The sequence below is a fragment of the Nocardiopsis valliformis DSM 45023 genome, from assembly GCF_000340985.1.
In the GTDB taxonomy this organism is placed as follows: domain Bacteria; phylum Actinomycetota; class Actinomycetes; order Streptosporangiales; family Streptosporangiaceae; genus Nocardiopsis; species Nocardiopsis exhalans.
This window is the reverse complement of the sequence record NZ_ANAZ01000008.1, coordinates 221,465-333,319: the sequence shown is the minus strand read 5'-3', so window position 1 is coordinate 333,319 and position 111,855 is coordinate 221,465. Positions and strand designations below refer to the sequence as shown.

General features: G+C 69.7%; 107 protein-coding genes and 3 pseudogenes (2 of these 110 only partly in view). 56 read left to right on the top strand and 54 right to left on the bottom strand.

Annotated elements, in window-relative coordinates:
- Positions 1-657, top strand: the 3' end of a protein-coding gene (locus D457_RS0109700; protein ID WP_017580466.1) for a dihydrolipoyl dehydrogenase family protein. 702 nt of this gene lie to the left of the window's left edge; only the last 657 of its 1,359 coding nucleotides appear in the window; the start codon falls outside the window, past its left edge; its stop codon occupies positions 655-657.
- 20 nt (positions 658-677) lie between these two features.
- Here the strand turns inward: D457_RS0109700 and D457_RS0109695 are convergent, their stop codons facing one another.
- The 4 genes and pseudogenes from D457_RS0109695 to D457_RS0109680 all read right to left on the bottom strand — a co-directional run bounded on the left by D457_RS0109695 (position 678) and on the right by D457_RS0109680 (position 3,705).
- Complete coding sequence (locus D457_RS0109695; protein WP_017580465.1) at positions 678-1,547, bottom strand: siderophore-interacting protein; 870 nt, start codon at positions 1,545-1,547, stop codon at positions 678-680.
- A 117-nt stretch (positions 1,548-1,664) separates the two neighbouring features.
- A pseudogene (locus D457_RS34610) lies at positions 1,665-1,838 on the bottom strand (amidohydrolase family protein); the annotation flags it as partial.
- Positions 1,839-1,862: 24 nt separating this feature from the next.
- A complete protein-coding gene (locus D457_RS0109685; protein WP_017580463.1) occupies positions 1,863-2,858 on the bottom strand; it encodes an N-acetylglucosamine kinase in 996 nt (331 codons plus the stop codon).
- Positions 2,859-2,997: 139 nt separating this feature from the next.
- The gene (locus D457_RS0109680) at positions 2,998-3,705 is read right to left on the bottom strand and encodes an RraA family protein (RefSeq protein ID WP_026116497.1); all 708 of its coding nucleotides are present in this window, start codon (positions 3,703-3,705) and stop codon (positions 2,998-3,000) included.
- Positions 3,706-3,908: 203 nt separating this feature from the next.
- On the opposite strand from D457_RS0109680, the gene D457_RS0109675 reads away from it, so the two are divergent.
- From D457_RS0109675 to D457_RS0109655, 5 genes are all read left to right on the top strand, one after another.
- Complete coding sequence (locus D457_RS0109675) at positions 3,909-5,156, top strand: GNAT family N-acetyltransferase (RefSeq protein ID WP_017580461.1); 1,248 nt, start codon at positions 3,909-3,911, stop codon at positions 5,154-5,156.
- Between the two features lie 73 nt (positions 5,157-5,229).
- Positions 5,230-6,522 (top strand): GNAT family N-acetyltransferase, encoded by a 1,293-nt coding sequence (locus D457_RS0109670; RefSeq protein WP_051072893.1) that lies wholly within the window; start codon positions 5,230-5,232, stop codon positions 6,520-6,522.
- A gap of 138 nt (positions 6,523-6,660) precedes the next feature.
- Positions 6,661-8,007, top strand: coding sequence for a GNAT family N-acetyltransferase (locus D457_RS0109665; protein ID WP_017580459.1), 1,347 nt, complete (start codon positions 6,661-6,663; stop codon positions 8,005-8,007).
- A gap of 48 nt (positions 8,008-8,055) precedes the next feature.
- Positions 8,056-8,784, top strand: coding sequence for a sterol carrier protein domain-containing protein (locus D457_RS32235; protein ID WP_083926710.1), 729 nt, complete (start codon positions 8,056-8,058; stop codon positions 8,782-8,784).
- A 78-nt stretch (positions 8,785-8,862) separates the two neighbouring features.
- The gene (locus D457_RS0109655; protein ID WP_017580457.1) at positions 8,863-9,321 is read left to right on the top strand and encodes a nitroreductase family deazaflavin-dependent oxidoreductase; all 459 of its coding nucleotides are present in this window, start codon (positions 8,863-8,865) and stop codon (positions 9,319-9,321) included.
- A gap of 78 nt (positions 9,322-9,399) precedes the next feature.
- Here D457_RS0109655 and D457_RS0109650 read toward each other — a convergent pair whose 3' ends face one another.
- On the bottom strand, positions 9,400-10,464 hold the full coding sequence (locus D457_RS0109650) for an aminotransferase class V-fold PLP-dependent enzyme (protein ID WP_026116496.1): 1,065 nt from the start codon (positions 10,462-10,464) through the stop codon (positions 9,400-9,402).
- 100 nt (positions 10,465-10,564) lie between these two features.
- Complete coding sequence (locus D457_RS0109645) at positions 10,565-11,104, bottom strand: MarR family winged helix-turn-helix transcriptional regulator (RefSeq protein WP_017580455.1); 540 nt, start codon at positions 11,102-11,104, stop codon at positions 10,565-10,567.
- 283 nt (positions 11,105-11,387) lie between these two features.
- Between D457_RS0109645 and D457_RS0109640 the strand changes: the two genes are divergently transcribed.
- From D457_RS0109640 to D457_RS0109615, 6 genes are all read left to right on the top strand, one after another.
- On the top strand, positions 11,388-12,350 hold the full coding sequence (locus D457_RS0109640; RefSeq protein ID WP_017580454.1) for an MBL fold metallo-hydrolase: 963 nt from the start codon (positions 11,388-11,390) through the stop codon (positions 12,348-12,350).
- A gap of 63 nt (positions 12,351-12,413) precedes the next feature.
- On the top strand, positions 12,414-14,114 hold the full coding sequence (locus tag D457_RS0109635) for an FAD-dependent monooxygenase (protein WP_017580453.1): 1,701 nt from the start codon (positions 12,414-12,416) through the stop codon (positions 14,112-14,114).
- A gap of 89 nt (positions 14,115-14,203) precedes the next feature.
- On the top strand, positions 14,204-15,427 hold the full coding sequence (locus tag D457_RS0109630) for a homogentisate 1,2-dioxygenase (protein ID WP_017580452.1): 1,224 nt from the start codon (positions 14,204-14,206) through the stop codon (positions 15,425-15,427).
- Between the two features lie 2 nt (positions 15,428-15,429).
- A complete protein-coding gene (locus D457_RS0109625; RefSeq protein WP_017580451.1) occupies positions 15,430-16,290 on the top strand; it encodes a hypothetical protein in 861 nt (286 codons plus the stop codon).
- 68 nt (positions 16,291-16,358) lie between these two features.
- Positions 16,359-17,573 carry a fumarylacetoacetase gene (gene fahA, locus D457_RS0109620; protein WP_017580450.1) on the top strand — a complete coding sequence of 405 codons (1,215 nt, stop codon included), beginning with the start codon at positions 16,359-16,361 and terminating at the stop codon, positions 17,571-17,573.
- Between the two features lie 182 nt (positions 17,574-17,755).
- Complete coding sequence (locus tag D457_RS0109615; protein WP_017580449.1) at positions 17,756-18,547, top strand: SAM-dependent methyltransferase; 792 nt, start codon at positions 17,756-17,758, stop codon at positions 18,545-18,547.
- Between the two features lie 121 nt (positions 18,548-18,668).
- Here D457_RS0109615 and D457_RS32230 read toward each other — a convergent pair whose 3' ends face one another.
- The 3 genes from D457_RS32230 to D457_RS32225 form a co-directional block, all read right to left on the bottom strand.
- On the bottom strand, positions 18,669-19,151 hold the full coding sequence (locus tag D457_RS32230) for a GNAT family N-acetyltransferase (RefSeq protein WP_017580448.1): 483 nt from the start codon (positions 19,149-19,151) through the stop codon (positions 18,669-18,671).
- A gap of 126 nt (positions 19,152-19,277) precedes the next feature.
- Positions 19,278-20,843, bottom strand: coding sequence for an alanine/glycine:cation symporter family protein (locus D457_RS0109605; RefSeq protein ID WP_017580447.1), 1,566 nt, complete (start codon positions 20,841-20,843; stop codon positions 19,278-19,280).
- Between the two features lie 569 nt (positions 20,844-21,412).
- Complete coding sequence (locus D457_RS32225) at positions 21,413-22,222, bottom strand: MmyB family transcriptional regulator (protein ID WP_083926709.1); 810 nt, start codon at positions 22,220-22,222, stop codon at positions 21,413-21,415.
- Positions 22,223-22,230: 8 nt separating this feature from the next.
- Between D457_RS32225 and D457_RS32220 the strand changes: the two genes are divergently transcribed.
- Positions 22,231-22,581, top strand: a complete 351-nt coding sequence (locus D457_RS32220; RefSeq protein WP_017580445.1) for an SDR family oxidoreductase — start codon at positions 22,231-22,233, stop codon at positions 22,579-22,581.
- Positions 22,582-22,732: 151 nt separating this feature from the next.
- Here the strand turns inward: D457_RS32220 and D457_RS0109590 are convergent, their stop codons facing one another.
- The 3 genes from D457_RS0109590 to D457_RS0109580 all read right to left on the bottom strand — a co-directional run bounded on the left by D457_RS0109590 (position 22,733) and on the right by D457_RS0109580 (position 24,876).
- Entirely contained in the window at positions 22,733-23,986 is a 1,254-nt protein-coding gene (locus D457_RS0109590) for an RNA polymerase sigma factor (RefSeq protein ID WP_017580444.1), read from the bottom strand.
- A gap of 8 nt (positions 23,987-23,994) precedes the next feature.
- Entirely contained in the window at positions 23,995-24,408 is a 414-nt protein-coding gene (locus D457_RS0109585) for a YciI family protein (RefSeq protein ID WP_017580443.1), read from the bottom strand.
- 120 nt (positions 24,409-24,528) lie between these two features.
- Positions 24,529-24,876, bottom strand: coding sequence for a VOC family protein (locus tag D457_RS0109580; protein ID WP_026116494.1), 348 nt, complete (start codon positions 24,874-24,876; stop codon positions 24,529-24,531).
- 138 nt (positions 24,877-25,014) lie between these two features.
- Here D457_RS0109580 and D457_RS0109575 point away from each other — a divergent pair, with 138 nt between their 5' ends.
- Both D457_RS0109575 and D457_RS37465 read left to right on the top strand, forming a co-directional pair.
- Complete coding sequence (locus D457_RS0109575; RefSeq protein ID WP_017580441.1) at positions 25,015-25,215, top strand: hypothetical protein; 201 nt, start codon at positions 25,015-25,017, stop codon at positions 25,213-25,215.
- Positions 25,216-25,308: 93 nt separating this feature from the next.
- Positions 25,309-27,141 (top strand): PASTA domain-containing protein, encoded by a 1,833-nt coding sequence (locus D457_RS37465; protein ID WP_017580440.1) that lies wholly within the window; start codon positions 25,309-25,311, stop codon positions 27,139-27,141.
- 301 nt (positions 27,142-27,442) lie between these two features.
- Here the strand turns inward: D457_RS37465 and D457_RS0109565 are convergent, their stop codons facing one another.
- The gene (locus tag D457_RS0109565; RefSeq protein WP_017580439.1) at positions 27,443-28,264 is read right to left on the bottom strand and encodes an MmyB family transcriptional regulator; all 822 of its coding nucleotides are present in this window, start codon (positions 28,262-28,264) and stop codon (positions 27,443-27,445) included.
- A gap of 142 nt (positions 28,265-28,406) precedes the next feature.
- On the opposite strand from D457_RS0109565, the gene D457_RS0109560 reads away from it, so the two are divergent.
- Together D457_RS0109560 and D457_RS0109555 are read left to right on the top strand one after the other, a co-directional pair.
- Entirely contained in the window at positions 28,407-28,664 is a 258-nt protein-coding gene (locus D457_RS0109560; protein WP_017580438.1) for an Atu4866 domain-containing protein, read from the top strand.
- The gene (locus D457_RS0109555) at positions 28,664-29,398 is read left to right on the top strand and encodes an SDR family oxidoreductase (RefSeq protein WP_017580437.1); all 735 of its coding nucleotides are present in this window, start codon (positions 28,664-28,666) and stop codon (positions 29,396-29,398) included. Before D457_RS0109560 ends, D457_RS0109555 begins: the two co-directional genes overlap by 1 nt.
- Before the next feature lie 330 nt (positions 29,399-29,728).
- On the opposite strand, the gene D457_RS0109550 is transcribed toward D457_RS0109555, so the two are convergent.
- A complete protein-coding gene (locus D457_RS0109550; protein WP_017580436.1) occupies positions 29,729-31,300 on the bottom strand; it encodes an FAD-dependent monooxygenase in 1,572 nt (523 codons plus the stop codon).
- A gap of 201 nt (positions 31,301-31,501) precedes the next feature.
- Here D457_RS0109550 and D457_RS34605 point away from each other — a divergent pair, with 201 nt between their 5' ends.
- Positions 31,502-32,233 carry a GbsR/MarR family transcriptional regulator gene (locus tag D457_RS34605; protein WP_017580435.1) on the top strand — a complete coding sequence of 244 codons (732 nt, stop codon included), beginning with the start codon at positions 31,502-31,504 and terminating at the stop codon, positions 32,231-32,233.
- A gap of 43 nt (positions 32,234-32,276) precedes the next feature.
- Here D457_RS34605 and D457_RS35695 read toward each other — a convergent pair whose 3' ends face one another.
- On the bottom strand, positions 32,277-32,996 hold the full coding sequence (locus tag D457_RS35695; RefSeq protein ID WP_152514187.1) for a hypothetical protein: 720 nt from the start codon (positions 32,994-32,996) through the stop codon (positions 32,277-32,279).
- Between the two features lie 546 nt (positions 32,997-33,542).
- Here D457_RS35695 and D457_RS0109535 point away from each other — a divergent pair.
- Positions 33,543-35,672: a HelD family protein gene (locus D457_RS0109535; protein WP_017580433.1), complete on the top strand. Its 2,130-nt coding sequence runs from the start codon at positions 33,543-33,545 to the stop codon at positions 35,670-35,672.
- A 111-nt stretch (positions 35,673-35,783) separates the two neighbouring features.
- Here D457_RS0109535 and D457_RS0109530 read toward each other — a convergent pair whose 3' ends face one another.
- From D457_RS0109530 to cas6, 10 genes are all read right to left on the bottom strand, one after another.
- Complete coding sequence (locus D457_RS0109530) at positions 35,784-36,164, bottom strand: ASCH domain-containing protein (RefSeq protein ID WP_017580432.1); 381 nt, start codon at positions 36,162-36,164, stop codon at positions 35,784-35,786.
- A 112-nt stretch (positions 36,165-36,276) separates the two neighbouring features.
- Entirely contained in the window at positions 36,277-37,557 is a 1,281-nt protein-coding gene (gene cmr1, locus D457_RS0109525) for a type III-B CRISPR module RAMP protein Cmr1 (RefSeq protein ID WP_017580431.1), read from the bottom strand.
- Positions 37,558-37,563: 6 nt separating this feature from the next.
- A complete protein-coding gene (locus tag D457_RS0109520) occupies positions 37,564-39,228 on the bottom strand; it encodes a hypothetical protein (protein ID WP_017580430.1) in 1,665 nt (554 codons plus the stop codon).
- Positions 39,225-40,211, bottom strand: coding sequence for a hypothetical protein (locus tag D457_RS0109515; protein WP_017580429.1), 987 nt, complete (start codon positions 40,209-40,211; stop codon positions 39,225-39,227). The genes D457_RS0109520 and D457_RS0109515 overlap by 4 nt, the downstream gene beginning before the upstream one ends.
- Positions 40,208-41,104: a type III-B CRISPR module RAMP protein Cmr6 gene (cmr6, locus tag D457_RS0109510; RefSeq protein WP_017580428.1), complete on the bottom strand. Its 897-nt coding sequence runs from the start codon at positions 41,102-41,104 to the stop codon at positions 40,208-40,210. Before cmr6 ends, D457_RS0109515 begins: the two co-directional genes overlap by 4 nt.
- Positions 41,105-41,291: 187 nt before the next feature.
- Positions 41,292-41,774: a type III-B CRISPR module-associated protein Cmr5 gene (gene cmr5, locus D457_RS0109505; RefSeq protein WP_017580427.1), complete on the bottom strand. Its 483-nt coding sequence runs from the start codon at positions 41,772-41,774 to the stop codon at positions 41,292-41,294.
- Positions 41,767-42,693 carry a type III-B CRISPR module RAMP protein Cmr4 gene (gene cmr4, locus D457_RS0109500; protein WP_017580426.1) on the bottom strand — a complete coding sequence of 309 codons (927 nt, stop codon included), beginning with the start codon at positions 42,691-42,693 and terminating at the stop codon, positions 41,767-41,769. Before cmr4 ends, cmr5 begins: the two co-directional genes overlap by 8 nt.
- Positions 42,690-43,880, bottom strand: a complete 1,191-nt coding sequence (locus tag D457_RS0109495) for a type III-B CRISPR module-associated Cmr3 family protein (RefSeq protein ID WP_017580425.1) — start codon at positions 43,878-43,880, stop codon at positions 42,690-42,692. Before D457_RS0109495 ends, cmr4 begins: the two co-directional genes overlap by 4 nt.
- Positions 43,877-45,817 carry a Cas10/Cmr2 second palm domain-containing protein gene (locus tag D457_RS0109490; RefSeq protein ID WP_017580424.1) on the bottom strand — a complete coding sequence of 647 codons (1,941 nt, stop codon included), beginning with the start codon at positions 45,815-45,817 and terminating at the stop codon, positions 43,877-43,879. The genes D457_RS0109495 and D457_RS0109490 overlap by 4 nt, the downstream gene beginning before the upstream one ends.
- An 82-nt stretch (positions 45,818-45,899) precedes the next feature.
- Positions 45,900-46,655 carry a CRISPR system precrRNA processing endoribonuclease RAMP protein Cas6 gene (cas6, locus tag D457_RS0109485; protein WP_017580423.1) on the bottom strand — a complete coding sequence of 252 codons (756 nt, stop codon included), beginning with the start codon at positions 46,653-46,655 and terminating at the stop codon, positions 45,900-45,902.
- A 628-nt stretch (positions 46,656-47,283) separates the two neighbouring features.
- Between cas6 and D457_RS32210 the strand changes: the two genes are divergently transcribed.
- Positions 47,284-48,780, top strand: coding sequence for a plasmid pRiA4b ORF-3 family protein (locus D457_RS32210; RefSeq protein ID WP_239646051.1), 1,497 nt, complete (start codon positions 47,284-47,286; stop codon positions 48,778-48,780).
- 205 nt (positions 48,781-48,985) lie between these two features.
- On the opposite strand, the gene D457_RS0109475 is transcribed toward D457_RS32210, so the two are convergent.
- Positions 48,986-49,198, bottom strand: coding sequence for a hypothetical protein (locus D457_RS0109475; RefSeq protein ID WP_017580421.1), 213 nt, complete (start codon positions 49,196-49,198; stop codon positions 48,986-48,988).
- Between the two features lie 33 nt (positions 49,199-49,231).
- Positions 49,232-49,513 (bottom strand): hypothetical protein, encoded by a 282-nt coding sequence (locus D457_RS35690; protein ID WP_152514186.1) that lies wholly within the window; start codon positions 49,511-49,513, stop codon positions 49,232-49,234.
- A gap of 89 nt (positions 49,514-49,602) precedes the next feature.
- Between D457_RS35690 and D457_RS32205 the strand changes: the two genes are divergently transcribed.
- The 9 genes from D457_RS32205 (at position 49,603) to D457_RS0109425 (ending at position 58,136) form a co-directional block, all read left to right on the top strand.
- Positions 49,603-50,364 carry a Scr1 family TA system antitoxin-like transcriptional regulator gene (locus D457_RS32205; RefSeq protein ID WP_083926707.1) on the top strand — a complete coding sequence of 254 codons (762 nt, stop codon included), beginning with the start codon at positions 49,603-49,605 and terminating at the stop codon, positions 50,362-50,364.
- Positions 50,355-50,540, top strand: a complete 186-nt coding sequence (locus D457_RS0109460) for a DUF397 domain-containing protein (RefSeq protein ID WP_017580418.1) — start codon at positions 50,355-50,357, stop codon at positions 50,538-50,540. The genes D457_RS32205 and D457_RS0109460 overlap by 10 nt, the downstream gene beginning before the upstream one ends.
- Before the next feature lie 309 nt (positions 50,541-50,849).
- Positions 50,850-51,824, top strand: a complete 975-nt coding sequence (locus D457_RS0109455) for a mechanosensitive ion channel family protein (protein ID WP_017580417.1) — start codon at positions 50,850-50,852, stop codon at positions 51,822-51,824.
- Positions 51,825-52,252: 428 nt separating this feature from the next.
- Positions 52,253-53,653: a hypothetical protein gene (locus tag D457_RS0109450; RefSeq protein WP_017580416.1), complete on the top strand. Its 1,401-nt coding sequence runs from the start codon at positions 52,253-52,255 to the stop codon at positions 53,651-53,653.
- 9 nt (positions 53,654-53,662) lie between these two features.
- Positions 53,663-54,220 carry a dihydrofolate reductase family protein gene (locus D457_RS0109445; protein ID WP_017580415.1) on the top strand — a complete coding sequence of 186 codons (558 nt, stop codon included), beginning with the start codon at positions 53,663-53,665 and terminating at the stop codon, positions 54,218-54,220.
- A 161-nt stretch (positions 54,221-54,381) separates the two neighbouring features.
- Positions 54,382-55,038 (top strand): DNA alkylation repair protein, encoded by a 657-nt coding sequence (locus D457_RS0109440; protein ID WP_204367448.1) that lies wholly within the window; start codon positions 54,382-54,384, stop codon positions 55,036-55,038.
- Between the two features lie 177 nt (positions 55,039-55,215).
- The gene (locus D457_RS0109435) at positions 55,216-56,406 is read left to right on the top strand and encodes an NAD(P)/FAD-dependent oxidoreductase (RefSeq protein ID WP_017580413.1); all 1,191 of its coding nucleotides are present in this window, start codon (positions 55,216-55,218) and stop codon (positions 56,404-56,406) included.
- A 10-nt stretch (positions 56,407-56,416) separates the two neighbouring features.
- Positions 56,417-57,352: an RNA polymerase sigma factor SigJ gene (gene sigJ / locus D457_RS0109430; RefSeq protein WP_017580412.1), complete on the top strand. Its 936-nt coding sequence runs from the start codon at positions 56,417-56,419 to the stop codon at positions 57,350-57,352.
- A 220-nt stretch (positions 57,353-57,572) separates the two neighbouring features.
- Positions 57,573-58,136: a hypothetical protein gene (locus D457_RS0109425; RefSeq protein WP_017580411.1), complete on the top strand. Its 564-nt coding sequence runs from the start codon at positions 57,573-57,575 to the stop codon at positions 58,134-58,136.
- 82 nt (positions 58,137-58,218) lie between these two features.
- Here the strand turns inward: D457_RS0109425 and D457_RS0109420 are convergent, their stop codons facing one another.
- On the bottom strand, positions 58,219-59,508 hold the full coding sequence (locus D457_RS0109420; protein WP_017580410.1) for a glutaminase: 1,290 nt from the start codon (positions 59,506-59,508) through the stop codon (positions 58,219-58,221).
- 362 nt (positions 59,509-59,870) lie between these two features.
- Here D457_RS0109420 and D457_RS0109415 point away from each other — a divergent pair, with 362 nt between their 5' ends.
- Positions 59,871-60,797, top strand: a complete 927-nt coding sequence (locus tag D457_RS0109415) for a YihY/virulence factor BrkB family protein (RefSeq protein ID WP_017580409.1) — start codon at positions 59,871-59,873, stop codon at positions 60,795-60,797.
- A 68-nt stretch (positions 60,798-60,865) separates the two neighbouring features.
- On the opposite strand, the gene D457_RS0109410 is transcribed toward D457_RS0109415, so the two are convergent.
- Complete coding sequence (locus D457_RS0109410) at positions 60,866-61,846, bottom strand: aldo/keto reductase (protein WP_017580408.1); 981 nt, start codon at positions 61,844-61,846, stop codon at positions 60,866-60,868.
- Between the two features lie 311 nt (positions 61,847-62,157).
- Between D457_RS0109410 and D457_RS37460 the strand changes: the two genes are divergently transcribed.
- Positions 62,158-62,280, top strand: coding sequence for a hypothetical protein (locus tag D457_RS37460; protein ID WP_275040990.1), 123 nt, complete (start codon positions 62,158-62,160; stop codon positions 62,278-62,280).
- 24 nt (positions 62,281-62,304) lie between these two features.
- A complete protein-coding gene (locus D457_RS32200) occupies positions 62,305-62,604 on the top strand; it encodes a DUF6653 family protein (protein WP_017580406.1) in 300 nt (99 codons plus the stop codon).
- Positions 62,605-62,664: 60 nt separating this feature from the next.
- Here the strand turns inward: D457_RS32200 and D457_RS0109400 are convergent, their stop codons facing one another.
- Positions 62,665-63,306 (bottom strand): TetR/AcrR family transcriptional regulator, encoded by a 642-nt coding sequence (locus D457_RS0109400; RefSeq protein WP_026116491.1) that lies wholly within the window; start codon positions 63,304-63,306, stop codon positions 62,665-62,667.
- A 59-nt stretch (positions 63,307-63,365) separates the two neighbouring features.
- On the opposite strand from D457_RS0109400, the gene D457_RS0109395 reads away from it, so the two are divergent.
- Positions 63,366-64,775, top strand: coding sequence for an aldehyde dehydrogenase family protein (locus tag D457_RS0109395; RefSeq protein WP_017580404.1), 1,410 nt, complete (start codon positions 63,366-63,368; stop codon positions 64,773-64,775).
- A gap of 39 nt (positions 64,776-64,814) precedes the next feature.
- Here D457_RS0109395 and D457_RS0109390 read toward each other — a convergent pair whose 3' ends face one another.
- From D457_RS0109390 to D457_RS0109380, 3 genes are all read right to left on the bottom strand, one after another.
- On the bottom strand, positions 64,815-65,567 hold the full coding sequence (locus tag D457_RS0109390) for a polysaccharide deacetylase family protein (RefSeq protein ID WP_017580403.1): 753 nt from the start codon (positions 65,565-65,567) through the stop codon (positions 64,815-64,817).
- 218 nt (positions 65,568-65,785) lie between these two features.
- Positions 65,786-67,432, bottom strand: a complete 1,647-nt coding sequence (locus D457_RS0109385; protein WP_017580402.1) for a polysaccharide deacetylase family protein — start codon at positions 67,430-67,432, stop codon at positions 65,786-65,788.
- A gap of 198 nt (positions 67,433-67,630) precedes the next feature.
- Positions 67,631-68,740: a hypothetical protein gene (locus D457_RS0109380; RefSeq protein WP_026116490.1), complete on the bottom strand. Its 1,110-nt coding sequence runs from the start codon at positions 68,738-68,740 to the stop codon at positions 67,631-67,633.
- A gap of 58 nt (positions 68,741-68,798) precedes the next feature.
- On the opposite strand from D457_RS0109380, the pseudogene D457_RS37790 reads away from it, so the two are divergent.
- From D457_RS37790 to D457_RS0109350, 5 genes and pseudogenes are all read left to right on the top strand, one after another.
- A pseudogene (locus D457_RS37790) lies at positions 68,799-69,017 on the top strand (TetR family transcriptional regulator); the annotation flags it as partial.
- A gap of 83 nt (positions 69,018-69,100) precedes the next feature.
- On the top strand, positions 69,101-69,403 hold the full coding sequence (locus D457_RS36960; RefSeq protein ID WP_239646050.1) for a hypothetical protein: 303 nt from the start codon (positions 69,101-69,103) through the stop codon (positions 69,401-69,403).
- A 113-nt stretch (positions 69,404-69,516) separates the two neighbouring features.
- Positions 69,517-71,064, top strand: a complete 1,548-nt coding sequence (amaB, locus tag D457_RS0109360; RefSeq protein ID WP_017580397.1) for an L-piperidine-6-carboxylate dehydrogenase — start codon at positions 69,517-69,519, stop codon at positions 71,062-71,064.
- A gap of 185 nt (positions 71,065-71,249) precedes the next feature.
- Positions 71,250-71,738, top strand: a complete 489-nt coding sequence (locus D457_RS0109355; RefSeq protein ID WP_017580396.1) for a MarR family winged helix-turn-helix transcriptional regulator — start codon at positions 71,250-71,252, stop codon at positions 71,736-71,738.
- Between the two features lie 71 nt (positions 71,739-71,809).
- Positions 71,810-72,238, top strand: coding sequence for an organic hydroperoxide resistance protein (locus D457_RS0109350; RefSeq protein ID WP_017580395.1), 429 nt, complete (start codon positions 71,810-71,812; stop codon positions 72,236-72,238).
- A gap of 338 nt (positions 72,239-72,576) precedes the next feature.
- Here D457_RS0109350 and D457_RS0109345 read toward each other — a convergent pair whose 3' ends face one another.
- From D457_RS0109345 to D457_RS0109330, 4 genes are all read right to left on the bottom strand, one after another.
- Positions 72,577-73,587 carry a hemolysin family protein gene (locus D457_RS0109345; RefSeq protein WP_017580394.1) on the bottom strand — a complete coding sequence of 337 codons (1,011 nt, stop codon included), beginning with the start codon at positions 73,585-73,587 and terminating at the stop codon, positions 72,577-72,579.
- Positions 73,584-74,972: a hemolysin family protein gene (locus D457_RS0109340; RefSeq protein WP_026116489.1), complete on the bottom strand. Its 1,389-nt coding sequence runs from the start codon at positions 74,970-74,972 to the stop codon at positions 73,584-73,586. The genes D457_RS0109345 and D457_RS0109340 overlap by 4 nt, the downstream gene beginning before the upstream one ends.
- Positions 74,973-75,201: 229 nt before the next feature.
- Complete coding sequence (locus D457_RS0109335; RefSeq protein WP_017580392.1) at positions 75,202-75,762, bottom strand: TrmH family RNA methyltransferase; 561 nt, start codon at positions 75,760-75,762, stop codon at positions 75,202-75,204.
- Positions 75,763-75,957: 195 nt separating this feature from the next.
- Positions 75,958-76,605, bottom strand: coding sequence for a class I SAM-dependent methyltransferase (locus D457_RS0109330; protein WP_017580391.1), 648 nt, complete (start codon positions 76,603-76,605; stop codon positions 75,958-75,960).
- Positions 76,606-76,743: 138 nt separating this feature from the next.
- On the opposite strand from D457_RS0109330, the gene D457_RS34595 reads away from it, so the two are divergent.
- Together D457_RS34595 and D457_RS0109320 are read left to right on the top strand one after the other, a co-directional pair.
- Entirely contained in the window at positions 76,744-77,247 is a 504-nt protein-coding gene (locus tag D457_RS34595; RefSeq protein WP_017580390.1) for a dsRBD fold-containing protein, read from the top strand.
- Positions 77,248-77,592: 345 nt separating this feature from the next.
- The gene (locus tag D457_RS0109320; protein WP_017580389.1) at positions 77,593-78,855 is read left to right on the top strand and encodes an APC family permease; all 1,263 of its coding nucleotides are present in this window, start codon (positions 77,593-77,595) and stop codon (positions 78,853-78,855) included.
- A gap of 107 nt (positions 78,856-78,962) precedes the next feature.
- Here D457_RS0109320 and D457_RS0109315 read toward each other — a convergent pair whose 3' ends face one another.
- The 5 genes from D457_RS0109315 to D457_RS0109295 all read right to left on the bottom strand — a co-directional run bounded on the left by D457_RS0109315 (position 78,963) and on the right by D457_RS0109295 (position 83,693).
- A complete protein-coding gene (locus tag D457_RS0109315; RefSeq protein ID WP_017580388.1) occupies positions 78,963-79,742 on the bottom strand; it encodes an NUDIX hydrolase in 780 nt (259 codons plus the stop codon).
- Positions 79,739-80,470 carry an HAD family hydrolase gene (locus tag D457_RS0109310; protein WP_017580387.1) on the bottom strand — a complete coding sequence of 244 codons (732 nt, stop codon included), beginning with the start codon at positions 80,468-80,470 and terminating at the stop codon, positions 79,739-79,741. The genes D457_RS0109315 and D457_RS0109310 overlap by 4 nt, the downstream gene beginning before the upstream one ends.
- A 129-nt stretch (positions 80,471-80,599) precedes the next feature.
- Entirely contained in the window at positions 80,600-81,547 is a 948-nt protein-coding gene (locus D457_RS0109305) for a VWA domain-containing protein (RefSeq protein ID WP_017580386.1), read from the bottom strand.
- 87 nt (positions 81,548-81,634) lie between these two features.
- On the bottom strand, positions 81,635-82,603 hold the full coding sequence (locus D457_RS0109300) for a DUF58 domain-containing protein (protein ID WP_017580385.1): 969 nt from the start codon (positions 82,601-82,603) through the stop codon (positions 81,635-81,637).
- 22 nt (positions 82,604-82,625) lie between these two features.
- Complete coding sequence (locus D457_RS0109295; protein WP_017580384.1) at positions 82,626-83,693, bottom strand: AAA family ATPase; 1,068 nt, start codon at positions 83,691-83,693, stop codon at positions 82,626-82,628.
- A 237-nt stretch (positions 83,694-83,930) separates the two neighbouring features.
- Between D457_RS0109295 and D457_RS0109290 the strand changes: the two genes are divergently transcribed.
- Positions 83,931-84,647 carry a hypothetical protein gene (locus tag D457_RS0109290; RefSeq protein ID WP_017580383.1) on the top strand — a complete coding sequence of 239 codons (717 nt, stop codon included), beginning with the start codon at positions 83,931-83,933 and terminating at the stop codon, positions 84,645-84,647.
- Here the strand turns inward: D457_RS0109290 and D457_RS32190 are convergent.
- Positions 84,644-85,285, bottom strand: coding sequence for a helix-turn-helix domain-containing protein (locus tag D457_RS32190; RefSeq protein ID WP_017580382.1), 642 nt, complete (start codon positions 85,283-85,285; stop codon positions 84,644-84,646). The two genes, D457_RS0109290 and D457_RS32190, sit on opposite strands and share 4 nt — an antisense overlap.
- A 213-nt stretch (positions 85,286-85,498) precedes the next feature.
- Between D457_RS32190 and D457_RS0109280 the strand changes: the two genes are divergently transcribed.
- Entirely contained in the window at positions 85,499-86,179 is a 681-nt protein-coding gene (locus D457_RS0109280; protein ID WP_026116488.1) for a class I SAM-dependent methyltransferase, read from the top strand.
- A 25-nt stretch (positions 86,180-86,204) separates the two neighbouring features.
- Here the strand turns inward: D457_RS0109280 and D457_RS0109275 are convergent, their stop codons facing one another.
- The 4 genes and pseudogenes from D457_RS0109275 to D457_RS0109265 form a co-directional block, all read right to left on the bottom strand.
- Positions 86,205-86,555 carry an SDR family NAD(P)-dependent oxidoreductase gene (locus D457_RS0109275; protein ID WP_239646049.1) on the bottom strand — a complete coding sequence of 117 codons (351 nt, stop codon included), beginning with the start codon at positions 86,553-86,555 and terminating at the stop codon, positions 86,205-86,207.
- Positions 86,556-86,870: 315 nt separating this feature from the next.
- The gene (locus D457_RS36955; RefSeq protein ID WP_394297036.1) at positions 86,871-87,041 is read right to left on the bottom strand and encodes an HNH endonuclease; all 171 of its coding nucleotides are present in this window, start codon (positions 87,039-87,041) and stop codon (positions 86,871-86,873) included.
- 312 nt (positions 87,042-87,353) lie between these two features.
- Positions 87,354-88,601 (bottom strand): annotated as a pseudogene (gene ltrA, locus D457_RS36950) (group II intron reverse transcriptase/maturase); the annotation flags it as partial.
- 571 nt (positions 88,602-89,172) lie between these two features.
- On the bottom strand, positions 89,173-90,441 hold the full coding sequence (locus D457_RS0109265; RefSeq protein WP_160167390.1) for an RNA-guided endonuclease InsQ/TnpB family protein: 1,269 nt from the start codon (positions 90,439-90,441) through the stop codon (positions 89,173-89,175).
- 915 nt (positions 90,442-91,356) lie between these two features.
- Here D457_RS0109265 and D457_RS0109255 point away from each other — a divergent pair.
- From D457_RS0109255 to D457_RS0109240, 4 genes are all read left to right on the top strand, one after another.
- Positions 91,357-92,124, top strand: coding sequence for a HipA family kinase (locus D457_RS0109255; protein WP_017580376.1), 768 nt, complete (start codon positions 91,357-91,359; stop codon positions 92,122-92,124).
- The gene (locus D457_RS0109250) at positions 92,121-92,549 is read left to right on the top strand and encodes a DUF3037 domain-containing protein (RefSeq protein ID WP_017580375.1); all 429 of its coding nucleotides are present in this window, start codon (positions 92,121-92,123) and stop codon (positions 92,547-92,549) included. Before D457_RS0109255 ends, D457_RS0109250 begins: the two co-directional genes overlap by 4 nt.
- Positions 92,550-92,694: 145 nt before the next feature.
- Complete coding sequence (locus D457_RS0109245; RefSeq protein ID WP_017580374.1) at positions 92,695-93,951, top strand: multidrug effflux MFS transporter; 1,257 nt, start codon at positions 92,695-92,697, stop codon at positions 93,949-93,951.
- 155 nt (positions 93,952-94,106) lie between these two features.
- Complete coding sequence (locus D457_RS0109240; protein WP_026116486.1) at positions 94,107-96,182, top strand: AMP-binding protein; 2,076 nt, start codon at positions 94,107-94,109, stop codon at positions 96,180-96,182.
- A gap of 94 nt (positions 96,183-96,276) precedes the next feature.
- Here the strand turns inward: D457_RS0109240 and D457_RS0109235 are convergent, their stop codons facing one another.
- Both D457_RS0109235 and D457_RS0109230 read right to left on the bottom strand, forming a co-directional pair.
- Positions 96,277-96,924 (bottom strand): LuxR C-terminal-related transcriptional regulator, encoded by a 648-nt coding sequence (locus D457_RS0109235; RefSeq protein WP_017580372.1) that lies wholly within the window; start codon positions 96,922-96,924, stop codon positions 96,277-96,279.
- Positions 96,876-98,144: a sensor histidine kinase gene (locus D457_RS0109230; protein ID WP_017580371.1), complete on the bottom strand. Its 1,269-nt coding sequence runs from the start codon at positions 98,142-98,144 to the stop codon at positions 96,876-96,878. Before D457_RS0109230 ends, D457_RS0109235 begins: the two co-directional genes overlap by 49 nt.
- A gap of 391 nt (positions 98,145-98,535) precedes the next feature.
- Between D457_RS0109230 and D457_RS0109225 the strand changes: the two genes are divergently transcribed.
- From D457_RS0109225 to rnhA, 3 genes are all read left to right on the top strand, one after another.
- Positions 98,536-98,979, top strand: coding sequence for an SMI1/KNR4 family protein (locus D457_RS0109225; RefSeq protein ID WP_017580370.1), 444 nt, complete (start codon positions 98,536-98,538; stop codon positions 98,977-98,979).
- Positions 98,980-99,113: 134 nt separating this feature from the next.
- Positions 99,114-99,779 (top strand): peptide deformylase, encoded by a 666-nt coding sequence (gene def, locus D457_RS0109220; RefSeq protein ID WP_017580369.1) that lies wholly within the window; start codon positions 99,114-99,116, stop codon positions 99,777-99,779.
- A 258-nt stretch (positions 99,780-100,037) separates the two neighbouring features.
- Complete coding sequence (gene rnhA, locus D457_RS0109215) at positions 100,038-100,511, top strand: ribonuclease HI (RefSeq protein ID WP_017580368.1); 474 nt, start codon at positions 100,038-100,040, stop codon at positions 100,509-100,511.
- 148 nt (positions 100,512-100,659) lie between these two features.
- Here the strand turns inward: rnhA and soxR are convergent, their stop codons facing one another.
- Positions 100,660-101,124, bottom strand: coding sequence for a redox-sensitive transcriptional activator SoxR (gene soxR / locus D457_RS0109210; protein ID WP_017580367.1), 465 nt, complete (start codon positions 101,122-101,124; stop codon positions 100,660-100,662).
- Between the two features lie 10 nt (positions 101,125-101,134).
- Complete coding sequence (locus D457_RS0109205; RefSeq protein ID WP_017580366.1) at positions 101,135-101,833, bottom strand: ATP-binding cassette domain-containing protein; 699 nt, start codon at positions 101,831-101,833, stop codon at positions 101,135-101,137.
- A 246-nt stretch (positions 101,834-102,079) separates the two neighbouring features.
- On the opposite strand from D457_RS0109205, the gene D457_RS0109200 reads away from it, so the two are divergent.
- Positions 102,080-103,042, top strand: a complete 963-nt coding sequence (locus D457_RS0109200) for a GlxA family transcriptional regulator (protein ID WP_017580365.1) — start codon at positions 102,080-102,082, stop codon at positions 103,040-103,042.
- A gap of 97 nt (positions 103,043-103,139) precedes the next feature.
- A complete protein-coding gene (locus D457_RS0109195; RefSeq protein WP_051072904.1) occupies positions 103,140-104,084 on the top strand; it encodes a DUF2332 domain-containing protein in 945 nt (314 codons plus the stop codon).
- A 59-nt stretch (positions 104,085-104,143) separates the two neighbouring features.
- Here the strand turns inward: D457_RS0109195 and D457_RS0109190 are convergent, their stop codons facing one another.
- Positions 104,144-105,127: an adenosine deaminase gene (locus D457_RS0109190; protein ID WP_017580363.1), complete on the bottom strand. Its 984-nt coding sequence runs from the start codon at positions 105,125-105,127 to the stop codon at positions 104,144-104,146.
- 247 nt (positions 105,128-105,374) lie between these two features.
- On the opposite strand from D457_RS0109190, the gene D457_RS0109185 reads away from it, so the two are divergent.
- Positions 105,375-106,574 carry an aminotransferase class V-fold PLP-dependent enzyme gene (locus D457_RS0109185; RefSeq protein ID WP_017580362.1) on the top strand — a complete coding sequence of 400 codons (1,200 nt, stop codon included), beginning with the start codon at positions 105,375-105,377 and terminating at the stop codon, positions 106,572-106,574.
- A gap of 85 nt (positions 106,575-106,659) precedes the next feature.
- On the opposite strand, the gene pip is transcribed toward D457_RS0109185, so the two are convergent.
- A complete protein-coding gene (gene pip / locus D457_RS0109180; protein ID WP_017580361.1) occupies positions 106,660-107,613 on the bottom strand; it encodes a prolyl aminopeptidase in 954 nt (317 codons plus the stop codon).
- 264 nt (positions 107,614-107,877) lie between these two features.
- Between pip and D457_RS37455 the strand changes: the two genes are divergently transcribed.
- From D457_RS37455 to D457_RS0109165, 3 genes are all read left to right on the top strand, one after another.
- Positions 107,878-108,762: a MerR family transcriptional regulator gene (locus D457_RS37455; RefSeq protein ID WP_017580360.1), complete on the top strand. Its 885-nt coding sequence runs from the start codon at positions 107,878-107,880 to the stop codon at positions 108,760-108,762.
- A 67-nt stretch (positions 108,763-108,829) separates the two neighbouring features.
- Positions 108,830-109,864: a transglutaminase-like domain-containing protein gene (locus tag D457_RS0109170; protein ID WP_239646048.1), complete on the top strand. Its 1,035-nt coding sequence runs from the start codon at positions 108,830-108,832 to the stop codon at positions 109,862-109,864.
- Between the two features lie 91 nt (positions 109,865-109,955).
- The gene (locus D457_RS0109165) at positions 109,956-110,390 is read left to right on the top strand and encodes a pyridoxamine 5'-phosphate oxidase family protein (RefSeq protein WP_026116484.1); all 435 of its coding nucleotides are present in this window, start codon (positions 109,956-109,958) and stop codon (positions 110,388-110,390) included.
- An 89-nt stretch (positions 110,391-110,479) separates the two neighbouring features.
- Here the strand turns inward: D457_RS0109165 and D457_RS0109160 are convergent, their stop codons facing one another.
- On the bottom strand, positions 110,480-111,502 hold the full coding sequence (locus tag D457_RS0109160) for an aminotransferase class V-fold PLP-dependent enzyme (protein WP_017580357.1): 1,023 nt from the start codon (positions 111,500-111,502) through the stop codon (positions 110,480-110,482).
- 126 nt (positions 111,503-111,628) lie between these two features.
- On the opposite strand from D457_RS0109160, the gene D457_RS0109155 reads away from it, so the two are divergent.
- A protein-coding gene (locus D457_RS0109155) for an NAD(P)/FAD-dependent oxidoreductase (RefSeq protein ID WP_017580356.1) crosses the window boundary here: on the top strand, positions 111,629-111,855 show its start. The gene runs 766 nt beyond the window's last position; 227 of the gene's 993 nt are visible here — the first part of the coding sequence; its start codon is at positions 111,629-111,631; the stop codon falls past the right edge of the window.

The window sequence follows — 111,855 nt, the reverse complement described above, 5'->3', positions numbered from 1 at the left end:
TCGGTGGCCCGGCAGGGAGAGGGGGTCGCCGCGATCCTCTCCGGGGGTGAACGGGTCCGGGCCGAGGTGCTGGTCCTGGCCACCGGCCGCGAGCCCCGGGGCGACCAGCTGGGCCTCGCCGAGCTCGGAGTCGAGCTGGACGGCAAGGCACTGCCGGTGGACGAGCACTGCCGGGTCGTCCCCGGCCTGTGGGCGGCCGGGGACGTCACCGCCCGCGCGATGTTCACGCACGTGGCCAAGTACCAGGGGCGGGTGATCAGCGCCAACATCCTCGGCAACGGCCAGGTGGCCGACTACACGGCCGTCCCGCGGGTGGTGTTCGCCTACCCGGAGATCGCGGCGGTGGGGCTGACCGCGGAGCAGGCCCGGGCCCAGGGCATGGACGTGGCCACCGCAGAGACGGACCTGACCGCGGCCCTGGCCCGGCCCTGGACCATGGAGACCGATCCGAGCGGCACGCTGGGGCTGGTCGCCGACCGCGAGCACGGGGTGCTGGTGGGGGCCTGGGCGTTCGGTCCGCTGGCCTCGGAGTGGATCCACACCGCCGCGCTCGCGATCCGCATGGGGTTGCCGATCGGTGCCCTGCGTGACACGATCCCGCAGTTTCCGACCTTCAACGAGGGCTACCTGATCGCGCTGGAGGCGCTGGACGTCTGAGGGCCGGAGGTCGTGGTGGGTCAGCTCTGATCGGTGTTCTGCCCGGTGCCCAGAGCGGCGGCCTCCTCAGCTGCCACGCTCTGGTTCCACTCGGTCTTGGAGGCCTGCCAACCGTCCTCGTCGCGGCCCAGACGCCAGTAACCGGAGACCGACAGGCGCTCCTTGGGCAGGCGGAGCTCGATCCGCAGCAGGCGGCGCAGGTCGCGGACGAAGTTGGCCTCGCCGTGCACGAAGGCCTGCACGTCACCGGACGGGAACTCCAGCCCGCGCACGGCCGGTACCAGCCGTGAACCCGGGGCGCCGCCCTCGCGGTGCAGCCAGGTCACGTGGATGTCGTCGCGCTCGGCCAGGGGCTGTTCCTCGGCGGCGTTCTCCACTTCGACGAACACGTGCGCCGGACGCCCCTCGGGGAGGCCCTCGAGGCTGGCGGCGATGGCGGGAAGGGCGCTCTCGTCCCCGGCCAGCAGGTGCCAGTCGGCCTCGAGGTCGGGGGCGTAGCCGCCGCCGGGCCCGAGGAAGCGCAGCTGGTCGCCAGGCTTGGCACCGGCGGCCCAGACCCCGGCCAGGCCGACGTCGCCGTGGTGGACGAAGTCGATGGCCAGTTCTCGGGTCCGGGCGTCCCAGGAACGCACGGTGTAGGTACGGGTGACCGGCCACTCCGAACGGGGGCGCTCGGCCCGGATCACGTCGAGGTCGTAGGGTTCGGGGTCGCCTGGTCCGGGTGCCGGGAACAGCAGTTTCACGTAGCTGTCGGTAGCGCCGTCGGTGGCGAACTCCGACAGCCCCTCACCGCCCAGGACCACCCGGATCATGTGCGGGGTGAGCTGCTCCACGCGCTCGACCCGGCCGGTGTGCACGGTCCTCTTCGGACGCTCCTGCCGCTCCGTCACGGCATCCCCTCTCGTTTATGTTAGGTAAGCCTAACCAGGCACACAGTAGGACACCGTGACGGAACTGGGCAAACCGGAACCGATCACACTGGAGACGGTCCGGCGGGGCCCGGGCCGTTACCCCTGGCCCGCACTCCGGTGCACCACCCGCCCGTCGACCATCGTCAGGGCCACCGGCAGGTCCGGAAGCTCGTCGGCCCCAGTGGTGAGCGGGTCACCGGCGAAGACGGTCAGGTCGGCGCGCGCCCCCTCGCGCACGACCCCCGCGCTCTCCTCCTCGCCCGTTCCGTAGGCGGACCAACGTGCCCGACCAGTTCAGACCCCGCCCCGGTCATCCCCGGAGCGGGTGAACACTCCGTGCAGGTCCACATCGCGCTCGTCGGCTCCCGCACGCAGCGCCGCCAGCCAGGCGGCGCCCCCGGCGGTGCATCCGGCCAGTATCACCGGCGCCCCGGTCCCCATGGTGAGCTTGTGGGTCAGCGCTTCCCGAACCGGCACGGAGTAGGTGAGCACCCCGCCAGACAGCACCACGGGCAGGGGCTCGCCCGGAACCCGCACCTGGTGCACCGACTGCGCCAGGTGGCCCGCGGCCGCGTTCACGATCACCACGGCCGCCCCGTCCTCGAACGCGTGCGCCTCGGTGACCAGCGGGGCGAGTTCGGCGAGGCTGATCGGGGGAGCCGCGGTGAGGGTCCGGGCGAAGTCGCGGGCGTGCTCCTCGGGCCACTGATCTGGGCCGCTCGGACGCTGTCCCGGGATGACCCGCTTGGCCACCGCGCGGGCCAGCGGGCTGAGCTCTCCGCCGCGGCCGAGCTGACGGGCCGTCTCCTTGGCCGCCTGGTGCCCGATCCAGAACGCCGAGCCCTCGTCACCGATCAGCCAGCCCATACCGTCCGCGGACCGGCTGCGCTGCCGGTCCTCGATCCGAGTGGCGATCGCTCCGGTCCCGGCGATCAGGACGGTACCGTCGCGCTCGGCGGTACCCGCGGCGAAGGCGATGGCGTCGTCACCGGTGAACTCCTGCCCGGTGGTGGCCAGCCCGGCTTTGCCCAGCGCACGCTCCAGTCTGGCCCGGACGGCCTCGTCGCGCAGACCGGAGTACCCGGCCAGCCCGACCACGGTCGCTGCCACGGCATCGCGCGTGCTGGGCCCGGCCCGGTCCAGCGCGGTCCCGATCGCCTCGGTGAGCTGTTCGGCCGCGTGCTCGGGGCCGTGGGTGTTGGGGTTGGCTCCGCCAGCCCGGGCCTCGCCCAGGCGCTCACCGTCCAGGGTGGTCACCAGGGCGCGGGTGGTGGTGCCACCGGCGTCCACCCCCACGACCAGGGCGGACGCGGCAGCAGAGGCAGGGGGCGGGGGAGAGGTAGTGGTCTGTCGTTTTGTCACATCTGGAGCCTGCCCTACCCCGGGTCGCCTTATGCGCCAGGGAACCCGGATCTGGAACCCGGTTCCGTCAGGTTTCGGTACTGCTGTCCTCGCCCCGGCGCAGCGCCTCGGGGTCCTCCTCGCGGATCGAGGCCAGGAAACCCAGGTCGGTCTCGCGGATCTGTCGAGCCTCGGCCAGGACCCGGTCCAGACTGACAGCGGGGATGACCACCGCCCCCGACCGGTCCGCGTAGACGAAGTCGCCCGGCGTAACCGTCACCCCGCCCACCTGGACCGGGACATCCGCGGCGTAGGGTGCCACGGTGTCCCCGCCCCACCGTGTGGCCGCACCCGAACACCACACGGACAGTCCGCTCGCGCCGAGTTCGTCGAGGTCGCGCAGGCGCCCGTCGGTGAGCAGCCCCGCCAGACCGTGGTTGGCCAGCCGGGACAGCTTGGTGGCGCCCCCGTGGGAGGCGTCCGGATAGCCGCCGCTGGAGAGCACCAGAACCCTGCCTCTCGGCTCCTCGCCCACGGCACGGTAGAACCACCCGGCGAAACCCAGCCGGTTTCCCTCGGCGAAGTCGTCCCGGAAGGGCAGGTAGGCGATGGTCGCGGCGGGGCCGAACAGCGGCCGCTCCGGGGTGGGGCTGGTCAGCGGCAGCAGGTCCGCGCGGTGCCCGTGCACGCGGCCCATCGCGTCCACGAGGTCGGCGCAGCCCACCCCCTCGGGGACCACGGGAAACGGTCGTCCACTGCTGTCCTGCGGTGTGCGGCTCTGCGGTGCGTCGGGCATTGCGGGTACCTCGTCCGGCGATCGGCGACGCGGCGGTGGGATCCCGGCGCGCGAGCAGTCATCGTCGGATGCCGCGGCGGCCCGGTCAACCGTCTTGACGCCTTCCGCGCCCCGAGTTTGCCTGCGCGAGGCTGTGCCCCCGGGGAGTGCGCCCCGCAAAAAACAGATGGCTCGGCTGACGTCACGGCTGCAAAAGTGATGCCATGGACACACAGCGAGCCCCCCAGCCCCAGCACCCCCGTGACACGCCCTGGACCGTCCGGGGCGTCACCGCCGAGGAGTTCCCTGACGTGGTCGGGGTGTACGCCGAGCCGATGATCCTCTCCGCCGAGGACGAACTCACCACCGAACGTGAACACCCGCTCGCCGAACACGACCGGATCCTGGTCGCCCTGGACGGCGACCGCATGGTCGGTACCACCGCCTCCCACACCCTGGAGATGACCCTGCCCGGCGGGCCCCGCACGGTCGCCGGGGTCACCGGGGTCGGGGTGTGGCCCACCCACCGCCGCCGCGGGATCCTCACCGCGCTCATGACCCGCCAGATCGCCGACATCCACGCCCGCGGCGAGGCGGTCGCCGCCATGTGGGCCTCCGAGGGCGCTATCTACGGCCGCTACGGTTTTGGCCTGGCCGCCTTCGAACTCTCCGCCCGGATCCGCGCCCCCTACGCCGTGCTGGACTCCGCCGCACAGGGCGACCCCGAACTCACCGTCGAACTGCTGCCCGCCGCGCAGGCCCGCCCGATCCTGGCCCGGCTGCACCGCGAGGCCGCCACCACCCGCATCGGCCAGTTCCAGCGCGGCGACTCCTGGTGGGGACGCATCCTCGGCAGCGGCGCTCCCTGGGCGGCGGTGGTCAGCGGCCCCGACGGGCCCCTGGGCTACGCCCTCTACGCCACCACCAACGGCTGGTCCGAGGACGGCACCGACTCCCTGGTGACCGTCAAGGAGGTCGTGTCCGCTACCCCAGCCGCGCGGGTCGCCCTGTACCAGCACCTCTTCTCCCGGGACCTGGTCACCCGCATCGCCTTCTCGGCGCTGCCCGCCGACGACCCCCTCACCCTCCTGGTCGCCGATCGCAACCGCCTGGTGGAGCAGACCAGCGGCTCCCTGCGGGTCCGGCTGGTCGACCTGCCGCGCGCCCTCACCGACCGCCCCTACGCTGCCCCGGTCGAGGTGACCATGGCCGTCACCGACCACTACGCCCCCTGGAACAACGGCACCTGGCACCTGAGCGCGGACCGCGACGGTGCCACCTGTGAGCGGGTGCCCCGGTGTGCCGACTTGTCCCTGGCCGTGGTCCACCTGGGCTCGGTCCACCTGGGCCAGCGCTCGGTGTCGGCCCTGGTCGAGGCCGGACTGGTCCACGAACACACCCCCGGCGCGGCCGCCCGCCTGGACACCGCCCTGCACGTACCGCGCGCCGCCTTCTGCGGGCAGCTCTTCTGAGACCCGCCCGTCCACCCCGACCGCTGACAAAACCATTGGCCACCGCTCCGGGGCCGCTGATATGCCTTTTCCCATGAGCGAGAACCAGAGCGTGGACCCCAGCAGCCCGTCGAAGCGGGACTGGACCGTACGGCACAGCGACGCGGACGAGTTCGCCGAGGCGGGCCGGGTCTTCGGGCAGTCCCTGCTGATCCCCGACGACATCGACTCGATGCTGGAGCGGATGCGTCTGCTGCACGACGCCCTGGGCTACGAACGGCTCCTGGTCGCCGTGGACGAAGCCGAGGGCGACCAGGAGGTCATCGGCACCACCAACCACTTCCCCTTCGAGATGACCATGCCGGGCGGCCGCGTCCCCGTGGCCGGGGTGACCGGCGTGGGCGTGTGGCCCACCCACCGCAGGCAGGGGGTGCTCAGCGCCCTCATGCGCCGCCAGCTCGCCGACATCCACGCCGACGGGGTGCGCTACGCCGCCCTGTGGGCCTCGGAAGGCTCCATCTACGAGCGCTTCGGCTACGGCAACGCCTGCACGGAACTGGAGACCAGCCTCACCCGGCCGCACAGCGCCCTGCGCGCCGACGCGCCCCGGGACCCGGACCTGCGGGTCGTCCTGCGTGAACCGGAGCGGGTGCGCACCGACCTCGAACGCGTGCACGAGGCCGTATCGGCGAACCAGGTCGGCCAGTTCCGCCGCACCAAGCCCTGGTGGGACCGCACCCTGTTCGACGGCCCGGGCCGTCGCGAGGACAAGGGTCCGCTGATCGCGGCCGTCGTCGGCAACGCCGAGGGCCCCCTCGGCTACGCCTTGTACCGGACCAAGGCCAAGTGGGACGAGGGCGGCGCCCAGGGCGAAGTACACGTCCAGGAGATCACCGCCACCACCCCGGCCGCCTGGACCGCCCTGCTCGAGCACCTGTTCAGCCGCGACCTGGTCGCCAAGGTGTTCCTGCCCACCCTGCCGGCGGACTGCCCGCTGCACCACCTGCTCCTGGACCGCGGCCGGGCCGTGGCCACCCACTACCCCTCTCTGTGGGTGCGCCTGGTGGACCTGGCCGGAGCCCTGTCGGAGCGGCCCTACGCCGCACCCTTCGAGGGGGTCCTGGCCGTCACCGACCGCCACGCCCCCTGGAACGCCGGACGCTGGCGGATCAAGGCCGACACCGAGGGCGCGCGGGTCGAGCTCACCGAGGCCGAACCCGACCTGTCCCTGGACGTGCACCACCTGGGCGCCGCCCACCTCGGCCAGACCCCGCTCACCGGTTTCCTGCGCGCGGGCCTGATCACCGAGCACACTCCGGGCACGGTCGCCCGTCTGGACGCGGCCCTGCACCGGTTCGACGCGCCCTTCTGCGGGGTCATCTTCTAGCCGCCCACAGTGCCACCGTCGGGAAAATCGCTGGCCGCCCCGACCGGCCGACTGGTACAAAAAGCCGGCGCCAGTCGGCCGGGGCGGACCCGGTCCGAACACGGCTGGGTACGGCAGAACCCGAGGGAGAACGAAAGTATGAGTCAGGCCGAACAGCCGGAGCAGGCGGCGCCGGCGCCGGAGGGGTTCGCCGAACGCGGTTGGGTACTCCGGGCGGGCGGTAAGGACGACTTCCGCGCGGTCGTCGAGGTCGTCGGTGAGGCCCTCGTGGTCACGGACGACCGCCAGACCTCCTTCGAACGCCTCACGCCGATCCTGGCCGAGGACGGCTTCGAACGGCTGCTGCTGGTCGCCGAGACGGACTGGCCAGGCCAGGTCACGGGGGCTGAGGACGAGCGTGTCATCGGCGGTGAACGCGTCATCGGCTCCGTCAACGCCTTCTCCTTCGAGATGACGGTTCCGGGAGGTACCCAGGCCGCCGCCGGGGTGACCGGGGTCGGGGTGTGGCCCACCCGTCGTCGCCAGGGGATTCTCACCGCCCTGATGCGTCGCCAGCTCTCCGATATCCACCGGCGCGGCGAGAAGATCGCCATCCTGTGGGCCTCCGAGGGCACCATCTACGGCCGCTACGGTTACGCGCCAGCCATCGACGAGTACGGGACCACCCTTGAGGGCACCCACGCCCGGCTGCGCCCCGACGCGCCCCGCGACCCAGCTCTGTTCGTCGAACTCCTGCGGGCCTCCCGGGTCCGCGCTGACCTGGAACGGGTCTTCGCCACCGTCGCCGCGGAGCAGAGCGGCCGCCTCCAGCGCTCCCCGGCCTTCTGGGACCGCACCCTGCGTGACACCCCGGAGTCCCGTGACGGCAAGAGCTACCTCAAGGCGGCCGTGGCCTACGGCCCCGACGGGCCGGTGGGATACGCCCTGTACCGGACCCTGAACAAGTGGGCGGACGCCAACCCCGCCTCCGAGGTGCACGTGGAGGAGATGGTCGCCGCCGCCCCGGAAGCCAGGACCGCCCTGTACGAGCACCTGTTCAGCCGCGACCTCGTCACCCGGCTGGTCTTCGAGGCCACCGCCGAGGACGACCCCCTCCAGTACCTGATCGCTGACCCCCATCGCCTGGTCACCAAGTACGACGACTCCCTGTGGCTGCGCCTGGTGGACGTGCCCGGAGCTCTGGCCGAGCGTTCCTACGCGGCCCCGGTGGAGGTGGTGATCGAGGTGGCCGACCGGCACGCGCTGTGGAACGAGGGCCGTTGGCGGCTGCGCGCGGACGGTTCGGGCGCGACCTGCGAGGCCACCTCGGAGGCCGCCGACGTGTCCCTGGACGTGTCCCACCTGGGCGCCGTCTACCTGGGAGCGAACACCCTCACCGGTTTCCTGCGCAACGGTCTGCTCATCGAGCACACCCCGGGCGCGGTGGCGGCCCTGGACACCGCTCTCTTCCGCCCCGAGGCTCCCTTCTGCGGCCAGGGTTTCTAGGGCAGAGTTCCGGACAGGCAGGGTTTCCCAGCGCAAGGCCCGGGCGACCTGGCCCGGGTACACCGGGCCGTCGCCCCGACCCGGCCCGGTGACTACCAGCGCGACGAGTCCTGGTGGGACCGGCTGTTGCGGGACGATGCCCAGACCCGTGGGGAGTCCGGGCCGCTCAGGGCGGTGGTCGTCCACGACGCCCGCACACCGGTGGGCTACGCCCTGTACCGGAGCCACCGGGTCCCGGTGGCGGACGGCAACCTGCGCGGGGTCCTGGACGTCCGCGAGGTGGCCGCGACCGCCCCGGCCGCCCGGGCCGCCGTCTACGAGCACCTGTTCACCCGCGACCTGGTCATCCGGGTCAACTTCGAGCACCTTCCGGTGGACGACCTGCTCTGGACGTTGGCCGCCGACCCCATGCGCCTGGAGGCAAGGCCGCGCGTCGCGCTGTGGATCCGCCTGGTGGACCTGCCCGGTGCTCTGGCCGAGCGTTCCTACGCTGCCCCGGTGGACGTCGTGATCGAGGTGACCGACCGGCACGCGCCATGGAACCAGGGCCGTTGGCGGCTGCGCGCGGACCGCTCCGGTGCCACCTGCGAGCCCGCCTTGGACGCCCCGGACCTGTCCCTGGACGCCGCCCACCTGGGGGCGGCCTTCCTGGGCCAGTTCACGGTCGGGGCCAAGGTGGCGGCCGGAACGGTCACCGAACACACCCCGGGCGCCGCCGACCTGCTCGACACCGCGCTGCGTGTGCCCCGCGCACCCCTGTGCGGGGTGATCTTCTGAGGCATGTCGGACCTGCCCCGCCGGAGGCGGACGTGGCACGATCGGGACGGACCCCGTAGCCCAACCCCAGGGAGAGCGATGACCACGAGTAGCATCCTGCCGGGCGAGTACGTGCCGAGCCCGTCGAAGTTCGTCCGCGACCAGGTCGAACAGTACGAGCGCAGCGGCGGTCGCGAGGCCAACACCCTCATGGACACCGGCATGCCGGTCGTCATCCTCACCTCGCGCGGCCGCAGCAGCGGCAAGGTCCGCAAGTCCGCCCTCATGCGGGTCGAGCACGACGGCGAGTACGCGGTGATCGGTTCCCAGGGCGGTGCGCCCTCGGACCCCGCCTGGGTGGGCAACCTGCGCGCGGCCCCCGACGAGGTCGCCCTCCAGGACGGCCCCGAACCCTTCGCCGCCCGCGCCCGCGAGGTGGAGGGCGAGGAGCGCCAGCGCTGGTGGGACCGCGCGGTGGCGGCCTACCCGCCCTACGCCGACTACCAGGAGAAGACCGACCGGCTCATCCCCGTCTTCGTCATCTCCCCGGCGTCCTGACCGGAAGGCCGGTCAGCCCTGGCCCCGCCCGGGGCCCGCAGGGGGATCCGGGCGGGGCCGTGTCGTCGGACCCGGAGCTCACCTGATCTCGGACAGTGCCTTGACCAGGTGGTCCACGTCCTCCTCGGTGTTGTACAGGTGGAAGCCCACCCGCAGCCGTCCATCGCGCAGGGCCGCGGTGATGCCCGCCTCGGCGAGGCGTTCGGCGGTGCCCTCGGGGACAGGGAGGGACATGATCGCCGAGCCTGTCTCCGCCAGCCCCATCGCTTTTCGGAAGCGCTCGGCCAGGGCGGCGTCGTGTTCGTGGATCGTCGCCACCCCGACCTCGTTCAGCAGGTCCAGGGCGGGGGCCAGGCCGATCCACGCCGACCACACCGGGGCCAGGTCCAGGCGGCGGGTTCCCTCAGCCAGGCGTAGCGGTCCGCCGTAGAGCGAGTCCCACGGGTCGGCGCCCGCGAACCAGCCGGGGGCCAGGGGTGAGAGTTCGGCGAGGGCTTCGTCGGTCCCGGTGAGGAAGGCCCCTCCCCGGGGGCCCAGCAGCCACTTGTATGTACTGCACACGATGTAGTCCACACCGTCGAGTGGTGTGGAGAGCCAGCCCGCCGACTGGCTGGTGTCGAGCAGGAGCCGGGCGCCGTGGTCGGCGCAGGCGCTGCGCAGCTCTTCGATCGGGGCGATCTCTCCGGTGGCCGACTGGACGGCGGCGACCGCGACCAGGGTGGTGGTCGGTCTGACCTCGTCGGGTAGGCGGTCCAGGGGGACCTCGCGGACCCGGACCCCGTGCTCCAGCCGGCTCATCAACGGGAAGACGATCGAGGTGAACTCGCCCTCGGCGAGCAGGACCTCCGACCCCGGCGGCAGGGTCGCTGCGACCGTGCCGACGAACTGCGAGGTGTGGGTGCCCACGGCGACCCGGTCGGCGGTGACCCCGACCAGGCGGGCGTAGGCGGTCCGGGCGGCGTCGACGACGCTGTCGACGGCGCCGGGGGAGAACCCGCCGGTGGCCACCTCATGGGTGTTCCGGTCCAGGGCCAGTCGGGCCGCGTGCGGGATCAGCCCGTGGGTGGCGGTGTTGAGGTAGGTGTTCCCGGGCGAGAACTGGCTCTGTGCTTCGCGCAGGCGGGCGCGTCCGGTGTGGTCCATGCCGCCGATGCTCACAGGCGCGGGTCACGCGCTCAAGGGCCAATTCCGGCGTGGGAGGGGACCATTCGTCGTTTTCCGTTGGTGGCCTGGTTGTGGTGGCCTAGCTGCGGAACTTGGCCTGGGCGTCGGTGGACCCGGCCATCAGCTTGTTGAGCAGACGGACCAGTTCGAGACGCTCCTCGGGTTCGAGGGCCTCGGCCCAGGCGCTCTCGCGTCGGTTGTGGGCTCGGAACACGCCCAGGATCGCCCCGTATCCGGCTTCGGTGAGGCTGAGCTGAAGGGCCCGTCGGTCGTGCGTGGCGCGTTCGCGGCTGAGTAGTCCGTCGCGTTCGAGGGTGTTGAGCAGGGCGGACAGTGCGGCGCGGCTCATACCGGATATCTCGGCGGTGGTCTTGGCCTCCATGGGGCCGGCCAGCCAGAGCGCGAAGAGCACACGGAACCCCGGCCAGGTCCAGCCCCGGGGGCGGTGAACGGAGGACTCCAGGTCGTAGATGACCATGCTGGTCGCCCGGTTGAGGGTGAGGACCATGCGCATGGCCTCGGCGTTGACCGAGGGGAGCTCCTTTTCGGCCTTGTGCACCGCGTAGTCCACGAATGACCAGAAGGTGAGTTCGTCAGGGGGTGCGGTGTTGTGAGTCACGCGGACCAGCCTAGTACGAGGCCGTGTCCTGCGTTTGCCTCCCCTTTGCTTCGCTGTTCTCCGGTTGTTTCCGTCCGGACGGGACCGCTGGGATGTCCGGTCGCGAGTGTTCGCCCCTTGGGTCCAGGGTGCCGACGAGTAGCCTGGATGTGTGATCTGCATCACGGGTCGAGTGGCCGTGCGCCTCTTGGCGATGTGGCGCGGAGCACGTTATGGTCAGATTCATCAAACGTTTGATTATTTGGGTGGCGGCAGCCGCCCGCGACGAGTGAAGGGTCTGACCATGGCAGCCAAGCCGTTCGCCTCATCCGCCGACACCGAGGTCAAGGAGCAGACCCTGGAGGTCCTGGCCGACGGCGTCTACGCCCTCACCGCTGAGGGCGACCCCAACGTGGGCGCCATCGAGGGCGAGGACTTCGTGGTGGCCTTCGAGGCCCTGGCCACCCCCACCGCAGCCAAGGAGTGGCTGGCCAAGCTCCGCGAACACACCGACAAGCCCATCCGCTACCTGGTGCTCTCCCACTACCACGCGGTCCGCGTCCTGGGCGCCAGCGCCTTCGACGCCACCGTCATCCTCACCCACGAAAAGACCCACGAGCTCATCCGCGAGCGCGGCAAGGAGGACTGGGCCAGCGAGTTCGGCCGCATGCCCCGCCTGGCCAAGGACGCCGACTCCGTCCCCGGCCTGACCTGGCCCACCCAGACCTTCGCTGACCGCACCACCATCGACCTCGGCGGCGACCGCGGCGAACTGGTCCTGGAGTACTTCGGCCGCGGCCACACCGAGGGCGACATCGTCGCCTGGCTGCCCAAGCAGAAGATCCTCTTCGCCGGTGACCTCGTCGAGGCCCAGGCCGCCCTCTACACCGGCGACGCCTTCCACAAGGACTGGGCCGGGGCCACCCTCGACAGCGTCAAGGCCCTCCAGGCCGAAATGCTCGTCGGCGGCCGCGGCGCCGTCAGCCGGGGCCGCGAGGAGGTCGACGCCGCCATCGAGCAGACCCGTAACTTCCTCGACGTGATGATCCGCGAGGTCGGCGCCGTCCACGAGCGCGGCGGCACCCTCAAGGAGGCCTTCACCGCCACCCACGCCGCCCTGGCCGACGACTACGGCCACTGGCCGATCTTCGAGCACTGCCTGCCCTTTGACGTCTCGCGGCTGTGGGACGAGTTCCGCGGCATCGAGCGCCCGGTCATCTGGACCGCCGAGCGCGACCGCGAGGTCTGGGACCAGCTCCAGGGCTGATTCCCGCGCTGCCCTCCACCGCCCACCGCGCCCGTACGGGGCGCCCCACGAACGGAGCCACCCATGCGCCCCCCAGCGCCCCGCACCCCGGCTGACACCGCCACCGATCCCGTCCTGGTGCTCGGCGCGGGCCCGGTCGGCCAGACTGCCGCCCTGCTGCTGGCCCGCCGTGGGGTCCCCGTACTGGTCGTCGACGGCCGCCCCGAACGCGACGCCGTCGGCTCCAAGGCCATCTGCCAGCAGCGCGACGTCCTCGACGTCTGGGACTGGCTCGGCGGCGGCCGCATCATCGAGGAAGGGCTGACCTGGGACACCGCCCGCACCTTCTACCAGGGGCACGAGCTGTTCAGCGTGCGCCTGCCCGACCCGGGCGTATCCTCCCTGCCCTCCTTCGTCAACATCTCCCAGTCCCGCACCGAGGAAGTCCTCGACGACCTCCTCGCCCGGGCCGGGGTCCAGATCAGCTGGGGCCACGAGGTCACCGGTATCGACCAGGACGCCGACGGGGTCACCGTCGAGTGCGCCACCCCCGACGGCCCGGTACGCCTGCGCGGCTCCCACGCGCTGTCCTGCATGGGCGCCCACGGCGGAGTGGTCCGCAAGGCCCTGGGCCTGGACTTCTCGGGCACCAGCTTCGACGACCGCTTCCTCATCTGCGACATCCGCGCCGACCTGGGTGACTGGGAACGCGAACGCCGCTTCTACTTCGACCCCGAGTGGAACCCCGGCCGCCAGGTCCTCATCCACCCCTGCCCCGACTCGGTCTTTCGCATCGACTGGCAGGTGCCCTCCGACTTCGACCTGGAGGCCGAGGAGTCCAGCGGCCGCCTGGACGCCCGCATCCGCCAGATCATCGGCGACACCCCCTACGAGATCGTCTGGCACTCGGTGTACCGCTTCCACACCCGCGTCACCGACCGCATGCGCTGCGGGCGCATCCTGCTCGCCGGGGACAACGCCCACCTGGTCGCGCCCTTCGGCGCCCGCGGCCTCAACTCCGGGGTCCAGGACGCCGAGAACGCCGCCTGGAAGCTCGCCTACGTCCGCGACGGCTGGGCGGGGGAGGAACTCCTGGAGAGCTACCACACTGAACGCCACGCCGCCGCCCTGGAGAACGCCGACGTCACCAGCGCCACCATGCGCTTCCTCGTGCCCCAGGACGAGGCCGAGCGCGAGCGGCGGATCAGCGTTTTGCGACAGGCCGTCACCGACGCCCAGGCACACCCGGACGTGGACTCCGGGCGGCTGGCCGAACCGTTCTGGTACACCGGCTCCGCACTGACCACCGCCTGCCCCGAACGGCCCTTCGGTGGTCGGCCCCCGCGCGGCCAGGCGCCCGCGCCCTGCCCCGGCGTGATCCTGCCCGACGCCCCCGTCACCGTGGCCGGCCGGCCCGAGGTCAAGCGCCTGCGGCCGCTGCTGCGCGAAGGGCTCACCCTGCTGCTGGGTGCTGGAGAAGGTGCGGCCGGAGAAGGCGGTGGGGCCCGGGCCGACCGGGAGGCCCTGCGCGCCGTCGTGCACGCCACCGCCACCGCCACCGGTGCCGCCCCGGCCCCGGTCACCACGCTGTACCTCGACGACATCGACACCACCGGAGCCCTGCGCCGCGCCCTGACCCCCGAACCCGGCCAGGTCTGGCTCGTGCGCCCCGACGCCCACGTCGCCGCCGTCGTCCCCGGCACCGACCCCGAAGCCGTCAGGGCGGCGGTCCGCACCGCCCTGGGCCACCCGGCCACCGACCCCGTCGACACGGTTCCCGCCTGACCCGGCCACCCGGCTACCTGACTCGATCACCCGGCTCGACCAGCCGACACGACGACTCGACCCGACCGACCACAGAGGAGGACCCCGGCATGGCGTACTACCGCAAGGTCGGCGAGGTGCCCCGCACCCGCCACACCCAGCACCACAACCCCGACGGCGGCCTGTACTACGAGGAGCTGATGGGGGAGGAGGGCTTCTCCGCCGACTCCTCGCTCCTGTACCACCGCGCCATCCCCTCGGCCATCGTCGACGCCGCCGAGTGGGAGGTCCCCGACCAGTCTCTGAAGCGCAACGCCCCGATGGTGCCCCGCCACCTCAAGCTGCACGACCTCTTCCAGGGCCAGGACTGGAAGGCGGCCGACGTCGTCGAGTCCCGCCGCCTCGTCCTGGGCAACGGCGACGTACGCATCTCCTATGTGGTCGCCGGAGCCCCCTCGGAGCTGTACCGCAACGGCATCGGCGACGAGTGCGTCTACGTCGAGTCCGGCACCGCCCGGGTGGAGACGGTGTTCGGCGCCCTGGATGTCGGCCGCGGTGACTACGTCATCCTGCCGCGCGCCACCACCCACCGCTGGGTGCCCACCGGCGATGAACCGCTGCGCGCCTACGTGGTCGAGGCCAACAGCCACATCGCCCCGCCCAAGCGCTACCTGTCGCGCTACGGCCAGCTCCTGGAGCACGCCCCCTACTGTGAGCGCGACCTGCGCGGACCCTCCGAGCCGCTGCTCGTCGAGGGCGAGAACGTGGACGTGCTCATCAAGCACCGCGGCGACGGCCCCGGCGGTATCTCCGGTACCCGCTACACCTACCCCACGCACCCCTTCGACGTGGTGGGCTGGGACGGCTGCCTGTACCCGTACGTGTTCAACGTCGACGACTTCCAGCCCATCACCGGCCGCATCCACCAGCCGCCGCCCGTCCACCAGGTGTTTGAGGGCCACAACTTCGTCATCTGCAACTTCGTGCCGCGCAAGGTGGACTACCACCCCGCCTCCATCCCGGTGCCCTACTACCACTCCAACGTGGACTCCGACGAGGTCATGTTCTACTGCGGCGGCGACTACGAGGCCCGCAAGGGTTCGGGGATCGGGCAGGGCTCCATCTCCCTGCACCCCGGCGGCCACTCGCACGGCCCCCAGCCCGGCGCCTACGAGCGCAGCGTGGGTGTGCAGGCCTTCGACGAGCTCGCCGTCATGGTCGACACCTTCCGCCCGCTGGACCTGGGCGAGGGCGGCACCGCCGTGGACGACGGCAGCTACGCCTGGACCTGGGCCAAGGGTCAGCGCGAGCAGCGCGAAAAAGGGAAGGGGTAGGCGTGCGCGACTCCGGACCCGCCCTGTACCGGGCCCTGTTCGACGACGCCTCGCTGTTCCCGCCCGGCAACGCGCCCATGGGCGAGGCGATCCCCGCACACCGGGCGCACCTGGCCTCCCGCCGTTCCCCCTACGTGGGACCCTTCCTGGTCTCGGACGCCCGCCTGGCCGAACTGCGCACGGTGCTCTCCCGTGACCAGGCTCGCGGCGCACCGCTCGCGTTGGTGGTCACCGTCCCCGGCGGCGCCGACGGCCTGGCCGCGGCGGTGGACGCCGTGCGTTCCGACCCGGCGCTGAGCCTGGCCGGGGTGGAGGTCGCGGCCGCCCCGGGGGAGGCCGCCGACACCGCCGCCGCGGTCGTCAAGGAAATGGCGGGGGACGACGGGGAGCCCGAGGCCGACGGCTACGTGGAGGTCGCCCGGGGGGAGAAGGCCACCGCCGACATCGAGGCCCTGGCCGGCACCGGCGCCCACGCCAAGTTCCGCACTGGCGGGGTCAAGGCCGAGGCCCATCCGAGCGAGACCGAACTCGCCGCGCTGTTGGCCGCCGCGATCGGTGCGGGGGTGCCCTTCAAGTGCACCGCCGGACTCCATCACGCGGTCCGGCACACCACCGCCGAGGGTTTCGAACAGCACGGCTTCCTCAACGTGCTGCTGGCCACCCACACCCTCCTGGCCGAGGGAACCGCCGCTGATGCCGCCGAGGTCCTGGCCGACCGAGACGGGCGTGCCCTGGCCGCCCGCGTCGCGGCGCTCACCTCCGAGCAGGTGGAGCGGGTGCGCTGGAGTTTCCGCTCCTTCGGCACGTGCAGCATCGTCGAGCCCCTGGACGACCTGGTGGTCCTCGGCGCGCTCAACCTCTGACCACACCTGCTCGCCGCACCCGTCTGCCGTATCCGCCCGCCACACCCACTCGCAGAAAGCTCCACTCCATGCCCGACAGCTGGCTCGACATCGCTCCGGACGCGCAGTTCGGTCCGGCCACCCTGCCCTACGGTGTGTTCTCCACCGGGGACGACCCCGCCACCCGCCCGGGTGTGGCGATCGGCGACCAGGTGCTGGACCTGGGCGCTGCCGCCCGCACTCTCGGCGCGCCCTTCGCCGACACCGTCTCCGGGCCCGATCTGGACGGCCTTCTGGCCGCCGGACGCCCGGTTTGGGACCAGGTTCGCGCGGCGGTCACCTCCTGGCTCACCGACCCCGCCCACGAGGCTGCCGTACGTCCGCACCTGGTGGAGCGCGCCTCGGTGACGCTGCACCTGCCGTTCACCGTCGCCGACTACGTGGACTTCTACGCCTCGGAGCACCACGCCACCAACGTGGGCCGCATCTTCCGCCCCGAGCAGGAGCCGCTCACCCCCAACTGGAAGCACCTGCCCATCGGCTACCACGGCCGCTCGGGCACCATCGTGGTCTCGGGCACCGACATCGTCCGCCCCACTGGCCAGCGCAAGCCCCCGACCGAACCCGTCCCGGTGTTCGGACCCTCAGCCCGCCTGGACATCGAGGCGGAGGTCGGCTTCGTCGTCGGCACACCCAGCCTGATGGGCGAGCGCGTGGCGGTGGACGACTTCGCCGACCACGTGTTCGGCGTGTTCCTGCTCAACGACTGGTCCTCGCGCGACCTCCAGGCCTGGGAGTACGTGCCGCTGGGCCCGTTCCTGGGCAAGTCGTTCGCCACCTCGATCTCCCCGTGGATCGTCCCGGTCAGCGCCCTGGAGTCGGCCCGCGTCGAGCAGCCCGCCCAGGACCCCGAACCGCTGCCCTACCTCAAGGGTTCACAGCCCTGGGGCCTGGACCTGCGCCTGGAGGTGCGGCTCAACGGTCACCTGATCTCCAACCCGCCCTTCTCCCAGATGTACTGGACCGCGGCGCAGCAGCTCGCGCACATGACCGTCAACGGCGCCTCCCTGCGCACCGGTGACGTGTACGCCTCCGGTACCGTCAGCGGCCCCGAGGTCGCCCAGCGCGGTTGCTTCCTGGAGCTCACCTGGTCCGGCAAGGAGCCGCTCCGACTGCCCGACGGCACCGAGCGCACTTTCCTGGAGGACGGTGACGAGGTCACCATCACCGCCACCGCCCCGGGCCCCGAGGGCACCCGGATCGACTTCGGCGAGGTCACCGGCCGCATCCTGCCCGCGCGGTAGCCGCGATAGGACCAGGACACGGAAACGGGTGGGCGGCGGTGCACAGCGCACCGCCGCCCACCCGTCTCCTCCACACTCGGTGCCTTCCGCTGATCCCGTGCCGGCCATCGGGGCCGCGGATTTGTCCCAGCTTGCCGGGAACGCGAGAATGCTGGCGTCAACTCCCCAAGGAAGGCGCCCCCATGAGTGAGCAGCTCCCCCAGATCGACACCACCAAGGCCCATTCGGCCCGGGTGTGGAACTACTGGCAGGGAGGCAAGGACAACTACCCGGTGGACCGCGAGGTCGGCGACTACGTGCTCCAGGCCTACCCCGAGATGGTCGGTGCCGCCCGCGCCGACCGGCAGTTCCTCATCAGGGCCGTCACCTACCTGGCCAGGGAGTGCGGGGTCCGCCAGTTCCTGGACATCGGCACCGGGCTACCCACCCACAACAACACCCACGAGGTAGCCCACGCAGTGGCCCCTGAGTCCCGGGTGGTCTACGTCGACAACGACCCCATGGTGCTGGCCCACGCCCGCGCCCTGCTGACCGGCGACGGCCTGAGCGAGGTGCACTACGTCGACGCCGACCTGCACGAGCCGGAGACCGTGCTCTCCGCTGCCCGGGAACACCTGGACTTCTCGCAGCCGATCGCCCTCACCATCCTGGGCACGATGGGGCACACCCCCGACAACGAAGTGGCCTACGCCGCGGTGGGTGCCTACGTGGACGCGCTGCCCTCGGGCAGTTTCCTGGCCATGTGCGACGGAACGGCCACCAGCGAGCCGATGATCGAGGCCGCCCGCCGCTGGAACGAGACCGCGGCGATCCCCTACCACCTGCGTACCCCTAAGGAGATCGAGGGCTTCTTCACCGGACTCGACCTGGTGGAGCCCGGCGTCGTCTCCGCACCCTTCTGGAAACCGGCGCAGGCCGAGGTCGGCAAGGCCACCGAGGTCGACCAGTACTGCGGAGTGGCACGCAAACCCTGACGCTCGGAGGGCACTTCGAAGCGAGGAGACCCGGCAGGCCCCTGGGACCCGTTCGGACCCGGGCCTGCCGGGGCCCTTCACCGGATCAGGTCAAGCGGGCCTTGATGAGTGCGTGCCTTCTTCAGTACAGGGGCCGGGCCAGGTCCACGTGCGTGTGGGTGAACCCCCAGCGCTGGTAGAAGCGCTGTGCGCCGGTGTTGGTGGCGAAGGCGCGGACACGGGTCTCGTTGACGTCGTGCTCGGCCGCCCAGGCCAGGAATCGGCGCATCAGTTCCGAACCCACCCCGCTGCCGCGCACCTGGGGGGCCACCCGCATGCTTTCCAGTTCCGCTCCCCGTACCGAGGGCCGTAGGGGATCGGGACCGTTCAGCCGTCCCACCAGGTGACCGACGGGCCGCTGCCCGGTGAGGGCGAGCAGGACCAGGCCGTCGGGGGAGGAGAGCAGCCGGGCGTAGTACTCGGCACCCTCCCGCTCGGGCCAGGAGGGGTCCGCGTGCGGGTCGTGTCGGGCGCCGTCCTCGGCGAAGAGTCCGCTGACGGAGGCCACCACCGCGCTGATGTCTTCGGGTGAGGCCTCCCGGATCAGGTGTTCTTTGGTGTCCATGCGGTGAGGGTAGCCATCCCGGCCCGAATGATAAATGCCCCTGGCTCCGGGAACACCGGTGCCCGCCCGGTCGGGGACCGGGCGGGCACTCTCACGGGGTGGTGCGGAGCACCGAGGCGGTACCGGCTACTTCACCAGTTCCTCGGCGGGGCCCTCGGGCTTGTCGTCCGCCTTGGCGGGTTCCTTCTCGCCCTCGCCGCGCAGGTGGGCGAGCAGGCGGGCCAGCTCCTTCTTGACGACCGGTGCCAGCAGGTAGAGGCCGATGATGTTGAACAGCGCCGCGGCGAACACCAAGGCGTCGGCCATGTCCAGGACCGCGCCCAGGGTCAGGACGGAGCCGATGACCAGGAAGACGCAGTAGATGACCAGGTAGATGCGCTCGCTGGTCTTGCCGTCGCCGAAGAGGTGCGTCCAGCCCTTGAGGCCGTAGTAGCTCCAGGTGATGACGGTGCTCAGGGCGAACAGCACGACCGCCACGGTCAGGACGTAGGGGAACCACGGCAGGACGGTGCCGAAGGCGTCCGAGGTCAGGCTCACACCGCCGGGCAGGGCCTCGCCCGCGGCGGCCGCCTCGCGCGCCGCGATCCAGGACTGCGGGGAGGCGATGACGATGGTCAGCGCGGTCATGGTGCAGATGACGACGGTGTCCAGGAACGGGCCGAGCATGGCGACCAGGCCGGCGCTGGCCGGGTAGTTGGTCTTGACGGTGGCCAGCGCGATGGGGGAGGAGCCGATCCCGGCTTCGTTGGAGAAGGCCGCTCGCTGGAAGCCGATGATCATGGCACCCAGGGCGCCGCCCGCGACACCGGTCGGGGAGAACGCGCCGCTGATGATCTGGCCGACCGCGTCGGGCAGCATGGGAATGTTCATGCCGATCACGACGACGCAGGCGAGCACGTAGACGATCGTCATGCTCGGAACGAGCTTGCTGGTGACCTTGGTGATGCTGGTGATGCCGCCGATGACCACGACACCCACGAGCAGCGCCAGGAACACACCGAAGACGAACGATCCGGTGCTGCCGCCGAGCAGGCCCTCCTCGCCGCCGGTGACCGTCCGCAGCTGCTCCAGGGTCTGGTTGGCCTGGAACATGTTGCCGCCGGCCACGGCGAAGATGAGGATGAAAGCGGCGGTCAGACCGGCGAGGACCTTGCCGATGCCCGCCATGCCGCGCTCGGCCAGCCCCTTGGCCAGGTACTTCATGGGGCCGCCGCTGACCTTGCCGTCCGGGCCGATCTCGCGGTACTTCACGCCCAGGGTGCACTCGGCGAACTTGACGGCCATCATCAGCAGGCCCGCCAGGATCATCCAGAAGGTCGCACCGGGGCCGCCGATGGTGACCGCGATGGCCACACCGGCGATGTTGCCCAGGCCCACGGTGCCGGAGACGGCCGCGGTGAGCGCCTGGAAGTGGGTGACCTCGCCCGGAGCGCCGTTACCGAGGCCCTTGCGGGCGATCTTGACGGCGGTGATCGGGTGGCGGAACTGGACGAACCCGAAGTACAGGGTGAGTGCTACACCGGCGGCGACGAGCCAGGCGACGATCCACGGGAACTGGGCACCGAAGATCGTGACCTTGGCGAAGACCACGTCGCTGAGCACGGTGGCGATCGGGTTGAAGACGACATCGACGGCGTTCTCGATGGTCGCGCCGATGCCCCCTTCCTGGGGGACGGCGTCAGCGCTGAGCATGTAGCGCACCTTTCGGCCGGACATGACGGTCAGGTCGGCCCCGTGTCCCGGTGGTCGGGCGCTGGGAACCGCGCGACTGCCTTGTGGACAGCCGTGTCTGATCCGTCGGACGGAAGTTGTGGCTGAGGTTCCTGCCTCCGCCAGCGGCGGAGTGTTAAGCCCGCCTATGGGTGAGCTTTAGCAGGACTTCACCTTCGGGATACTAGGCCCAAAAAGTGGCATCCGGCACACCGGCCGCGAACATTTACTTTCGTCACATGCGTCACAATCGGTCCGCGACACTGTGTAATCAGTGATTACCTTTTCGGCCTCACGGGGTGTTATCCCTTGCGGGCCAGGGGGTGCGGGTTGCGGGTGTGGGCTGGCTCTGAGCTGCTGGTCCAGACCGGACACGGCGGGATTTGTTGACTGTTTTGTTATTTTCCGGCCTCGTTGCAGACAGTCATCCAAAAAAGCCGATTATGGAATGATGGGATGAATTTAGCTGTGCTTGACATGCGCCCCCGATCCGATGCTCCCGGCCTGCTGGCGCGCTGCCCTCCGCACGTCCGCGCCCGTGCCCCCACCGATCAGACGGGCCGGTGCACTGACCGCTGAGCCCCGGACTCCGGATTCGACGGCGTGTACACGTCAGCCGCGATCGTGCCGAGCAGGGACAGGGCCTCGGCACTGCGGGTCCCCGGCTCCGCGTGATAACACAGCAGCTGCTGGCCCGGCGTCTGCGCGACCTCGAAGGTGCGCATCCGCAAGGTCAACCCGCCCACGAGCGGATGCGTGAACTCCTTGACCTCGATGCGCTTTCCCCGGGCCCGGTTGCGTGCCCACAGCTCCGCGAACTCCGGGCTCGCCTCCACCAGGCCGTCGACCACGGCCCGGATACGCGGGTGCTCCGGCGCACGCCCCTCGGCCAGCCGGACAGCGGCCACCGAGTTCTCCGCGGCCCGCCGCCAGTCGGCGTGCAAACCCCGCGACCCCGGGTCCAGGAACACCTTCTCCACCAGGTTGCGGCTGACGGAGAAACCGCAGAACAGGGCCTCTCCCAGCGCGTTGCAGGCGAGCACGTCATAGATGGAGTTCACGACGAGCACGGGGGTGCCCGGCCAGGAGTCCGTCAACTGCAGCAGATGCGGGTCTACCCGTTCGCCGACCAGATCGGCACGCGGGCGCGTCGCCAGACCGGCCAGACGGTAGAGGTGAGCACGCCCGTCGTCGTCCAGGGCCAGGGCATCGGCGAGGGAGTCGAGCACCTGAGCGGACGGGCCGGTCTCCCGTCCCTGCTCGAGCCGGACGTAGTAGTCCACGCTCACGTCCGCCAGCATCGCCACCTCCTCCCGGCGCAACCCGGGAACCCGCCGCCGGGTGTTGCCGCGCAAACCCACGGCCTCCGGTGCGGTCGCGTCGCGGCGGCCACCTCGTCACCGTCGCCTCGGTCGGATCCCACGAGGTGTCGCCGACCGCCGCCGTGTACTGCGGCACGAAGTACGCCGCGTGGGCGATCACCGAGGGCCTGCGCCTGGAGAGCGAACCCTGGCTGCGCGTGTCCACGGTCACCCCGGGAGTGGTCGAGTCGGAACTGGCCGAGACCATCACCGACGACACGGCCCGCGAGGCGATGGCCGCCTACCGCGCCAAGGCGATCGCGCCCTCGGCGATCGCCCGTGCCATCGCCTTCGCCGTCGAACAACCCGACGACGTCGACGTCAACGAGATCGTGGTGCGCCCGGCCGCCCAGCGCTGACACCCGGGCCCGGGGCGGACCGCACGGTGGTCGCCGGCCCGGTCGCCGGCCCGGTCGGCGTCACTTCGGCCACCCCGGCCGTTCCGGCGACGCCCGCCGGACACCGGAGCGGTGAACGCACCCGGGCCCGATCGCGAGGTGCGGGGCGTGCCTACCGGTGCGGAACCAGGGCCTGCGCTCGCGCGTACAGGTAGCGCTGGTGGGGCAGACTGGTCGCCAGCCGAGCCGCCGCCAGGTAGCCCTCCCTGGCTGACTCCCTGTCTCCCGCGTGTTCCAGCAGGTGGGCGCGGGCCGCGTGGAAACGGTGGTCTCCGGTGAGCCTGCGCTCCCCGTTGAGTTCGGCCAGCCGGGCCAACCCGGCCTCGGGCCCGTCGACCATGGCCACCGCCACGGCGTGGTTCAGCCGGACCACGGGGTTGTCGGAGAGCTCCGCGAGCACCTCGTACAGCGCCCGGATCTGCGGCCAGTCGGTCTCCTCGAAACAGGGCGCCCCGTCGTGCAGGGCGGCGATGGCGGCCTGGAGCTGGTAGGGGCCCACGTCCCCGCCCGGCAGTGCCTCCTCCACCAGAACGAGCCCTTCCGCGATCTTCTCCTGGTCCCACAGCGAACGGCCCTGCTCGGCCATCGGCACCGGCTCCCCGCCGGGGCCGGTGCGCGCCGGACGGCGGGCGTCGGTGAGCAGCATCAGCGCCAGCAGCCCGGTGACCTCGCCGTCCTGGGGCAACAGGCGGTGCAGCAGCCGGGTCAGCCGGACGGCCTCGGCGGACAGCTCCGCCCGGTACAGGTGCGGGCCGGAGGTGGCCGCGTAGCCCTCGTTGAACACCAGGTAGAGCACGTGCGCGACCGCAGCCACCCGCCCTCGCAGCTCTTCGGAGGGCGGTAGCCGGAAGGTGAGCCCGTCCTCCCGGATCCGCCGTTTGGCCCGGCTGATCCGCCGGGTCAGGGTGTCCTCGGGCACCAGGAACGCGCGGGCGATCTCCGCCGTGCTCAGACCGCCCACCGCACGTAGTGTCAACGTGATCTGGGAGGGCATCGGCAGCGCCGGGTGGCAGCACAGGAACAGCAGGACGAGGGTGTCGTCGGAGGCTGTCTGCGTCTGGTCCGCCGGGGGAGCGGTGCGGTCCCGGGGCAGCACCCACTCGCTCACCCGCTCCTCGCGGCGCCTGCGGGCCTGGTCGCGGCGGAGCAGGTCGGTCATCCTCCGCGCGGCCACCGTGATCAGCCAGGCCCGGGGGTCGTCCGGGACGCCCCGGGCCGGCCACTGCTCGGCCGCGGCCAGCAGAGCTTCCTGGACGGCGTCCTCGGCGGTGTCGAAGTTGCCGTACCGCCGCACCAGCGCGCCCAGGACCTGTGGGGCCAGTTCGCGCCACAGATCCTCGAACCCCGACCGCTTCACCCTCACCACCCGGCCGTTCAGAACCCCAGGTCCTCCATGCTCTCGGCGATCGGCCGCACGTCCACCCACTCACCCTCGAACCCGGGGCGCACCAGGTCGGCGGCGATCTCGGTGGCCCGGTCGAAGCTCGCACACTCCACGATGGTGTAACCGACCAGCACCTCCTCGGTCTCCGGGTAGGGGCCGTCGGTGACCACCGTGGCCCCCTCGCGCAGCGTGACCCGCCGCGCGTGCGCGGGCGGGGTGAGCCCCCGGGCCTCCACCAGCTCACCGGACTCGTCGAGCTTGCGGTGGTACTCCTCCATGAACCGGTGCATCTCCCGCACGTCGTCCTGGCTCAGCATCCGCTCTGGAGGCTGCTCCTGCACGTGCCGGCCGGCCATCATGGTGAAGTCGTTCTGGGTCCCGTACAGCATGATCAGGTACTTCATGGTCTGGTTCCTTCCCCGAACGCCCCGGCGGCGCTCTCACCCGGTACGTCGAAACCAGGCACGCGGACCGGACACCCCCCGCGAGAACTTTTCTCGACGTCCTGCGGACTCCGGCCGGGGTCACCAATGGGACAGCACGTTGACCACTCGGCCGTTGGGGTCGCGGACGAAGAACCGGCGCACCCCCCACTCCTCGTCCCGTAGGGAGTGCACGATCTCCGCGCCCTGCTCCAGCATCACCGCGTGGACCGCGTCCACGTCGTCCACCTCCACGCTCATGTCGGGCACGACCGGCGCGGACTCGTCCCGGCTGATGAACGTGACCTGTGCGGTGGGGTTGGAGGGGGAGGCGAGTGTCATGGCCCAGCCGAGGTCCATGACCGTCTCGAAGCCCAGATGCTCGTAGAAGTTCTGGCTCTCCGCCATGGCGTCTGACTGGATGTCGGGCATGACCCGGCGGATGGACACGGGTGGGACCTCCTGGCAGTCGGTGACGGATACGCTTACGGTCTTCCCCGCGCGGCGCCGGTCCATGGCTCTTCCCGGAGCCCGGGTCCGTCCGCCCTCCCGCTGGTGCTCCCCGCTCGGCGCCGAGCGTGTCCAGCGGTGTCCAGCGGGTACCCGAGCGCCGAGTGGTTGCTGCTCGACCACTTCGGTGCGGCCTACGGAACGATCGCCGGGGGCGACGTGCTGATGCGGGGGCTGTGGTTTTCCTCGCTCGTCGTGTTCCCCTGCGCCGCGGTCGACGCGGAACCCGAACGCCCGAGCACGGCGCGCCCCTGGTGGGCCGACCCGCAGCCGGGATGATCCGCACCAGGGGCCCGAAGCCGGGCCGGTCCGCAGGACCGGGGACGGAGGCAAGGGCGTCCGAACCCTCCTGCGAGTCCATAAAATCCTTATATGGACCCCCTTCCCCCCAACGCCCCCGAAAGCGCGGCGCTCGGCCGGCGTTTCCGCGTGCACGGCGAGCGCCGGATCGGCGCGCGCACGACCCTGCTCGAAGCGGACGACACCGAAACCCGGAGCCCGGTCCGCGTGGAGCTGTTCGACGTCTCAGGGGCCCACGGCGCCGAGCTGATCAAGGACTTCCGGACACGGCTACGCGCCTTCGAAGGAATCGAACACCCGGCCCTCTCACCCGTGCTGTCCGGAGGGATGCGCGGGAGCGGCGCGTACACGGTCACCGAACCCCACCACGGTGTCTGGGTGGGCGACCTGGTCGGCGAACGTTTCAGGGAGCGGGTCTCCCGCAGGGAGGCGCTCGACATCGCCGACGTGCTCCTGGGCGCGCTGGAGACCCTGCACGAACAGGACCTGGTGCACGGGCACATCGGCCCGCGGACACTCTCCCTCGCAGATGACGGAGGCGTCAGCCTCCTGCTCCTCGCGACACCGCCGCCCTCCGGCACGGGCGGAGCCGCCTTCGGCCCCCAGGACGACGTGGCCGCCGTCGCCGAACTCCTGGAGACCATGGTCGCGGGGCATTCCCCCGAGCATGACGGCGACTCGCCCGCCGGGCGCGACGCGGTGGGCGAGGCGATCAGTGCACTCGTGGCCCAAGGCACCGACCCCGACCCGCGGCGACGGCCAGCCGACGCCTCTGTGTACCGGGCACTGGTGCGCCGGGCCACCGACGCCCTGCCCGCCGCTGCGGGCAGACACGTGGCCCGCAGCGAGCCCCTCGAGGAGGAACACCCCCGGGATGAGCCTGAGCCGGCGCCGCGCCGCCGCATCATGCTCTGGGCCGCCCTGGCTGCCGTCCTGGTACTGGTCGGCGGAGTCGCGCTGTGGGCCGTGACGAACCAGGGATCGGCTCCTGCCGGTGCGCGCATGCCCGACCTGGTCGGACTCTCCCCCTCCGAGGCGGCCGATCAGCTCGCGGAGCTGCCGGTCTCCCCGGAGATCTCCTATGAGAACGTGCGCAGCGACGACGTCGAGGCGGGGCTGATCGCCTCCACCAGCCCGGAGAGCGGAGGTGAACTGTCCGAGGGAGCTGACGTGCGGCTGTCCGTGGCCGCGGGGCCGCTGACCGTCCTCATGCCCGAGGTGGTCGACTCCCCCGAACAGGACGCCCGACTGGCCCTGTCCGAGGCGGGGCTCACCGACGTCGAGATCGTTCAGGAGCCCGCGGAGGGGCTGCCCGCCGGAACCGTCACCGACAGCGACCCGGAAGAGGGCGAGCAGGTGCCCTACGACTCCACTGTCGTGCTCACCGTCGTGGAGGGGGTGATCGTCCCCGACCTGGTCGGCAGTTCCGAGGAGGAAGCGGTCGGCGCCCTGGCCGAACTGGGCCTGGAGTCCGCTGTGGAGGAGGCCGAGGACTCCGAGCGCCCTGAGGGCGAGGTCGACCACCATTCACCCGGATCCGGGTCCGTGGTCGAGGAGGGCGCGCTGGTCGTCCTCGGAGTCTCCACGGGGCCGGAGGAGGACGAGGATGACGACGAGGAGGAGACCGAGCAGGAGGACGACAACCCCCGGGCGGAGGGCGACCGGGACGAGGGGCACACGGCCGCCGCACCGCCGGATCAGAACCAGCCCGACGAGCCCGAGCAGGTGGAGTCGGAGCAGCCGGCGCCCTGCACCTCCGGTGGCTGGTCGCAGGGCGGTGTGTACCCCGAGGGCTCGCGGGTCGTCCACGACGGCACGGAGTACGAGGCCGTGTGGTGGAACAGCGACAGCTCACCCGAGGAGTCCAACGAGTGGGGCCCGTGGCGCCCGGTGTCCTCGTGCTGACCCGCCGCCCGCACACCGCCTGAGGAACACCCGGGGAACGTCGGCCCGCTCACCGGCACCGGACCGCAGGTGCCCGATCACCATCTGCGGGCGGGCAGGACCACCCCAACTCCGGGCGGTACCGGCCACACACCGTTGTTCCACCGCTGGAGACGAGGCGGGGAACCGGTCCACCGGCTCCGGTTCGAGGTCGGAAACCCCGTGTCGCACGCAGAGCGGTGATGCTGTTCAGCGGCACGCGCGCTGCGAAAGGAATGCGCGCTGAGATGAGCCTGTCCCGAGCGGAGTCCACGGCGCCGGGTCAGGTCCTGGACGCCGTGACCGTTCCGAGCAGACTGAGGGCCTCGGCGCTGCGGCTGCCCGGCTCCGCCTGGTAGCAGAGCAGTTGCTGGCCCGGTGTCTGGGCGACGTCGAAAGTGTGCATCCACAGGGTCAGCTCACCGACGGCCGGATGCACGAACTCCTTGACCTCCAGGCGTTTGCCGCGGGCACGGTTCGCGGCCCACATCCTCGCGAACTCCGGGCTCGCACCTGTCAGGCCGTCGATGACCGAACGGATACGCGGATGCTCCGGCGCCCGCCCTTCGGCGAGGCGTATCCCGGCGACCGCGTTCTGCGCGGCGAGCTGCCAGTCGGCGTAGAAGCCGCGGGAGTCCGGGTCGAGGAACACCTTCTCCAGCAGGTTGCGGCTGACGGGGAACCCGCAGAAGAGGGCTTCGCCGAGCATGTTGCCGGCGAGAACGTCGTAGGCGGCGTTGACGACGAGCGCCGGGGTGCCCGGCCAGGAGTCCATGAGCCGTCTCAGGTGCGGGTCGACACGACGCGTGCTGAGGTCGGCGCGCGGGCGCGGGGCGAGCCCGGCCAACCGGTAGAGGTGGCCGCGTCCGTCGTCGTCGAGTGCAAGCGCGTCGGCGAGGGCGTCGAGCACCTGCGCCGACGGCCCGGTCTCGCGCCCCTGTTCGAGGCGGACGTAGTAGTCGACGCTCACGTCGGCGAGCATCGCGACCTCCTCCCGGCGCAGCCCGGGCACCCGCCGCCGGGCGTTGCCGTGCAGCCCCACACTCCCGGGGGAGGTCGCGTCACGGCGAGCCCGGAGGAACTGCGCCAGGGGCGGTGCTGTCATGGTGCGACGTTACCCCGGGCCCCGCCGAACAGGGAGGGTGCGTCGCACCCAGGCTCACACCGGCCTGGCCCCGTCGGGCGGGTGGCGCGCAGAGTGGTGCCCCGACAGAAGCAGGACTCCCACGGACAGGGCGAGAAGTGCCATGACAGACCACCCCTACATCGGACTGTGGGTCACCGCCGACGGTCGCATCCGCCACGAACTGCTGCCCGAGGGCCGATACGTCGAGGCCCGGGGCAGCCGGGAGCGCGCCTACACGGGCCGGTACACGGTGACCGGCACACACATCGACTACGCCGACGACAGCGGCTTCAGCGCCGACGGGGACTTCGTCGACGCGAACACCCTGCACCACGCGGGCATGGTGCTCACCCGCCGTGCTGACAGGAGGACCGCCTGATGGACGGGCTCAAGGACAAGACCGTGCTCATCACCGGTGCCTCCAGCGGTATCGGTGAGGCGAGCGCGCTGCACCTGGCGGAGCGGGGCTGCACCGTGGTGCTGGGGGCGCGCCGCGTCGACCGGCTCCGTTCGCTGGTCGAGAGGATCGAGGCCGCCGGAGGGCGGGCCCGCGCCCGTGCCCTCGACGTCACGGACGCCGACGCCGTGCGCTCCTTCGTCGACGGAGCCGTCGCCGAGTACGGACGCGTGGACGTGCTGGTCAACAACGCGGGCGTCATGCCGCTGTCCCCGCTGGCCGCGTTGAGGACGGACGAGTGGACGCGGATGCTCGACGTCAACGTACGCGGGCTGCTGCACGGCATCGCCGCCGCCCTGCCCGTGTTCGAGAGGCAGCGCAGCGGCCACGTCGTCACGATCGCCTCGGTCGGATCCCACGCGGTCTCGCCGACCGCGGCCGTGTACTGCGGCACGAAGTTCGCCGCATGGGCGATCACCGAGGGTCTGCGGCTGGAGAGCGAACCGTGGCTGCGCGTCTCGACGGTCACACCGGGCGTGGTCGAGTCCGAACTCGCCGAGACGATCACCGACCCCGCGGCCCGCGAGGCGATGGCCGCCTACCGCGCGAACACGATCCCGCCGTCGGCGATCGCCCGCGCCATCGCCTTCGCGGTCGGACAGCCCGACGACGTCGACGTCAACGAGATCGTGGTGCGACCGGCGGCACAGCGATGACCCCGACAGGCCGTGCGGCCTACTGAAACCGCGACCGGCCCCGGGACGGTTCCTCGGCCTCGGGCCGAGGCCGGGAGGTGTTCCGTCCCAGAGTCGAAGGGCCGGGGCCGGGGCGTTGAGGGGTCCGCGCGCGTCCGGGTGCGCGGAACCCGGAGGAGTGTCCCTCAGCGCCCCGTCCTGCGCGGTCGGGGGAGTGGTAGATGACGGGCCGAGAACCGGAGCCGGGTTCTGTGATCACGGGGGCCCGGAGCCGCCACTCCGCACGGCCCCCTTCACCGCCGCTGGAAGCGCACACCGGCACAGCGCGGCCAGCTAACGCTTGCTGTCCCGTCAAAGACGTCCCAGGGCCGTGCGCACGGAGGCGGCCAGGCCCTGGGAGGAGGTACGGGCCCAGGCCACGTGGCGGTCCGGGCGGACCAGGATCCAACCCTCGGCGGCACCGAGCAGGGTGCGCAGCGCCCCTGAGGGATCGCTGTGGCCGCCCGGGCCGACGTGCAGGACAGGCACCCTCTCGGACCCCGCGAGCCGTAGGGTCTGCGCAGCCTCCGACTGCCGCGTACCGAGCCGCAGCAGAGCCGCCCCGGCGGGCAGTGCGTCGTGCAGTCGCACGGGCCCGCCCTGAGGGTCGCCCAGCTCGGGGTCGGGCAGCCGGACCCCCGCGGCTCGGTCGGCCGGGTCCAACAGCGGTGAGGCGCGGTAACCGCGGTCGAGCATGGCCAGGCTGCGCAGGCTGCGGTCGCGCAGGGCTGGCACGGCCATCGCGGCGCGCATCAGGGCCATGGCCGCCGAACGCACCGCACGTGGCGTCTGGACCCCCAGGCGGGCCCGGCGTTCGACATAGCGGGACACGGTACCGACAGCGTGGCGGCGCTCCTCGTCGTAGGAGGCGAGGAGTGCCTCGACGTCGCCGCCGTCCAGCGCCGCGGCGAGCTTCCAGGCGAGGTTGTGCGTGTCCTGGATACCGGCGTTCATGCCCTGGCCCATCACGGGCGGGAAGACGTGGGCCGCGTCCCCGGCGAGCAGGACCCGTCCCACGCGGTAGCGCGGGCTGGAGCGCCGTTGGAACTGGAAGCGGCTCGCCCAGACCACCGGGGCGGGTCCCGGTCCCAGCACCTCGCTCACCCAGGCTTCCACCTCCTGCGCGGTGACCTCCTCGCCCTGTGCCGGAGGCCCGTCGGGGGCCCGGCCCGTCGGTTCCACCCTGACCAGGCGCCAGTGCCCGGGGGCCAGGCGCTGTGCTCCGGTGATGCCCCGCGTCCCGTTGTGGCTGCGCGGCCAGGGCAGGGTGTCGCGCCCGTCCGTCACCCGCACGTCGGCGAGTGTGGCCCGGATCGGCAGCACGGCCCCGTCGAAGGGCAGCCCCAGTGCGGAGCGGACCGTGCTCCGCGCCCCGTCGCAGCCCACGAGGAATCCCGCGCGAAGCACGTGCTCCGTGGCCCCCTGCGAGTAGGTGACGGCCGTGTGCTCCGTCCCGTGTTCCACACCGGTGACCTCGGCGCCGAACCGGACGTCGCAGTATCCGGTGGTCCGTAGCGCCTCCAGGAGCAGCTGCTCGGTCCTGCCCTGTTCCAGGAAGAGGATCCCGGGCCGCTGCGCCTCCCCCGAGAGGCGGGTGAAGTCGAATTCCAGCAGGCGCCGCCCGGCGGCGGTGTACACCGGCATCCGCTCCAGGAGGGTCCCGGCCTCCCTCAGGGTGTGCTCCACACCCCACTGGCGCAGGATCTCGCGGGTACGCAGGTGCAGGGCCGGGGCCTTGGACCGCTCGCTGGTCGTCCGCTGGCGTTCCAGGAGTACCGAACGCACCCCGTGGCGGGCCAGTCCCAGGGCCAGGCTCAGGCCGACCGGGCCCGCTCCGATGATCATGACGGGGACGGTGTGAGGCTCTTGGCTGTCAGCTGTCATATCTGGAACGCTAGACATGTTTTCCTGAAGCGTGAACACTCTGGCGGTCCGGACCCCGCGCTACAGAAAACCGAACCCGGGCACGACGTCTCAGAATTCAGGAAAAACCGGGCAGTTTCCTGGGAAACGTCTGTCAGGGTGTTGCAATGAACATGGCGTAGTATCCGAGTTCATTGCAACACATGCTCGAAGAGGGGACCCATGCCCGGCGCACGGCTGACCGCGGGGGAGCGCGCACACATCGCGGACGGGCTCCGCACCCGACAGAGCTGTGCCGCCATCGCCCGGCAACTCCGGCGACCCACCTCCACCGTGACCCGGGAGGTGGCTCGCAACGGCGGGCGCTCGGGTTACGCGCCGGAGCGCGCTCAACAGGCCACACACCAGCGCGCCCGCAGGGGCCGCTCCGCCACCCCGGGGCAAGCGTCCGCCGCACAGCATCCCGCACCACAACCCGCGGAGAGCGGCCCCGCCCCCGGGCCCGTGCGCGACTTCGCCGAGGACTTCGCCAGCGTGATCATGCTCGCGGGCACACCGCGCATGCCCGCCCGCGTCCTCGCACACCTGCTGGTCACGGACACCGGGGCCCTGGGCGCACGCGAGCTCTGCGACAGGCTCTCGGCGAGCCCCGGCGCGATCTCCAAGGCGGTGCGCTTCCTCGAGGCCTTCTCCCTGGTGCGGCGGGAACGCCTGCCGGGCCAGCGGCGGGACCTCTACCGGTTCAGCGGGGACTGGGTGGAGACCTTCGCCCGCCGCGAGGAACTGTTCGCTCCCTGGGAGGACGGGGCCCGCCGCGGCGCGCACCTGCTGGGTCCGCGAACCCCGGCCGGTGCGCGGATGGCCGAACTCGCGCACTTCATGCGCATCGTGCGCGGCACCATCGTCCAGGTGCGTGAACGCTGGCGCCGCGCCTGCCCGGGGACCGCCTCCTGAGACCTGGCTCCTGAGGATCTCGCCCGGGCTGTCGGCCGGTCCGTCACCGGCAGCATCCAGAGCCCGGGCACCCTGACCTGCGCCGCCCCGGAAAGGGGACGGGCCAGCTCAGCGGGCTGTGCGCCCGGGCGCCGACCCGATCAGGGGTTGGCGTACATCTGCACCACGACCCGGTCGAAACGGCGCGCCTGGTGGCCGAGGTCCGAGTACAGCAGCGCCGACAGGGCGGCGTGCACCGGAGACCGGCCGGGGCGGCCCCCGCCCCGGCCACCTCGACGAGGATGTGCGGGCCCCAGCGCCGCCGGACGCCCTCGGCGTCGGCCCCGTCCGCGGCCTCGCACACACGGAGGGCGTCGTCGGCCAGCACGAGCAGCCACGACGGCTCTCCGGAGGCCGGGGGCCGGTCGGCGGCGGCGTGCAGCACCTGCCCGAACCGGGCGAGCACATCAATCGGCGCGTCCCGGTAGACGGTGAGCCGAGCGGCCGCGGCTTCCCGCTGGGACCAGCCCGGATGCAGCCCGGTGACGGCCGCCGCCCGCTCCGCCGACCGGACATCGTTGGGCTTGACGACCATGTCGGCCCCGGGCGGTCTTCCACGCAACGACGCCGGGGACCGCGGACCGGTACCGCGCAGTACGTACTCGGCCACCGGCTCGAAGATCTCCGACAACCGCAGCGGCGCCAGGCAGTCCCGCACCGCCGTCTGGAGCGAGTCGTCCGGGAGGGCGCCCGGACCGGCCATGCCTGCTTCGGATCTGTGCATGGCGGGAGCCTCGGCGCGGAGCCCGACAAACGCGTTCGCTGCTCAGACCCGACCGGACCTGCCCCCCGCCTGCGTCCGTCCACCTCCGCCCGGTGGCCGAGCGAAACCCAGGAGCGCATTGTTCACTCCCGGATACCCTGATCGCTTCCTTCGGGTCATAAGCGCGACAGGGCTTCGCTTGACAAAGGGTCGACCATGTGTTCCCCGACGGTTTCCGTCGATGTGCTTTCATCGCAATAGGCGGTCTCCGGGGGTGATGCTGACTTGACGGCGGAATCAAGAATTCAGGCTGTGAGATTCGCTAACAGGGCGCCTGGCTCAAAACAACTGTTCGAGTGGCTTCGCGGGCTACGTATACTGCCATCGGCAGGCATCGCGGACCCAGGGGGTGGCGCGCTGCCAGCTTGCATTAACGCCGAAGATGCGGTCCTCTCTGGCAATGCGCCTCAGATGTACCTTTCCTTGTTGTCGTCCCGGATATCCTGCGGCGCCGTCGTGATGTTTCGCTCTTTCCGATACTGGTGAAACGTAGAGAACGGAGTGCGAGTGCACCCACACAGTGTCTCCACACCACTGAATGAAGACTCCGCCGCGCACGCGGCGGCCGTAGCCGAGGAACAGCGCGTCCTCGATGAGGCCTTCGCCCGTCGCGACGGAATCCTCCGCCACCTCGACGCCGAACTGGCGGTCCCGGCGGGTGACGCGACGGGGCACGCCCGGATGTGCATGATGCTCAACCACCGCGAGGAACTGCGGTGCGCGGACCGGGGCCTGATCTTCGGTCGGCTCGACGCCCTCGACCAGACGGTCCTGCACCTGGGGCGCGTCGGCATCCCCAGCGGGGAAGAGGACGACGATCCCCTGGTGATCGACTGGCGTGCACCGGCCGCGCGGGCCTTCTACACCGCGACACCGGTCGACCCCCAAGGGCAGGCCCGACGCCGCCACATCCGTGTCGATGGCCGCGAGGTGATCAGTGTCGATGACGAACCGCTCGACGGATCGGGGGCGAGCGAGCTGGTGGGCGAGGGAGCCCTGCTCGCCGCCCTCGACGAGCGGCGCACCGGCCGTATGGGCACCGCGGCGGCCACCTTGCAGCGCGAGCAGGACGACGTGGTCCGCGCAGACTCCCGGGGGCCGCTGGTCGTGCAGGGCGGGCCCGGCACCGGAAAGACCGTGGTGGCACTCCACCGGGTGGCGTACCTGCTCTTCACCTACCCGCAGCTCGCCGCGCAGGGCGTCCTGGTGCTCGGGCCCTCGCAGCGTTTCCTGGACTACATCACCCAGGTGCTGCCGGCGCTTGGGGAGACCGCCGTGGTCTCGGCGACCTGCGACACCCTCGTACCGGGCATCGGAGTGGAGCGCGCGGAACCACGCGACATCGCCGAGATCAAGGGACGGGCGCTCTGGCAACAGACGCTCTCCCGGTACGCGGCCTCGTTCGTCCCCCGTCCCGCCGACCTCGAACTCGTGTGGGAGGGGGAGCGGTACACGATCGGCGAACAGCGGATCACCAGGGCCCTCGCCTCAGCCACATCGGGGCACTCCTACCACGCCGCGCGCACCGTGTTCAGCGAACAGATCCACCACCTGCTTACCGACGCGATCGCCGAACGCAACGAGGAGACGCTGGCGCGGATGGAGGAGGGCTTCGAGGACATCCTCGGCCGACTCGACGCCAAACTCGCCAACTCCGACGACCGCGCCGAACGCGACGGCCGCAGCGGCACCGATGTCGACGGGGAACTCACCGAGGATGACCTGGAGAGGCTGCACGACCGGATCGCCACAGACCCCGGGGTGGCCGCCACCCTGCACGAGTGGTGGCCGACCCGCGACCCCCAGGAAGAACTCCGTCGCCTGCTCGGTGACGAAGCACTGCTGCGCCGCTGGGCGCCCGAACTCACCGACACCGAAAGAGCAATGGTCGCCGCTGAACCGCGAACACGGGCGAGCAGCGACATCCCCCTGTTCGACGCCCTGGCCGACCTGCTGGGTGAGGCGAGCCCACAGGGCGAGCAGGGCGAATTCCTGACCGACCGCGCCGCCTCCCGGAGGGACTGGGTCTACGGGCACGTCGTCGTCGACGAAGCACAGGAACTCTCGGAGATGCAGTGGCAGATGGTGATGCGCCGCTGCCCCTCCCGGTCCATCACCGCTGTGGGCGACATCGACCAGACCGAGGCCCCGCACCGGCACACCACCTGGGAGGGAGCGGTCGGCGCGGCCTTCGGGGACAGGTGGGCCGAAGCCCGGTTGACCATCTGTTACCGCACCCCGCTGGAGGTCATGGCCCTCACCGGGCCGGTCCTGCGGAACGCGGGCAGCCGGAACGAACCTCCCCGTGCCGTTCGCGCCTCAGGCGTTCAACCCTGGGAAAGGGCTGTGGAAGAGGGCGACCTGGAGGCCGAGGCGGCACGTGCCGTCGAGGACCTGTCGCAGCGCTGGGCGGGTGGCACGGTCGGTGTCATCGCTCCCCTCGAACGCCTGCCCGCTCTGCGCGCAGCGCTGCCCGAGGTGGCGGTGCTCTCCGCCACCGACGCCAAGGGCCTGGAATGGGACGCCACGCTGCTCGTGGACGCACCCGGCATCGTCACCGAACCTCGGGGCTGGAACGGGCTCTACGTCGCGCTCACCCGCTGCACCCAGGAACTGGGGCAGCTACTGGTGGAATGAGCGGCGGCGCTCTCACCGACAACTCGGCCGGACGCTCGGCCGGGGTCTGCACCCCAGCCGGGCGCGGTGTTCGCCGCTGGGAGCTCGGGCGAGGAGGGCGGGCGTATCCGGTTACGGTTCGACGAGCTCGATACCGATCGCGATCACGCCCAGGGCTTCGCGCTCAGGCGGATAGATCTCCCGGATACCGCGCAGCTGTTCGGCCTTCGAAGCAGTCGGGTCGACCGACGAGACCGGTTCGTGCCGGAACATCTCGTCGAAGTCGGTGTAGCGGGCGAGCCTGGTGATCCGGGTGAGTACGTCCTCGTTCTGGCATTTGAACCGGATCAGATCGCCTTCCCTCAGGCGTTTACGGGATGCGTCGTCGACCCTGATCTCGGTCGTCTTCTCACCCGAGGCGACCAGGTCGAAGTACTGCCGGTAGAGGTGCATCTCGAACCCACGAGCAGCCGATGCCTTCCCCAGCGAGTGCCCCTGTTCGTCCTGCGCCATCTTCGGCGTCCTCCCTCCAGAGGCGGTGGCCTCCGCCGAAACCGGCTCTGCACACGAGACCTTCTTGCTCACCCTGACGCCCTGTGCCCGGAGCCGTGTCCGGGTGGTGTGGTCATCCGCTTTCCGGGACGAAGGCGCTGCCTTCGGCGCTGGCCAGACCCTTGATCCATTGGCGAACCCGCTCATGGCTGATCTCGGTGGAGACATTCAGGGGTCGGTCCTGGTGTTTGTTGGTTCCCGTACCGCGCCACAGGTGGACGCCGGTCCCCTCGGGGAGGAAATCGTTGAGGAAGGCGAAGGAGAGGAGCCGCCAACGGTCCCCTTCTCCCACAGCGCGTAACCACAGAGGTGAAGCCCTGCGGAGCTTCTCGGAATCGTCGCCCTCACCGCTGTCGGCGTGTACTTCCAGGTCCTTCTTGAACACCAGGGGCAGTCCAAGGCCACCGATGTCGAAGTCGTCGCGCTCGCGGTCATGGATGACCTCCACCCATTCCCGCGTCTTGATCTTCGGGTTGTAGTTCACTCCGGGTGTGGGTTCGGGCGCACGGAAGTGGCGCAGTTCCTCACCGGCGAACCTCAGTACGCTCGCCCAGTCACCGAAGACTCCTCCGCCGGTGACTCCGGCGAGGGTGTTGGCCTTCGACAGCACCGGAAACGCAGGCGTGGAGGTCGACCCGTCGAAAGGGCCCGCTTCGACCTCGTCGGTCACGTCCTTCAGCGCCTTGAGCACGGGGCCGGCCATGTCACCGGTGAACCAGAGGGACTTCGTGCCGTCGTAGAAGTCCAGCCCCGGGGTCAGCAGAGAGCTGGGGCTCCAGCCGGCCAGGACGGGACCCTCCACATCCATGATGCGCACACCGCCGAAACCGCGCCTGGTCCTGGCCCCGATCCCGCCGAAGACCAGGCTCATCCACAGCGCTCCGAGAGCCACCGTGTGGGCGTTGCGGTCCTGACCGACGGGTTTGATCCGAAGTTCGAACTCCTCCCCGGGCGGGATGAAGGCGCGGGTGATCTTCACAGCGCCCTTCAAACGCCTCACCTCGTCCTTGGGCTCCCAGGAGGTCAGGCCCGGTCCCAGGAGGTAGCCGATCCACTTGTTGTACGGGTTCCAGGCATCGCGGGGCATGAACGAGGGGAAGCGCTCGGTCGTGTACGCCGGTTGCTCGGGGATACGCAGCCGGATGGGTGAAGCGCCGTCAGTCGACCCGAGGACGTGGTTCTCGATCCGCCGCAGCGCGTTCGGGTCGTTCCTCGCGAAGATCCCTGCCATGGCGCGCAGCCAGAAGTGCATTCCACCGCGGATCGAGGAGACGCGGACCTGTGCCGAGGCCGGGTCCCCCTCTCCGCAGAACAGCGGGGTCTCCACCCGAAGGCGCAGTGTCGTCCAGGGCATGCGTTCCTACCTTTCGTCACGCCAACGGCGGTGGGACAGGGGAGCTGTGATGGGCTGGTCGTCCCACAGGATCTGGGAGAAGACCCCCGCGGCCAGACACCAGAAGGTGGCGGCGAGCAGGATCGCCACCGGGTCTCCGTCGGTCAAGGTCCCCTCCCACACCTTGAGGAGCTCGTCCCCGCCCTCCCCGAAGACGGTGGTGACGGCGACCATCCCGACCACGGCCACGAACAGGGAGTGCACCAGCCCGGTCGCTGCCACAGCCAGGGCCCGGCCCGCCAGGATGAGGGGAGCCGTCCAGTCGCGGGCGGCACTTCCGGTGTTGTGGTTGCGGGTCTCGATGAGGAGATAGCCGAGGGCGGCCCCGCCGAGGACCGTCGGCAGCAACCAGCCCGTGGTGGCCCTCTCCCACCAGGAGGGGTGGAAGGCCACCAGGATGATCAGGCCGACCGCTCCGGCCGCGGGCAGACGCAGCAGCAGAGGCATCGCCCACACCCGCCCGAGGAACAGGGAACCGGCCCCGATGACGCCGTAGAACACGGCGATGCCGATCAAACTCTGCGGGATGGTGATCCAGTTGGTCCACAGCGCCGAGGCCACGAGGCCCAGAGCGGCGATCAGTGACAGCAGCAGAAGCCAGTACATGCGTAGAGCGCCCTTGTACCGAGGGTGCTGATACAGGCCCAGCACCGCGGACCATGACGCCAGCACCGCGAAGCGCGGCAACAGGTGGCGTTCCACCGTCTCTCCCAGCAGAGCCCGGTCGGCGGCGTTCGGTTCGGGAGGCTTCACCTCTTGGTCCGTGTCCGAGCCGCGAGGTATCGGTTCGGACAGGGGAAGTGGCCCGCCCGAGTACACGCGAGTGGTGAACTGGAAACGCCCGCCTTCGGAGAACACGTGTTGCCGCGCGGGTTCCTGGAAGGCCAGCCACCGGATCTCCTCCTCGACGGCAGAGGGCGGGGCGTGGTCGAACAGCGGCAGGGACTGGTACCGGTCCAGATGGCCTCGCCACACGTCCCGTGCTTCCCGTGCTCTGCGTACCAGGGGAACCCAGGTGTGGCTGTGCCCGAAGACCTTCTTGAGGGTTTCCACCTTCCACCACTTCTGCCAGGTCTCGGTGCCCTGGTGGCGGAAGGGTTCGGACAGGGCCAGAAAGCGCGTTCGGGCAGCCAGAGGAGCCAGGTGCCGGTGAGCCGCACCGCCTTCTCCGGTCACGTGCTCCCAGAGTGTTTCGACACACACTGAGAGCACCGCCCACATCCGCAGTGCCTGTGACTCCGAGACCGTTGCGCCCTTCGACAGGAGCAGGTTGGGCAGCATCACTTCGAGCAGGCGCCCCGGGTTGTACAGCAGGGCCCGCACGATGTGTTCCGAACCAGGATCAGCGAGCAGGTCGGCCAGGTCCCTGCGGGCCCCGGGAAGTCCCGGGAGGAGGGACGAAGACCGCTGGGAGTTGTAGAGGCTACGCAGTACCTTGCGCAGCCCCGGGTCCTTCCACGCCGCGCAGTCGTTGCCGACCGCGTGAGCGGCACGGTCGGAGTCCGCGATGGGGCCGACCCCCGCGTTCAGACGACCGACCAGACTTGCCTGCGGAGGCCCGAGATCAACGGGCCGGTCGTCGCACTCCTCGCATCGTGTGCCTGGTTCGTCGGCCGGAGCTCCGTCGCTCACGGTTCCTGCCTTGTCGCCGGAACGAGTTCGCGCAGCGCCATCCCGAAGGGGGTGAGCCGCCACCGGGACTCCTCGGGCAGGTATTCGTAGGCGAACCCCTCCCAGACCGCATCCCCCGGTGGATCGTCCTCGAAGTACCCGTCATCCCGGGACCCCGCCAGCCTGCCGTTGAGCGCATCGGTCCGGGGGGAGCTCAACGGCAGCTCGATCGACCTGGGAAGCGCGGAGAACTCGTACTGGGCGTGTGCGGTGATCCGCCCGCCGTACAGGGAGCGCAGCGCTTCGGCGAATCCCAGGAGGAAGGGCATGGCCACCCGGAAACCACCGGTGAGGTGAAATCTGCACGTGGACTCCGGGTTGCGCAGCAGCTCCTCGAAGTGCGGACCGAGAGCACCGAGCCGTCGCATGGCCCCCAGGAACCGGTCGGTGTCCTCGGCGTCGAGCCCGGGAAGACGCACGATGGCGACCCGTCCTGGACCGAGCGTCAGAGGACTGCCCATCGTGGGTAGGTAGTCCACCCGGTCCACGTCACCGCCGGTCATCGCCAAGGCGTTGAACAGGGCGGCACGCAGGCCCGGGCCGGTGTCACTGGCGATGAGCAGAACCGTCTCGTCGTTGTTGCCGCCGACCGGGATCTGGTGGTCACCCCGCCGATTCGCGGCCAGGGAGGTGAGTTCGGCGCTGATGCTCCTGGGCCACTGGTCGGGGCAGATCTCCTGGACCAAGGACTCCAGTTCCTCCCGTGCCTGCCCCTGGTCCGAGGTCTCCTTCACCAACCGTTCCGACACCCGGTTCGCTTCGCCCTCGGGATCGAGCAGCTCCCCCCGCACATCGTGGATCCGCATACGGTTGTCGAAGATGTCCTGGGCCAGGTCCGCGTCGCCCACGACTTCCTGGATCCGGGTGCTCCAGTTCGTGATGACGTTGTCGAGCAGGCTGATGCCCACCGTGGCCACGTGCACGGTGACCGGACGCTCGGTCACGCTTCCTCCTCATTCACGCGCGAGCAGGAGAAGTAGCCGTAGCCGGCGGTGGTCCGGCCGCCGCCGCCGAGCTCCTCCCCGGCTTCGGCCAACCAGTCGAACACCGCGTCCAGATCGTCCGGGTCGTCGCCCACGAGATCCACGCGCAGATCGCCGCTGACGGACAGGAACGGCAGCGGCACCGGATTGTGGTGCTCGCCCGGATACTGGAGGTCCTGCCTGACCTGTGAGTTCTCGTGGGCCTTGCGATCGGTGCTGGTGTAGTAGGGATGCTGGTGCGGGGTGATGACGTCCGCGTGCACCTTCACACCGTCCTCACCGGGAAGGGCGTCGAGGAACCGGACCGAGCCGCGGCCCTGGTCCTCCCGGGCCGGACGCGGTTCCTTGCCGAAACGAGGCCGTGGGCCGCCCAGTGCCCGGATCACCCGCTCGGTGTCGGCGCCTGCGCTGCGCGCCCCGGCCGCCGCCAGGCCCTTGAGGCTGGCGGCGGGAAGGGTGGGCCAACCGTAGGTTCCGTGCAGGGCCAGGCCGTTGTCCAGGACACCCAACTGGAGGCCGAGCCCGGAGACCAGCCGCCACTCGACGGTCAAACACACCCTGAGCACGTGCCGACGGTCCGGGTCGGTCGAGACCCACTGTCGGAGGAAGCGCCGTCGGCGTTCCAGTGTCCGGCGGAGGAGTTCGGCGTCCCCCTGCCCGATCCTGCTCTCGACAGCCCAGGCGTGCAGGGGGACGTGGTTCTTCCAGGGGTTGGTGCTTCCGTCGAGCGGCTCGAAGGACAGGCGCCGCAGGACGACGAGCCCGTTGGCCTCGGGGCTGACCGACTCCCACTCTCCCCGCTTCTCCTGGAGCGAGGCGGAGGGGTCCTGGTTCTCCCGGGTCTCGTGTTCCACCCTGACGGCCCGGCCGAGCGGGCCGTTCGCGGGATGGGCGGTGGACCGGCCATCGCCACCGGAGCCCTGCCTCCGGTTTCCGCCCCGGACCGCCCCGCCACCAGTGCCTCCCGGTGCGGGGCCTCGTCGTGGAGGAGGAGCAGGGCGCGCGGCGCGCGGCACCTTACCGCCGAAGGCGTCCTTGGGGTTAGGAATCCCCGCCACGTGAACCCCCTTCACCAGTGGTCTCGCCGCCGGAGCCGTCCTTCTCGGAACCGCTGCCCCCGGAGTCCTCGCACAGGGCTTCGGCGAGCCTGCTCAGCCACACCGACAACGCTTCGACCTCGGCGGAGACCCGGGCGTAGTCGTGGACGTCGGCCTCCCCGAGCGCCCGGAGGAACTGATGGGGCGTCATCTGCCGACCGGTCCCGCTGAGCAGCCCCTGATCGGCGATGTGCGCAGCGACGCGTTCGCAGAGCCGGTGGTAGGCGCGCTCCAGTTCGTCACCCCGCGGGTCGGCCTTGGAGAGAACGAAGGCGTAGGTGGCGGCCAGGCCGCTGCCGCGCAGCCGCATGGGCAGTTGCCGCATGCGGGTGCGCAGTTCGGGGCTGACGGTCTCACCGAGGACCCGGAAAGCGATCCCCGCGGCCGCCTGGTCGACCCTTCTGGCCGATCGGGTGGACTCACTCACCGGGGACCTCCCCGGCCAGACGCGACCACACCAGACCCTTGCCCAGAGTCTCGTCCCCGCCGACCTGCAGCACGGCTCCGTCGAACAGCTTCCGCAGCAGACGCCGGTGTTCGGCATCGTTCTCGGTATTGCGCTCGGAGTCCTTGCCCTGCGGCGCGCGCAGGGTGAGCACCGTTGCCAGCAGGCTCTCCGTGGGCAGGTACTCGCTGGTGAACGGTCCGTGCTTGACGGTCTTGGTCTCGGGGTCGAGCTGGACCCGGACCGCGTGCTCGGTGCACTCGCGCAGGAGCTGGTCCATGACCGACGTGCCCACCAGCAGCAGGTCCGAGCGGAACTTGTCCGCGAAGTGCGACAGGGCGGACCCGTCGCCGATGCCGTCGCTCGCTATGCGCTCTGCCCACTCCTCCAGTTCTCCGGCGGTCCTGGGCCTGGACATCGGCACCAGGCAGGGCCCCACGACCTGCTCCGAGGTGGTCCACACCTCGTCGAGAGCCACCCCCCGGTCATGGGGGACCGTGGGAACGTTCGGGATCTCTCCCGGGAGCCCGGACCGGGCGTACTTGCGGGACAGTCTCGACAGTGCCACCGAGGAGGTGGCCCAGGCGAAGGTGCGCCGCAGGGTGGGTACCGGCACGGCGACCAACTGGGCGTCGCCCACGGTGAGCAGCCCGGCGGTGGGGTTGACCCCGGGCTCACCGTCACGCTGCACGGCTTTGCCGAACACCCGGTCCAGGGAGTCCTGGCCCCACCCGGCGTTGTGTCCGGCAGCACGTAGGGCGCCCTTGAGGCTCTGGCCCCACACGACCGGGTACCCGGTCGTGGACTCCCGTTGGATCGGCAGGTTCAGGGAACCCTCGGCGTCGGCGGCCCCGGCGTGCAGGGGCGACTCGGTGTACAGGTAGAGCAGGAAACTGGTCACGACCACACTCCGGTCAGGACGACGCCGAACCCCGCGGTGGCCAGGTTGATCTTCCTGGTCCGGTGGATCTGCTCGGACAGGGGCAGTGCCCTGCCGTGGTGCCGTTCGGCCCAGTGTTCGGCGGCGTCGGTGTCGAGGAACTTGAGGAGGTACACCGCACCGGGCGGGACCGCGTAGTAGAGGGAACGGGAGTTCCTGAACTCCTTCCAGCTCCGGGTGGGGGATGCGGTGGCGACGGTCAGGGGATCGTCCATCCGTGCGGCGACGAGTTCGGCCCCCGAACCCTGGATCGGAGGGACCCACCCGCGCGGCCACACACCGGGGGTGGCCACGTAGAGCAGAAGCCGCCCCTCGGGGAACGAGGAGGGGCGTTCGGGCCAAGCCAGCCCGGGCGCCGGGTCGATGTCCGCCAACCGGGCCATACCCCCGAACCGCACCGGTCCCGTGACCTCGTCCAGGGGCAGGTGGCGACCCGGCTCGGTGTGGGGAGTCACGTGCGCGGCGAAGGCCCACTGCTCCCGCAGACGCAGGTGTGTGGCGCTGTACAGCAGCCCGTGCTCGGCGGTGCGGGTGGTGTGGTCCACTTTCAGCCCGACCCGGGTCTCGGGTTCGAGGGGTTCCTCGGGGGAGAGCTGGAGCCGGTCCCTGGCCACCTTGGCTCCGGGGGCGATCAGGGTTCCGTGCAGGTACTCCCGGAGGGCCTGGCTGGACATCCACCCGGTGACGGGTTCGGGGTCCTCGACACCCTCGGGGACGGCGAAGGAACGAAGGTTTCCAGCACCGTGCCCGAAGACCTCCTCGTCCAGGTCCGTGCTGACCCCGGGGGCAGGCTCGGCGGCCGTCATACGCCGCACGTCGTCGTCCCCATGCGGGTGGACCAGGTCGGCGGGTACGGGGAAGTAGGGGTCCCAGGTCAGGTTCCGCCTTCTGCGCCGGGCCAGGACCGGGCCTCGCACGCTCTCCGGCTCACCTCCCAGCCCGCCCTCGGCCGAGGCCAGGGCTCCGGCGACGGTGGAGGGCCAGGGGTGTACGGTCTGCGCGGTGCCACCGGTACCGGCGTCGAAGGCCCGGCCGTCACGCACCTGCACGGTGTCGTGCGGACGCAGCAGTAGCCACCGGTCGCTGGGCCGCTCCTCCGGCGGTGAGGTGTCCTCGATGAAAGGGAACGGTACGTGCGGGGCGCTCAATGGGCCTCCTGGCGCAGGAAGAGAGCGACGCGGACAGCACCTTCGTCCACCAGACGGCGATCCGGGGCCATGCGCTCCAGTGCGGTCGTCGCCTCATCGGAGAAGACCTTGCGTGCTTTCCGGTCCCGCTCGGCGGGGCCGGTGTCATCGTTCTCGGCGGCTGGGTCGCCGCCCTGCCGATCGCTGGTGGGAAGGGGGACAAGCGAGGTGTGGCGGTGGACCAGGCGTCGCATCTCGGCGCGGGCGACCCGGTACGGAAGCGCCTCGAAATTCCCCTGAACCTGTTCGCCGCCGCCGTCCAGATGAACCCGTTCGCCGAGCAGGTCCGGCAACAGGCGCGGGGACAGGCGGGCACGGGGGTGGTGGGCGTTGGTGACGAACAGCTCCAGGGCGTCCACTGGGGAGCCCGCAGGAGCGGGCACGCCGTCCTGGGGTTCCTCCTCCCACGGAAGAACGCACCGGGCGTGACTTCCGCTGGAGCGGACGAAACCCACCCCCAGACCGTTCTTGTTCCTGAGTTCCTTGGCCTCCTCCAACAGCTCATGGGCGCCCGCCAGCGCCTGGCGGAGCGAGGAACCGTGGTGGAAGAACAGCAGACCGTTGCTGGCGGTGGGCAGGCCGGGGTCGTTGGTTTCCCGGCAGGCCCGGGTGGCTTCCAACGCGAACGCCGCCGGGACCAGCGCGAGCAGGTCGTCCCCACCCGCGTACACCACGACCCCGCCAGCCTTCTCGACCGCCCTGCGCTGACGGGCGGCGGTACGACCGAGCCGGGCCGAGACCTCGGTGTGGACGGTGTGTCCCCGTGCCGGGTCCAGGTAGGAACCGTCCCGCCCGGGGGCGCTTCCGGACAGGTGCCGGCCCATGGAGTCCAGGTCCTGGACCAACACGGCCAGGTGAGGGGAGGGCGCAGGTACGCCCTGATCGCCCATGAGCTCCACCAGCGCCTGGGCGGCCTTGCCGCCGGACCGGACGGCCTCGACGAACTCCGGATCGGCCCGCTTCGCCTCGGCTTCGTCGGCGGTGTCGGTGAACTCCCGGGACAGGGCGTCCACGTGCCACGACTCGGGGAAGATCCAGCGGCTGCCGCGCCCCCGGAGCCAGTTGGCCTCAGTCCCCGTAGGTGTTCTGGGCAGGCCCGGAGTGCGGGTCTCCCCGATGGGGTCGGCGCCGAGCGCATCGGCGGCCCGGCGCAGTTCCCGGACGAGGCCGTTGATACCGGAGGTCGTGTCCCACAGCGTCAGGACGGCGTGCCGGTAGGGCAGCGAGGCGATCGCGTTTGTGGAGGGGAAGCTCTCGTGGCTGCCCACCGAGGTGCGGTGCCACATCCGCTTGACCCAGTTGGCGACGGACAGCTGCTCACGCCTGAGGTGCTTCGGGATGTCCCGGGGCAGGCTCTCCCCGTCTACGGCACGCCACCTCGGTGAGAGCATGCACAGATCACCAGGGGTGTCACCGGGCTGGTGGAAGTTCCGGGTGTTCTTACGCTCGGCCAGGGCGCGCTGGGCCTGGGACCAGGCCTGCTCGTAGGAGCCGGATCCGGCGGGCACACTCACCCACTGCACCACCGGCCAGCCGGGAACCTGGAACTGGGCCGTGCCGAACACATCCTCCATCCACCCTTCCCAGACGGAGTTCAGGCGGTCTGTGGTCTTCCGGGCCGCAGTGGGGCCGGTACCCGCGGGCAGCCGGGCCACGACACGGTTGGGTATCCCGTCGTCCGTGTCGTCTTCCCCCTCCCTCCCCTTCTGTTCGCCGGGGGCGGGAAAGACCATCTCCGCGCCGTGTTGACGGGCCAGGTAGGCGACCGCCTCGGCTGCCAGGCGGGCCACGATCTGGCTGGCCGCGCGCAGGTCCGCGGTGCTGCGGGACTCGGTGATGTAGCGCTGTACTCCGGCGAGGGCGATGACGACCAGGTCACGCGGGTCGTGTTCGCTCATGCGCCTCCGTTCCAGGGGCTGCGGGGGTGCTGGGCGTGCGTTCTGAGGTTGTGAGCGGGGTGGTACGTGGTGCCACAGGGGTTCAGGAAGTCCTCTCGGACAGTGCCGGGGAGTGTGCGGTTCTGGGGCCGGACCTGGGAGCGGCTTCCTGGTTCATCCGGACCTGCACGTGTCCGAGGCCGTGGGTGGTCTGAGCGCCCACCCCGGCGAAGGAGGCGAAGAGCCACAGCGCCGCGAACGCCCGCTGGGCCTGCCGTGAGGCGCGGGTGGGCAGCCCGAAGACCGCGTTACCCACGAACCCGGTGCGCTGGCTGGGGCCGGAACCCGCGGCGAGGGTTCGGATGCTGTGCCGGGAGACGTGGGCGCTCTCGACCACCTCGGTCACCGCTGAGGCCGGGAGGGGCTGCGGGCTGAAGGTCTCCCAACGGCGCGTGAGTCCGCCCAACAGCAGCTCGGGAACCGGGAGGGGAAGCTGGTTCCCGGCCTGGTTCACGTAGGTGGCGGTGAGGAAGGAGACCGCGACCTTGTGTGCGGGCGGGGCGGCTGCCATCCGGGCGTAGGCCTCGAAGCGCTGTTCGGCCAGGGACGCCGTGGCCGTGTGCGGGCCCAACCGGACCGGATTGATGATCCGCTCGCCGAGGTCGGGTTCGGTGGGCTCGTTCAACCAGCTCAGAGTCAGTTGCCGGCCAGCCAGCGAGGCGGTGAAGGGCTTGGCCTGCGCGGTGTGGTCGTCGGAGGAGGATTCGAGAAGCGCACAGGCCAGCGCGTGCAGGTGTGAGGGGAGCACACCTGACGGCGGCGGCGGTGGATCGAGGGAGAGTGACCACTGGGTGGGCACACGGCCTCCGAGGGGTGTTGTTCACGATCAGGAGGCGTCGGGTGCGGAAGTCGCCGCCGGGATGGTCACGTTAGCAACGGAAAGCGCTGTGTGTCAGGGGATTCCGAGAACTGGCCGTATACGGGCAAAGGTCTGGTGATAGAGGGAACCGTGGGGCAGGCTGAGGGTGGGTGAACCCAACTCCTGGAAGGCGCGGGGTGCGGTGATCGCGCGGACCGTGTACACCGAATCTGGTCCGGGTGCGAAAACCTCAGGTCGCGTGCACGGTGTTTGTGCTGTTTATGGGCTCACGGGTGCCGGTCATGGACTTGGTGGATGGTCGGGAGGGTGTTGCGTGCAGAGGCGGTGTATCGTCGCAGGTCACCTCCCGTGAAAACGGGGAAGGGTTCCGTAGGTCTATTAATCCCATAGGGCATGGAAACATCTCGGCCGGGTCGCACCCGTGGGGGACGGAGCCGTTCCGCAGGCCTATTAAGCCCGTAGGGCATGGAAATTCGAAGCGGTTCCTTGTCTGGGTCTACAGGACGATTTTCAGAAGGCCTATTTTGTTCAACGCCGGGTGAAAGGTTGGGGTAGCCCGCTGTCGAGCCTGCCCCTGTTGAGTCAGTGCTTTCGGTAGGCTTTCGGTGTGAGTGAGGACAAGGGTTTCGACGAACTTCTGGCCGAGGCGCAGGGACGAATTCGGAGTTCAGGCGGGGAGGACGGGCAGCAGTTCCTGAACGCACTGTTCGCCGCGCAACGTGCTCCCGCTGGCCCGGTTGGGAGAGCGGCGGCCCCGTCTCGGCGGCGCCCGCGCCGGGAGGAACCGGTGACCTACCGCGTGCGGGTGGAGCTCGCCGACACTGTGCCTCCGGTCTGGCGCAGGCTGGAGCTGGCCTCGGACCTGTTCCTCAACGAGGTCCACGACATCATCCAGGCCGCCTTCGCTTGGCAGAACTCCCATCTGCACCGGTTCGGCAGCGGACCCGGGTTCTACAGCCCCGAGACCGAGTACTACCTGATGCCGTTCGACGTTGCCGAGGGCGAACCGGGTGTCCCCGAGGAACAGGTGCGACTGGACGAGGTGCTGGTCGAGGACGGCGACCGGATGTACTACGTGTACGACTTCGGTGACGACTGGGAGCACGTGCTCACCCTTCAGGTCGCCCTGCCTCGGGAGCCGGATGCGCCGCGGGCGGTGTGCACCGCCGGGCGTCGGCCCGCGCCGTCGGAGGACTGTGGCGGTGTGATGGGCTACGAGCTGCTCCTGGCCGCCACGGACCCTCAGCATGCGGATCACGTCGAGGCGCTCGCTGAGTACAGGCGGGCCTTCGGGCAGGCCCCCGAACCCGAGCGTGCTCCGGTGCCGTTCGACGTCGAAGCCGTCAACGCGGTGTTGAGGGCGGTGACCGGGCAGGTTTCGGCGGGACTGCCCGAGCCGATCGCTGAACTCGTGGCCGGGGCGCGCCTTCCCGCTGTGCGTGCGCGGTTGGCCGAACTGTACAGCCGGGCCGTGTCCGACCAGAGAGAACCGGCGGACGCGGTGGTTCTAGAGACGGTGCGCGCGTACGCGTGGTTGCTCCACCACGTGGGTGAGGAGGGGCTCAAGCTCACCGGGGCCGGGTACCTGCCGCCGGCGAGTGTGCGGGAAGCGGCCGACATTTTGGGGTTGGACCGGACCTGGATCGGCAAGGCCAACCGGGAGGTGCAGACCCTGCCGGTGTTGTGGTTCCGCGAATCCGCGCAGAAGGCGGGGCTGTTGCGCAAGTACAAGGGGAAGCTGCTGCTCACACCGGTGGGACGCCGGGTGCGGGGAGACCACCGGGCCCTGTGGGGCCACCTCGCAGAACAGGTTCCGCCCAAGACTAAGGAGAAGTCGGAGTGGGTGTCGGGATTGCTGCTGCTGTTGACGGTGGCGGCCGCTGAGGGAAACGTCCTCATCGAGGCGGCGGAGCTCATGACCGGGCTGGGCTGGCAGGTGGACGGCATGCCCATTGAAAAGGGCGATGTCATGCAGTTGGCGGAGAGTGTGCGCACGGTGCTGGATGCGTTGGGCGGCTGGTCGGACGACTACACCATCCGGTGGGACCAGCCCACTGAACAAGGGCGTGAGTTCGCCCGGGCGGCGTTGCTGAGGTGGCTGTGAGGTGAAGCGTGCACCCGGGAGCCCGAGAGAGTCAGGTCTGTAGGAGTCTGCGCGGGCGGGCCTTGTCGTGAAGTTTTGGGGGTGGGGCGCTCTCTGCTCCGGCGTTGAGGAGTAGGAGGTCTTCGTCCTGGGTGCTCTCGTGTCTGAAGCCCGCTGCTCGGTGAGCAGTGGGCTTCAGACGGTCTGGTAGGGAGAGCAGTTCCACTCATGAACTGCGGTTCCAGGGCTGGGGGAGCGGGTTGCCCGCGCGCATCCAGATGTGGAGGGCCTCGAAGGCGCGGTCGGCGGCGCGCAGGGCCTGGGAGGCCTGGTCGGGGCCGTCCGGGCGGTGGCGCAGTACGGAGGAGAGTTCGTCGAAGAGCAGGTCGGCCTGTTCCTGGGTTGCGGGGGGCCGGGCGGCGTGGTCGTGGGTGTCCATGAGGTGTCTCCTTCGGGTGGAAGCGCGCGTTGGTTAGGGCAGTCGGTCCAGGAGCTCACGGGCGAGTTGCCGGGCCAGGTCTTCCTCGTGACCTCGGCGCGCGACGATCGCTGAGGAGCCGGGCTGACCGGAGACGGCTCGTGTCCAGCCGTCGTCGGTCAGTCGCACGGTGACCATTCGATAGCCGAACTCCACCGTCACTGAACCGGACTCTGTGCCCTCCCGCGGAGCCAGCCCTCGCCGCCGCAGTGCGGAGAGCAGCGCGCAGCGTTCGAGGTCGGAGGTGCCGGCGGGAGAATTAGTTTTCCGTTGCATGTGCTCACACTGCTCCTCACCTGGTTCCTTGCTCCACCGGTTGAGAACTTTCTGAATATCCGGGACAGGGCGTGGGATGGCCTTGCACAATGGTTGTTATGAAACCCCCCGTGTTTCGAGAAGCACTCAGGCGGCAACTACAAGTTCAGGGCATGACTCAGGCCAAGCTGTCCAGGATTTCCGGGATTTCTCAGTCGTCACTTTCGCGATATTTGTCCGGAAAATCGAACCCGACCAGGGATGCGGTGAACGCCCTGGACGTGGCACTCTCCGCTGATCAAGAGCTGATCGCCTCGTGGCGCGAGGAGATCACCGAGGACCTGCCTCCGTTTCTGCGGGACGCGGGCAATCTGGAGCGGCAGGCTCGGCGGATCGACCTGATCTCTCCGGTGGCGGTGCCCGGGTTGTTGTGGAGTGTGCCGTATGCGGAAATGGTCTATCGGGCTGGCCGAAAGGTGAAGGAAGAAGGTATCGAGCGGCTCGCGCGGATGAGGTCTGAGCGCTTGCAGGCTCTGAATGCCGAGATCGTCGCCGTGTTTCCGATCACCGCGCTGACGTGGGCTCCTGAGCGTCTACGGGTTGAGCAGGCCGAACACCTGCTCGCGCTGCCCGATCGAGTGGCGGTGCACTTGTTGCCCGAGGGGTCTGTTCTCTGGGGCACCCCGGGGCCGTTTGGCGTCTACCGACTGATCGACGGCCGCGAGGTGGTGCTCTCCGATCGCTTGGAGGGGAACGAAGCGTATGGGGAGTCGACGCTTCCCCGTGCGAGGGAACTCGTTCGTGACGCGCTCTCGCTAGCATTGCCCCCGATGGTCAGTACCGAGAAGCTGCGGGGGTTGGCATGCGCCTGAACGAGTGGAACAAGTCGACCTACAGCGGCGCGTCAGCCAACTGCGTTGAGACATGCCTCCGCGCCCCGGCCCACCCGTTGGTGGACCTCCGCGACACCCAGAACCGTGAGGCCGGGCACCTGACCTTCGCCCGCCGCGAGTGGGTGGCCCTGCTCAGCGGAACGCGCTCCCGGTAGTACCGGCCCTCGAACACCTCAAGGCCCCTTCGCCTCGGCTGGTTCCAACGGTCCTCGCAACCCCCTGTACTTCGGGGAGGTGCGGGGACCGTGGCTCTTGAGGGGTGAGCGCCGGACAGCCCCACCGCTCCGAGCGCACGAGACCGGAGTAGCCGGGGGAGTCCCTCGCCCGCTCGGACGGGAAGCTTCCACGGCGGGCCCGTGGCGGAGCGGAGACCAGTCTCACAGCCTTTGACCAGCGCGGATATGCGCAAGTACGTTCGACGTCGATCATTACTTGTATCCCTCCGACACAGTGGAGCATTTTCCGTGACACCCGCCGAGCTCGACCTGATGAACAACGATGTCGTTGATCAGGCCACCGCCCTGCCCGCATGGGTTCAGAGCAACCTCGATGTGCTGATCGGTGTCCCCCTGCGGATCCTCTTGATCGTCGTCGTCGCGCTGATCGTCCGAGCCCTGGCCAGACGCGCCATCTCCCGGCTCATGGAACGTGTCCTGCGGCCCGGAGAGGACCGGAACGGGCAACGCCGCCCCGCACGGGGCCCCGCGGTCCTGCAACGCGACCCGGCGCGGGCCGACGAGCGGCGTCAGCAGCGAGCCAAGACCCTCGGTTCGGTGCTCAGCAGCTTCGCGACCATCGTCATCGTGGTGACGGCCATGGCGATGGTGCTCGGCGAGATCGGTATCGCCCTGGGCCCGCTGCTGGCCAGCGCGGGCGTGGTCGGCCTGGCGATCGGCTTCGGTGCCCAGAGCCTGGTCGCCGACTACCTGTCTGGCCTGCTCATCATGGCCGAGGACCAGTACGGCGTCGGTGACGTCGTCGACCTCGGCGAGGCGGTCGGCGAGGTCGAGAACGTCGGTCTGCGCCTGACGCAGGTGCGCGACATCAACGGCGGCCTGTGGCACATCCGCAACGGTGAGATCCAGCGGGTGCGCAACGACAGCCAGGGCTGGGCCCGCGCCGTCCTCGACGTCTCCGTGGCCTACGAGTCCGACCTGGAGAAGGTCTACGCCGTCCTGGAGCAGACCGGTCGGGAGCTGCGTGAGGACCCGGAGTTCGGGAAGTTCTTCCTGGAGGACCCGACCGTCTGGGGTGTGCAGTCCCTGGACGCGGACGGCGTGGTCGTGCGCCTGGCCGCCAAGACCGTTCCCCTGGAGCAGTGGGGTGTGACCCGTGAGCTGCGCCGCCGGGTCAAGATCGCCCTCGACGCCGCGGGTATCGAGATCCCGTTCCCCCAGCGCACCGTCTGGATGCGGTCCGGCGACGGCAGCACCGTCTGACGGATCCGCTCCCGCCCCGTGCGGAGCGCCACCGGACGGTTGCCCGCGAGCGGGGCCGCCCGTACGGGTGCCTGGTCACTCGTGCGGGCGGCCCCGGAGTGTGCGCGGCAATGCTGTTCGGGTACGGCACACGAAAGCCCTCCAGCCCAGAAGTTGGAGGGCTGTTCTTGTGCGGAGGGGAAGCTCTTACAAATAGGGTTGAATAGGGGCGAGTTTCGCTTTTTGTGTGTGCGGGTTGTTCTTCGGTTCTCTCGCGTGTGCGGATTTGAGAGAAAACCCCGCGAACTCCTGTTCGGCTCGCTAGGTTGGATCGCGACAAGAAAAAACCCGACCCGGTGCGACAACACCCGGTCGGGTTGTGGCCGACGCCTGCGCAAACAGGTTTGTCGACTGAGCCACCCCCCGTTAGCCCAGGAAGGCGACTCGTCGTGGAGTCTACCCTCACGCACCCCTCCAGCACATCCGAAACTCCGAATCCGTCCGGGTTCTCTCCTCCGCGCAAGCGCCCCCAGGGGGCGCTCAAGGGGATCGGGTTCATCCTCCCCGTCTGGGTTGTGCGGATCTTCAGCCAGGGGCACCTGCCCACGCTGCGCTCACTGGCGGCGTTGATGGCTATCGCTAACGCGGTCGACGCCGACGGCCGGTGGTGTTTCTTCTTTCTGGAGAACCTGGCCCAACGCTGCGGCAAGCTGAGCGTGAGCAGCCTCAAACGCGGCATCGACGACCTGGCCGAGGCGGGTATCGTTCGCAAGCTCACGCGCTCGGAGGCCATCGAGTTCTTCGCCGAGGACATCAAACGCGGCCGTTCCCCCTATCGGCTGCCGTGCGTGCTGGAGCTCCTCGTCCCGGCTGAGGACTACTCCGAGTTGGTGCTCGAAGAGATCAACGCCTGCCGCGCACAGCTGGGGGAGGAGCCGTTGACCGCGCACAACCGGCCGCCCTTGACGCGCCGCCCGACCCCGGTTCAGATTGAGCGGGGCCCCAGCTCAGATCGACCTACAGACTGTTTCCCTGGGGACCTTTCTGATACCGAGGTGGATGGTTCCGTCCGTGGCACCTCACGTACAGGAGAACAAACCCAGCAAAAGCCACAGAACGGACTCTTTGGGATCATTGATCGAATTCAAAACAAATGTCTGGCCGACCCGGTAGCGGACCGGGAACGATTGGCGCAGGCCGTGGACAAGCTCCTGCGCCAAGGGCTGAGCGAAGCCGACGCGCGGGCGCTGCTCTCCGGGCTGGATTCGTTGCGACGCCCCTTTCCGGCGCTGATGTGGCGGCTGCGCCACATGGAGGCCGCATGCGACTACCTGAACGGCTCGCTGGGCCGGGGCATCCACGGATCCAACCTGCCCACGCCGTCGTGGCCCGTGCCGGGTGAGGACGGCGACCCGTTCGGCCGACCGGAGCAGTTCCCGGTGGACAGCGCGGGAAAGGCCGCCGGAACCTGCCCCGAGCACCACGGCACCCGCAACTTCCCGGGCGGCAACTGCGTGATCTGCGGTCGCCTCTGCCGCTCGGTACCCGGCGAACTCATGCACGAACCCGAGCCGGGGGACGCCGGCCTGCCCGCAGAAGTGCCGGGACTGGAGGCTGTGCGCCTCTTCCCGGCGGAGGAGGCCGCCCTGGACCCGGAGCTGCTGGGTGCGATGGGTGACTCCCTCAACAGGGCCGGGCGCGCCCACACCTTCGAGCCGGTCCCGCGGAACGGTCACCGGGCTTCCTCCGGTAGGGCACTGACCGCCAAAGCCCAGAGGTGGGTTGACCGGGCACGCGAGCAGTTGGAGAAGGCCCGAATGTGCGGTACACGGTGGGACCCCATCGGTTAGATTCGCCGCATGGGACTCCTGACCTTCAGCATCAACGTCACCCTGGACGGCTGCGTCGACCACCAGGAGGGGATCGCCGACGATGAGTCACACGCCTTCTTCACCCGCTTGATGGACGAGGGCGGGGCGATGCTGTGGGGCCGTGCCACCTACGAGCTGATGGAGGGCTACTGGCCCGCGGTCGCCCGCGGTGAGGAGGAGGCGCCCCCGGCAGTGCGCGAGTGGGCGGTCAAGCTGGAGGCGAAGCCGAAGTACGTGGTGTCGTCGACGCGTACGGACTTCCCATGGGCCAACAGCCATCACATAGAGGGCGACCTGCGCACGGGCGTCCAACAGCTCAAGGAGGCGACCCCGGACGGCGTGCTCCTCGGTAGCGGCAAGCTCGCGGCCGAGCTGGACCGGATGGACCTGATCGATGAGTACAGGTTCCTGGTCCACCCCAGGATCGCCGGTCACGGCCCGACCCTGTACGAGGGCGGTCTGCCCGGCACGCGACGGCTCGAACTGGTCTCGGCGCAGCCGCTGCGCAGCGGCGCGGTCGCCGTGCACTACCGGCGCGCCCGCTGACTCGGAGCAGTTCTGTCGGTGATGTCGGCCATCGCGGGCACCGCGCCCGCAATGCCCCAGCTGGGCGTGGATCTCTGGAAGTGTCCGGCTCGCGGCATAGGTTGGGTGGCGCGAACAGGGGAGGGGTGGCCGAGGTGGCTGAGACGACGGTGGATGACGTGATGGCCGAGTTGGCCGAACTGGAAGACCCCAGGGTCCGGGCGGTCAACGAGAAGCACGGTGCCGACCACGGTGTCAATCTCACCAAGCTGCGGGCGGTGGCCAAACGGCTCAAGAAGCAGCAAGACCTGGCGGTGGAGCTCTGGGCGACGGGTGACAGTTCGGCGCGGCTGCTGGCGATCCTGGTCAGTCGGCCCAAGGAGTTCGAGCGCGACCAGTTGGACGCCATGCTGCGCCAGGCCCGCGCACCCAAGGTCCACGACTGGCTGGTCAACTACGTGGTCAAGAAGGGCCCGCACGCGGAGGAGCTGCGACTGACCTGGTTCGACGACCCGGACCCGGTGGTGGCGAGCGCCGGGTGGGCGCTCGCCACCGAGCGGGTGGCGAAGAAGCCTGAAGGCTTGGACGTGTCGGGGCTGCTGGATTTGATCGAGGCGCAGATGAAGGACGCTCCGGACCGGTTGCAGTGGGCCATGAACGAGTGTCTGGCGCAGATCGGGATCGAGCACGCCGAACACCGGGCCCGGGCCGTCGGCATCGGGGAGCGCCTGGAGGTGCTCAAGGACTACCCAACCCCGCCGGGGTGCACGTCGCCGTTCGCGCCCGTCTGGATTAACGAGATGGTGAGCCGTCGGCAGGAGCCCGTGGGAGGCGCGTGAATCGCGGTCCCGGGGTGCGGGTGGGGCCTCGGTATCCCCGCGGCGACCTGTAGAGAATCTACGACGTAAAGGTGTCCGTGCTGTTCCTTCAATGGTGACTCAGGTCACATCGACATCCTGTCAGGGAGTCGGAACCCGTCCCGTTCAAAGGGCACCCGAACGGACAGGAGCAAGCACATGCGGTACCGCATCATCGTCCTGGGCGCCGGATACGCCGGGGCCGCCTCGGCCGGACACCTCGCCCGCCAACTGCACCCCGACGACGTCGAGATCACCGTCGTCAGCGCCGAACCCGACTTCGTCGAGCGGATGCGCCTGCACCAGCTCGCCGCCGGACAGGAACTGCGCCGCCTCCCGCTGACACGCATGTTCGCGGGCACCGGCATCCGGTTGCGCGTCGCCAGGGTCACCGCACTGGACGCCGAACGGAGCACCGTCACCGTGACCGGTGAAGAGGGCACCGAGCAGCTCGAGTACGACACCCTCCTGTACACACTCGGCAGCACCAGCGCCGACCACGGAGTCCCCGGAGTCAACGAGTACGCCTTCAACGTCGCGGACCGCCCCTCGGCGCAGCGCCTGCGCGAGCTACTGGACGAACTCGGCGACCAGGGCAGGGTCACGGTCGTGGGCGGCAACCTGACCGGGATCGAAACCGCCACCGAGATAGCCGAGTCCCGAACCGGACTTCGGGTCACCCTCGTCACCACCGGTGAGGTCGGCGGCTGGCTGGGGGACAAGGCCCGCCGCCACCTGCTGCGCGCCTTCGACCGGCTCGGCATCGCCGTCCACCAGCAGAGCACCGTCGAACGCGTCGGCGCCACCGGCGTCCACGTCGACGACGGCACCGTCCTGCCCGCCGACGTGACCGTGTGGGCGGCCGGGTTCACCACCCACCCCATCGCCGCTGCCAGCGGCCTGAAGGTCGAGGAGAACGGCCAGATCACCGTGGACCGCATGATGCGCTCGGTCTCCCACCCGCAGGTCTACGCCGCCGGGGACAGCGCCCACACCATCGGGGACAACGGTCAGCCGCTGCCCATGTCTTGCGCCTCGGCCAACCTGACCAGGACACAGGTCACCGCCACCATCGTCGGCGACCTGACCGGCCGCAAGGTCGCCAAGGCCCCGCTCTTCTACCCGGGCAACTGCGTCAGCCTCGGCAGCAAGGACGCGTTCTTCCAGGTGGTCGACGGCGAGGCCAGGTCCAAAACCTGGTCCGTGCGAGGCTGGGCGGCGACCAGGATCAAGGCGGCGGTGCTCAGGACCGTGGCCTGGAACACCGGCAACCCCACCTACGGGATGCCCTCGCGCCGGCGCCGCCTGACCACCGCACCGGTCCGTGCCAGCAGGGCGGTCGCCGACTAACGTGGCCCGCATGGACACCACCACCGTGGAGCGCTTCGAGGCCAACCGGGCCCGGTTGGCCTCGTTGGCGTACCGTCTGCTCGGTTCGTCCGCCGACGCCGAGGACACGGTGCAGGACGCGTTCCTGCGCTGGCAGGCGAGCGACACCGAACACATCCGGGTCCCCGAGGCGTGGCTGACCAAGGTGGTCACCAACCTGGCCCTGGACCGGCTCCGCTCCGCGCAGGCGCGGCGCGAACGCGCGGTCGGCACCTGGCTGCCCGAACCGCTCCTGGACGGGGACCCGATGCTCGGCCCGGCCGAGACCGCCGAACAGCGCGAGTCGGTGACCCTGGCGGTGCTGCTGCTGATGGAACGCCTCTCGCCGTTGGAGCGGGCCGTGTACGTGCTTCGGGAGGCCTTCTCCTACAGTCACGCCGAGATCGCCGAGATCCTCGACATCTCCGAGGCCGCGAGCCAGCAGCACACCCACCGGGCGCGCAGCCGGGTGGCGGCCGAACGCAAGGCCGGTGAGGTCGACCGCACCACGGCGCGGCGGATCGTCGAGGCGTTCGTCGACGCCGCCTCCTCCGGGCGCACCGAACAGCTACTGGCGCTGCTGACCGACGACGCGACCGGGGTCGGCGACGGTGCCGGGATGGCCGGCAAGCTGCTGTGGTTCCCGACGCCCGAGCGGGTGGCCACCGCCATGCGGGCCGGTTTCAAGCCGACCCCGGCCAAACGGAGGCTGGTCGGGGGTTCCCCGTCGATGTACGCGGGCATGGTCAACGGCTCTCCCGCGTTGGTCGCCGCGTTCGACGACCGGGTACTGGGGGTGGTGGTGCTGGGCGTGCGCGAGGGGAAGGTCTCCCTCATGCACGGCATCGCCTCCCCGGACCGGCTCGGACGCGTCACCGAGCAGTGGCAGCGCCAGGAACACTCTGACCCCCTCATCGAGTCGTGGTGACGGGGTGGTTCCCTACTGGGACCGGGCTGGGCAAAGGCCGTGTCGGCTTGAGAGCGTGCCGGACTGAAGTCGCACCTCGCCCCTTTGCGGCGGCTTTTGTCCAGGGTTTGGGTGCTGGACCGAAAATGCGCTGGTCGAAGGCGTGGGGTGGCGGCAGCGCTGCCCGGCGGGTTGACGAGGATCTCGGGCGGACGCGCAGGCGGGAGCAGGGGAGAGAGCAGTGGGGCAGACCCGGGTTCGCTACACCCTCAACTCGAACCTCCTGATCGGGTGCGCGGTCATCATGACGATGGCCGGACTCATGGTCCTGCATTACATCAACCTCGCCGGTGACGGCGGGGTCCTGTTCCACCTGTTCATCTCGCTGTGTTTCGCCGCGGTCGCGTGGTTCTGCTTCCGAGGTGCCGGTCTGAGCGCCTGGACCACCCGTGAGGGGATCGTGCTGGACGAGTTCTACACCCAGACGACGGTTCCCTTCCGGCTGGTATCGGGGGTCACCCAGCGGAACGGGCTGTCACTGCTGCTGAGCGGTGGCCGGTACCTGCGGGTACCGGGATTCGAGGGCTCGATAGTGGGTGAGATGCGCGGCTACCCCGCCTCCTACGACAGAGCTCGGCGTGCGCTGGAGCGGGACCTGGAGCGTGCTCGGGGGCGGAGACAACCGGACCCGGAAGCCCAGGTGAGCACGGAGGCCCACCTCCAGCTCTGGGTGCTGCTGACCCTGACCGCGATCCTCTTCGTCTTCGCGCAGGTCAACCTCTATCTCCTGGGCCGCACCGCTTGACGGTGTCCCGGTCGTGCCCGGGAGCGCTGCTCGCGGCCGGTCCCCCGTGGGGCCCCGGCAGGCGGAACAGTCGTTTCGTCGCCTACTCCTCGCCCGGGTCGAGCAGCTGGCTCTGGGCCAGGCGTTCGGGGGTCCAGCGCTCCACCGCGCGGCCCTGGCTGTCCTGGAACTCGGGCACGGTCTCCTCGGGGTCGACCAGGACGATCCGGTGCCCGGTGTCGATGAGCTTGGCGGCCATCGCCGCCGACGTGCGGCGGGCCACCGGCAGCACCTCGTCGACCCGGCTCATGTCGAAGACCACCAGGTCGGTGGCGGGCGGGTTCTCGATCAGCTCGTGCACCAGCGCCTCGATACTGCTCAGCACCATGTCTCCCTGGAGCACGTAGACCGTCCCCGGTTCGCCGTCGATGACTTCCTTACGGGTTTCGCGCAGGGACGAGCGCGCCGGTCGGCCTGCCTCCATCAGGTGCAGGCCCATGTCCTCCGAAAGCCGCTCCATCATGGCCACGCCGCGCGCGCTGTTGCCGTGCGTGTCCAGGCGCGGCGAGAAGACCGCCACCCCCACCTGGCCGGGCAGTACGCCGATGATGCCGCCGGCCACCCCGCTCTTGGCGGGGATGCCCACGCTGGTGAACCAGTCCCCGGCCGCGTCGTACATGCCGCAGGAAGCCATCACGCTCAGCAGGTGTCGGGTGGTGTGCCTGCTGAACAGGCGTTTTCCGGTGTTGGGCTGAACACCCCCGTTGGCCAGGGTCGAGGCCATCAGTGCGAGGTCGCGCACCGTGACGTTGGCCGAGCACTGGCGGATGTACCCCTCCACGGCCGTCGAGGGATCCTGGGCCAGGCGTCCGGAGGCGTGCAGCAGGTAGGCCAGGCCGAGGTTGCGGTCCCCGGTCGCGAGTTCGGAGGCCGCCAGCTGCGCGTCGATCTCCACCGGGCGCTGCGCGAGTTCGGAGAACAGGGCGAGCACGCGGTCGACGGCCGGTGCCTCCTCGGCGCGCACCAGCGCGTGGGTGGCGATCGCGCCCGCGTTGATCATCGGGTTGCGCGGTTTTCCGGTCTCCGGGTCCAGGGATAGCTCGTTGAAGGCCTCGCCGCTGGGTTCCACGCCGACGCGGTCAAGGATGTAGTCCAGGCCGTGGTCCTCGATGGCCAGCGCGTAGGCGAAGGGTTTGGACATCGACTGAATGCTGAACTCGAGGTCGGCGTCCCCGACCGCGTACACAGTTCCGTTGACCGTGCACAGCGCCACCGCCGCTTTGTCGGGGTCGGCGGCCGCCAGTTCCGGGATGTAGTCGGCGGTGGCTCCCGTATCGACGTGGGCGGTGCGTTCGATGATCGCGTCGAGGTAGTCCAGAATCGGTGAGCGCATCGGGGTTCCCTTGTCTTGGCCGGTGCCGTCTGCTCCACGGTTCTCCCCTGGTCGGGGCCGGTGCAACCCTCCGGTGAGCGCTCACGCTCGATTGCCGGGGTCTTCAACATTTGTCAGGAGAGTTCGAAGGCCGGTTTCGTCGGCTCGGCGCGGCCTTCGAGATCGTGCACGGCGGGACGGGCACCACCAAGAAATCCTCCTACGGCCTGCCAGCCCTTGCGGTTCAGGGCCCCACCGCCCCGCCTCGTTCCGTCCCCGGCTTCGTGTCCTTTTCACATCTGCGGTGCTCCGATGGCGGACCATGGGAGTGCGCCCGTCATCGAGGGCGGGTGGTGCAGACTCGGAACAGGGGGTGGGGGAGCGTGGGAGAACAGGGCAAGGGCGGGCACACGCGTGACGCCCCGCGTACCGCCGCCTCGCGACCGACCCGGATCCCAGCGGCAGGCTGGCGCGCCGTCGGGGCCCGGGTCTGGCGGGAGATGAAGGAGGGCCGTGTCGGCCTGCTCGCCTCAGCAATGGCGTTCAAGGCGATGCTCGCCCTCTTCCCGGCCCTGCTCGCCGCGGTCAGCGTCTTCGGTATCCTCGCCGACCCGGAGGAACTCACCGACCAGATCCGGGACTGGACGGCCGCCGCTCCGGACGAGCTCAGCACACTGGTCGAGGTCCAGCTCACCGCCATCGCCGCAACCGCGACCGGCGCACTCGGGTTCACGTTCGCCATGTCCTTGCTGGTGGCCCTGTGGAACGGGTCGGGCGCCATGGCCGGGCTGATGGAGGGGTGCACCACCGCCTACAACGAGGTGGACCACCGTCCCTTCCTCGTCAAGCGCGGCATCGCTCTGCTCCTGGCCCTGGGCGTGGGAGCCTTCGCCTTCGTCGTGGTCGGCCTGATGAGCGTGCTCCCGGTGCTGGTCGGCGCACTCGGTCTGGGGGAGACCGCGACACTCGCGATCCGGATCGGCCAGTGGCCCCTTCTGGCGGCGGTGACCGTGGTCGGGCTGGGAATCGTCTACCGGGTCGCGACCCACCGCCGATCGCCTTCGGTGCGTTGGCTCACCCCGGGCGTGGTCATCGCCATGCTGCTATGGCTGGTCTGCTCCGGGCTGTTCACGTTCTCCGTGCAGCGGTTCGGCAACCTCGGCGCGACCTACGGGACCATCGCCGGGGTCATCGTCCTGATGGTCTGGCTGTGGCTGTCGTCGTTCATCGTGCTGCTTGGGGCCGCGATCAACGCGGAACTCGAACAGCAGGCTCAGGCGGGTACAGCGACCGGAGGTCGAACCGGCTGAGGGCGCTCGCGGCCCGCCGACCGACGAGCCGCTGTACCGGCCGGGCAGCGGGCCCCGGCCGGCGAAGACTACTTGGCGGCGTCCATGCGGGCGCGCTGCTCGGGGCTCAGCTCCAGGTCGAGGGCGGCCAGGTTCTCCTCCAGCTGGGCGAGCGTGGAGACGCCCGCCAGCGGGATGATCGGCAGCTCGTGGCCCAGCTGCCAGGCGAGCACCACCTGGTTGGGGGTCGTGCCGGTCTCCTCGGCGACATCCCGGAGCACGTTCAGCCGGGTACGAGTGCCAGGGTGGTCGTAGTCGGGCGACATGGGCTTGTCCTCGCGGACGTAGGCACCGCTCAGCAGAGGTGTGTACGCGACCAGTACCAGGCCCTCGTTGAAGCGTACGTAAGTCAGGATGTCCGGTCCGGCCCCGCCGATGTTGCCGTCCGGGCAGACCGCGTCGCCCATGTCGGTGCGCGGGCGCAGGTAGCTGTGCTGGTACTGGAGTACCTCGTAGCCGGGCAGGCCGGAGGCGGCGGCGATCTGGCGGGCGCGCTCCACCCGCCAGGAGGGGTGGTTGCTCACCCCGAGCAGGTCGACGGAACCCGTCCGGACCTGCTCGGCGAGGGCCTCCACGGTCTCCCGAACGTCGCTGCCGGGGTCTTCGATGTGGGCGTACATCAGGTCGATCCGGTCCCGGCCGAGCCGCTCCAGGCTGCGTTCGGTGGACTCGGCGACGACCTTCGCCGACAGGCCCTCGCGGTTCTCCACGTAGGTGGTGCCGGGGGAGGCCGGGCGCGCTCCGAGTTTGGTGGCGACGGTGATCTCCTCGCCCACGCCCCGGCTGCGCAGCCAGCGGCCGACCAGGATTTCGCTCTCGCCGTTCCAGCCGCCGTCGGTGCCGTAGTTGTTGGAGGTGTCGATGAAGGTCCCGCCTGCCTCCGCATAGCGGTCCAGGATGGCGAACGACGTCCTCTCGTCGGTCCGCCAGCCCATCAGCATGGCGCCGAGCGCGAGCGCGCTCACCTCGCGCCGGGTGGTGGGGTCGGTTCCGATGACGCGTTGACGCATGGGGGTCCCTCCGTTCGGGGACCGTTCCGTGCGGCCCCTCGGCACAGGAGTTTGGGAGATGGAGCGCGCTCCAGGTCAACCCTGCGGCGAGGACCTCTTCCAGCGGTCGCCCCGAAGGCTCCGGGCGGGGCCGCCGAGCCCCTGTCTCTCCGTCACTTGACTCTTCAGGTAAATCTACAACGTAAAGGCGCCGTAGCTTTTCTTGTCTCACTGCAAGAACGGTTTTCCCGCCTCACCGAAGGCCTTGCGGGAGTGTCGGGCCTCCCGCGACTTCCCTAACCTGGGGTCAGGTGACCCGGAGCGGAGGAACGATGACCACGAGGACCCAGGGCGGTTTCGCCCGGTTGCGCCGGGCGGTGTTCGCCCGGCACTCGAATCCGTGGAGCGCGTGGACCAGGTGGGCGAGCATTCCGCTGGTCCTCGTTCCGGTATAGAACCGAAGCTGGAAGCAGGCCGGGTTGCTCGCCGTCTGGTTCGCCCTCAACCCGGTGGTCTTCCCCCGGCCCGCGCACGAGCGGGCCTGGTCCACCCGGGCCATGCTCGGCGAGGAGCAGTGGATCGTCGATCGGCCCAGGGACGCGGCGCTGGCGGTCAACGCCGCGGCCTCGGCCGCCTCCGTCATCGCACTGCTCGGTGCCCGCTACCGCAGGCCCTGGCCCGCCGGGGCGGCCTGCGCGGCGCAGATGGCACTCACCCTCGTCTACTGGGAGCAGATGGCACGCTACTACGACCGGAGCCTGGAGCAGGACGAGCGCTGAGCGCCCGTCCGGGGACGCTCTCCTCCCGCTCCGGGCCTGTTTTCTTCCGGCCCAGGTCCCTCAGGGCTCCCGTACGCCCAGAGCGCGCAGCAGGTAGGGCAGGAGGCGTTCGGCGATGTCCGTGCCGGGGCTGGTTTCGGCCTCGCCGCCCTGGCCCGGGGGGACCAGGAAGGTGTGGCTGACCATCGGCCCGATGACCATCTCGGCCACCACCAGGGGATCCTCCACCGGGGGGATCTCCTGGCGGGCCGCGGCCCGCTCCAGCAGGGCGAAGACCCGTTCCTGAAGGGGAATCACGAAGGCGTCGAAGAGGACGTCGGCCAGGGCGCGGTTGTGGGCTGCCTCGCCGAGCACAGCGCGCAGCAGGCGGCCGGAGGGGCCCTCCAGGGCGGTGGCCTTGTCCCGTAGCAGCGCGCCGAGGTCGGAGCGCAGGTCTCCGTGGTCGAGGTCGGGGCCCAGGTTCTCGGCCCAGGCCTGGGCGGCGCCGACCACCAGGTCCTCTTTGGAACGCCAGCGGCGGTACAGGGTGGCGGTGGAGACCCCGGCCCGGCGTGCGACGGCGGCGGTGGTGAGCCCGCTGTAGCCGTGCAGTTGGAGTTCGGCGAGGGTGGCGTCCATCAGCGCGCGGTCCCGGGTGGCGTCGCGGGGTCGGCCCCGTGGGGCGGCTCCTGCGGACGTCTCCGGCAGATGGTCCGTCGTCATGGTGAGATCTTATGCCAGCTGACTATTGGAAACGAAACGTTTTCGTTTAGTCTTGTGGCATGGCTAACACCGAGACCCCCGAACCCCTGACGCTGACCACCGAGATTCCCCCGATCGTCGCCAAGCTGCGCGCCGCCTTCGCCGCGGGCCGTACCAAGCCGGTTGCCTGGCGTCGCGCCCAGCTGCGCGCCCTGCGGCGGCTGCTCACCGAGGAGCGCGCAACCCTGGAGAAGGCCCTCAAGACCGACCTGGGCAAGCCCCCGGTGGAGGCGCACACCACCGAGATTGGTTTCGTGGTCAACGAGATCGACCACACTCTCAGACACCTGTCGTCCTGGCTGCGCCCCCAGCGGGTGTCGGTGCCGATGGCGCTGGCCCCGGCCAAGGCCCGCCGGGTGCGCGAGCCCCTGGGCACGGTGCTGATCGTCAGCCCGTGGAACTATCCCGTGAACCTGGCCCTGTCCCCGCTGGTCGGTGCGATCGCCGCGGGCAACGCGGCCGTCATCAAGCCCTCCGAGCTGTCCCCGGCCACCTCGGCGGCGTTGGCCGACCTGATCCCGCGCTACCTGGACAGCGAGGCGGTCGCGGTGGTCGAGGGAGGCGTCACCGAGAGCACCACGCTGCTGGAGGAGCGCTTCGACCACATCTTCTATACCGGCAACTCGGCGGTGGCCCGCATCGTGATGGCGGCTGCGGTCAAGCACCTGACCCCCCTCACCCTGGAGCTGGGCGGAAAGAGCCCGGCCGTGGTCGAGCCCGGGGTGGATCTGGCCACCACGGCCCGCAGGCTGGCCTGGGGCAAGTACACCAACGCGGGGCAGACCTGTGTGGCCCCCGACTACGTGCTGGCCATCGGGGACACGGCCGAGGAGCTCCAGAAGGAGCTGGCCGCGGCGATCACCGAGATGTTCGGCTCCGACCCGGCAAAGAGCCCCGACTACGGGCGCATCGTCAACGAGCGCCACTTCGACCGGCTCAGCGCGCTGCTGGAGAGCGGTGACGTGGTCGCGGGCGGGCGGACCAGCCGCGAGGACCTGTACATCGCGCCCACCGTGCTGGGGAACGTCGCCCCGGACACCCCGGTGATGGCCGAGGAGATCTTCGGGCCGATCCTGCCGGTGGTGCGGGTCCCCGACCTGGACGCGGCGATCCGGTTCGTCAACGAGCGCGACAAGCCGCTGGCGCTGTACGGCTTCACCAACTCCGACGTCACCAAGCGCCGCCTGACCACCGAGACCTCCTCGGGCGGTCTGGGCTTCGGTCTGCCCATCGCTCACCTGGCCGTGCCCGACCTGCCCTTCGGCGGGGTGGGCGAGAGCGGGATGGGCGCCTACCACTCGGCGGCCTCCATCGACACGTTCTCGCACACCAAGTCGGTGCTCGACAAGTCCCTGCTGATGGACACCATGCGGGTGGCCTACGCCCCGATCAGCCAGGTTAAGGAGCGCATCCTGCGCAAGATGCTCTGATTCGGACCGCTCTTGATCCGGTCCGCTATCTGGTCCAGATCACTGCTTGGGCCGGGCGTCGCTGTAGGCGGTGCCCGGCTCGAGGTCGTCCTCGAACAGGTCGGTGACGGTCACGAACTCGTAGTCCTGCTCGGCGAGCTCGTCCAGGACGTCGGGGATGGCGTCGACGCTGCTTTCGTGGATGTCGTGGAAGAGCACCACGCTGCCCTGGTCGGTCTCGTCCAGGGTGATGTCCAGGATCTTGTCGCTGTCGCGGTGCTGCCAGTCCAGGGTGTCCACGTCCCACAGCAGGATGGGGTGGTGGATGGTCTCGCGGGCGGTGTCGCTGAGCGAGCCGTAGGGCGGGCGCATGGTGGCGGGCTTCTCGCCGGTGACGTCGGCGATGGCGCGGTCGGTGCGCTCGAGGTCGTCCTTGATCTGGTCGGCGGAGAGCGTGGCCAGGTCGTCGTGGTCCCAGGTGTGGTTGCCGACCTCGTGGCCGTCCTCGGCCATGCGCTCGACCGTGTCCTCGAACTTGCCGATCTTGGAGCCCAGGACGTAGAAGGTGGCCTTGGCGTCGTGTTCGTCCAGGACGTCCAGGAGCTCGTCGGTGTACTTGCCGGGGCCGTCGTCGAAGGTCAGCGCCACGCACTTGGCCTCGGTGCAGTCCGGTGCCTGGTCCGAGGAGTCCTCGCCCCTGAAGATCCGGTCAGCGGGGGCGGTGGGTGCGGCGGCCGCGGGGGCGGAGGCGCTCAGGACCAGGCCCGAGGCGAGCAGCAGGCTTCCGGTCGTCCCGACGGTGGCTTTACGCATCAAAGAGGTAACGTTCACGCGTCGAAATGTATGTGAAGATGCCGTTAAGGGCAAAGGTAAGCCCAGCTCAGAGCGGGGAAGTGAGCAAGGACTCTTTGCGCCGGGCGGGGAATGGAACGCGGGAACCTCTGCTACGAGGGGACATCGGTGGGCCCCGGTCGCCTGTGCGGCGACCGGGGCCTCTTTGCGCTTCGGGTGCTTTCGGTGGTCGGGGCGGGTCAGTTGGGCCGCGCGTCCGTGTGGACCTCGCCCGGCTCCATGCTGTCCAGTCCGAAGATGTCGCTGACGGTCACGAAGTGGTAGCCCTCCCGGTGCAACCCGTCCAGGACGTCGGGGATGGCGTCGACGCTGCTCTTGTGGATGTCGTGGAAGAGCACGACACTTCCGGGGACGGTCCCGTCCAGCGCGTGTTTGGCGACGGCGGCGGTGTCGCGGCTCTGCCAGTCCATGGTGTCCACGTCCCACAGGATGATCGGGTGCGGGGTGGCGCTGCGCACGGTGCCGTTCAGTGCCCCGTAGGGCGGGCGCAGGGTGGGCGGGAGCTCGCCGGTGACCTTCTCGATCGCCTTGTCGGTGCGTTCCAGGTCCTTGGCGACCCCGTCGGCGGACAGGGTGGTCAGGTCGTCGTGTTTCCAGGTGTGGTTGCCCATCTCGTGGCCCTCGGCGTGGGTGCGTTCCACGATTTCGGGGAACTCGGCGACCAGGGAGCCCAGGACGTAGAAGGTGCCCTTGGCTTCGTACTCGGCCATGTGGTCCAGGAGTTCCTCGGTGTGCTCACCGGGGCCGTCGTCGAAGGTCAGTGCCACGCACTTGAGGCGTTGGCAGTCCAGGGTGGTGCCTTCGGAGGTCAGGGTGCCGTCGAAGGGGAAGTCCTCGGGGTCGGCGTTGGCGGCCACGGCCGCGCTGCGTGCCTGGTAACCCAGTTCGGAGAGGACTTCCTCGGCGGTCTCGGGCTCCACCGGCAGCAGGACCTCGCTGATCCGGCCCGAGCTGGGCACCACGGCGGGGTCCATGCGTACGGCCAGCCCGCCCGCGGTGCTGAAGGCCAGGTCGGCCAGGGGGGAGGCGGACCAGCGTTCGGCGGCCTCCCACGCCTGCTCGGGGTCGCCCAGGTCGGCCTCGCCGACCAGGGGAGTGTCCCCGCCCTTGTCTTCCTCGGGGTCCGCGGGCGTAGGGGAAGCGGCCGAGCTGTCGGGCCCTTCGGTGCCCTCGGATTGCTCTGTGCCCTCTGCGCCTTCTGTGTCCTGGGCCGGTTCGGAGGCGGCGGCGGAGACTGAGTCCGGGTCGGCCTCGGCGCGCACGGCGATCTCGCCCACGAGCCCGGGCAGCTGTTCGGCGGAGATCCGGTAGCTGTCCTGGAGGACGTCGGCCACGGCCAGGTGCGCGGCCTCCAGGGACTCCTCGTCCTGGAAGAGAGCGGTCCAGGGCAGGATCTCCTGGCTGGCGGTGTCGTACCAGAGCGTCGAGGACTCGGTTCCGGCGTCGCGCACCCCCGAGGTGGTGGCGGTGATTCGGGCGCCGAGCACGTGCTCGGAGGCGGCCAGGATCTCCACGTCCTGGGCGAGTTCGGGTTTTCCGCTGTCGGGCAGATCCTCCAGGAAGGCGGTTTGGTGTTCGGCCATCCGGGTGCGGACCTCGGTGGTCAGCGGATGGGACTCGCCCAGGACCGGGTAGCGGTAGCTCACGGTGCTGTGGCCGACCTGGACCGACACCGTGCGGGTGGCCAGATCGTCCAGGGCGTCCGGTGAGAACTGGATCGTCTCGGCGTAGGGCAGGTTCTGTTCGGCGGTGTGACAGCCGGGTACCAGTAGCAGGCCCAGGGCAGCACTGAGAGTGAGTTTTCGTCGCAGAGAGGTGTCAGCCACCTGGGGACCATATCGGAGGGGGGCGTTCGAAAGGCAACCTCAGGGCGACGATACATAATCAGACAGTGACAAATTGCCCCCTGGTGGCCGGAAGGCGAATTTTGTCGCCTCGCCCCGTGTCCGGGCGTGTCACCGCCACACTCAGCACGGGACGGAGGACCCAACAGAACACGGGGAGCTCAGTGCCGCACCGTGCGCTCACGACTCCTCGGACTCCTCGGGCTCCGCCGTCGCCTCGGGGCCTTCCGCGGCCACCGTGGCCACGATGGCGCGGGTCTGCGCAAGGGTGTCGGCGTGTTCGGCCGGGCGCGAGGTCTGGGGCAGGTGGACGTGTCCGGCCGCCGCCTTGGCCCCGGCCCGGTCCCGCAGCAGGGTGTTACGGTAGGCGATCTCGTTGGACAGGTAGTCACCGCCGCCCCCGCGCCGGGCCAGGGAATCCTTACTGGGCCCTCGCGGGCGTGTCACCGGGGCGTCGCCGTCGGCGGGCACCTCGGTCACCTCGGTGTTGGCCACGACCCTGTGCCGTCCGGCCACTGCGTCCACGATCCGCTGCACGGGCAGGGACGAACGCGTCCACTCCGGTGCGTGCTCGCCCGGAATCGGGGCGCGTCCGGTCCGCGACACGTCCAGGTTGTCCGCGCCGCCGCCTCGCCATACCCCGTTCCAGACCTCCAGGTCGAAGCGGTCGGGGCGGCCGCGGCTGAGCGTGATGACCGCGTCGGCCACCCCGTACTGGTCGGCCAGGGCCTCCTCCACCAGTCCGGCGTCGAAGTCGCTCCAGCGCACCGGGAAGACCGCGGCGCGCACCACCGCGGTGCGCTCACCCACGGGGAAGGTCCACCCGTGCAGGTCCAGTGCGGCCGCCCCCGAGGGGTTGGAGTACTCCAGGTCGGTGTCCAGGTGGAAGGGGTCGAACCCGGTGACCACCACGCGCAGCCAACGATCGCCCGGGGGGAAGTCCAGGTCGGTGATGCCCCGAGAGGCGGTCTCGAACAGGTGCAGGAGCTCGGTGTGCTCCTGCACCGAGAGCGGGAAGCAGGGCTCCCAGGCGCGCAGCCGGGAACGGAGCACCAGCCGGGCCCAGTACAGGGGTCGGTCGTCGACGGGGTCGGACCCGGTGCGGGTGGACTCGGTCCACAGGCGGGAGGCGTGGGAGGCGACCACCTCCCGGGCCTGCGTGAGGTCGGTGCTCGCGCGTAGGTCGGCGGCGAACAGGGGGTCGGCGGCGCCGAAGCCGGAGCGCGCCAGAATCCGGCGGGGCTCGGGGCGGTCGGCGCGGTCCTCTTCGAGGGTGGTGTCGTGGTGCACGGGCCAGCTGTCTGGGTCGGGGACGGGGGAGCGGGCCACGCGAGTCTAACGTCCACTGGTGACACTCCGGTGCGGGAGCGGGCGTCCCCGTCCCGGAGCTGACGGTGCCCACCCGGGTGGGCACCGTCGCGTCCTGAGGACGCGACGGTTAGGCGGGGTTGGTGCCTTCCGGTTCGCGCCACATCGCCATCGGGGTGCCACCACCCGCGCCATCGCCGAACGCGCCGGTCTGCCGCACGGCTCGGTCCACTACTGCTTCGGAACCAAGACGGCCCTGTTGCGCGCCCTGGTGCAGAGCGAGGTGGAGCGCTCGGTCGACCGCGCCTCGCACCGCTCGGCCGCGTCGACCGACCTGGAGGGGTGCTGCGCAGCGTCCTGGAGGCACAGCTGGAGAGCGTGCGCACCGACCCGGGGCATCACGCGATGCTCGACGAGCTCACCGCCCTGGCCCGGCGCGACCCCGCACTGGCCGATTTGCCGGCCTGGGAACACGAGCGGTACGTGAGCGCCGCCGCCGACCGGATCTCGGAGTGGTCGGCAGCCTCCGGGGTGCCGCTGGCCCGCCCCCCACGCGAGTCGGCCACCCGGGACCTGGCCCAACTCGACCAGGCCCTGGAGGACTGTGTGCTGTCCCTGGCGGCGCGCCTGTCACAGCCGGCCTGACGTGTTCCACCTCCGCCGCGTACCGGAACTGGACGTTGGGGGTGGACCGGGGGGCCTGGAGTTGGCAAGGTGTGAGGTGACCGTCTCCCCCTCTCAACGGAGAGAGAACACACATGCACAATGGTGCCCTCCCCGACACCGAGGTCCTCGCCGACCGCGCGCGGACCGCTCTGGAGCGGTGCGGCGTGACCCGCCTGCCCGAATCTGTTGGGGCACCCGGCGCGGCCCGTTCGCCGATCACCGGACAGACCCTGTTCCCCGTCGAGTTCGACACCCCTGGCTCCGCCGAGCGCGCGGTGGCCGCGGCGCGGGACTCCTTCACCTCCGCCTGGCGGGACACCCCCGCCCCGGTGCGGGGGCAGCTCGTCCACCGGCTCGGTGAGCTGCTGCGCGAGCACAAGGCCGACCTGGCCGAGCTGGTCACCATCGAGGCGGGCAAGATCCGCTCCGAGGCCCTGGGCGAGGTCCAGGAGATGATCGACATCTGCGACTTCGCCGTCGGGCTGTCGCGTCAGCTCTACGGGAAGACCATGCCTTCGGAGCGGCCCGGCCACCGGCTGATGGAGACCTGGCACCCGCTGGGTGTGGTCGGGGTCATCACCGCGTTCAACTTCCCCGTGGCCGTGTGGTCGTGGAACACCTGTGTGGCGCTGGTGTGCGGCAACACCGTGGTGTGGAAGCCTTCTGAGCTGACCTCGTTGACCGCGCTGGGCTGCCACGGCCTGCTGATGCGCGCGGCCGCCGACGTGGGGGCGCCCTCGGACATCCACCGGGTGGTCCTGGGAGGCGCCGAGGTCGGTGAGGTGTTGGTGGAGGACGAGCGGGTCGCGCTGCTCTCGGCGACCGGCTCCACGGCGATGGGTAAGGCCGTGGCGCCCAAGGTGGCTGCCCGGATGGGTCGCTACCTGTTGGAGCTGGGTGGTAACAACGCCGCGGTGGTGGCGCCGTCGGCCGATCTGGACCTGGTGGTGCGCGGCAGCGTGTTCTCCGCGGCGGGCACGGCCGGGCAGCGCTGTACGACGCTGCGGCGGCTGATCGTGCACGAGGACGTGGTCGACCAGGTGGTCGAGCGCGTGGTGGACGGCTACAAGCAGCTGCGCGAGCGGATCGGCGACCCCTATGAGGAGTCCACACTGGTGGGTCCGCTGGTGGGGGAGCGCGGGTACACGGCCATGCGCGAGGCGCTGGAACGGGCCGAGGCCGATGGCGGCCAGGTGCTGGTGGGCGGGGACCGGCGGTTGGAGAAGGACGCCGGGGACGCCTACTACGTCGAGCCGGCCGTGGTACGCATGCCCGGCCAGGGCGAGATCGTGCGCCAGGAGACCTTCGCGCCGATCCTGTACGTGCTCACCTACCGCACTCTGGAGGAGGCGGTGGAGCTGCACAACGGGGTCCCGCAGGGGCTCTCTTCGGCGATCTTCACCCAGGATCAGGCCGAGGCGGAGCGGTTCCTGTCCGCGGCCGGGTCCGACTGCGGGATCGTCAACGTCAACATCGGTACCTCGGGAGCCGAGATCGGTGGTGCGTTCGGCGGGGAGAAGGACACCGGCGGCGGTCGTGAGTCGGGTTCGGACTCGTGGAAGGCGTACATGCGCCGGGCCACGAACACGGTGAACTACGGCGGGGAGCTGCCGCTGGCCCAGGGCGTGCGTTTCCTCTGAGCCTGATCTGTCGGGGTTGATCTGTCCACTCTGATACGGGTTTGATGCGGGCCCGGGACCTGGCGTCCCGGGCCCGCATCCTTGCGCGGCGGGGAACACCCCACCCAAATTAGTTGTGTCCAACCCTGTTGTGCACAACTGAATTTCTGCTACCGTGGCCGGGACGGCGAAGCGGGGGAGGAACCATGGCAGGCACCGACGAGGGAAACCCCCTCGCCCTGGACCGGCAGCTGTGCTTCTCGCTCTACACCGCCTCCCGGGCCCTGACCGGGCTCTACCGGGAGATCCTGGCCGACCTGGAGCTGACCTACCCGCAGTACCTGGTGATGCTCGTGCTGTGGGAGCGCGAGACCCTGCCGGTCAAGGAACTGGGCCTGGCCCTGAGCCTGGACTCGGGCACCCTGTCCCCGCTGCTGCGGCGGATGGAGGGCGCCGGTCTGCTCACCCGCAGACGCGGACCCGAGGACGAGCGGATCGTGCACGTCAGCATCACCGAGGAGGGCACCCGGCTACGCGAGCGGGCCACAGGCATCCCCGAGCAGATCCTGTGCGCCACCGACCTTCCACTGGCCAGGCTCGGGGAGCTCCAAGGCATGCTCGACCACCTCACCCGTTCGGTCACCCGGGCCACGGGACGGGGCGCCACGCGTACCGCCCGCGACGCCGACACCTGAACCACACCGTACGCCACAGCAGTACATCCAACGGGCTCGGCTCAGCCGGGCCGAACGAGAGGGAACCTTACATGGCTTACAACGTCCTCTACACCGCCAACGCCACCGTCACCGGTGAGGGCCGCAAGGGCTTCGGCAAGACCGACGACGACCGTCTCGCGGTCGACCTGTCCGTGCCCAAGGGCCTGGGCGGCGACGACGGCGTGGGCACCAACCCCGAGCAGCTCTTCGCGGTCGGCTACGCCGCCTGCTTCCACGGCGCCCTGAAGAACGTCTCCCGCCAGGCCAAGGCCAACATCGAGAACTCCACCATCGATGCCCAGGTCAGCCTGGGCAAGTCCGACGAGGGCCTGGACATCGCGGTCGAACTGACCGTCACCATCCCGGGCCTGGAGCAGGCCGAGGCCGAGAAGCTGGTCGAGGCCGCCCACCAGATGTGCCCCTACTCCCGCGCCACCCGCGGCAACATCGAGGTCAAGCTGACCACCAAGACCGCCTAGAGTTTCCCCGCCACGCAGGGCGGGATCTGGGTTGAAGAAAACACAGGGTCAAAGGGTCGGGGCCGGTCACGGGTGTGAACGGCCCCGATTTCTGTGCGCGCCTGCGGGCTCACGGACGACGGTAGGCTGCCAGGCGGCGCGAAGACCGAGTCCACCGGACGGGCCGAACCCCGTTCGCGGTCGGCCACGCAGGCGGTCGGCGCGGCCCACCAGCCGGGACGTTGTCTGTCGGGGGTCCGGATTCACATGTCGCTTGCAGATCGGGCCCTGTGGCTCGCAGACACCGAACGGGGAGGGCCGCAAAGCCCTCCCCGCAGGGGCCTGTGATTCAGCTACCGCTAGGCGGCGGTGTCCAGCAGCAACAACCGGTCCAGGATGTCCTGGAGGGTCACCAGACCCCTCAGCTCACCCTCCTCCTCGACCAGCGCCAGATGGCTGCGGCTGTCGCGCATGATGCCCATCGCCGCGTACATCGGCGTGGCCGCCGACAGCGTCAGTACCGGGCGCATGAGGTCGGCGGCGGTGGTGTCGGTCGGGCTGGTCAGCGCCTCGCGCACGTGCAGCACGCCCACCGGCTCGTCCTGCTCCATCACCACCAGGCGCAGGTGCGTGGACTCGCGCGAGACCCGCTTGATCTCCTCCACACCCGCGTCCGGAGCCACCCACGCGATCTCCTCGCGCGGGGTGATGTGCTCCTGGATCGGTTGGGAGTTGACCTCCAGGGCCGTGGCCAGCTGGTCACGGCGCTCCGAGTCCAACGCGCCCGCCTTGGCCGAGTGCTCGACCAGCTCGCGCACGTCGTCCGGATTGTGCCCGCTGATCAGCTCGTCCACCGCCTGCACGCCGAAGCGGTGCAGGACCCAGTTGGCCATGCCGTTGAGCATCACCAGGATGGGACGCGTCACCAGCATGAACGCCCGCATGGGGAGCGCCAGCATGGTCGCCGACTTCTCCGGGTGCGAGATCGCCCAGGACTTGGGCGCCATCTCACCGACCACCAGGTGCAGGAACGTGACGATGATCAGCGAGAACACGAACGAGAGCACGTAGCCCACCGAGTTCGGCAGACCACCGAACAACGGCTCCAGCATGTGGTGGAACGCGGGCTTGGAGATCGCACCCAGGGCCAGCGTGCACAGGGTGATGCCCAGCTGTGAACCGGCCAGAAGCAGCGACAGGTCACGGGCGCTCTTGAGGGCAGCCCGTGCCGCCGCACTGGTCTGTGCGGCCTCTTCCAAACGGTATCGGCGCGCCGCGACCAGGGCGAACTCGATCGCCACGAAGAACGCGCTCAACGCGATGATCAGGACTGTCAGTGACAGTGCCAACCACACGTTCATGTCACTCATGACCGCACCTTCCGCATGCTCTTCCTGTCCTCGGCAAGCTCACGCATTCGTAGTTCCACCATGTTGGGCACGTGCCGCTGAACCGCTTTCACGGTCAGCGTCAACGCCACGTCGGGATCGCCGTCATGGGCGCTGGAGGGCCGGGGCAGAGGCAGGTCCACCCGGTCGCCGACCTGCGGCAGCCGGTGGAGTTCGTGGATGACCAGACCGCCTATGGTCTCGTAGTCGCCCTCGGGCAGGTCGTGGCCGATCAGCCGCTCCACCTCGTCGATGTGCAGTGCGCCCGGGACGAGGTAGCCGTTCTCCCCGTCCAGGTGGGCCGGGGCCTCCTCCTCGGGAGTGTGTTCGTCGGCGATCTCACCGACCAGCTCCTCGGCCAAGTCCTCGGTGGTGATCACCCCGGCCAGGCCCCCGTACTCGTCCACCACGCACGCGAACTCCTCGCCCGCCTCGCGCAGCTGGTCCAGCACGCTCGGCAGTGCGAGCGAGGCCGGGACCATGACGGTCGGCCGCGCCACCTCGCTGACCCGGACACCCGACAGGTCGCGGTCGCCCAGCGCGAGCACGTCGCGTAGACAGATCACACCCACGATGTCGTCCACGCCCTCGCCCAGGACCGGGAAACGGGAGTGGTCGGAGGCCATGAGCTCCACGACCCGGCTGACCGGGTCGCCTTCCTCCACGGTGGTCACCTCCGGGCGCGGGATCATCGCGTGCCCGGCGGTGCGCTCGTGGAAGTCAAGGGTGCGGTCCAACAGGGTGGACACCTCGGCGGGAAGGTCGCCGGTCTCACGGGACTCGGCGATGATGCGTTCCAGGTCGCGCGGGGTCGCCGCGTGCTGGACATCCTCCACCGGGGTGATCTTCACCAGTTTGAGCAGCCAGATCGCGGCCTGGTCGAACAACCAGATGATGGGGCCGAACACCTTGAGGTAGATGTTCGTGGACAGAGCCAGCCAGCGGGCGACCGGTTCGGGTTTGGCGATGGCCAGGTTCTTCGGGAAGAGTTCGCCGAAGATCATCTGCACGGCGGTCGACAACAGCAGTGTGGCGATGGTTCCGATGGCCACACCGGTACCCAGAGGTACGCCCACGCCTCCGAGGAGTTCCCCGATGCTGGTGCCGATCATGGGTTCGGCCACGAAACCGACCAACAGGCCGGTGACCGTGATTCCCAGTTGGGCGCCGGAGAGCATGAACGAAGTGCGGTTGGTGACCGCCAGGGCCCTTCTGGCCCCGTTGTCACCGGCTGCGGCCCGCGCCTTGAGGCGTGAACGGTCCACGGCCATGTAGCCGAACTCCTGGGCGACGAAATACCCGTTGGCCGCGATCAGCAGCAATACGACGAGTACGCCCAGCAGGATGGTGAGGACGGCGCTGATCATCGGGTACACACCGCCTGGTTCCGCCTGTCAGCAGGAGGCCTACCAAGGTGTGCACCCTTCGAAGAAGGGGGCTCGTCGAGGTCTGGGTCACAGCATCCCTGCGGGACGCTGCCGGTACTTCGGGACGGATCCACTGTTCCTCTCTCTGCGCCTGTGCGCGTCGGGTGTGCGAAATATGTGGTTCTGGTCAAAGAAGGGACGACCGGCGGGGGGAAAAGATTCCCCCGGCTCAGTTCCCGACGGGGGCGTCGGCCTCGTCGCCGAAGGTCGCCCACTCGCGGCGGCGGGCCTCGGCAAGGGCGATCGAGGTGGCCACGGCCACGTTCAGCGATCCGACTCGGCCGATCTGCGGAATGTAGGTGACAGCGTCCGCGCCCGCCAGCAGGGCGGGGGAGCAGCCGTGGTCCTCGGCTCCGACGGCCAGACACACGTCGGACTCCAGCGGCGCGGCATGCAGCGGCACGGCGCCCTTGGCCAGCTCCAGGGCCACGACCTTGTAGCCGCCGGCGCGGGCGGCGTCCAGGGCCTCAGCCGTGCTGGACAGGCGGGTGTGCGGGACCTTCGCGGACGTACCCAGGGCGGTCTTGCCGACCTTGGGGTCGTCGGGGTCCGCGCTGTTGCCGGTGAGCCAGAGCTGGTCGACGCCGAAGGTCGCGCAGGTGCGCAGGATCGACCCCAGGTTGTAGGGCTGGGTGACCGATTCGACGAGAAGGGCCAGACGCCCCTCGGTGCGCCTGCGCCACTGGCGGTTCAGGCGTTTGACGTCCGTGGGACGCAACTGCGTGCTCAACTGCGGTGTGTTCCTCGAAGCTGTGGGCCGGGCGGTCCCGGCGGTTGTCGGTACACATTACCGGGCGGGGGTCGTGCGCGCACGCGTGACCCGTGACACGTCACGGTAGGTTCGGGTATTCGGGTTCGGAGCCGACCGGTGGGCCCGGCCTGGTACCGGGACGCGTGCCCGGTGCGGCGTCAGGGCCTGTGGGGCCTACTGGGACTTGCGTACGGCCAGGACGCGGAAACCGGCCCGGGAGGCCACGCGCTCGGCGGGCAGGCCCTGGGCGTCCAGCCACTTCTGCAGGGAGTCCGAGCCCAGGTGGCGCTGGACCACCAGGTGCGCCACCCCTTCGGGGGTGAGCCGGTCCAGCCAGGTGCGAAGCATCGAGTGCAGCACGTTCTTGCCTACCCGGATCGGTGGGTTGGACCAGATCGCGTCGAAGGGGCCGAGCAGGTCCTCGGCAGCAGGGGCCGGGCCCTCGCCCTGTTCCACTGCAAGACCGCCCTCGGGGGCGACCACGGCGAAACGGGCGTTGTGTAGATCGTGCTCGGCGGCGTTGCGCCGGGCCAGACCCACGGCCCGGGCGTTGACGTCCACCCCGAGCACCTGGGCCTTGGGCGCACGCGAGGCCATCGTCAGGGAGATGGGCCCGTAGCCGCAGCCCAGGTCGAGCAGGCAGCCCTCGGCGGGCGGCGCGGGAACGCTCTCCAGTAGGACCCGGGTGCCCAGGTCGACCTTGTCGGGTGAGAAGACGCCGCGGTCGGTGTGCAGACGCAGGTGTAGGTCGGGCAGGACCAGGTCGGCCGTGGAGGGCCGGCTGGCGGCGTCGGGATCGGAGTCGAAGTAGTGCTGGGCCACGCCGTGACGCTACCAGGCGGCGCCGGGATGTCGTGACGGCAAAAACCTCGCATACCACCGGAAACGAAAGGATCAACCCCCTGTCCCCGGGCGAAACAGCCCGGAAGATGGAGACAAGCGAGGTTTGTGGGGGAACCCATGCGAGCAGAGGTAGGAGACCGGCTGGTCGTCGAGAGCCCGAACGCCGACACCCACCGCCGCACGGGGGTGGTCACCGAGGTCCGGGGCGCGCAGGGGGCACCGCCGTACCAGGTGCACTGGCAAGACAGTGAGCAGGGCCACGACGCCCTGGTCTACCCGGGACCCGACGCGCACATCGAACACCCGCCCGGCCCGGGCGCGGACGGAGAGGGAGCGGATGCCATGCAGACGATGAAGCGCTGGAACGTGGACGTGGTCGTCGCCGAGGAGAGCGAGGGTGACGCCGCGCGCACCTGGGCCGAGGTGGGGCTGATCGCCGACGACGGCACGGCTCTGCGCGGCCACGGGATGGCCCGCAAGCACCCGTCGGACATGGACGTCCCCGAGATCGGCGAGGAGCTCGCTGTGTCCCGGGCACTGTCGGACCTCTCACGTCAGCTGCGCCAGGTCGCAGCCGAGGACATCAACGACAACACCGGTTCGCCCTGGCGTCCGACCTGATCCCACAGCGTTGTCCGCGCCCACCCGGGCGCGGCCGCGCTGGGAGAGGCCCCCGGTCCACCGCCGGGGGCCTCTTCATGCCCGCGTCCGGCGACGTTCGGGGCGGGTGCGGTACCAGGAGACTGCGTCGGAGGTCACTCCTGGATACTGATGAGGCACGGTTCGCACCCGGCGGTCACCGGTATCGGGCACACTCGGAAGTTGGACACGACCTTTGTCCCGTTCCTACGGGCCTCCCGGACCCCGTCGCCCGCACTTCCCATTCGGAGTGACCAGGACCACGGGAACGGGGAAAAGCGCGTTCGTCGGCCACAGGTCGGCAGACACTCACCCAAGGAGACCTTGTTGGCCACCTCTTCCGGACCGCAGGCCAGACCCGCCCGGACGCTGGGAACCGTCGACGCGGCCGCCATCGGCGCCGCGGCGATGCTCGGCGCCGGGGTGTTCTCGGTCTTCGCCCCGGCGGCACTGGGCGCCGGGGCGTGGCTTCCCGTCGCCATTCTCATCGCCGGGCTGGTCGCCTACTGCAACGCGGTCTCTTCGGCCCGGCTGGCCGCCCGGCACCCGGAGAACGGCGGTACCTATGTCTACGGGCGCGAGCGCCTGGGCGACCTGTGGGGGTACCTGGCGGGCTGGTCCTTCGTGGTGGGCAAGATCGCCTCCTGTGCGGCGATGGCCCTGACCTTCGCGGCCTACACGGTCCCGGAGTACGCGAAACCGGTGGCGGTGGCCGCGGTGGTGGTGCTGGCCGCGGTGAATTACCGGGGGGTGCGCAGATCCACCCTGGTCATCAAGGTGCTGCTCCTGCTGGTGCTGGCGGTCCTGGTCGCGGTGTTCGTCACGATGCTGATGAGCGGGCGCCTGGCCGCGGTGGCCCAGGTGGACGGGCTGGGGCCCTGGCCGGGCTCCTTCGGCGTGCTGGGCGCCGCGGGGATGATCTTCTTCGCCTTCGCCGGGTACGCGCGCATCGCCACCCTGGGCGGGCAGGTGCGCGATCCGCGGGTCACCATCCCCAGGGCGATCACGCTCTCGCTGGGCACGGTCCTGGCCTTGTACCTGGTGATCGGTACCGGCCTGCTCATCGTGCTGGGGCGGGAGCGCCTCACCACCAGCCACGCGCCCATGGTCGACGTGGTCCAGGTGGCCGGGTTCCCCCTGCTGGTGCCGTTCGTGATTGCCGGGGCCGCGCTGGCCAGTTTGGGAGCCCTGGTGCCGCTGCTGATGGGGGTCTCGCACGTCACCGCGGCGATGGCCGCCGACGGTCACCTGCCGCGTCCGCTGGCCGCTATGAGCGAACGCTACGGGGTGCCCTTCCGGGCCGAGGCGGTGGTGGCGGCCATCGTGATCGGTCTGATTCTGGTCGCCGACCTGACCGGCGCGATCGCCTTCTCCGCCTTCGGGGTGCTGGTCTACTACGCCATCACCAACGCCTCGGCGCTGCGCCTGGGCCCGGACGAGAACCGTCCGCCGCTGATCGTCCCGGTCACCGGTCTGGTGGGGTGTGTGGTTCTGGCGACCAGTCTGCCGCTGCCGGCGGTCGTGGCCGGGGTCCTGGTGCTGGGGGCGGGTGCGGGTCTGTGGTGGCTGCGCCACCACGTGCTCGTCTAGTCGCCGCCGGTCTGTGGGGTCCGGTCGGAGCCGGGGCTCCGCAGTGCCTCCGAAACCCCGGCCTCCGAAACCCCGGCCTCAGAAACCCCGGGCCCCAGGAACCCTGATCACCGCAGTCGGCGGTGCTGGACCAGGAACTCCATGCCGCGCCGGGCGGTGGTGGACAGCCGCAGCTCCGCCAGCCCCGCGGGGGTGAACCACCCGCAGTCGGCGGTGGAGCCGTCCTCCTCGAGCACGTGCGGTTCGCTCGGCTCGAGGACGTGCACGTGGGAGAAGACCCACACCGAGTAGATGTCGGTTCCGCTGGTCTGGGTCCGGCGGTGGCTGGCCACCTTGATCAGGTCACCGACCACACCGGCCTGACCGGTCTCCTCGAGCACCTCGCGCCGCAGCGCCGCGCGCACGTCCTCGCCGGTGTCCACGCCGCCGCCGGGCAGGTGCCAGGTGCCCGCGCCGGGGAAGCCCTCGGCGATACGGCTCAGCAGGATGCGCCCGGCGGAGTCGGTGACGATCCCGTAGGAGGCGAAGCGGCGCAGCCGGGGCCGCGCGTCGCCTGCGGGGTCGGGCTCCTCCTCGGCCAGAGCGGGGGCCGCGGGGGTGAACCCCGCGACGGGCACCACCGAGGGCCAGGCCGAGACCAGGTGAGGCTCGGCGAACACGACCCGGTCCACGTGCAGGGCCCGGCCCCGGTACAGACTCACGGTCTCGGTGAGCACCTCCAGGGCCACCAGCGGTGCCTGCGGCTCCAGCCCGCCCAGTTCACGTGCGACCTCCTCGGGGTCCTGGCCGAACAGCACACGCGTGCCGGACAGGACCGGCCCCTGGGGGCCGGAGGTGATCAGGTGCACGGTGACCCGGCGGGCCATCCAGTCGTCGATCGAGCTCACAGCGCGCCCGTCGCGGTCGCGCTGGGCAGACCGAGCATGCGCAGGAGGCCGTCCAGGCCGGTCAGGGTGGTGATGCCCTCGAGGGGCTGGCGGGCCTGGCGGTCCACGATCACCGGGCGCATGCCTGAGGACACTGCGCCCACGCCGTCGGCCTGGATCTGGTCGCCCACGTGCCAGCAGGCGCTGGGGTCCACGCCCAGGCGCTGGGCGGTGGCGTGGAAGATCCGCGGGTCGGGCTTGCCCGCGCCCACGGTGTCGGCGCAGACCACGGCGTGGAAGTAGGGCGTCAGTTCCAGGGCCTGGAGCTTGGCGTGCTGTAGGGCCTCGATGCCGTTGGTGAGCACGGCCAGCCGGTAGCCGGCAGAGGACAGGGCGCCCAGCACCGCGAAGGTGTCGGGGAAGACCTGCCAGCCGGCGCGGTGGCCGTCCAGGTAGAGCCGGTAGAGGTCGTCGCAGTGCTGGTCGGCGACGTCGTTGTGCCCGGCCTGGACAGCCAGGGCCCGGATGCGCTCACGGCGCTGGTCCTCAAGGCTCAGGTCGCCGCGCAGGTAGGCGCCGAAGGAGATTTCGGTCTGGGCGTCCCACAGCGCGCGGGCGGCGCCGAAGTCTGGGTGGCCGAGCCGCTCCATGACCGCGCGCAGACCCGCGGACGAGGCGGCGACGTCGTCAATGAGGGTGTCGTCCAGGTCGAAGCAGATCGCGGCCGGGGGTGCGGGTGTGTTCGGCATCGTTCCTCGAAGTGGATGGGCATGACAAAACATGCCAACGCTAACCGGTGGCCGCGCAGGAAAAGGTGTAAACCCCACCTAAAGGGATGTGACCAACATCACTGATGTCAAGGATTGGTTCTCTCCACATCAGGGAAGTCGCTGGAACCACAGCAGTGAGGTCAATGCGGTCGCCAGCGCCAAGACGATCGCGACCATCACGAACCGAGTGACGATCTCCTCATGCACCATCTCCAGACCCAGCGAGGAACCGATGTCCTCATAGACCTCGTCCAGCTCCGTCTCGCTCTCGGCCTCGTAGAAGTGCCCCCCGGTGTCCTGGGCCAACCCCTGCAACGCCTCCTTGTCGATGTCGGCGGGCACCTGGTAGCCGTCGATCTCGATCATCGCCGCCCCGCTCCCGAACGCGATCGTGGACACCGGCACCTCCTCCTCGGCGGCAGCCGCCGAAGCCTGCGCGATGTCGCGCCCACTGGTGTTCTCCCCGTCCGAGAGCAGCACGATCGCCGACGGCGGCGGATCCTCCTCCGCGTCCTCGTCGAAGCCGCGGATCGCCTCCAGAGAGGCGAACACCCCCTCACCGATCGCCGTCCCCGGCCCCAGCCGCAGGTTCTCGATCAACCCGATCACCGAGGCGTGGTCCTGGGTGGGCGGCGCCACCACCGTCGCGGTCGAGGAGAACGACACCAACCCCACGTTGAACCGATCCGGCAGCGTCCCCACAAACCCCTGGGCCGACTCCTTGGCCGCGTGCAACCGGTCCGGCTCGATGTCGTTGGCCGCCATCGACAACGACACGTCCACCGCCACCATGATCGTCGCCCGCTCCCGCGGCGCCTCCACCGGCATCGCGGGCACCGCCATCGCGGCGATCAACACCCCCAGAGCCAGCGTGAACAGCGTCGCCGGAACATGCCGGCGGATGTCGGGCCGGTGCGGCACCACCTGGTTCAACAGCTCCAGATTGGTGAAACGCACTGTGTACTCGCGCCGCTGCCGCTGCACGTACACGTACGCGCCCACCAGTAGCAGCAGGGCCAGCAGCCACCACAACCGCTGCGGCTCGAGGAAGGTCATGGCTGCCTCACGTCCCCTGTGCCCGTCCTGGCGCGGGACCCTCCCGCGCCCTTGTCACCCGCACACCGTCCGAGTCCCCCGAAGCCCTCACCGCGGCACCCCCGGGGTGTGCCTGGCCATGTGGTGCGCGGTCCGGCGCTGGTGGATCACGAACCGCGCCGTGTCCAGGACCCAGTCCCGATCCGTGCGCAACACCAGGTGGTGTACCCCGCACCGGCGCAGTGCCCCCCGCACCGCCGCCCGCTGTGCCTCGGCCGCCCTGCGGTAGCGCTCGCGCACCGTACGGGTCAGACGCACATCACTTACCCGTCCCGTGGTCGGATCACGCAGAGCCACGTCACCCACCTCTGGCACGTCCAGCTCACGTGGGTCCACCACCTCCACCACCAGCACCTGGTGGCGCGAGCCCAACTGGCGCAGCGGACGCTCCCAGCTCACCTCGCCGCCGAACGCCGGGGTGTCCAGGAAATCGGAGATCACCACCCGCAGCCCCCGCCTGCGCCGGGTCCGCACCAGATCGCCGACCGCGTCGGCCAGAGTCGCCCGCTCCGCGTCCGGGGAGCGCTGGTCCCCCCTCGGAGCGGCCGCCACGGTCGCCAACAACGACAGCAACGCCTCCTTGCCCGACCGTGCGGGCCAGCGCCGCACCCGTCCCTCGTGCAGGAAGTGCGCGCCGAAGCGGTCGCCCACCCGTTGGGTGAGCAGGTTGGTCGCCACCAGGGCGCCCACCGCCACGTCACGCTTGGAGCGCAGACCCGTCCCGAAGTCCATGCTCGGCGACAGGTCCAGCAGCGTCCAGCTCTCCAGCTCGCGGTCGGCCACCACGTCGCGCACGTGCGGGGTGTCGGTCCGGGCGGTCACCGCCCAGTCCATGTGCCGTACGTCGTCCTCACCGGGCTGGTACAGCCGGGCCTCGGCCGCCTCCGAACCCGGCCCCAAGCGCAGCCCCAGGTGCTCACCGTGCAACAACCCGTCCAGGCGATGCACGATACGCAGGTCCAACCGCCGCAACGCCGCACGCAGCCGCGGATCGGTACCGATGGCGGGTGTGTTCACACGATCACCTCGTCACCCTTTCCTATCTCTGCGAGGCGAAGGAGGCGGTCTCACCGGTGGGCGGTTCGTCCCAGATGACCCGGGGCGCGGGAACGGTGGACAGGATGCGGTCGACCACCTGGGCCGGAGTGATGCCGTCGGCCAGGGCGTCGAAGGTCAGCACCAGGCGGTGCGCGATCACGTCGTGGGCCAGTACCCGAACGTCGTCGGGGAGCACGTAGTCGCGCCCGCGCAGCAGCGCCAGCGCGCGGGCGGCCGCGACCAGTCCCAGGGTGGCGCGGGGGCTCGCCCCCACCTCCAGCGCCTGGCGCAGGTCAGGCATCTGGTAGTTCTCCGGCTCACGCGTGGCCATGACCAGGCGCACCACGTAGTCGGCGATCAGCTGGTGGATGTGCACGCGTTCGGCGTCGGCCTGCAACTCGCCCAGGGTGACCGGGTCCAGAACCTGGTGCGCGGTCGGCGGCTTCGAGCTCATCCGGCGCAGGATCTCCATCTCCTCGTGCGCCTGGGGGTGGCCCACGGTGACCTTCATCAGGAACCGGTCACGCTGGGCTTCGGGGAGCGGGTAGACGCCCTCGGACTCCACCGGGTTCTGGGTGGCGATCACGATGAAGGGGGAGGGCAGCGGGTAGGTGGTCCCGCCGATGGACACCTGCCGTTCGGCCATGACCTCCAGCAGGGCCGACTGCACCTTGGCCGGAGCCCGGTTGATCTCGTCGGCGAGCACGAAGTTCGCGAAGACCGGGCCCAGCTCCACGTCGAAGCGCTCGGTGGAGGGGTGGTAGATGCGGGTGCCGACAATGTCGGAGGGCACCAGGTCGGGGGTGAACTGCACCCGGGAGAACGAACCTCCGGTGACCTTGGCCAGGGTGGACACCGCCAGGGTCTTGGCGATGCCGGGCACCCCCTCGATGAGGCAGTGCCCCTGCGCGACCAGGGCGATCAGGGAACGCTCCACCATGCGCTCCTGTCCGACGATGACCGTGGACACCTCGTGCAGGGCCGCCCGAAGAAGCCGAGTCGGCTCGCCCGGAGTGCTCTCCGGCCCCGGTGCGGAAGCGGAGCCGTTCCCGGGTGAGGTTTGTGCCATGTCCCGTCCTTCCCGGACTCGGCGCCCCGTGCGTGGACGCCGGTAAGGAGTAGGTTGTGGTTCACCTGTGGCGACACTACCTGTTGAGGAGCTTGCCCGCCGGTAGACAACGCCAGACCGGGAACAGCACGTAAAGCAGCACAGATAAGGTCCAGGCGTGTAAAAGGGTCCAGACACGTCAATCAGCGCAGGGCAGGGGACGCATGAGATCGGCACCGACGGGGGAGGGGACCTGACATGAGCGCGCCCACCAGAGGCCTCAACGATGTCGACCCCCGCCAACTCGGCGGTTACCGGCTGCTGGGCAGGCTGCACGAGTCCCGCCTGGGCGTGGTCTACCTGGGGCGCGACGCCGCCGGGGAGCGGATGAGCGTGGCGATGCTCAACGACGCCGCGGCCATCGACGAACCCACTCGGCAGCGGTTCGCGCACGCGGTCCGCGACGGCGCGGGGGTGGCTTCGGCGCGCACCAACGGACGCTCGGCGCTGTGGGTGGCGGTGCCCTACGAGGAGGGCGGCGCCGGGGCGGGGCACTTCCTGGAGGAGGCCGGCCGGGGCGGGCCCGTGGTCCGGCAGGGGCCGGTGGTGATGCCGCACTGGGCGGGGGAGCGGGGCGGCTCGGCGGTGCGTTGGTCGCCCTGGACGGGCCGCCGGGACAGCGCGGTGGCCACCGGTGACGCCAACTGGTGGTTGATCGGGGGGCTGGGCGTGCTGCTCCTTCTCCTGTTGTTGCTGGTGTTCTCCCTGTACCTGTGGATGATGCAGTTCCCCTCCCCGGAGATGCCGACCTCGGGGCAGCCCGACTTCGAACAGTCCGAACCGGCCGAGGAGACCGAGCCGAGCCCGTCGCCGGAAGACGGTGAGGGGGATCCGGCCAGCCCGGTGCCCACCGTGCCCAACCCGGGTGAGGACGTCGGAGACGACTGGGGCGATCTGCCCGAGGACAACCTCTAGACCTCCGGGGCCGGGAGGCTCTCAGAAGTCCTTCTCGGTTCCCCCGCGTGGCTCTGGCGGCGTTTGGGTTGAGCCCGCAGGTGGGCGCGTTCGCCCTGGCGGCCGAAGAGGCTGAGCATCTCGACCGCTCCGTCGTCGGCCGACCCGAACCAGTGCGGCAGCCGGGTGTCCATTTCCACCGCCTCGCCGGGGGAGAGCACCATGTCGTGCTCGCCTAGCACACACCGCAGGTTTCCGTTAAGCACATAGAGCCACTCGTAGCCTTCGTGTGTCTGAGGGTCGGGCTCCCGCCGGGGGCTGTTGGCCGGGAGGATGAGCTTGTAGGCCTGGATGCCGCCTGCCTTGCGGGTGAGCGGGACCATCGTCATGCCGTGCCGGGTGACCGGGCGCATGTGGATGCGCGGGTCCCCGGTGGGCGGGGCGTCCACGAGCTCGTCCAGCGTGACGCCGTGCACCCGGGCCAGGGGGAGCAGGAGTTCGAGGTTGGGGCGGCGCTCGCCGGACTCCAGCCGGGACAGGGTGCTCACCGAGATCCCGGTTGCCTCGGACAGTTCGGCCAGGGTGACCTCGCGCCGCCGCCGGAGTTCACGCAGGCGGGGGCCGACCGCGGAGAGGGTCTCGTCGAGCTTGTCTTCCATCCGCCCAGTTTGCCAGGTTGGCAACAAACATTGCGCGAAACGCCACGGGTTCGCATGATCCTTCGTGGAGGTGGTCGTGTGACCAACGATCTGAGGGGTGTGCCCGCGGAAGCGGAAGCGGAGGCGCGGCTCTGAGAACGGGTCATGGGCGACCTGCGCCACGGCCTGGAGCCGCTGGCGACACGGACGGTACCGGGGGAAGAGGGAGCGTTGGTGTCTGAGGACTTCGACAAGGATTACTGGGAGAAGCGCTACGGGGGACAGGGAGAACAGGGCGGCCACGCCGGGCACACCGGGCACACCAGTCACGGGGGACACGGCGGCCAGGGTGCGCGGACCAGCCCGCAGCTGGTCGCGGAGGCCTCCGACCTGGAACCGGGCACGGCGCTGGACGCCGGCTGCGGCGAGGGCGGTGACTCCCTCTGGCTCGCCTCGCGCGGCTGGCGGGTGCGAGCGGTGGACCTGTCCGAGACCGCCCTGGGCCGCGGCCGCGAGCGCGCCGCCGCCCGGGGGCCCGAGCTCGCGGACCGCATCACGTGGGAACAGGCCGACCTGACCGTCTGGACCCCACCGGAGAACACCTTCGACCTGGTCACCAGCCAGTACGTGCACACCACCGGATCACTGCGCGACCTGCTCGCCCGACTGGCGGCGTCGGTGGCCCCGGGCGGGACTCTGCTCTTCGTCGGCCACCACCCCGGTGATGAGCAGAGCACCCACGACCGCGGCCACGACGCGCACGTGCACTTCACTGCGCCCGAGCTCGCGGCCGACCTGGACCGTGCGGACTGGGAGGTGCTCGTGGCCGAGGACCGCTCGCACCGGGTCACCCGCCCGGACGGCCGTGAGGTGACGATGCACGATGCGGTGATCCGCGCCCGCAGGGTCCGGTAGGGGACCGGAGGCGTCAACGAGGGGGCTACAGCGCGTGCCCGCCGGCTACCTGCAGGACCTGCCCGGTGATCCAGCGCGCCTGGTGCGAGGCCAGGTAGACCACGGCGTCGGCGATGTCCTCCGGGGTGCCGACCCGGCCCATCGGCACGATCTCCTGCGCCCGCCGCAGGAGGGCGTCGTCCATCCACCCGGTCTGGACGGGGCCCGGGGCGACGGCGTTCACCCGGATCCCGCGCGGGGCCAGCTCCAGGGCGGTGGCTCGGGTGAGCGCCTCCAGCGCCCCCTTGGAAGTGCCGTAGCCGATCTGGCGGGGGAACGACCGGGCCGAGTCGGTGGAGATGTTGACGACGGACAGGGGGGCCTCGGCGATCAGCACCACCTGGGCGACGGCGTTGACCCGGTATTGACATCCTCCCCTGCCTGAAAGAGCAGGGGATTCCAGCTACCAACCCAGGAAGAGTGGGAGTTGCTGAGGTTCACGGGCGCTTGACCGCTGGCGCGGTATCACCCCTCCGGCACACACCCTGTGGGGTGCGGGACTGGTGTCCTGTCCTGCCGCGACGTTGTTCGAAGCATTGAGATCGGCGTTGCAGGTGAAACCGCAGTGGGTACAGACGAGTCGGGTAGCCGGGACGCATCGCTGCGTCCCGGCCCCCTCAGAACCGGACGTGCGCGTCTCCACGCATCCGGCTCAAGCAGATCCCTCGGACTGACGCCCGCGCCTATGGTCGCTGGCGTGATGCTGACGATGGCACTCCGCGTGAATGAGCACCAAATTCTTCACGGAATCAGACCCTCCATCTCTCCGATACACCACGTGGTGCACGTTGAGCGTACGCGAGCTGGCGACGAACCACTTCACCCATTCTCGGACGTTGTCCGGTTCGTACCCGGCCCCTGATATCAGGTCCAACCTGCACCAGGCACAAACCCCTTTTTGTCGGGCGGCCAGGTAGACGTTCGTCTTCCTGTCTGCCCGGGGGTAGACTCTGCGCCTCGTGCGATTCGCCCAGTACTCCCTGAGTTCGGGGTCATCAACCGATGCCCCGCCCTTGACCAGGGCATGCCGGACGATCTTGGTCCACGCGAACTTCTGGAGATAGAAACCGGTCTTTCGGTCTCCGAACACCCATCCGTCCTGGCTGTTCTTGTTGAACTTTCCCCAGTACTGATCAGCGACCCACTTTTGGGTTTTGCTCGGATGGCGACTCAAACCCCATCGTCGCAGCGCTGTGTAAGCGTAATCGTCCAAATCCGTGAAGGTGCGAGATGAGACCACCGAACGATAATAGGTCGACCACCCCTTGACGAAAGGAGTTAGGGCCCGCAGGAGTGCCCCGGTTTCAGCACCCCTATACTGCCTCACGGTCTCCCTGATCCGATGTTTGGCCGCCTTGACGGCCTCCTGGCTCGGTTTGATGATCAGCTTCTTGCCCTTGAACTTTCTGACGTTGAACCCCAGGAAATCGAACCCCTTACTCAGAGGAACGATCTGAGTCTTGTCCTCGTTCAAGGACAGTCCTCGGGGGCACAGCCATTCTGCGAGGGTGAGCTTGACCTCGTTTGCTTTCTCTTCCGTGTCGCACATGACCACGAAGTCGTCGGCGTACCTCACCAGGATCGGATGAACCTTGCGATAGACTCGCTTGCCCGGTTCAATAGCCCCGATAGCTTCTGACATCCCTTCCAGAGCAATGTTGAGGAGTAACGGGCTGATCACGCCGCCCTGAGGAGTTCCCTCTTCGGTGGGGGAGAATCTGCCTTTCTCCATCACTCCGGCCTTCAGCCATCCCTGAACCTGTTTCCTTGCCGGGAACTGGCCCAGGGACCGCATCAGGTGCTCGTGCGAGATTCGATCGAACGCGGCCGACAGGTCCGCATCCAGCACCCATGCCCTCTTGGTGTCGTCCCCTCAGGCCGTGAGGAAGATGGACTGGATCGCGTCCTGGCAGCCACGCCCGGGCCGGAAGCCATAGCTCCTGGCCTCGAATTTGGCTTCCCACTCGGGTTCCAGCGCGTTCTTGACTCGCGCCTGGTGGACGCGGTCCCTGATCACCGGGATTCCGAGTGGTCTGGACTTGCCGTTCGCCTTGGGGATGTGCACTCGCTTGACCGGCACGGCCGACGGCGTTCGCATAGCGTGGACTTCTTTGGCAAGATGCCCTCGCCCACTCGGGGAGAGTGCGCGTTCTCCGTCGATACCGGCCGTTCTCTTTCCAGCACTCATCTGCGCGACTCGCTTGACGCTGGTCAGCGTGTTGGAGTACGACCGCAACATGAGTTTCTGGAGGCCGCGGGCACGTTTGTAGTCCCCCGCCTCCACAGCCTTGAAGATCCGCTGACGCAAACGCCGGACGTTGTCCTCTGCTCTGGGCCAGTCAATGCTGTTCCAGAACTCGGCATCGTCGAGGCCTCCGCTCACGAAGGACTCAGGTCGAGACAGGGTCTCCACATTCCTCCCTCGTGTCTAGTTTGCAGCCCCGTGAGGGCGTTGCTCAGCTCTCACTTCAAAGATCCACCTGGCCCGCGTCAGCTCCCTTTCGGGCCCGACATATGTCGGTATCCAACGGGTTATGGTCAGCAGGGAAGGACCTGTGACATCTGACGTTTCCCCTGGGCTTTCGCCCTGTTGGCGTTCGCTTCTCGGGCCATCCTGTTCCCACAGCGGGATTGTGCCGTCGTTGCCTCGGGCCTACCGGGACATTTCCGGACCGCTACGGGGTTTCCACGTTCCACTCAGAGAAGAAGCGATGGCGGAGGGCGTCCTCTTTAACCCGGGGCCGGTGGTGACCCTTGCCGGAGAGATGCGAGTATTCTCCCGGCCACCTGGTGCGGTTCCAACACCTGGCCCTACCAGCGTCGACAACAGACCATGGACACGCTGTACCAATAACGAGCTGTAACTACGAGGATTCACTTTCGTTCGCCCTTGCCATCTTCCTCGGCTTGTTGGCGGACAATGGCCCTGCCCACCTCTTGAGCCTTCCCCCGGCTTAGCACCCCGTCGTTACCAACGACGCACCCGGGGGTGAGGACCGGCCACTTGGGTCACTGGCCGGAAGAGAGTTATCCCTACTTCGCCCTCCTACTTCTACTGAGCGACTTCGTGTCGCACACCGCGCTTGATTCTGACGCGAGTTCTTGTCGATCCACTGGCAGTCGCTGCAACGCAGACTGGTGTTGCGGGCGGGCACATCCTGAACCCGGCCCGGGGCTTTGTGGCCGGTGCGGGTGCGGAGCATCCCCCACCCCTGGGCCAGGATGGCCCGGTTCAACCCCGACTTCTGCCGCACCCGGCTGCCCGGCTCGGCCACCGTGCCCTTGGCCGAGGCGGTCATGTTCGTGATCTTCAGATCCTCGAACCGGATGGTATCGAAGGTGCGGGCCAGCATCGTGGAGGTCTTCTCCACCCAATCCTTACGCCGCGCCGCCTCCCGAGCTTTGAGCCGGGCCACCTTGGCATGCTCAGCCTTCCTGGCGGGGCTGCTCTTGGGTGCGCGGGCGGCACGGCGCTCGTGCTTGCGGCGTCGGGCGCGTTCCTTTGTCGAGGGTTGAGGGCAGTTGAGTGTGCGTCCATCAGACAGGGCAGCGGTGATGGCCACGCCCCGATCGATCCCCACTATCGACCCGTCCCCTGGCCCCGGGACTGGGTCGGGGAGGGTCACGAAGGCCACATGCCACAACCCGTCCCGGAAGGTGACGCGGAAGGACTTGGCATCCGGCAGCTCACGGCGAGTCAGGCGGAACTTCACCCACCCGCAGCCGGGCACCTTGACCTGCCCCCACTTCCTGTTCAGCTTCTGCACCAGGGCTTTGCGGTGCATGACCTGCTTGCCCTTGGCGTTCAGCACCGGCTCACCGGTAGCGGTGTAGGCGGGGACCCGGCCGGTGCCGATCACCCGAAACCCCTCGTTGCGGTACTTCTTGCGCCAGGTGGGATACCCGTGGCTGCCGCCCAGGAAGTTACTGATGGCCTGGTCGAAATCCTTCAAAGCCTGCTGCTGAATCACCACGTTGCCCGAGACCACCCACGCGAACTCCGCAGCTGTCTCCGCGTCCAGGTGGGCGGTGTCGGTCTGGCGGGCCTGGGTGAGCATCCGGCACAGGGCCGCGAACCGGGGCGGCTTCTCCACCCGGGCTCTGCCCTTGCGGTAGGTGTTGGTCACCTCCAACGCCAGGTTCCACACATACCGCGCATGCGCACAGTGTTCGAGCATCTGCTGCTCCTGCGTGCTGGTGGGGTACAACCGGAACCTGGACACGAACAGCAACCTAGCGTCACCAATCGTGTCCCCGGGGTGGTTTTCCAGATGTGCTGGGACCGATCCGCCTCCCGGGCGACACACCGAAGGCCGGGAGCCCCCAGGACCTCCGCCTCCCGCTGGTGATCACCCCTGGGACCCGCTACAAAGGGAAGGGGTATTCACCCTGGCCCTGAAAGAGCAGGCACCCTGCCCAACAACACGGTGGCGCTCCATTGAGGCGTGGGTCAGGGTGTCCATGGTGTCCGGGGATTCGCAGTGCGCGGCGTTGTTGACCAGGACGTCGAGTGCCCCGGCTCGCTCGGTGACCTCGCGGATCAGCCAGGTGGTCCCGCCCGGCTCGGACAGGTCGGCGCCGATGGTGAAGGAGTCGTTCCCGAGCTCGGCCGCGAGTTGCTCGCTCTCCTCCGGAGGGGGAGTGAGGTGCCCCCACGTGTGATGGCCGCACCGATGTTGCTGGAGCCGCCGGTGACCAGGACGGTCTGGCCGGACAGGCGGGCGTCGATCATCGGTGTCTCCTCCGATGGGGGAGTGGGTGTGGTCAGGGGCCGGGCCGGGGCGGGGGTGCGGTCCCGCCAATTTTTTGAGTCGGGGGGGGGTGGCTCCGGAGAGGCCTTCGTTCTTGCTGTTCGCGATATAAATCTACGACGTAAAGGCGGCGTAGCTTTTCTATAAAAGCACACAGAGAAAATGAATTCGCGCGGCTACGCCGCCCGCCTCCTAGCTCCTCGTTCCGGAGATCTCGGCGTGTCGGGGTGAGGGCTGGCTGGTATCTAGAACGTGTTCAGCCTTGGTTAGGCGGGCTGCGAGAAGGGGCTGGTCGTGTCAGGGTGGGCTGGGGGACACGACTCTTCTGTGTTCGCTACAGCGCTTGGGGCTCCGGCGGGCGCGGTGCGTCGGTCCGGATCGGTGCCTATGCTGGCCAGCGTGCTGAAAAAGGTGATCGCGACGCGGTACGTGCTGCCGCTTCGCGAAGGAGGTTCGCTCCCGGGGTTGGTCGAGGCCGACGACCTGGGAATGTACGTGGTCAAGTTCATCGGTGCCGGTCAGGGGCGCAAGACCCTGGTGGCCGAGGTCGTGACCGGTGAGCTGGGCCGGGCCCTGGGGCTGCCGGTCCCGGAGCTGGCCCTGGTGGAGTTCGACGCGGTCATCGCCCGCGGTGAGCCTGACGAGGAGGTCCAGGAGCTGCTCAAGAACAGCGGCGGACTGAACCTGGGGATGGACTTCCTGCCCGGTTCGCTGGGGTTCGACCCGCTGACCTTCGAGGTGGACCAGGAGTTCGCCGGGCGGGTGCTGTGGTTCGACGCCCTGACCGGGAACGTGGACCGCTCCTGGCGCAACCCGAACATGCTGCTGTGGCACGGTCGGCCGTACCTGATCGACCACGGGGCGACGCTGATCTTCCACCACAGCTGGGCCAACGCCGAGAAGTTCGTCGGCCGGGCCTACGACGCCTCCGACCACGTGCTGTCCGGGGCCGCCCCGGATCTGGCGGCGGCGGACGCGGCTCTGGCCCCGTTGGTGGACGAGGGCCTGTTGCGGGACGTGGTGGGGCTGGTGCCCGACGAGTGGCTGGTGGACGAGCCGGGGTTCGCCTCGGCGGAGGAAGTGCGTGAGGCGTACGTGAAGCACCTGGTGGCCCGTGTGGCGGACCGTTCTTGGCTGCCGGAGGTGTCCTCGTGAGCGAGCGGTACACCACGGTGACCACCGGACAGGTGGGTGTGGAGCGCGAACGCGCGGTGTTCGAGTACGCGCTGCTGCGAGTGATCCCGCAGCTGGAGCGTGGTGAGTGCGTGAACGCCGGGGTGATCGTGTACTCGCAGGAGCGGGCGTTCCTGGCGTCGCGTTCGGCCCTGGACGAGGACCGGCTGCGGGCGGTGGACCCCCGGGTGGACGTGGCGGGGGTGCGCCGGGCTCTGGAAGCGGTCGAGGTGATGTGCCGGGGCGGGGCTGAGGCGGGCCTGGCCGGCCGGGAGAGGCAGGGGCAGCGGTTCCGGTGGCTGACCGCGCCCAGGAGCACGATCGTGCAGCCGGGGCCGATCCACGGGGGGTTGACACTGGATCCGGCTGCCGAGGTGGAGAGGTTGTTGGACCGGTTGGTGCGGTGACTGAGACCGGGACGTAAGGGACGTCACAGGTTTTGGGTGGTTGGGTGGGGAGCGAAAACCTCCTCTTCGGTGTTGGTATGGAGTGGTCCATACCCCTGGGCACGCTCCCAACCACCCTTTGACGTTTCTTCGAACTGGAGTGCCTGTGCAGTCCCCATCGTCCCCCTCCGCCTCCCCTGAACAGGAGATTCGCCCGAGTTCGACTCGGTCGCGCAAGTCGATCGCGCTGCTCGTACTGGTCCTCGGTGTACTCACGGCCACCGGGCCGCTGGCGACCGACATGTACCTGCCGGCCTTTCCACAGATCACCCAGGAGTTGGGGGCGACGGAAGGGCAGATCGGGCTGACCCTGACCGCGATCATGCTGGGCCTGTCCGTGGGGCAGCTGGTCATCGGGCCGATGAGTGACGCCTGGGGTCGTCGCGGCCCGCTGCTGGTGGGCGTGGCGCTGTTCACGGTGACGTCGGTGCTGTGTGTGTTCGTGCCGAACGTGACGGTCTTCATCGCGCTGCGGTTCCTGCAGGGTGTGGCCGGTGCCGCGGGTGCGGTGGTGGCCCGGGCCGTGGTCCGCGACATGTTCCAGGGTGACGACGCGGTGCGGTTCTTCTCCCGGCTCGCGCTGGTGATGATGCTGGCCCCGCTGCTCGCACCGCTGGTAGGTGCGCAGCTGTTGCTGGTGGGACCGTGGCAGTTGAGTTTCTGGGTGCTGGCGGCGATGTCGGCGCTGAGCTTCGTGCTGGTGCTGCTGTGGTTGCCCGAGAGCCTGCCGAAGGAGGCCCGGCGCATTCAGGGTCCGCGTCAGCTGGCCTCGACGGTGGGGACGCTGGTGCGTAATCCGAAGTTCGTGAGCCCGGTGCTGACGCTGGGGCTGAGCTTCGGGATGCTGTTCACCTACGTCTCGGCGTTCTCGTTCGTGTCGCAGAACGAGTTCGGGATCTCGCCGCAGGGCTATGGGTGGTTGTTCGCGGTGAACTCGCTGGCGATGATGACGGGGACACAGGGCAACGGTCTGCTGGTGGGCCGGGTGGACACCTCGCGCCGGCTGCTGCTGGGTCTGCTGCTGGCGCTGGTCGCGGTGGTGTCGCTGCTGGCGCTCGCATTGTTCGGGGTGGCTCAGCTGTGGATGGTCTCCGGTCTGCTGGCGCTGATGATGTTCAGTGTCGGGTTCATCATGCCGAACGCGACGGTGTCGGCCTTGGACGGTCAGCCGGTGGCGGTGGCGGGTACGGCCTCGGCGTTGATGGGTTCGCTGCAGTTCGCGTTGGGCGGTGCGATCGCGGCGATGGCGGGGATGACGCCTTCGGGTGAGGCCTCGTTGGTGAGTATGTCCGTGGTGATGGCGTCGGTGGCGGTGTTGTCGTTGTTGGCGTTCGTGTGGTCGGCCCGGTCAAAGGTGGGATGAGCCCAGGTCCTTGCCCATTTTGCTCTGAGTCTTGAGTTCTGCACCCTGAGGTTGCCGTTCGTTGGGGAAATGGGCACAGTAGGGCACAATTCCCCGACTGAGGCGGGTGGGAATCGTGTGGGGCCCGCCTTCATGATGTGACAGAGGATGAGGGTATGGGCGAGACCCCCGGTTCGTTGGCTCGAGCACACTCAGGGTTGAGCGACCTGGTGTATGAGGTGGCGACCTCTGACGCGCACGCGCACGTGTTCTCCGTCCTGGCGGACGGGGCCTGGGAGCGCCGGACCGCCGGGGAGTTCGCCACGGAGGTGACGGCTCTGGCCAAGGGGCTGGTCGCGGCCGGTGTGGCTGAGGGCGACCGGGTGCTCCTGGTGTCGGCCTCGCATCAGGACTGGGTGCGGGTGGCCTACGCGGTGTGGTCGGTGCGGGCGGTGCTGGTGCCGCTGCCGGAGACGGCCTCGGCCGAGCGGGTGGCGCATGTGGTGCGCCAGACCCGCCCGTCGGCGGCCGTGGTCCAGGGCGATCGCCAGTACCGGACCGCGGTGGGACTACAGCGTGAGCTGCCGGACCTGGGCCGGGTGTGGCGCCTGGAGGAGGGCCTGCCCAGTGTGGTGAGCCTGGGCACGTACATGGACGCCTCCTCGGTGCGGTTCCGGCGCGACGAGGTGGTGCCCGAGGACCCCGCGGTGATCCTGTACCCGGTGAGCACGGTCTCGCGGCAGACACGGGGTGTGGTGCTCTCGCACGGTGCGCTGCTGACGGCCGCCGCCGATCTGGTGGATCGTATGTGGCCGCGGCTGGAGGGCCTGGCCCCTGGACGGGCGAGCGCGGTGCTGGACCTGCCGCTGTCGCAGTTCGCGGGGTTGGCCTCGCTGGTGGCGTGTGTGGTGGGCCGGATCCGGGTGGGCCTGGTGGCGCCGGGGCGGTTGCGGCGTGAGCTGGAGCGGTTCAAGCCCACGGTGCTGGTGTGCCAGCCGGGGCTGTTCGAGCGGGTGCACGGTGTGGAGCGGGAGAGCGCGCACTCCACGGACTGGGACTCGGTGGGGACGTTCAACGCTGCGATGGACGCGGCGGTGCAGTTCGACCAGTCACCCAAGAAGGGCGCGTGGCAGCGGCTGTCGCGGTCGATGTACGACTGGTCGTTCTCCAAGATCCGGGATCTGCTGGGTGGCCGGGTGCACCTGGCGGTGTGCTGGGGCGGAGGGCTCTCGGAGCGGTTGGACAGTTACTTCAGCGGTGTGGGTGTGCCGGTGATGCAGGTGTACGGGGCCGCGGAGACCGCGGGTGTGTTCACCGCGAACGCTCCGGGTGAGCGAGTGCCGGGCACGGTGGGCAAGGCGATGCCCGGGCGTGAGGTGTGGGTTTCGCGCGAGGGCGAGCTGTACGTGCGCGGTGGCGCGGTGTTCTCGGGCTACTGGGCGGACGGTGAGGGCTCGCGGGCGGCCTTCCGTGAGGGGTGGCTGGCCACGGGTGTGCTGGCCGAGGTGGACAACGAGGGGTATGTGCGGGTGCGTGAGCGGTTGCGGCCGCAGGCGTCGATGGCGCAGGTCCCGGGTCGGTTCGTGCCTCGGGGGCCCGCTCCGGCGGTGGAGGCCGACCCGGTCGTGCTGAGGGAGTCGGCGGAGCGGGCTGAGCCGGCGGTGACCGCCACGGCGGCGTTGCCGTTGGCTGAGGCGCCCACGCGGGAGCTGGAGGTGGCTCCGGCGGTGGAGGAGCCGGTAGAGCGCCGGGGGGAGCCCACGTCGGTGCGGCCGGGGACGGGTGAGTTCGCGGCGGTGGCGGGTACCGGTGGCGCTGCCGGCTCGGGGGGTGCTTCGGGTGATCGTTCGCGTGATGCCGAGGTGGTGGCGGAGTTCGAGGCCCGGTTGCGGGCTCATCCGTTGATCAGTCAGGTGTTGGTGATCGTGGAGGGGCGTCCGTTCGCGAGTGCTCTGGTGACGTTGGTGCGTGATCAGTTGGAGTACTGGCGGTTGGTGAACGGGCGTCCGTTGTCGATGGCGCCGGAAGAGATCGCGGGGGACCGTGATCTGCTGCGTGAGGTGCAGGGTCTGGTGTATGAGGCGAACCGGAGTGTGCCGCGGCATTTGGCGGTGCGGTCGTTCCACGTGTTGGCGGAGGAGTTCACGGTGCAGTCGGGGTTGGTGCGTCCGACGGGTGAGTTGCGGCGTGAGGCGGTGCTGCGTGCGTTCTCGGAGGAGATCGACGGGTTGTACCGGGTGCGTCGTGACTAGGTTCTGAGCTGGCTGTCTGAGCTGGGCGGTGGTGGCCGCGGTCCCTTCGGGGCCGCGGCCTTTTGTGTTGGTGCGGTGGGTCGGGCCGGTGCGGTTATTGGCCGTTGAGGTAGGCCAGGACGGCCAGGACGCGGCGGCTGTCGTCGGAGGAGGGCGGCAGGTCGAGTTTGGTGAAGATGTTGTTGATGTGTTTGCTGATGGCTTTTTCGGTGATGTAGAGGCGTCCGGCGATGGCGGAGTTGGAGCGGCCTTCGGCCATTTCGGCGAGGACTTCGCGTTCGCGGGGGGTGAGTTGGGCGAGGGGGCCGCTCTGGTCCTGGCGGGCGAGGAGTTGGGAGATGACGGCGGGGTCCATGGCGGTGCCGCCGGCGGCGACGCGGCGGATGGCTTCGATGAACTGGCCGATGTCGAAGACGCGGTCCTTGAGGAGGTAGCCGACGCCGCCGCCGTCGTCGGAGAGGAGTTCGCGGGCGTAGAGCTGTTCGACGTGCTGGGAGAGCACGAGGATGGGCAGGCCGGGGACGTGGGTGCGGGCCTGGATGGCGGCTTGGAGGCCTTCGTCGGTGAAGGTCGGGGGGAGTCGGACGTCGACGACGGCGACGTCGGGTTTGTGTTCGATGAGGGCGTTGTGGAGGTCTGGGCCGTTGTCGAGGGCGGCCACGACGGTGAATTCGTGGGCTTCGAGGAGTCGGATCAGTCCGTCGCGGAGGAGGGCAAGGTCTTCGGCGATGACAACGCGCAAGGGATCTCCAGGGTCACGATGGTGGGTCCGCCTGTGGGGCTGGTGATGTTCATCGTGCCATCGAAGGTGTTCAGGCGGCTTGCGATGCCGGTGAGTCCGCTTTCGGGTGTGGGTTGGGCGCCTCCTTGTCCGTTGTCGGTGACGGTGATGACCAGTCGTTGGCGGCCGTGGTTGATGTGGACCCAGGCGTGGGTGGCTTGGGCGTGTTTGGCGGTGTTGGTGAGGAGTTCGGCGATGGCGAAGTAGGCGGCTGATTCGACGGGGTCACCGGGGCGTCCGGTGAGGTGGGTGGTGACGGTGATGGGGAGGTGGTGGGTGAGGGCGAGGGCGTGGACCGCTCCGTCGAGTCCGCGTTCGACGAGGACGGGTGGGTGGATGCCGCGGACGAGGTCGCGGAGTTCGATGAGGGCTTGGCGGGTGGTTTCGCGGGCTTGGGCGAGCATCTGTTTGGCGGCTTGGGGGTTGGTGTCGACGATGTGTTCGGCCATGCCCAGGTCCATGCCGAGGGCGACGAGGCGGGCTTGGGCTCCGTCGTGGAGGTCGCGTTCGATGCGGCGGATTTCGGCGGCTTGGGTGTCGATGGTGTCGGCGCGGCTGGTGGCGAGGTGGGCGACGCGTGCGGTGAGTCGGGCTTTTTCGGAGGGGGCGAGGATGAGTCGGGCGAGGGTGTGGTGGGCGGTGGTGGTGAGGGGGTGGAGGGTGTGGGCGATGAGGAAGGTGATGAGGGCGAGGGGGAGGACGAGGAGGGCTTGGGCGGGGGTTTGGGGGCTGATGACGCCGTAGAAGTCGGGGATGTGGCGCCAGAGGTAGAGGGCGTAGGTGGTTTGGAAGAGGGCGTGGGCGTAGAGGGTGGGGGCGGCGAGGGCGAGGAAGGTGAGGAGGGGTGCGGAGGTGAGCCAGAGGAGGTCGCGCCAGGTGGCGGTGTCGGTGAGGATGATGCGGACACGGGTGTGGACGCCGGTGGGTGGGAGGGGGCGGTAGGCGGCGGGGACGGGTTGTTGGGGGTTGATGCGGGTGAGGGTGGAGCGTTGGGCGTTGGCGATGGTGCGCAGGGTGGTGGCGGTGAGGATGGTGAAGGGGAGGCCGACCCAGATGAGGGTGAGGATGGCGGAGGCGAGGACGAGGGGGAGGAGGAGGAAGGCGGCAATGCTTTGTGAGACGAGGAGGAGGGTGTAGGCCAGGGCGGTGAGGGGGCCGGCTGTGGGGCTGGCGGTGGCCATGGTGGTGTCTTCTTTCGTGGGTGGTGCGCCTTCCTGGGTTTCTATTTTGGGGGGTGGGTGTGGGTGGTTTCGGGGGTGGTGGCTCCCCTGTCGGTGGGGGTTGGGTGTGGGGTGGTGGTGTGGGGGGTTGTGGTGGGTTTCATGTGTTCCATTATGGGCTTTTGGTGTTGGTGTGTGCACGCATGGTGACATTCTTGGCGTTTGTGGGGCGTTCGGTGTGAAAGGTGCAGGTGGGGTGGTCTGGAGGTGAGTCGGTCGGGGTAGGTCCGGGTTTCGGTGTGGGGTGGTTGTGGCGTGTGAGTGGTGTTTTGTGTGGGGTGGGGGTGGGGATTCGGTCGATTTTCGGCGCAACTCGCCGTCCGCGATTTCCCGTGTCTTGCCACGACCTGTGATGATCGTGGGTGTGTGGCGTGAACTGATCCTGGAGATGTATCCCGAGGCCGATCTGAGTGATCCGGCTGACGAGGTGACCCTGGCCGAGGTCGAGAAGCATTTGATGCTGCCCTTGCCGTTCGAGTTGGCCTCCCTGTTGAGGGAGACGGACGGGGTGACCAACGAGTACGGGGACGCGGTGGTGTGGAGTGCTCGTCGGTTGGTGGAGGACAACCTGGCGATGCGCGGGGAGCCGGACTATCTGGAGTTGTACGCGCCCTTCGACGAGATGATCTTCTTCGGTGACTCGGACATGGGGCCGCAGTTCGCCTACGTTCACACGGACTACGGTCCGGGGATCGTGGTGTGGGATCATGAGAGTGACCGCAGGCGGCTGGTGGTGGTGTCGTTGCGCGACTACCTGGCCCGGTGCTTCATCCAGGGCAATGCGTGGTTCCGTTAGCGCTGGCCGGTGCGGGTGGGGCCGGGGGGCCTTGGCTGTCGTGTGCTGGGGTGACCTGCCGGTTCGTGCTATTTTTCGTCTTTGGTGGTGTTGTGGCCACCGAATCCCCTTGAGCCCGCCTTGAGAGTAGGACCATGTCGGAGCAGTCCATGCCCGTGCCCATTACCGTTGTCCAGGGCCGGGAGGTGTCGGACTTTCCGGAGCTGGCCCCCGAGGCCGCCCGGGGTCGTGTCCTGCGTGTCACAGTCACCGGTGAGGAGGTTCTGCACCGGGTCAACGCCGATGTCCCCGAGTCGATGCTGGGCGGAGCCGAGCTGGCGCAGCTGATCGACGACATGTTCGTGACGATGTACGCGGCCGAGGGTGTGGGCCTGGCCGGCAACCAGGTGGGTGTGGACCTGCGGGTGTTCGTCTACGACTGCCCCGATGATGACGGGGTACGGCACGTGGGGCACGTGGTCAACCCGGTGTTGGACGAGCGCGACCTGGATGACGCGGTGGTGGTGGAGAACGAGGGCTGCCTGTCGGTGCCCGGGCCGCACGCGGATCTGGGGCGGGCCGAGCACGCCACGGTGCGCGGGCTGGACAAGGACGGCAACGAGGTGGTGCTCAGCGGTAGCGGTTACTTCGCGCGCTGCCTGCAGCACGAGACCGACCACACCTTCGGCAAGCTCTACATCGACCGGCTCTCGGCGCGTGAGCGCAAGCGGGTGCTGAAGAAGATGAACGAGATGGCGGACAACGTGTTCGCCCGCCGGGAGGAGCGCGCCCAGGAGCTGGAGCGCGAACTGGCGGGGTAGCCGGGGTGGTTCCCTGGGTCTTGGGCGGGGGCGTGTCGGGTTCTTCCTGGCGCGCCCCTGCTTTGTGTTCTGGGGTTATTGCTGTGGGTGATGATTTTGGGTGGTTGGTTTTTTGAGGGCTTGGGGCGCCTTTGGTTGGGTCGGTGGTCCGCAATGGCCGGTTTGTGGGCTCCATTGGGGTGGATTGGCACTGAAAGCGGCCCTGATGGTGGGGGCTGTGGCCTTTTTGTGACCCGGGAGGGCGGTAGATTGCCCGGCATGCACAACGGGGACGAGGTCGACCAGGGGTCGACGGAACGTGTGGTCATCTACACCGACGGGGCGTGCAGCGGCAACCCCGGACCTGGTGGTTGGGGTGTGTGGCTGCGCTACGGGGAACACGAACGCGAGATGTTCGGCAGCGAGGCGCAGACCACCAACAACCGGATGGAGCTGATGGCGGCCATCCAGGCGCTGGAGAGCCTCAAGCGTGACGTTCCGGTGCTGCTGCACACCGATTCCTCCTATGTCAGCAACGGCATCACGTCGTGGGTGCACGGGTGGAAGAAGCGCGGGTGGAAGACCGCGGACAAGAAGCCGGTGAAGAACGTGGACCTGTGGCAGCGCCTGGACGAGGTGGCCGCCCGGTATGACGTGGAGTGGAAGTGGGTGCGCGGGCACAGCGGTGACGTGGGCAACGAACGCGCGGACGAGCTGGCCCGGCGCGGTCGTGATGAGGCCTCTGGGTTGTAGGGGCTCTGGGTTGGTGAGAGTTCGGTAGGACTTGTTGGTGTGGCGGCGGTGCCCCTGGGGTGGGGTGTCGCCGCCTTTGTCGTGTCTGGGGTGTGGGGTGGGTCTTTTCTCTGTGGCGGGGTGTGGCTCCGGTGGGGGCCCTGGGGCTTTAGTCCTCGTCCTTGAAGGGGTCGACCATGAGGCGGCGGGGTCCGGGGCCGGTGGCGGCGAGTTCGTCTTCGGGGTTGGAGAGGACGCAGGTGTCCAGGGAGAGGCAGCCGCAGCCGATGCATCCGGTGAGGTCGTCGCGTAGGCGGATGAGCTGGGTGATGCGGGCGTCGAGTTCGTCGCGCCACTGTGCGGAGACTGCGGCCCAGTCGGCGCGGGTGGGGGTGCGGTTCTCGGGGAGTTGGTCCAGGGCTTGGCGGATGCGTGCCAGGGGGATGCCCACGCGTTGGGAGATGCGGATGAAGGAGACGCGTCGGAGGGTGTCGCGGCGGTAGCGGCGTTGGTTGCCGGTGGTGCGGCGGCTGTGGATGAGGCCCTGGCGTTCGTAGAAGTGCAGGGCGGAGATGGCGACTCCGGCGCGTTCGGCGACCTGGCCGACGGTGAGTTCCTTGGTGATGGGTGGCACGGGCCCCAGTTTAGGGCGTGGTGGGGTGTGGGGTTTGGGTGCTTTGGAGGGCGTACAGGCGTGCGTAGGCGCCGCCGCGGACGAGGAGTTGGTGGTGGGTGCCGGTTTCGGTGATGCGTCCGTTGTTCAGGAGCAGGATGTGGTCGGCGTTGCGGGTCAGGCGTGGGTGGTTGGTGAGGGTGAGGTGGGCGGTGGTGGGTGTGGGTTTGGGGGTGGGTGTGGTGGGTTGGTTGATGAGGAGGAGGTGGGCTCCGGTGTGGTGGGCGTGGAGGGTGCGGGCGTGGTGGATGTGGGGTGTGAGTGCGGGGTCGAGGTCGGCTGTGGGGGTGTCTAGGTGGTGGGGGTTCAGGTGGGTGGTGGTCAGGGTGTGGGCGAGGTAGGGGTCGTGGTGGTCGGGGTTGGTGTGGCCGGTGATGGTTTGGGCGAGGGTGGCGTTTGGGTGGGTGGTGTGGATTTTGGTGTGGGTGGTGATGTGGCCGGTGGTGGGTGGGGTGTGGTGGTTGAGGAGTTGGGTGAGGGCGTGGGCGGTGGTGGTGGGCAGGCCGAGGAGGGCGATGTGTTGGCCGGGGTGCAGGGTGAGGTCGAGGTGGTGGATGAGGGTGTGGTGGTTGTGGGTGAGGGACACGTCGTGGAGCTGGAGCAGGGGTGTGGTGGGTGGTGGGGTGTGGTGGGTGGTGTGTCGTAGGTGGTGGCGGGTGGAGAGCCTCACGGGTGTCCGTTCGTGTGGGTGGTCGTCTCCTGCCTGGGATTGTCCCGGGCGTGTGAGAGTTCTTGTTATCTGTTCGTGTCCTTGGTCTCGTTGGTTCAGGTTAGGGGTGGGTGGGTGAGGAGGGCATCAGCTTGACGGGGGCTTTTGTCGGTTTTTCTGGGTTTTTTGGTGGTGTGGGGTGGGTGGCCGGATCGTTGGGGTGTGTGACCTTGTGACCTTTGGTGGGGGCTTGGTGGGATAGCGGTCATGGAGCACAACAGCGAGCACAGCGCCCACCACGAGGTGGTCATCGTCGTCTTCGACGGCGTGCAGAGTCTGGACGTGAGTGGCCCTTTGGAGGTGTGGGCCGGGGCAGCCCACGCTGCGGGGTCGCGCTACCGGGTACGCACCGCTTCCCTGGGCGGGGCGAGCGTGAGGTGTTCGAGCGGGCTGGGGTTGGTGCCCTCGGTGGCGCTGGAGCAGGTGGGCAGGGTCGACACCCTGGTGGTGGCCGGGGGTGAGGGCGCCCACCACCCGGACCCGGTACGGGAGCTGGCGGGGCGGGCGGGGCGGGTGGCCTCGGTGTGCTCGGGCGCCTTCGTGCTGGCCCACGCCGGTGTGCTGGAGGGGCGGCGGGCCACCACACACTGGCGGCACTGCGAACGCCTGGCCCGCGAGTTTCCCGGCGTGGAGGTGGAGCGCGACCCGGTGTTCGTGCGCTCAGGGCAGGTGTGGACCTCGGCCGGGGTGACGTCGGGCATCGATCTGGCCCTGGCGGTGGTGGAGGAGGACCTGGGGCGGCAGGTGGCGCTGGAACTGGCGCGCATGCTGGTGGTCTTCCTCATCCGTCCGGCGGGGCAGGCTCAGTGGTCCACCCAGTTGACGACCCAGAGCGCGGAGCGGGCCGAGGTGCGCCAGGTGCAGCACCTGGTGGACGCCGACCCGGGGCAGGGGTGGTCGCTTGCGCAGATGGCGGAGCGGGCGGGGTTGTCGGTGCGCCAGTTCTCGCGGGTCTTCACCGCCCAGGTGGGGTGCAGTCCAGGGCGGTACGTGGAGCGGGTGCGGGTGGAGTGGGCGCGTCGGCGTCTTGAGCAGGGGTCGGCTCCGGTGGCGGCGATCGCGCGAGGGTGCGGGTTCGGTACCGATGAGGGTATGAGGCGGGCGTTCGTTCGGGTGCTCGGGTGTGCGCCCTCGCACTACCGGGAGCGTGCGGGTGCGGGGGCGGTGTGAAGACGCGGGGGTAGCGGGGAGTAGGTTGCCGTGCACGTGCTGTCTTGGCGAGAGAGGGTGCCAGTTGAGCGTGGAAGCGGACTCCGAGCGCGAGAGGATGGTCGCCGCCTACCGGCGTTTCGCGGCCAACTACGCCGCTGGTGGCTCGCCCGATTATGAGCGGATCGCTCTGGGTGTGGCCGAGGACGAGCAGATGCTGGATCTGGTGCTGTCGCTGCCCGCGGGTAACAAGCGCCAACCCAACCTGCTGTTGGGCGCGGTGCGTTTTCTGGGTGGGCCCACCGACTCCTTCGCGGTGTTCGCCGAGTGGGTGGTGGCCCACTGGGATCGGGTGCGCGCGGTGGTGTTGGAGCGCATGACCCAGACCAACGAGGTGCGGCGGTGCGCGACGTTGCTTCCGGTGCTGGCCCGGTGGGAGGGGCCGTTGGCGTTGATCGAGGTGGGTGCCTCGGCGGGGCTGTGCCTGTACCCGGACCAGTACCGGTACTCCTATGACGGCGGTGCGCCGATCGGCCCGGCGCACAGCCCGGTGCTGCTGGAGTGTGAGACACGTGGGCCGGTTCCGGTCCCCCAGACGGTGCCGCGGGTGGTGTGGCGGGCGGGGTTGGATCTGAACCCGCTCGATGCCGGTAGTGAGTCGGACGTGCGCTGGTTGGAGTCGCTCATCTGGCCCGGGAGGACCCGGGCAGGGCGGGTGGAGCGGTTGCGGGCCGCGGCGTCGGTGGCCGCCGCGGAGCCGCCGTTGTTGGTGGCAGGCAACCTCCTGGAGGCGTTGCCGGAGCTGGCGGCCAAGGCGCCCGAGGATGCCACGTTGGTGGTCTTCCACAGTGCGGTGGCCGCCTACCTGTCGGTGCAGGAGCGCAGACAGCTGGAGCAGATGATGGGTGAGCTGCCCGGGCACTGGATCTCCAACGAGGGCGGGCGGGTCTTCCCTGACTGGGAGCACGTGCAGCCGCCGGAGCCGACCAACTTCACGATGGTGGTGGATGGGCGGGTGGTGGCCTACACCGGTGAGCACGGCCAGTCGGTGACCTGGTGCTGACCCCTGACCCCAAAAGGGGGGCCTTCGCGTTGTGCGCGAGGGCCCCCTTTTTTGGGGTTTTAGAAGGTGTAGGCGTCGACCTCGGCCAGCAGGGCCTGGCGGCGCTCCTGGGTCAGGAAGGAGGCGGTGAAGGAGTTGCGGGCCAAGGTGCGCAGCTGCTCGGTGTCCAACCCCAGGTGCTCCTGCAATCCCAGGTAGTTGTCGTGGACGTAGCCGCCGAAGTAGGAGGGGTCGTCGGAGTTGACGGTCACCAGCAGGCCCGCCTCCATCAGGGCGGGCAGGGGGTGCTCGGCCAGGGTGTTGACGGGGCGCAGGCGCACGTTGGAGAAGGGGCACACCGTCAGCGGGATCTGGGTGGCGGCCAGGTGGGAGACGAGTTCGGCGTCCTCCAGGCAGCGGATGCCGTGGTCGATGCGTTCGGCGCCCAGCAGGTTCAGGGCCTGCCAGATGTAGGAGGCCGGGCCCTCCTCACCGGCGTGGGCCACCCGGCGCAGGCCCAGGTCGCCAGCGGCCGCGAAGACGTCGGTGAACTTGGCGGGCGGGTTGCCGACCTCGGCCGAGTCCAAACCTACGGCGCTGATGCGGTCCAGGTGGGGGCGGGCCGCCATCAGGGTGTCCATGGCCTCTTGGGCAGGGCGGTCGCGCAGGAAGCACAGGATGAGGCTGGTGGAGATGTTGTGGCGCTCCAGGCTGGTGTCCAACGCCGAGGCCAGGCCGTTGATGACGGTGTCCAGGCTGACGCCGCGGCCGGTGTGGGCCTGGGGGTCGAAGAAGATCTCGGCGTGGCGCACTCCCTGGGCTGCGGCGCGGGTCAGGTAGGCCTCGGCCAGGTCGTGGAAGTCGGCTTCGGTGCGCAGGACGTCCATCAGCTCGTAGTAGAGGTTGAGGAAGGACTGCAGGTCGGTGAAGGAGTAGGCGCCGCGCAGGGCCTGGATGTCGGTGTGGGGCAGGGTGATGCCGTTGCGGTCGGCCAGGTGGAAGGCGAGCTCGGGCTCCAGGGTGCCTTCGATGTGGATGTGGAGTTCGGCTTTGGGGATGGCCATGGCTGCCGGGCACCTTTTTCGTTGGGTTTTCGGGGTGGGGGGTGTGGTGGTTGTTGGCCATTGTGGCTGATGGGTGGGGGTGCGCGGGCCGCTTGCGGGTGGGTGTGGGGGCGGTGTGGGCCACATCGGTGCGGCAGCCGGGTCCGCGCGGGCTGCCCGGTGTGGTGGGCCGGTGGTGGTGGCCGAGGTCGCCGGTGCGGTGTGCGGGCCAGGTGTGGCAGGGTGCCTGCGGTAAAGGTTGGCCGGTGTGAGGGAGTGGGCTGTGGTGGATGTGGCGGAGCTTCGTGAGGACACCCCGGGGTGTGCGGGGGTGGTGTTCTTGGACAACGCGGGGGCCTCACTGGTGCCCCGCCAGGTGCACCGGGCGGTGGTGGAGCACCTGGAGCTGGAGACGCGGGTGGGTGGTTATGAGGCCCAGGACCTGGCCGCGGGGGCGCTGGCCCAGACGAGTGAGCAGGTGGCGGGGCTGATCGGTGCCGACCCGGGCGAGGTGGTGTTCTTCGAGGGGGCCTCCCAGGCGTGGTCGCAGGCCCTGGGCGCGGTGGAGTTGGAGCCGGGGCAGCGGGTGTTGACCACCACCAGCGAGTACGCCTCCAACGGTGTGGGGTTGTTGCGCATGGCCCGGCTGCGCGAGGTGCGGGTGCAGGTGGTGCCCGACGACGCCCAGGGGGTGCTCGACCTGGGGGTGTTGGAGGCGGAGCTGGCGCGCGGGGACGTGGGTTTGGTGGCGATCAACCACATGCCCACGCACAGCGGTCTGGTGAACCCGGCCGAGGCGGTGGGGGTGCTGTGTCGCAGGTTCGGGGTCAGGTATCTGTTGGACGCGTGCCAGTCGGTGGGTCAGTGGGAGGTGGATGTGGAGCGGATCGGGTGTGATCTGCTCTCGGCCACCGGTCGTAAGTTTGTGCGGGCTCCGCGGGGGACGGGGTTTTTGTACGTGCGCTCGGGTGCCCGGTTGGGTGAGCCTTTGCTGGTCAACCACATCGGTGGTGAGTGGAGCGGGCCGCAAGAGTACCGGGTGGCGCCCGGGGCGGCGGGGTTCGCGTCTTTTGAGCACGCGGTGGCGGCCCAGATCGGGTTGGGGGTGGCCGCGCGTTACGCCCGCTGGGTGGGGATGGGGTGGGCCCGGGAGCGCATCGGGGGTTTGGCGGGGCTGTTGCGCGCACAGTTGGGGCAGGTGGCGGGGGTGCGGGTGCACGATCGGGGTCGGGAGCTGTCGGGGATCGTGACGTTCTCGGTGGCGGGCCGTGAATCGGCGTGGGTGGTCAAGGCGTTGCGTGAACAAGGGGTGCGCACCAGCCTGTCGAGGCCCGCGGACCAGGTATGGGCCCAGGAACCGGCACAGGGGCAGGGCGGGGCGCAAGCGGTGGTGCGGGCTTCGGTGCACTACTACAACACCGAGGCCGAGCTAGAGCGGGTGGTGGAGCTGGTGCGGTCGCTGGCCTGAGGCGAGCCAGACGAAAGCCCCCGAAGGGGTGTGGGTGGGCCCTGCGAGGTGGCGGCCTCGCAGGGCTTTGGTGTGTGCGGGTGTGTTAGTCCAGGTGGGCGAAGCGGTCGGTGGCGGTCACCACGGCCGCGCCGATCCCCCCGGTGTTGGCGGTGTGCGCGGCGTTGCCCACGATCACCAGTTCGGCGGCCTTCCAATGACGGGCCAGGTCATAGGCGGTGTCGCTGGGGCCGCTGATGTCTAGGCGGCCGTTGATGAGGACGGCGGGGATGTGCGCGACCTGGGGGATCTGCTCCAGGAGCTGGTCCGGGGCCAGGAAGCAGTCGTTGGCCCAGTAGTGGGTGACGGCACGGGCGAAGGTGTAGCGAAAGTCGGGGTCGTCGTAGCGGGGGTCGGGGGTGAAGCCGGGGGCGGTGGCCACGTGGGTGTCCTCCCACCGGCACCAGGCCTTGGCGGCGGTGTCACGGATGTGTGGGTCGGGGTCGGCCAGCAGGCGAGCGTAGGCGGCCGGAAGGGCACGGGGGTCGGCATCGGGCCCCGCGGCGGCGTAGAAGTCCTCCCACTGGTCGGGGAAGACGCGGCGCATGTCGTGGGTGATCCAGGTGATCTCGGTGCGGGTACCTGCGGTGACGGCGAACAGCACCAAGGAGATGACGTGGTCGGGGTGGGTTTGTGCGTAGGCCAGGCCCAGGCAGCTTCCCCAGGAGGCGCCCAGGACGTGCCAGCGTTCGATACCCAGGTGGGTGCGCAGGGCTTCGAAGTCGTCGATGAGGTGGGCGGTGGTGTTGGTGGACAGGTCAGTGTCCACGTCGCCGGCGCTGGGGGTGCTGTGGCCGGTACCGCGTTGGTCGATCAGGATCACCCGGTAGCGGTCGGGGTCGGTGAAGGCGGACCACCGGGGGTCGGCACCGGTGCCGGGGCCGCCGTGGACCATGAGGATCGGGGTGCCGTGGGGGTTGCCGGCTTCCTGCCAGAACACGCGGTGGCCTTGGCTGACGGTCAGGTAGCCGTTGGTGTGCGGGGTGCTGGTGGGGTACACGTGCGTGGCTCCGATCAGGGGGTGGGGGTCGGGGTTGGGCCACCTGGTGGGTGAGCGCTTGCGGACCGGTGCGTAGCGGGGCGCTGCGCGGTTGTTGTCTTGGCCGGGGTGCGGCCCGGTCTGGTCCGGCGCTGATGTTATCGCTCACCGTGCGCGGGCATCGACTGTTGGTCGGTGCGCTGGGGTGGCCTGGGTCCCGGCCGGGGGCGGCGGGGTGGAGCGCGGGTTGACCGTGCCCTTGGGGCAGGGTTCACACTCAGGGGCATGAGCGAGTCATCGGAGCCGCTGGAGCTGACGCGCGGGGAGTTCGCGCGCCGCAGCGGCCTGTCCCCCAAGGCGTTGCGGCTGTATGAGCGGTCGGGGTTGTTGGTGCCGCACCGGGTGGAGGCGGCCAACGGGTACCGGTTCTACCTGCCCGAGCAGGTCGGTGAGGCGGTGCGGGTGCGTGAGCTGCGACGGATGGACATGCCGCTGTCGGTGGTGGCCGAGGTGGTGGCGGCTTCGCCTGCGGAGGCGGTGGGGTTGGTGCGGGCCTGGTGGCGGGTGCGCCAGGAGGTGGAGCGTTCCCGGCAGGCCATGCTCGAGAGGGTGTGCGACCTGGTGGGTGAGCACAGCCCGGAGAGGGCCGGTGCGATGCGGGGGTCGGGTCCGCAAGAGGAGTCGGGCGAGGGGGTGTGGTCGACCTCGTTGGAAACGGTGCCGGGAGTGAGGGTGGCCTGTGCGCGGGCGCGGGTGGGTTTGCAGGAGCTGGTGGAGACCTATCTGGGGTTGGCCGAGCGGGTGCGGCGGGTGTTGGTGGGCCAGGGTGCGCGGTGCGGGGAGCAGACGTGGGTGATCTACCACGGGACGCCTTCGCCTGATGGGGCGGCGTTGATCGAGGTGTCGGTGCCTTATGAGGGGGTGGCGTGGCCGGAGCGGGGGGTGTCGTTGCGGTGGGAGGAGGCGGGGGTGTGGTTGGTGTCCGCGGTGGTGCGGCGGGATTGTTTCTATCCGCGGATCATGAGGGCTTATGCGGCGGTGGAGCGGGGGTTGGTCGAGCGGAGTCTGCGTTCGGTGGACGGGTTTCGGGAGGTGTATGTGCGGCCGTGGGAGTCGGTGGGTGAGGGGGAGGTGTTCGCGTGGGTGGCGCGGCCGGTGGCCCGGAGCTGAGGGCTGCTGGGTCTGGGTTTGGTGAGACAGGTGTTCTGGGTCAGGTGTGGTGAAAGGTCGTGTGGGTGTGAGTGAGAACGGCGCGGTTGCGGGTGGTGCCTGGGTGAAGGAGGGCGGGGAGGGCGCGGGTGGGGGCACTTGGGGTGTGCGCGCCGGGCGGGAGTGGGACGGTTCGGTCGGGGCGGGTGTGAGGAGCGTGCCCGCCCCGGTGGGGGTGGATCGGTGGCGTGCGCACACCCCCTTCACCAACCCGGGTGGCTACCGGGAGGTGTTGGTGGCCCTGCCCTCGGAGGTGGCGGGGATCGGTGCGCGGGTGCGGCAGGTGTTGACGCACTACAGGTCGGGTGGGCGGGTTGGTGTGGGTGAGCGGTGGGAGGAGATCGACCTGCGGTGGGTGGAGGCGTTGTTGGCCACCGACGCCGCCCGGGACGGGCGGGAGTGGTCGGTGGAGCGGGCCGAGCCGTTGGTGGGGTGCTGTCGGGATTTCGCGGTGTTGACGGTGGCGGCGTTGCGCGAGCACGGGGTGGCGGCGCGCTCGCGGGTGGGGTTCGCGTCTTATCTGAACCGGGATTTTGGTACCGATCACGTGGTGGTGGAGTACTGGGACGGGGAGCGGTGGGTGTGGGCGGACCCCCAGCTGGACCCGGAGGTGGGGTGGGGTGTGGACCCTTTGGATTTGTCCCATGAGGGTGTGGTGGGTGAGGTGGCGTTTTCGGGGGCGTCGGCGGTGTGGTTGGCGGTGCGCTCCGGTGAGGTGGAGGGGAGCGGGTTCGGGGTGGATCCGGGGTTGCCGATGTTGCGGGGTGGGTGGTTGGTGCGTGACTACGTGTGGTTGGAGGTGGCGCACCGGTTGGGTGTGGAGACGTTGTTGTGGGACGGGTGGGGTGCGATGGGTCGGTGGGGTGAGAGTGCGTTGACCGATGAGGTGGCGGGTCTGGTGGTGGCCGCGGATGGGGGCGATGGGGGTGCGGAGGAGGAGTTGGCGCGGCGGTTTGTTGGTGATGGGCGGTTGGCTCCGGGCGGGTGGGTGTACTGTGCGTCGCCGTCGGGTTATCGGGGGTGGGTGGATCTGGATGCGCGGGTGGGGGAGCCGCGTTTGTGAGCTGGTGGGGGGCTGGGAAGCTGGTGTTTCGTATGTTTCCGGAGTTTGGAGAAGAGCCCTCGTGCCCGACCGTGTTTCATCCACCGACCCCGTGTCTTTGGCCCAGGAGGCCCAGCAGGTGGGGGAGCAGGATCCCTTCCTGGTGTTTTGGAGCGAGTACCGCCTGTGTACTTTGGCTTCGCCGCGCCCGGACGGCAGTATCCATCAGGTTCCGGTGGGGGTGACCTATGACCCTGAGCGGCATCTGGCGCGGGTGATCACCTTCGCCTCCAGTTACAAGGCCACCAACCTGGCTGCCCGGCCGGGTACGCGGGTGTCGGTGTGCCAGGTGGAGGGGGGCCGGTGGTCCACGCTCGAGGGTGAGGCCACGGTTTCGCGGGAGGAAGGTGCGGTGGCCGAGGCGGTGCGGCGCTACGCCGAGCGGTACCGGCAGCCGCGCCCCAACCCGGACCGGGTAGTGATCGAGATCGCCGTCAAGCGGGTGATGGGCAACGTGCGCCCTGAGCGTGCGGGGATCGTCCCCTGAAGTTGAGCGGGGCCGCGCCCTGGTGAAGGGGCGAAGGGGGCTGGTGTGCCAAAGGGCGCCCCAGCCCCCTTTCGTCGTGCTCGGGGTGTTCAGGCGGTGAGGGCCTTGGCGGCCAGGTCGGCGTCGGCTTCGGTGTTGTACAGGTGGAAGGCCAACCGGGTCTGTCCGCCGCGCTGGGTGGCCACGATCCCGGCTTCGCGCAGGGTGTGCAGGGCGTCGGGGATGTCCACGGTGGTGATGGCCGAGCGGGCCGGGGGTTGGTCCAGGTGGGCGCGGAAGCGGTCGGCCAGGTGGGTGTTGTGGGCGTGCACGTGTTCGACGCCGTGGTCGAGGAGGACCTTCAGGGCGGGGGCTGCGGCCACGGCGGCGAACCAGTTGGGGGACAGGTCGAAGGCGCGGGCGGTGGGTGCGGGCTCGAAGTGGTCGCGGTAGAAGGCGGTGGTGGGGGTGGCGTCGGCCATGGGTCCGGCGTTGGTGGGGCGTAGTCGGGTGCGCAGGGTGGGGGACAGGTAGCCCAGGGCCAGGCCGCGGGGGGCCATGAGCCATTTGTAGGCGGAGCAGACCAGGGCGTCGAAGCGGGTGGCGTCCAGGGGGTGCCAGCCTGCGGCTTGGGTGGCGTCGGCGAGGACGAGGGTGTGGTGGGTGCGGGCGGCGGCCAGGATCTGGTCGGTGGGGGCCAGGGTTCCGGTGGCTGATTGCACGGGGCTGAAGGCGACCAGGGTGGTGGTGGGGGTGATGTGTTCGGCTAGTTCGTGCAGGGGTGCGGTGTGTACGGTCAGGCCGCGGTCGGTGTGGGTGTGGAAGGGGAAGGTGGTGGAGGTGAATTCGCCTTGGGGCACGAGGATGTGGGCGTCTTGGGGGAGGGAGGCGGCGATGGTGCCCACGAGTTGGGAGGTGGTGGCGCCCAGGGTGATGTCTTCGGTGGGGGCGTTGATGAGTTGGGCGAAGCGGGTGCGGGTGTCTTCTACTGCTTGGAACCAGTGGTGGGGGTCGGCGGTGGCGGTGTGCCAGGCGTGGGTGGCCTGGGTTAGGGCTTGGTGGGCGGTGGTGGGTGGGATGCCGTACTGGGCGGTGTTGAGCCAGACGGTGTCGGTGTTCCACAGGCTGTCCATGGTGGGGGAGCCTAGGTGATGGAGTGGGCGGGCCGCTGATATCTGTGGTTTTGCTGCTTTGGCAAGGTTTGTTGTCAGCAGTTGGTCAGGTGCGCAGGATGGGTGTCACGAGCGAAGGAGACATCCATGAACGAACCCGTACGCAGCTTTGAGGTCGTGGTCGTTGGTGGTGGCGCCGCCGGGCTGGCCGGGGCGTTGGCGCTGGCCAGGGCACGACGATCGGTCCTGGTCATCGATGCCGGGGAGCCGCGTAACGCCCCCGCGGCGGGGGTGCACGCCTATTTGGGGATGGAGGGCATACCTCCCGCTGACCTGGTGGCCAAGGGCCGCCAGGAGGTCGCCTCCTATGGGGG

What these genes read in the sequence shown, in the direction of transcription:
- D457_RS0109680 (WP_026116497.1), bottom strand. Translation starts at nt 3,705, where the DNA reads ATGCCCGACGCACCGCAGAGCCGCACACCGCAGGACAGCAGTGGACGA.
- D457_RS0109675 (WP_017580461.1), top strand. Translation starts at nt 3,909, where the DNA reads ATGGACACACAGCGAGCCCCCCAGCCCCAGCACCCCCGTGACACGCCC.
- D457_RS0109670 (WP_051072893.1), top strand. Translation starts at nt 5,230, where the DNA reads ATGAGCGAGAACCAGAGCGTGGACCCCAGCAGCCCGTCGAAGCGGGAC.
- D457_RS0109665 (WP_017580459.1), top strand. Translation starts at nt 6,661, where the DNA reads ATGAGTCAGGCCGAACAGCCGGAGCAGGCGGCGCCGGCGCCGGAGGGG.
- D457_RS0109655 (WP_017580457.1), top strand. Translation starts at nt 8,863, where the DNA reads ATGACCACGAGTAGCATCCTGCCGGGCGAGTACGTGCCGAGCCCGTCG.
- D457_RS0109650 (WP_026116496.1), bottom strand. Translation starts at nt 10,464, where the DNA reads ATGGACCACACCGGACGCGCCCGCCTGCGCGAAGCACAGAGCCAGTTC.
- D457_RS0109640 (WP_017580454.1), top strand. Translation starts at nt 11,388, where the DNA reads ATGGCAGCCAAGCCGTTCGCCTCATCCGCCGACACCGAGGTCAAGGAG.
- D457_RS0109635 (WP_017580453.1), top strand. Translation starts at nt 12,414, where the DNA reads ATGCGCCCCCCAGCGCCCCGCACCCCGGCTGACACCGCCACCGATCCC.
- D457_RS0109630 (WP_017580452.1), top strand. Translation starts at nt 14,204, where the DNA reads ATGGCGTACTACCGCAAGGTCGGCGAGGTGCCCCGCACCCGCCACACC.
- fahA (WP_017580450.1), top strand. Translation starts at nt 16,359, where the DNA reads ATGCCCGACAGCTGGCTCGACATCGCTCCGGACGCGCAGTTCGGTCCG.
- D457_RS0109615 (WP_017580449.1), top strand. Translation starts at nt 17,756, where the DNA reads ATGAGTGAGCAGCTCCCCCAGATCGACACCACCAAGGCCCATTCGGCC.
- D457_RS32230 (WP_017580448.1), bottom strand. Translation starts at nt 19,151, where the DNA reads ATGGACACCAAAGAACACCTGATCCGGGAGGCCTCACCCGAAGACATC.
- D457_RS0109605 (WP_017580447.1), bottom strand. Translation starts at nt 20,843, where the DNA reads ATGCTCAGCGCTGACGCCGTCCCCCAGGAAGGGGGCATCGGCGCGACC.
- D457_RS0109585 (WP_017580443.1), bottom strand. Translation starts at nt 24,408, where the DNA reads ATGAAGTACCTGATCATGCTGTACGGGACCCAGAACGACTTCACCATG.
- D457_RS37465 (WP_017580440.1), top strand. Translation starts at nt 25,309, where the DNA reads ATGGACCCCCTTCCCCCCAACGCCCCCGAAAGCGCGGCGCTCGGCCGG.
- D457_RS0109565 (WP_017580439.1), bottom strand. Translation starts at nt 28,264, where the DNA reads ATGACAGCACCGCCCCTGGCGCAGTTCCTCCGGGCTCGCCGTGACGCG.
- D457_RS0109560 (WP_017580438.1), top strand. Translation starts at nt 28,407, where the DNA reads ATGACAGACCACCCCTACATCGGACTGTGGGTCACCGCCGACGGTCGC.
- D457_RS0109555 (WP_017580437.1), top strand. Translation starts at nt 28,664, where the DNA reads ATGGACGGGCTCAAGGACAAGACCGTGCTCATCACCGGTGCCTCCAGC.
- D457_RS0109550 (WP_017580436.1), bottom strand. Translation starts at nt 31,300, where the DNA reads ATGACAGCTGACAGCCAAGAGCCTCACACCGTCCCCGTCATGATCATC.
- D457_RS34605 (WP_017580435.1), top strand. Translation starts at nt 31,502, where the DNA reads ATGCCCGGCGCACGGCTGACCGCGGGGGAGCGCGCACACATCGCGGAC.
- D457_RS35695 (WP_152514187.1), bottom strand. Translation starts at nt 32,996, where the DNA reads ATGCACAGATCCGAAGCAGGCATGGCCGGTCCGGGCGCCCTCCCGGAC.
- D457_RS0109530 (WP_017580432.1), bottom strand. Translation starts at nt 36,164, where the DNA reads ATGGCGCAGGACGAACAGGGGCACTCGCTGGGGAAGGCATCGGCTGCT.
- cmr1 (WP_017580431.1), bottom strand. Translation starts at nt 37,557, where the DNA reads ATGCCCTGGACGACACTGCGCCTTCGGGTGGAGACCCCGCTGTTCTGC.
- D457_RS0109490 (WP_017580424.1), bottom strand. Translation starts at nt 45,817, where the DNA reads ATGAGCGAACACGACCCGCGTGACCTGGTCGTCATCGCCCTCGCCGGA.
- D457_RS0109475 (WP_017580421.1), bottom strand. Translation starts at nt 49,198, where the DNA reads ATGGACACCCACGACCACGCCGCCCGGCCCCCCGCAACCCAGGAACAG.
- D457_RS35690 (WP_152514186.1), bottom strand. Translation starts at nt 49,513, where the DNA reads ATGCAACGGAAAACTAATTCTCCCGCCGGCACCTCCGACCTCGAACGC.
- D457_RS32205 (WP_083926707.1), top strand. Translation starts at nt 49,603, where the DNA reads ATGGTTGTTATGAAACCCCCCGTGTTTCGAGAAGCACTCAGGCGGCAA.
- D457_RS0109460 (WP_017580418.1), top strand. Translation starts at nt 50,355, where the DNA reads ATGCGCCTGAACGAGTGGAACAAGTCGACCTACAGCGGCGCGTCAGCC.
- D457_RS0109445 (WP_017580415.1), top strand. Translation starts at nt 53,663, where the DNA reads ATGGGACTCCTGACCTTCAGCATCAACGTCACCCTGGACGGCTGCGTC.
- D457_RS0109440 (WP_204367448.1), top strand. Translation starts at nt 54,382, where the DNA reads ATGGCCGAGTTGGCCGAACTGGAAGACCCCAGGGTCCGGGCGGTCAAC.
- D457_RS0109435 (WP_017580413.1), top strand. Translation starts at nt 55,216, where the DNA reads ATGCGGTACCGCATCATCGTCCTGGGCGCCGGATACGCCGGGGCCGCC.
- sigJ (WP_017580412.1), top strand. Translation starts at nt 56,417, where the DNA reads ATGGACACCACCACCGTGGAGCGCTTCGAGGCCAACCGGGCCCGGTTG.
- D457_RS0109420 (WP_017580410.1), bottom strand. Translation starts at nt 59,508, where the DNA reads ATGCGCTCACCGATTCTGGACTACCTCGACGCGATCATCGAACGCACC.
- D457_RS0109410 (WP_017580408.1), bottom strand. Translation starts at nt 61,846, where the DNA reads ATGCGTCAACGCGTCATCGGAACCGACCCCACCACCCGGCGCGAGGTG.
- D457_RS37460 (WP_275040990.1), top strand. Translation starts at nt 62,158, where the DNA reads ATGACCACGAGGACCCAGGGCGGTTTCGCCCGGTTGCGCCGGGCGGTG.
- D457_RS0109400 (WP_026116491.1), bottom strand. Translation starts at nt 63,306, where the DNA reads ATGACGACGGACCATCTGCCGGAGACGTCCGCAGGAGCCGCCCCACGG.
- D457_RS0109395 (WP_017580404.1), top strand. Translation starts at nt 63,366, where the DNA reads ATGGCTAACACCGAGACCCCCGAACCCCTGACGCTGACCACCGAGATT.
- D457_RS0109390 (WP_017580403.1), bottom strand. Translation starts at nt 65,567, where the DNA reads ATGCGTAAAGCCACCGTCGGGACGACCGGAAGCCTGCTGCTCGCCTCG.
- amaB (WP_017580397.1), top strand. Translation starts at nt 69,517, where the DNA reads ATGCACAATGGTGCCCTCCCCGACACCGAGGTCCTCGCCGACCGCGCG.
- D457_RS0109355 (WP_017580396.1), top strand. Translation starts at nt 71,250, where the DNA reads ATGGCAGGCACCGACGAGGGAAACCCCCTCGCCCTGGACCGGCAGCTG.
- D457_RS0109350 (WP_017580395.1), top strand. Translation starts at nt 71,810, where the DNA reads ATGGCTTACAACGTCCTCTACACCGCCAACGCCACCGTCACCGGTGAG.
- D457_RS0109345 (WP_017580394.1), bottom strand. Translation starts at nt 73,587, where the DNA reads ATGAGTGACATGAACGTGTGGTTGGCACTGTCACTGACAGTCCTGATC.
- D457_RS0109340 (WP_026116489.1), bottom strand. Translation starts at nt 74,972, where the DNA reads ATGATCAGCGCCGTCCTCACCATCCTGCTGGGCGTACTCGTCGTATTG.
- D457_RS34595 (WP_017580390.1), top strand. Translation starts at nt 76,744, where the DNA reads ATGCGAGCAGAGGTAGGAGACCGGCTGGTCGTCGAGAGCCCGAACGCC.
- D457_RS0109310 (WP_017580387.1), bottom strand. Translation starts at nt 80,470, where the DNA reads ATGCCGAACACACCCGCACCCCCGGCCGCGATCTGCTTCGACCTGGAC.
- D457_RS0109305 (WP_017580386.1), bottom strand. Translation starts at nt 81,547, where the DNA reads ATGACCTTCCTCGAGCCGCAGCGGTTGTGGTGGCTGCTGGCCCTGCTG.
- D457_RS0109295 (WP_017580384.1), bottom strand. Translation starts at nt 83,693, where the DNA reads ATGGCACAAACCTCACCCGGGAACGGCTCCGCTTCCGCACCGGGGCCG.
- D457_RS0109290 (WP_017580383.1), top strand. Translation starts at nt 83,931, where the DNA reads ATGAGCGCGCCCACCAGAGGCCTCAACGATGTCGACCCCCGCCAACTC.
- D457_RS32190 (WP_017580382.1), bottom strand. Translation starts at nt 85,285, where the DNA reads ATGGAAGACAAGCTCGACGAGACCCTCTCCGCGGTCGGCCCCCGCCTG.
- D457_RS0109255 (WP_017580376.1), top strand. Translation starts at nt 91,357, where the DNA reads ATGCTGGCCAGCGTGCTGAAAAAGGTGATCGCGACGCGGTACGTGCTG.
- D457_RS0109240 (WP_026116486.1), top strand. Translation starts at nt 94,107, where the DNA reads ATGGGCGAGACCCCCGGTTCGTTGGCTCGAGCACACTCAGGGTTGAGC.
- D457_RS0109230 (WP_017580371.1), bottom strand. Translation starts at nt 98,144, where the DNA reads ATGGCCACCGCCAGCCCCACAGCCGGCCCCCTCACCGCCCTGGCCTAC.
- D457_RS0109225 (WP_017580370.1), top strand. Translation starts at nt 98,536, where the DNA reads ATGATCGTGGGTGTGTGGCGTGAACTGATCCTGGAGATGTATCCCGAG.
- def (WP_017580369.1), top strand. Translation starts at nt 99,114, where the DNA reads ATGTCGGAGCAGTCCATGCCCGTGCCCATTACCGTTGTCCAGGGCCGG.
- rnhA (WP_017580368.1), top strand. Translation starts at nt 100,038, where the DNA reads ATGCACAACGGGGACGAGGTCGACCAGGGGTCGACGGAACGTGTGGTC.
- D457_RS0109200 (WP_017580365.1), top strand. Translation starts at nt 102,080, where the DNA reads ATGGAGCACAACAGCGAGCACAGCGCCCACCACGAGGTGGTCATCGTC.
- D457_RS0109195 (WP_051072904.1), top strand. Translation starts at nt 103,140, where the DNA reads ATGGTCGCCGCCTACCGGCGTTTCGCGGCCAACTACGCCGCTGGTGGC.
- D457_RS0109190 (WP_017580363.1), bottom strand. Translation starts at nt 105,127, where the DNA reads ATGGCCATCCCCAAAGCCGAACTCCACATCCACATCGAAGGCACCCTG.
- D457_RS37455 (WP_017580360.1), top strand. Translation starts at nt 107,878, where the DNA reads ATGAGCGAGTCATCGGAGCCGCTGGAGCTGACGCGCGGGGAGTTCGCG.
- D457_RS0109160 (WP_017580357.1), bottom strand. Translation starts at nt 111,502, where the DNA reads ATGGACAGCCTGTGGAACACCGACACCGTCTGGCTCAACACCGCCCAG.